Annotated in this window: 103 protein-coding genes and 1 pseudogene (2 of these 104 only partly in view); 33 read left to right on the forward strand and 71 right to left on the reverse strand. The window is 64.5% G+C overall.

Going from position 1 to position 113,935, the window contains the following annotated elements:
• The 3 genes from ACTUWL_RS01165 to ACTUWL_RS01175 form a co-directional block, all read right to left on the reverse strand.
• Positions 1–1,244 carry the 5' portion of a serine hydrolase domain-containing protein gene (locus tag ACTUWL_RS01165; RefSeq protein WP_021080107.1) on the reverse strand. Its footprint begins 16 nt before the window's first position, so only the first 1,244 of its 1,260 coding nucleotides appear in the window; it begins with the start codon at positions 1,242–1,244; its stop codon lies beyond the left edge, outside the window.
• Between the two features lie 127 nt (positions 1,245–1,371).
• Positions 1,372–1,845, reverse strand: a complete 474-nt coding sequence (locus ACTUWL_RS01170) for a VOC family protein (protein ID WP_021080108.1) — start codon at positions 1,843–1,845, stop codon at positions 1,372–1,374.
• 157 nt (positions 1,846–2,002) lie between these two features.
• On the reverse strand, positions 2,003–2,899 hold the full coding sequence (locus tag ACTUWL_RS01175; RefSeq protein WP_021080109.1) for a LysR family transcriptional regulator: 897 nt from the start codon (positions 2,897–2,899) through the stop codon (positions 2,003–2,005).
• A 269-nt stretch (positions 2,900–3,168) separates the two neighbouring features.
• On the opposite strand from ACTUWL_RS01175, the gene ACTUWL_RS01180 reads away from it, so the two are divergent.
• Positions 3,169–3,903 carry an SDR family NAD(P)-dependent oxidoreductase gene (locus ACTUWL_RS01180; RefSeq protein WP_021080110.1) on the forward strand — a complete coding sequence of 245 codons (735 nt, stop codon included), beginning with the start codon at positions 3,169–3,171 and terminating at the stop codon, positions 3,901–3,903.
• Positions 3,904–3,942: 39 nt separating this feature from the next.
• Complete coding sequence (locus ACTUWL_RS01185; protein ID WP_021080111.1) at positions 3,943–4,542, forward strand: NADPH-dependent F420 reductase; 600 nt, start codon at positions 3,943–3,945, stop codon at positions 4,540–4,542.
• Between the two features lie 106 nt (positions 4,543–4,648).
• Here the strand turns inward: ACTUWL_RS01185 and ACTUWL_RS01190 are convergent.
• From ACTUWL_RS01190 to ACTUWL_RS01235, 10 genes and pseudogenes are all read right to left on the reverse strand, one after another.
• Positions 4,649–4,798, reverse strand: a pseudogene (locus ACTUWL_RS01190) (helix-turn-helix domain-containing protein); the annotation flags it as partial.
• A gap of 510 nt (positions 4,799–5,308) precedes the next feature.
• Positions 5,309–6,004, reverse strand: coding sequence for a YoaK family protein (locus tag ACTUWL_RS01195; protein WP_021080113.1), 696 nt, complete (start codon positions 6,002–6,004; stop codon positions 5,309–5,311).
• A gap of 9 nt (positions 6,005–6,013) precedes the next feature.
• Positions 6,014–7,390: an alginate export family protein gene (locus ACTUWL_RS01200; RefSeq protein ID WP_106939952.1), complete on the reverse strand. Its 1,377-nt coding sequence runs from the start codon at positions 7,388–7,390 to the stop codon at positions 6,014–6,016.
• A gap of 108 nt (positions 7,391–7,498) precedes the next feature.
• Positions 7,499–8,368 (reverse strand): glyoxalase, encoded by an 870-nt coding sequence (locus ACTUWL_RS01205; RefSeq protein WP_106939953.1) that lies wholly within the window; start codon positions 8,366–8,368, stop codon positions 7,499–7,501.
• 68 nt (positions 8,369–8,436) lie between these two features.
• A complete protein-coding gene (locus ACTUWL_RS01210) occupies positions 8,437–8,862 on the reverse strand; it encodes a DoxX family protein (protein WP_021080116.1) in 426 nt (141 codons plus the stop codon).
• Between the two features lies 1 nt (position 8,863).
• On the reverse strand, positions 8,864–10,741 hold the full coding sequence (locus tag ACTUWL_RS01215; protein WP_021080117.1) for an amidohydrolase: 1,878 nt from the start codon (positions 10,739–10,741) through the stop codon (positions 8,864–8,866).
• The gene (locus ACTUWL_RS01220; RefSeq protein ID WP_021080118.1) at positions 10,738–11,022 is read right to left on the reverse strand and encodes a XapX domain-containing protein; all 285 of its coding nucleotides are present in this window, start codon (positions 11,020–11,022) and stop codon (positions 10,738–10,740) included. The genes ACTUWL_RS01215 and ACTUWL_RS01220 overlap by 4 nt, the downstream gene beginning before the upstream one ends.
• Before the next feature lie 27 nt (positions 11,023–11,049).
• Complete coding sequence (locus ACTUWL_RS01225) at positions 11,050–11,700, reverse strand: hydrolase (protein ID WP_035652091.1); 651 nt, start codon at positions 11,698–11,700, stop codon at positions 11,050–11,052.
• Positions 11,701–11,760: 60 nt separating this feature from the next.
• Positions 11,761–12,270, reverse strand: coding sequence for a hypothetical protein (locus tag ACTUWL_RS01230; protein WP_021080120.1), 510 nt, complete (start codon positions 12,268–12,270; stop codon positions 11,761–11,763).
• Between the two features lie 22 nt (positions 12,271–12,292).
• On the reverse strand, positions 12,293–13,117 hold the full coding sequence (locus tag ACTUWL_RS01235; protein WP_021080121.1) for an alpha/beta fold hydrolase: 825 nt from the start codon (positions 13,115–13,117) through the stop codon (positions 12,293–12,295).
• 200 nt (positions 13,118–13,317) lie between these two features.
• Here ACTUWL_RS01235 and ACTUWL_RS01240 point away from each other — a divergent pair, with 200 nt between their 5' ends.
• Both ACTUWL_RS01240 and ACTUWL_RS01245 read left to right on the forward strand, forming a co-directional pair.
• Positions 13,318–13,749 carry a hypothetical protein gene (locus tag ACTUWL_RS01240; protein WP_021080122.1) on the forward strand — a complete coding sequence of 144 codons (432 nt, stop codon included), beginning with the start codon at positions 13,318–13,320 and terminating at the stop codon, positions 13,747–13,749.
• A 77-nt stretch (positions 13,750–13,826) separates the two neighbouring features.
• Positions 13,827–16,691: an ATP-binding protein gene (locus tag ACTUWL_RS01245; protein WP_021080123.1), complete on the forward strand. Its 2,865-nt coding sequence runs from the start codon at positions 13,827–13,829 to the stop codon at positions 16,689–16,691.
• A 46-nt stretch (positions 16,692–16,737) separates the two neighbouring features.
• Here ACTUWL_RS01245 and ACTUWL_RS01250 read toward each other — a convergent pair whose 3' ends face one another.
• From ACTUWL_RS01250 to ACTUWL_RS01275, 6 genes are all read right to left on the reverse strand, one after another.
• Positions 16,738–17,235, reverse strand: coding sequence for an NADPH2:quinone reductase (locus ACTUWL_RS01250; RefSeq protein WP_021080124.1), 498 nt, complete (start codon positions 17,233–17,235; stop codon positions 16,738–16,740).
• 212 nt (positions 17,236–17,447) lie between these two features.
• Positions 17,448–18,743 (reverse strand): CaiB/BaiF CoA transferase family protein, encoded by a 1,296-nt coding sequence (locus tag ACTUWL_RS01255; RefSeq protein ID WP_021080125.1) that lies wholly within the window; start codon positions 18,741–18,743, stop codon positions 17,448–17,450.
• A 54-nt stretch (positions 18,744–18,797) separates the two neighbouring features.
• Entirely contained in the window at positions 18,798–20,021 is a 1,224-nt protein-coding gene (locus tag ACTUWL_RS01260; RefSeq protein ID WP_021080126.1) for an ABC transporter substrate-binding protein, read from the reverse strand.
• A gap of 29 nt (positions 20,022–20,050) precedes the next feature.
• Entirely contained in the window at positions 20,051–21,016 is a 966-nt protein-coding gene (locus ACTUWL_RS01265; RefSeq protein WP_021080127.1) for a PDR/VanB family oxidoreductase, read from the reverse strand.
• Positions 21,013–22,332: a Rieske 2Fe-2S domain-containing protein gene (locus ACTUWL_RS01270; RefSeq protein ID WP_021080128.1), complete on the reverse strand. Its 1,320-nt coding sequence runs from the start codon at positions 22,330–22,332 to the stop codon at positions 21,013–21,015. Before ACTUWL_RS01270 ends, ACTUWL_RS01265 begins: the two co-directional genes overlap by 4 nt.
• Before the next feature lie 12 nt (positions 22,333–22,344).
• Positions 22,345–22,668 (reverse strand): hypothetical protein, encoded by a 324-nt coding sequence (locus ACTUWL_RS01275; protein ID WP_021080129.1) that lies wholly within the window; start codon positions 22,666–22,668, stop codon positions 22,345–22,347.
• A 196-nt stretch (positions 22,669–22,864) separates the two neighbouring features.
• Here ACTUWL_RS01275 and ACTUWL_RS01280 point away from each other — a divergent pair, with 196 nt between their 5' ends.
• On the forward strand, positions 22,865–23,359 hold the full coding sequence (locus ACTUWL_RS01280; protein ID WP_021080130.1) for a MarR family winged helix-turn-helix transcriptional regulator: 495 nt from the start codon (positions 22,865–22,867) through the stop codon (positions 23,357–23,359).
• Positions 23,360–23,365: 6 nt separating this feature from the next.
• Here the strand turns inward: ACTUWL_RS01280 and ACTUWL_RS01285 are convergent, their stop codons facing one another.
• The 4 genes from ACTUWL_RS01285 to ACTUWL_RS01300 are packed head-to-tail and all read right to left on the reverse strand — an operon-like array spanning position 23,366 to position 28,548.
• Positions 23,366–24,559 (reverse strand): CaiB/BaiF CoA transferase family protein, encoded by a 1,194-nt coding sequence (locus ACTUWL_RS01285; protein ID WP_021080131.1) that lies wholly within the window; start codon positions 24,557–24,559, stop codon positions 23,366–23,368.
• Between the two features lie 10 nt (positions 24,560–24,569).
• The gene (locus ACTUWL_RS01290; protein WP_021080132.1) at positions 24,570–26,807 is read right to left on the reverse strand and encodes an acyl-CoA dehydrogenase; all 2,238 of its coding nucleotides are present in this window, start codon (positions 26,805–26,807) and stop codon (positions 24,570–24,572) included.
• 9 nt (positions 26,808–26,816) lie between these two features.
• Positions 26,817–27,626, reverse strand: a complete 810-nt coding sequence (locus ACTUWL_RS01295; protein ID WP_021080133.1) for an enoyl-CoA hydratase/isomerase family protein — start codon at positions 27,624–27,626, stop codon at positions 26,817–26,819.
• A gap of 55 nt (positions 27,627–27,681) precedes the next feature.
• Positions 27,682–28,548, reverse strand: coding sequence for a FadR/GntR family transcriptional regulator (locus ACTUWL_RS01300; RefSeq protein ID WP_021080134.1), 867 nt, complete (start codon positions 28,546–28,548; stop codon positions 27,682–27,684).
• Between the two features lie 81 nt (positions 28,549–28,629).
• Between ACTUWL_RS01300 and ACTUWL_RS01305 the strand changes: the two genes are divergently transcribed.
• From ACTUWL_RS01305 to ACTUWL_RS01315, 3 genes are read left to right on the forward strand one after another with little or no spacing between them, the layout of a single operon-like run.
• Positions 28,630–29,769 carry an acyl-CoA dehydrogenase family protein gene (locus ACTUWL_RS01305; RefSeq protein WP_021080135.1) on the forward strand — a complete coding sequence of 380 codons (1,140 nt, stop codon included), beginning with the start codon at positions 28,630–28,632 and terminating at the stop codon, positions 29,767–29,769.
• A gap of 52 nt (positions 29,770–29,821) precedes the next feature.
• Complete coding sequence (locus tag ACTUWL_RS01310; RefSeq protein ID WP_291734272.1) at positions 29,822–31,021, forward strand: ABC transporter substrate-binding protein; 1,200 nt, start codon at positions 29,822–29,824, stop codon at positions 31,019–31,021.
• A gap of 54 nt (positions 31,022–31,075) precedes the next feature.
• Entirely contained in the window at positions 31,076–31,729 is a 654-nt protein-coding gene (locus tag ACTUWL_RS01315) for a hypothetical protein (RefSeq protein ID WP_021080137.1), read from the forward strand.
• Positions 31,730–32,487: 758 nt separating this feature from the next.
• On the opposite strand, the gene ACTUWL_RS01320 is transcribed toward ACTUWL_RS01315, so the two are convergent.
• The gene (locus ACTUWL_RS01320) at positions 32,488–33,144 is read right to left on the reverse strand and encodes a glutathione S-transferase (RefSeq protein ID WP_021081391.1); all 657 of its coding nucleotides are present in this window, start codon (positions 33,142–33,144) and stop codon (positions 32,488–32,490) included.
• Between the two features lie 114 nt (positions 33,145–33,258).
• Between ACTUWL_RS01320 and ACTUWL_RS01325 the strand changes: the two genes are divergently transcribed.
• Positions 33,259–33,822, forward strand: a complete 564-nt coding sequence (locus ACTUWL_RS01325; RefSeq protein ID WP_035652937.1) for a TetR/AcrR family transcriptional regulator — start codon at positions 33,259–33,261, stop codon at positions 33,820–33,822.
• Between the two features lie 97 nt (positions 33,823–33,919).
• Here the strand turns inward: ACTUWL_RS01325 and ACTUWL_RS01330 are convergent, their stop codons facing one another.
• The 3 genes from ACTUWL_RS01330 to guaA all read right to left on the reverse strand — a co-directional run bounded on the left by ACTUWL_RS01330 (position 33,920) and on the right by guaA (position 37,986).
• Entirely contained in the window at positions 33,920–34,741 is an 822-nt protein-coding gene (locus ACTUWL_RS01330; protein WP_199196570.1) for a hypothetical protein, read from the reverse strand.
• Positions 34,674–36,326: an RNA-directed DNA polymerase gene (locus tag ACTUWL_RS01335; protein WP_021081388.1), complete on the reverse strand. Its 1,653-nt coding sequence runs from the start codon at positions 36,324–36,326 to the stop codon at positions 34,674–34,676. The genes ACTUWL_RS01330 and ACTUWL_RS01335 overlap by 68 nt, the downstream gene beginning before the upstream one ends.
• A gap of 61 nt (positions 36,327–36,387) precedes the next feature.
• Complete coding sequence (gene guaA, locus ACTUWL_RS01340) at positions 36,388–37,986, reverse strand: glutamine-hydrolyzing GMP synthase (protein WP_035652955.1); 1,599 nt, start codon at positions 37,984–37,986, stop codon at positions 36,388–36,390.
• Between the two features lie 138 nt (positions 37,987–38,124).
• On the opposite strand from guaA, the gene ACTUWL_RS01345 reads away from it, so the two are divergent.
• Entirely contained in the window at positions 38,125–38,496 is a 372-nt protein-coding gene (locus ACTUWL_RS01345; RefSeq protein ID WP_021081386.1) for a nuclear transport factor 2 family protein, read from the forward strand.
• Between the two features lie 136 nt (positions 38,497–38,632).
• Here the strand turns inward: ACTUWL_RS01345 and ACTUWL_RS01350 are convergent, their stop codons facing one another.
• Entirely contained in the window at positions 38,633–39,085 is a 453-nt protein-coding gene (locus ACTUWL_RS01350) for a winged helix-turn-helix transcriptional regulator (protein WP_021081385.1), read from the reverse strand.
• A gap of 161 nt (positions 39,086–39,246) precedes the next feature.
• Here ACTUWL_RS01350 and ACTUWL_RS01355 point away from each other — a divergent pair, with 161 nt between their 5' ends.
• On the forward strand, positions 39,247–40,449 hold the full coding sequence (locus ACTUWL_RS01355; RefSeq protein WP_035652952.1) for an MFS transporter: 1,203 nt from the start codon (positions 39,247–39,249) through the stop codon (positions 40,447–40,449).
• Between the two features lie 109 nt (positions 40,450–40,558).
• On the opposite strand, the gene ACTUWL_RS01360 is transcribed toward ACTUWL_RS01355, so the two are convergent.
• Together ACTUWL_RS01360 and ACTUWL_RS01365 are read right to left on the reverse strand one after the other, a co-directional pair.
• Entirely contained in the window at positions 40,559–41,857 is a 1,299-nt protein-coding gene (locus tag ACTUWL_RS01360; protein WP_021081383.1) for an RsmB/NOP family class I SAM-dependent RNA methyltransferase, read from the reverse strand.
• Positions 41,858–41,879: 22 nt separating this feature from the next.
• Positions 41,880–42,302, reverse strand: coding sequence for an MAPEG family protein (locus tag ACTUWL_RS01365; protein ID WP_021081382.1), 423 nt, complete (start codon positions 42,300–42,302; stop codon positions 41,880–41,882).
• 480 nt (positions 42,303–42,782) lie between these two features.
• Between ACTUWL_RS01365 and ACTUWL_RS01370 the strand changes: the two genes are divergently transcribed.
• On the forward strand, positions 42,783–43,622 hold the full coding sequence (locus ACTUWL_RS01370; protein WP_021081381.1) for a metallophosphoesterase family protein: 840 nt from the start codon (positions 42,783–42,785) through the stop codon (positions 43,620–43,622).
• Between the two features lie 9 nt (positions 43,623–43,631).
• Here ACTUWL_RS01370 and ACTUWL_RS01375 read toward each other — a convergent pair whose 3' ends face one another.
• From ACTUWL_RS01375 to ACTUWL_RS01390, 4 genes are all read right to left on the reverse strand, one after another.
• On the reverse strand, positions 43,632–43,886 hold the full coding sequence (locus ACTUWL_RS01375) for a hypothetical protein (protein WP_021081380.1): 255 nt from the start codon (positions 43,884–43,886) through the stop codon (positions 43,632–43,634).
• A gap of 142 nt (positions 43,887–44,028) precedes the next feature.
• Positions 44,029–45,051: an NADP-dependent oxidoreductase gene (locus tag ACTUWL_RS01380; protein ID WP_021081379.1), complete on the reverse strand. Its 1,023-nt coding sequence runs from the start codon at positions 45,049–45,051 to the stop codon at positions 44,029–44,031.
• Positions 45,052–45,344: 293 nt separating this feature from the next.
• Positions 45,345–46,835, reverse strand: coding sequence for an IMP dehydrogenase (guaB, locus tag ACTUWL_RS01385; protein WP_035652949.1), 1,491 nt, complete (start codon positions 46,833–46,835; stop codon positions 45,345–45,347).
• Positions 46,836–47,016: 181 nt separating this feature from the next.
• Positions 47,017–47,268, reverse strand: coding sequence for a hypothetical protein (locus ACTUWL_RS01390; protein WP_021081377.1), 252 nt, complete (start codon positions 47,266–47,268; stop codon positions 47,017–47,019).
• Between the two features lie 237 nt (positions 47,269–47,505).
• Between ACTUWL_RS01390 and ACTUWL_RS01395 the strand changes: the two genes are divergently transcribed.
• Entirely contained in the window at positions 47,506–48,993 is a 1,488-nt protein-coding gene (locus ACTUWL_RS01395; RefSeq protein ID WP_035652934.1) for a DHA2 family efflux MFS transporter permease subunit, read from the forward strand.
• Positions 48,994–49,068: 75 nt separating this feature from the next.
• Here ACTUWL_RS01395 and ACTUWL_RS01400 read toward each other — a convergent pair whose 3' ends face one another.
• Both ACTUWL_RS01400 and ACTUWL_RS01405 read right to left on the reverse strand, forming a co-directional pair.
• Positions 49,069–49,770, reverse strand: a complete 702-nt coding sequence (locus tag ACTUWL_RS01400; protein WP_021081375.1) for an RlmE family RNA methyltransferase — start codon at positions 49,768–49,770, stop codon at positions 49,069–49,071.
• Between the two features lie 33 nt (positions 49,771–49,803).
• Entirely contained in the window at positions 49,804–50,847 is a 1,044-nt protein-coding gene (locus ACTUWL_RS01405; RefSeq protein WP_021081374.1) for a Ppx/GppA phosphatase family protein, read from the reverse strand.
• 210 nt (positions 50,848–51,057) lie between these two features.
• Between ACTUWL_RS01405 and ACTUWL_RS01410 the strand changes: the two genes are divergently transcribed.
• Positions 51,058–53,430, forward strand: a complete 2,373-nt coding sequence (locus ACTUWL_RS01410) for a xanthine dehydrogenase family protein molybdopterin-binding subunit (protein ID WP_021081373.1) — start codon at positions 51,058–51,060, stop codon at positions 53,428–53,430.
• 191 nt (positions 53,431–53,621) lie between these two features.
• Here ACTUWL_RS01410 and ACTUWL_RS01415 read toward each other — a convergent pair whose 3' ends face one another.
• A complete protein-coding gene (locus ACTUWL_RS01415) occupies positions 53,622–54,230 on the reverse strand; it encodes a 2-hydroxychromene-2-carboxylate isomerase (protein ID WP_021081372.1) in 609 nt (202 codons plus the stop codon).
• Positions 54,231–55,034 carry a hypothetical protein gene (locus ACTUWL_RS01420; protein WP_021081371.1) on the reverse strand — a complete coding sequence of 268 codons (804 nt, stop codon included), beginning with the start codon at positions 55,032–55,034 and terminating at the stop codon, positions 54,231–54,233.
• A 134-nt stretch (positions 55,035–55,168) separates the two neighbouring features.
• Between ACTUWL_RS01420 and ACTUWL_RS01425 the strand changes: the two genes are divergently transcribed.
• From ACTUWL_RS01425 to ACTUWL_RS01435, 3 genes are all read left to right on the forward strand, one after another.
• Positions 55,169–55,669, forward strand: a complete 501-nt coding sequence (locus ACTUWL_RS01425) for a YaiI/YqxD family protein (protein ID WP_035652946.1) — start codon at positions 55,169–55,171, stop codon at positions 55,667–55,669.
• A 4-nt stretch (positions 55,670–55,673) separates the two neighbouring features.
• On the forward strand, positions 55,674–57,491 hold the full coding sequence (locus ACTUWL_RS01430; RefSeq protein WP_021081369.1) for an ABC-F family ATP-binding cassette domain-containing protein: 1,818 nt from the start codon (positions 55,674–55,676) through the stop codon (positions 57,489–57,491).
• A gap of 112 nt (positions 57,492–57,603) precedes the next feature.
• The gene (locus ACTUWL_RS01435) at positions 57,604–58,683 is read left to right on the forward strand and encodes an alanine racemase (protein ID WP_035652943.1); all 1,080 of its coding nucleotides are present in this window, start codon (positions 57,604–57,606) and stop codon (positions 58,681–58,683) included.
• Here the strand turns inward: ACTUWL_RS01435 and ACTUWL_RS01440 are convergent.
• Positions 58,680–59,582, reverse strand: coding sequence for a LysR family transcriptional regulator (locus tag ACTUWL_RS01440; RefSeq protein WP_021081367.1), 903 nt, complete (start codon positions 59,580–59,582; stop codon positions 58,680–58,682). The genes ACTUWL_RS01435 and ACTUWL_RS01440 overlap by 4 nt on opposite strands.
• Positions 59,583–59,675: 93 nt before the next feature.
• Here ACTUWL_RS01440 and ACTUWL_RS01445 point away from each other — a divergent pair, with 93 nt between their 5' ends.
• Positions 59,676–60,893 carry an MFS transporter gene (locus ACTUWL_RS01445; RefSeq protein ID WP_021081366.1) on the forward strand — a complete coding sequence of 406 codons (1,218 nt, stop codon included), beginning with the start codon at positions 59,676–59,678 and terminating at the stop codon, positions 60,891–60,893.
• Between the two features lie 87 nt (positions 60,894–60,980).
• Here ACTUWL_RS01445 and ACTUWL_RS01450 read toward each other — a convergent pair whose 3' ends face one another.
• The 9 genes from ACTUWL_RS01450 to ACTUWL_RS01490 all read right to left on the reverse strand — a co-directional run bounded on the left by ACTUWL_RS01450 (position 60,981) and on the right by ACTUWL_RS01490 (position 71,068).
• On the reverse strand, positions 60,981–62,165 hold the full coding sequence (locus ACTUWL_RS01450) for a TIGR03862 family flavoprotein (protein ID WP_035652940.1): 1,185 nt from the start codon (positions 62,163–62,165) through the stop codon (positions 60,981–60,983).
• Between the two features lie 195 nt (positions 62,166–62,360).
• Positions 62,361–63,278, reverse strand: a complete 918-nt coding sequence (locus ACTUWL_RS01455; RefSeq protein ID WP_021081364.1) for an SDR family NAD(P)-dependent oxidoreductase — start codon at positions 63,276–63,278, stop codon at positions 62,361–62,363.
• A gap of 266 nt (positions 63,279–63,544) precedes the next feature.
• Complete coding sequence (locus ACTUWL_RS01460; protein ID WP_021081363.1) at positions 63,545–63,691, reverse strand: hypothetical protein; 147 nt, start codon at positions 63,689–63,691, stop codon at positions 63,545–63,547.
• A gap of 244 nt (positions 63,692–63,935) precedes the next feature.
• Positions 63,936–64,415, reverse strand: a complete 480-nt coding sequence (locus tag ACTUWL_RS01465; RefSeq protein ID WP_021081362.1) for a MaoC family dehydratase — start codon at positions 64,413–64,415, stop codon at positions 63,936–63,938.
• Positions 64,416–64,426: 11 nt separating this feature from the next.
• A complete protein-coding gene (locus ACTUWL_RS01470; RefSeq protein WP_021081361.1) occupies positions 64,427–66,151 on the reverse strand; it encodes an AMP-binding protein in 1,725 nt (574 codons plus the stop codon).
• Positions 66,152–66,252: 101 nt separating this feature from the next.
• Positions 66,253–67,140, reverse strand: coding sequence for a 3-hydroxyisobutyrate dehydrogenase (gene mmsB / locus ACTUWL_RS01475; protein WP_021081360.1), 888 nt, complete (start codon positions 67,138–67,140; stop codon positions 66,253–66,255).
• Positions 67,141–67,165: 25 nt separating this feature from the next.
• Complete coding sequence (locus ACTUWL_RS01480; RefSeq protein WP_021081359.1) at positions 67,166–68,245, reverse strand: enoyl-CoA hydratase/isomerase family protein; 1,080 nt, start codon at positions 68,243–68,245, stop codon at positions 67,166–67,168.
• The gene (locus ACTUWL_RS01485) at positions 68,242–69,387 is read right to left on the reverse strand and encodes an isobutyryl-CoA dehydrogenase (protein ID WP_021081358.1); all 1,146 of its coding nucleotides are present in this window, start codon (positions 69,385–69,387) and stop codon (positions 68,242–68,244) included. Before ACTUWL_RS01485 ends, ACTUWL_RS01480 begins: the two co-directional genes overlap by 4 nt.
• 184 nt (positions 69,388–69,571) lie before the next feature.
• Positions 69,572–71,068 carry a CoA-acylating methylmalonate-semialdehyde dehydrogenase gene (locus ACTUWL_RS01490; protein WP_021081357.1) on the reverse strand — a complete coding sequence of 499 codons (1,497 nt, stop codon included), beginning with the start codon at positions 71,066–71,068 and terminating at the stop codon, positions 69,572–69,574.
• A gap of 119 nt (positions 71,069–71,187) precedes the next feature.
• Between ACTUWL_RS01490 and ACTUWL_RS01495 the strand changes: the two genes are divergently transcribed.
• Together ACTUWL_RS01495 and ACTUWL_RS01500 are read left to right on the forward strand one after the other, a co-directional pair.
• Positions 71,188–72,102, forward strand: a complete 915-nt coding sequence (locus tag ACTUWL_RS01495) for a LysR family transcriptional regulator (protein WP_021081356.1) — start codon at positions 71,188–71,190, stop codon at positions 72,100–72,102.
• 200 nt (positions 72,103–72,302) lie between these two features.
• The gene (locus ACTUWL_RS01500; protein ID WP_110201936.1) at positions 72,303–73,595 is read left to right on the forward strand and encodes an IS4 family transposase; all 1,293 of its coding nucleotides are present in this window, start codon (positions 72,303–72,305) and stop codon (positions 73,593–73,595) included.
• Between the two features lie 36 nt (positions 73,596–73,631).
• Here the strand turns inward: ACTUWL_RS01500 and ACTUWL_RS01505 are convergent, their stop codons facing one another.
• Together ACTUWL_RS01505 and ACTUWL_RS01510 are read right to left on the reverse strand one after the other, a co-directional pair.
• The gene (locus ACTUWL_RS01505) at positions 73,632–74,243 is read right to left on the reverse strand and encodes a TetR/AcrR family transcriptional regulator (RefSeq protein WP_021081054.1); all 612 of its coding nucleotides are present in this window, start codon (positions 74,241–74,243) and stop codon (positions 73,632–73,634) included.
• 60 nt (positions 74,244–74,303) lie between these two features.
• Positions 74,304–74,855, reverse strand: coding sequence for a PaaI family thioesterase (locus ACTUWL_RS01510; protein WP_021081055.1), 552 nt, complete (start codon positions 74,853–74,855; stop codon positions 74,304–74,306).
• A gap of 130 nt (positions 74,856–74,985) precedes the next feature.
• Between ACTUWL_RS01510 and ACTUWL_RS01515 the strand changes: the two genes are divergently transcribed.
• On the forward strand, positions 74,986–75,756 hold the full coding sequence (locus ACTUWL_RS01515; protein ID WP_021081056.1) for an enoyl-CoA hydratase: 771 nt from the start codon (positions 74,986–74,988) through the stop codon (positions 75,754–75,756).
• A gap of 72 nt (positions 75,757–75,828) precedes the next feature.
• On the opposite strand, the gene ACTUWL_RS01520 is transcribed toward ACTUWL_RS01515, so the two are convergent.
• Entirely contained in the window at positions 75,829–77,412 is a 1,584-nt protein-coding gene (locus ACTUWL_RS01520; protein WP_021081057.1) for a hypothetical protein, read from the reverse strand.
• 403 nt (positions 77,413–77,815) lie between these two features.
• On the opposite strand from ACTUWL_RS01520, the gene ACTUWL_RS01525 reads away from it, so the two are divergent.
• Complete coding sequence (locus ACTUWL_RS01525; protein ID WP_021081058.1) at positions 77,816–80,095, forward strand: FdhF/YdeP family oxidoreductase; 2,280 nt, start codon at positions 77,816–77,818, stop codon at positions 80,093–80,095.
• A gap of 254 nt (positions 80,096–80,349) precedes the next feature.
• On the opposite strand, the gene ACTUWL_RS01530 is transcribed toward ACTUWL_RS01525, so the two are convergent.
• The gene (locus tag ACTUWL_RS01530) at positions 80,350–81,609 is read right to left on the reverse strand and encodes an MFS transporter (protein WP_021081059.1); all 1,260 of its coding nucleotides are present in this window, start codon (positions 81,607–81,609) and stop codon (positions 80,350–80,352) included.
• A gap of 265 nt (positions 81,610–81,874) precedes the next feature.
• Here ACTUWL_RS01530 and ACTUWL_RS01535 point away from each other — a divergent pair, with 265 nt between their 5' ends.
• The 4 genes from ACTUWL_RS01535 (at position 81,875) to ACTUWL_RS01550 (ending at position 85,913) form a co-directional block, all read left to right on the forward strand.
• Complete coding sequence (locus ACTUWL_RS01535) at positions 81,875–82,042, forward strand: hypothetical protein (protein ID WP_021081060.1); 168 nt, start codon at positions 81,875–81,877, stop codon at positions 82,040–82,042.
• A gap of 112 nt (positions 82,043–82,154) precedes the next feature.
• Positions 82,155–82,664, forward strand: a complete 510-nt coding sequence (locus ACTUWL_RS01540; protein WP_021081061.1) for a ParB N-terminal domain-containing protein — start codon at positions 82,155–82,157, stop codon at positions 82,662–82,664.
• 529 nt (positions 82,665–83,193) lie between these two features.
• Positions 83,194–84,390, forward strand: a complete 1,197-nt coding sequence (locus tag ACTUWL_RS01545) for an acetyl-CoA C-acyltransferase (RefSeq protein ID WP_021081062.1) — start codon at positions 83,194–83,196, stop codon at positions 84,388–84,390.
• A gap of 218 nt (positions 84,391–84,608) precedes the next feature.
• Positions 84,609–85,913 carry an MFS transporter gene (locus tag ACTUWL_RS01550; RefSeq protein WP_021081063.1) on the forward strand — a complete coding sequence of 435 codons (1,305 nt, stop codon included), beginning with the start codon at positions 84,609–84,611 and terminating at the stop codon, positions 85,911–85,913.
• A 16-nt stretch (positions 85,914–85,929) separates the two neighbouring features.
• Here the strand turns inward: ACTUWL_RS01550 and ACTUWL_RS01555 are convergent, their stop codons facing one another.
• The gene (locus ACTUWL_RS01555; RefSeq protein ID WP_021081064.1) at positions 85,930–86,715 is read right to left on the reverse strand and encodes an acetoacetate decarboxylase; all 786 of its coding nucleotides are present in this window, start codon (positions 86,713–86,715) and stop codon (positions 85,930–85,932) included.
• A 260-nt stretch (positions 86,716–86,975) separates the two neighbouring features.
• Here ACTUWL_RS01555 and ACTUWL_RS01560 point away from each other — a divergent pair, with 260 nt between their 5' ends.
• Positions 86,976–88,139, forward strand: a complete 1,164-nt coding sequence (locus ACTUWL_RS01560; RefSeq protein WP_021081065.1) for a patatin-like phospholipase family protein — start codon at positions 86,976–86,978, stop codon at positions 88,137–88,139.
• Positions 88,140–88,148: 9 nt separating this feature from the next.
• Here the strand turns inward: ACTUWL_RS01560 and ACTUWL_RS01565 are convergent, their stop codons facing one another.
• Positions 88,149–89,708: an acyl-CoA carboxylase subunit beta gene (locus ACTUWL_RS01565; RefSeq protein WP_035652724.1), complete on the reverse strand. Its 1,560-nt coding sequence runs from the start codon at positions 89,706–89,708 to the stop codon at positions 88,149–88,151.
• A complete protein-coding gene (locus ACTUWL_RS01570) occupies positions 89,638–90,612 on the reverse strand; it encodes an IclR family transcriptional regulator (protein ID WP_021081067.1) in 975 nt (324 codons plus the stop codon). Before ACTUWL_RS01570 ends, ACTUWL_RS01565 begins: the two co-directional genes overlap by 71 nt.
• A 130-nt stretch (positions 90,613–90,742) precedes the next feature.
• Here ACTUWL_RS01570 and ACTUWL_RS01575 point away from each other — a divergent pair, with 130 nt between their 5' ends.
• Positions 90,743–90,964: an acetyl-CoA carboxylase biotin carboxyl carrier protein subunit gene (locus ACTUWL_RS01575; RefSeq protein WP_021081068.1), complete on the forward strand. Its 222-nt coding sequence runs from the start codon at positions 90,743–90,745 to the stop codon at positions 90,962–90,964.
• Positions 90,965–91,246: 282 nt separating this feature from the next.
• On the forward strand, positions 91,247–93,106 hold the full coding sequence (gene glsA, locus ACTUWL_RS01580) for a glutaminase A (protein ID WP_021081069.1): 1,860 nt from the start codon (positions 91,247–91,249) through the stop codon (positions 93,104–93,106).
• Positions 93,107–93,155: 49 nt separating this feature from the next.
• On the opposite strand, the gene ACTUWL_RS01585 is transcribed toward glsA, so the two are convergent.
• The 15 genes from ACTUWL_RS01585 to ACTUWL_RS01655 all read right to left on the reverse strand — a co-directional run bounded on the left by ACTUWL_RS01585 (position 93,156) and on the right by ACTUWL_RS01655 (position 108,432).
• Positions 93,156–93,683, reverse strand: a complete 528-nt coding sequence (locus ACTUWL_RS01585; protein ID WP_021081070.1) for a carboxymuconolactone decarboxylase family protein — start codon at positions 93,681–93,683, stop codon at positions 93,156–93,158.
• Positions 93,684–94,100: 417 nt separating this feature from the next.
• Positions 94,101–94,460, reverse strand: a complete 360-nt coding sequence (locus ACTUWL_RS01590; protein ID WP_021081072.1) for a Zn-ribbon domain-containing OB-fold protein — start codon at positions 94,458–94,460, stop codon at positions 94,101–94,103.
• On the reverse strand, positions 94,457–95,593 hold the full coding sequence (locus tag ACTUWL_RS01595) for a thiolase family protein (RefSeq protein WP_021081073.1): 1,137 nt from the start codon (positions 95,591–95,593) through the stop codon (positions 94,457–94,459). Before ACTUWL_RS01595 ends, ACTUWL_RS01590 begins: the two co-directional genes overlap by 4 nt.
• A 141-nt stretch (positions 95,594–95,734) precedes the next feature.
• Positions 95,735–96,901, reverse strand: a complete 1,167-nt coding sequence (locus ACTUWL_RS01600; RefSeq protein WP_021081074.1) for an acyl-CoA dehydrogenase family protein — start codon at positions 96,899–96,901, stop codon at positions 95,735–95,737.
• Positions 96,902–96,912: 11 nt separating this feature from the next.
• The gene (locus tag ACTUWL_RS01605; RefSeq protein WP_021081075.1) at positions 96,913–98,112 is read right to left on the reverse strand and encodes a CaiB/BaiF CoA transferase family protein; all 1,200 of its coding nucleotides are present in this window, start codon (positions 98,110–98,112) and stop codon (positions 96,913–96,915) included.
• Positions 98,113–98,243: 131 nt separating this feature from the next.
• Entirely contained in the window at positions 98,244–98,444 is a 201-nt protein-coding gene (locus tag ACTUWL_RS01610) for a hypothetical protein (protein WP_021081076.1), read from the reverse strand.
• 82 nt (positions 98,445–98,526) lie between these two features.
• Positions 98,527–100,062, reverse strand: coding sequence for a class I adenylate-forming enzyme family protein (locus tag ACTUWL_RS01615; RefSeq protein WP_021081077.1), 1,536 nt, complete (start codon positions 100,060–100,062; stop codon positions 98,527–98,529).
• An 18-nt stretch (positions 100,063–100,080) separates the two neighbouring features.
• Complete coding sequence (locus tag ACTUWL_RS01620) at positions 100,081–101,253, reverse strand: acetyl-CoA acetyltransferase (protein ID WP_021081078.1); 1,173 nt, start codon at positions 101,251–101,253, stop codon at positions 100,081–100,083.
• 44 nt (positions 101,254–101,297) lie between these two features.
• A complete protein-coding gene (gene eda, locus ACTUWL_RS01625) occupies positions 101,298–101,948 on the reverse strand; it encodes a bifunctional 4-hydroxy-2-oxoglutarate aldolase/2-dehydro-3-deoxy-phosphogluconate aldolase (protein ID WP_021081079.1) in 651 nt (216 codons plus the stop codon).
• A complete protein-coding gene (locus ACTUWL_RS01630) occupies positions 101,945–102,901 on the reverse strand; it encodes a sugar kinase (RefSeq protein WP_021081080.1) in 957 nt (318 codons plus the stop codon). Before ACTUWL_RS01630 ends, eda begins: the two co-directional genes overlap by 4 nt.
• 24 nt (positions 102,902–102,925) lie before the next feature.
• Complete coding sequence (denD, locus tag ACTUWL_RS01635; protein ID WP_021081081.1) at positions 102,926–103,912, reverse strand: D-erythronate dehydrogenase; 987 nt, start codon at positions 103,910–103,912, stop codon at positions 102,926–102,928.
• Between the two features lie 45 nt (positions 103,913–103,957).
• Positions 103,958–104,863: a carbohydrate ABC transporter permease gene (locus tag ACTUWL_RS01640; protein ID WP_021081082.1), complete on the reverse strand. Its 906-nt coding sequence runs from the start codon at positions 104,861–104,863 to the stop codon at positions 103,958–103,960.
• A complete protein-coding gene (locus ACTUWL_RS01645; RefSeq protein ID WP_021081083.1) occupies positions 104,856–105,815 on the reverse strand; it encodes a carbohydrate ABC transporter permease in 960 nt (319 codons plus the stop codon). Before ACTUWL_RS01645 ends, ACTUWL_RS01640 begins: the two co-directional genes overlap by 8 nt.
• A 107-nt stretch (positions 105,816–105,922) precedes the next feature.
• Complete coding sequence (locus ACTUWL_RS01650) at positions 105,923–107,245, reverse strand: ABC transporter substrate-binding protein (protein ID WP_021081084.1); 1,323 nt, start codon at positions 107,243–107,245, stop codon at positions 105,923–105,925.
• A gap of 119 nt (positions 107,246–107,364) precedes the next feature.
• Entirely contained in the window at positions 107,365–108,432 is a 1,068-nt protein-coding gene (locus ACTUWL_RS01655) for an ABC transporter ATP-binding protein (protein ID WP_021081085.1), read from the reverse strand.
• Positions 108,433–108,638: 206 nt separating this feature from the next.
• On the opposite strand from ACTUWL_RS01655, the gene ACTUWL_RS01660 reads away from it, so the two are divergent.
• The 4 genes from ACTUWL_RS01660 (at position 108,639) to ACTUWL_RS01675 (ending at position 113,346) form a co-directional block, all read left to right on the forward strand.
• Positions 108,639–109,667 carry an HTH-type transcriptional regulator GntR gene (locus ACTUWL_RS01660; protein ID WP_021081086.1) on the forward strand — a complete coding sequence of 343 codons (1,029 nt, stop codon included), beginning with the start codon at positions 108,639–108,641 and terminating at the stop codon, positions 109,665–109,667.
• Between the two features lie 211 nt (positions 109,668–109,878).
• Positions 109,879–111,717 carry an IlvD/Edd family dehydratase gene (locus tag ACTUWL_RS01665; protein ID WP_021081087.1) on the forward strand — a complete coding sequence of 613 codons (1,839 nt, stop codon included), beginning with the start codon at positions 109,879–109,881 and terminating at the stop codon, positions 111,715–111,717.
• 128 nt (positions 111,718–111,845) lie between these two features.
• Positions 111,846–112,577: an SDR family oxidoreductase gene (locus ACTUWL_RS01670; protein WP_021081088.1), complete on the forward strand. Its 732-nt coding sequence runs from the start codon at positions 111,846–111,848 to the stop codon at positions 112,575–112,577.
• A 22-nt stretch (positions 112,578–112,599) separates the two neighbouring features.
• On the forward strand, positions 112,600–113,346 hold the full coding sequence (locus tag ACTUWL_RS01675) for an SDR family NAD(P)-dependent oxidoreductase (protein ID WP_021081089.1): 747 nt from the start codon (positions 112,600–112,602) through the stop codon (positions 113,344–113,346).
• On the opposite strand, the gene ACTUWL_RS01680 is transcribed toward ACTUWL_RS01675, so the two are convergent.
• Positions 113,343–113,935: the 3' portion of a LysR substrate-binding domain-containing protein gene (locus ACTUWL_RS01680; protein WP_021081090.1), read on the reverse strand. 271 nt of this gene lie beyond the right edge of the window; the window shows 593 of its 864 coding nt (coding positions 272–864); its start codon lies beyond the right edge, outside the window — the gene reads right to left on this strand; the stop codon is at positions 113,343–113,345. The genes ACTUWL_RS01675 and ACTUWL_RS01680 overlap by 4 nt on opposite strands.

Below are 113,935 nucleotides of genomic sequence, written 5' to 3' on the forward strand. Positions count from 1 at the left end.
AGATCCTTCGCCAGCGCCATGTAGGCCGGCAGCGTCACCGGATCGTTGGCGGCATTGCCGGCCATCGGGTGCGAGGCGTAGCGCGCGATCACCATCTCGGCCCTGGGATCGATGTAGATTCCCTGGCCGTGCACGCCGCGCGCCATGAAGGCGCCATGCGCATTGTGCGTCACCCACCATTGGTTGCGGTAGGAGGCGCCGGGCAGCGTGGTGTAGCCGGCCGGCTTGAACTTCTCGGGATCGCCGCCGCGCGCGATGTCCTCGACCACTTGCGACGGCACGATCTGGCGGCCATTGAAGCGGCCGTGGTTGCGGATGGTCTCGCCGAAGCGGGCCAGATCGCGCAGCGTGGTCGACAGCCCGCCGCCGCCGCTTTCGGTGCCGATGCGGTCGACGTGATAGTGCGCGTCCTCCTCCGCGCCCATCGGCGCCCAGATCCGCTCGGACAGCAGATCCGACAATTTCATGCCGCTGGCGCGCCTGATGATCCAGGCCAGCACGTCGGTGTTGACGGTCTTGTAAGCGAAGGCCTTGCCGTGCTCGCCCTGCTTCTGCTGCGCGCGGAGGAAATCGAAGATGGTGGTCGCGCCCTCATAGCCCGGCGGTATCGGCGCCATGCCGTTGGCGCGGCGCAGCCCCCAGACGTCGGAATTCTTGTCAGTATAGACCTCGGTGTATTTCAAGCCCGTAGTCATATCCATGACATCATGCACGCGAGCATCGCCGAACGCGCTGGCCTTCAGCTCCGGCACATAGTCGGTGACCGGCGCCTGCGGATCGATCTTGCCCTCGGCGATCAGGATGCCGGCGAGCGTGCCGGTGAACGATTTGGTCACCGACATCGCGATATGCGGCTTGTGCGGCTTCAACGCGCCGAAATAGCGCTCGTAGATCAGTCTGCCCCGGTGCAGCACGGCGATGCCGTCGGCGTAGCTGTCCTCGAGCATGCGCGCAAAAGTCTGCGGCCGGCCGTCCATCGTCACCGACGCCGACGCGCCGATGTCGTGATCTTCGCGCGGCAGCACGGACGCCGGCCCTGCCCCGCGCCAGACGTTCACCGTCGGCACCAGCTGGCGGATGTTGCTCCAGGCCCAGCGCAGCTCGGGGAAGCTGCGGAACGAGCCGTTCTGGAAGGTGATGGTCTTGTCCTGCGGCGGCGGAAAGCCCTGCATCCAGCCGAGCTCGTTCGGATCGGTCTCGGCGGCGGTGAGAGTTTGCTGCTGATTGGCGGCTGCGACGGACATCAAGGTTGGCTCCAGGGCTGCAATACGAATTTCGTATCACGCGCGGGCTACGACCACATCCCGCGTTTGCGCCGGGGGTGATCGTCGCCGCGAGCGCATGCCGGCGCCAGGATTTCCGGCACATGGATTACCCTGCGGCCGCCCGCTCGATCGCGGCGATGTCGATGTTCTTCATCGTCATCATCGCCTCCATCGCGCGCCGCCCGGCGGCGCGATCGGCGCCGTTGATCAGTTCGAGCAGCCGCAGCGGCGTGATCTGCCAGGTGAAGCCCCAACGATCCCGGCACCAGCCGCACGGCAATTCCGCGCCGCCGTTGGTCGTCACCGCGTTCCAGTAGCGGTCGGTCTCCTCCTGGCTGTCGGTCAGCACCATGAAACTGACCGCCTCGTTCGGCACGTAGTTGGAACCGCCGTTCAGCCCGACGAAGCGGCGGCCGAGCACGGTGAACTCGACCGTCAATTCGTCGCCCTGCCCGATGCCCGGGATCGGCGAGACATGCCCCGCATCAACGTGGCTGTCGGGAAAGGTCGCGGCGTAAAACTCCGCCGCTTCGCGCGCCTTGCCCTGGTCGAACCACAGGCATGTGACGAGATCGGTCATGTGCGGTCTCCTTGTTTGCGCGGAGGACGATTGGCGACGACGGCAACCGACAGGCCGACGAAAATAATCGCGGGAAATCCGTTTGTCGCAACACCGCCTCTACGTGCACCACTGTCGTCCTGGCGAAGGCCAGGACGACGGCGGTGGATCAAGCTCCTCAGTCGCGCGATACGGACAATCCCGCGAGCAGCGGCGCGTACGCGGCGAGCCTGCGCGATACGAACTCCGTGAACAGCCGCACGCGCTTGGTCTTGCGTGTCTCTCCCTGGGTGAGGAGCCAGAGCGTGCCATGCATGTGCAGGTCGGTGCCCGGCACCCTCGCCAGCAGGGGGTCGGCGTCCCCGGCGAAGCACGGCAGTGTCGTCATCCCGAGCCCTTGCCGAACGGCAGCGATCTGCGCCTCACCGTCCGTGGTCCTGAATGGAACCCCCGCGGTACGAACCTCACCCTCGCGGGCCCAGTCCGGGATGCCATGCATGCTGATGACGATCCACCTGACGGGATCAGGCGCGCCCGCGCGCCACGCGGCCAGTCGATCGCGCGACATGTAGACGCCGCCGAACAGATCCGGCCCCTTCAGGCCGTGAAGATTGAGCGGCAGGGTCTTGCGGTCGTAGACGACACGGATCGCGACGTCGGCCTCTCGATTGGTCAGATTCGCCAGCTCGCCTGACGACAGGATTTCCATCTCGATGTCCGGGTGCAAACGCGCGAAATCGGCGAAATCCGGCATCAGCAGGTGTGTCGCGAGGGTCGGTGCCAGCGTCACCCGCAGAAGCCCGCGCACGCCCTGGTCGCGACCGAAGACGCGCGTCTGCAGCTGGTGCGACGACGCATCCATCTGGTCCGCGAACTCGAGGACCTCTTCGCCCGCAGCCGTCAGCCGGTAGCCCGAAGGCAGCTTTTCGAACATCTGCGCCCCGAGACGCTCCTCGAGCTGGGCGATGCGTCGCAGCACGGTCGAGTGATTCACCCCGAGGTGCTCGGCGGCAGCCCGCACCGAGCCGCCGCGCGCGACGGCAAGAAAATAGCGAACGTCATCCCAGTCGATCATGGTGCAATCCGGCACCGCATGGTGCGCCTTCCAAGCCCGCATCTAACACATCGAACGGCAATACGGGCGGCCATCATAGCCTATGCCGACGAGCGCGGCCCGGTTCCGAGCCGCAGATACCAATCGTCACGACTGGCGTCAGTCGTCCAGCCGGATCGATTTCGCACCACCGATGTGCGCGCTTCCGCACTCAACGCCTGACTGCGGCGGACCCATGTTGGCGTTCTCGGGGGCATCCCCGAACGAAGGCGAAGCTCGAAGGAGAAGTCATGGGAAAGCTTGAAGGTAAGGTTGCAGTCGTCACAGGTGGATCGAGCGGCATGGCGCTGGCGAGCGCCAAGCGGTTCGTCGAAGAAGGCGCCTATGTTTTCATCACGGGCCGGAGGCAGGAGACGCTCGACGCGGCCGTCAGGCTGATCGGCCGGAACGTGACGGGCGTGCGCGGCGACGCGGCCAATCTCGACGACCTCGACCGCCTGTTCGATACGGTGAAGCGGGAAAAGGGCAGGATCGACGTCCTGTACGCGAGCGCCGGCATCGGCGAAGCCGTCCCATTGGGCGAGATCAGCGAGCAGCATTTCGATGCGGCCTTCGGCCTGAATGCGCGCGGCACGCTGTTCACGGTTCAGAAGGCGTTGCCGCTGTTCAACGACGGCGGATCGATCTTCATGACCGGGTCAGTTGCCTCGGTGAAGGGTTTTCCTGGTTACGGCGTGTATGCGGCGAGCAAGGCGGCATTGCGCTCATTCGCGCGCACCTGGCTCAACGAACTGAAGGGCAGGAATATCCGGGTGAACGTGCTGAGCCCGGGGCCGATCGCCACACCGATGCAGGACCAGGTCCTCACCGAAGAGGCGAAGCGGATGTTCGAATCCCTGATCCCGCGGGGAACGATGGGGCGTCCCGAGGAAATTGCCGCGGCCGCGCTGTTCCTTGCTTCTGACGAGTCCAGCTTCGTGAATGGGGTGGAGCTGTCTGTCGACGGCGGCTTCTCAGCCATTTGAAGGCGGACAATCAATATCAACACGGATCGGAGAAGCATCATGAGCTACGCGATTATAGGATTCGGCAAGATCGGCCAGGCTCTTGCCAAGGCGTTCGCCCGCAAGAACATCGACGTGACCGTCGCAAGCCGCCGGCCGCCCGAGGCGTTGGCGCCGCAGGCCCAGGCGATCGGCCCCACGGTTGTCGCCAGATCGCTGCGGGACGCACTCGCGGCCGACACGATCATCCTGGCTGTCCCGTTCGAGGAGCATCGCGAGGTCGCGAAGGCGCTGCCGGACTGGCAAGGTAAGACGGTGATCGACGCGATGAACGCGTTGCTTCCGCCTGAGGAGCTTGACGGTCTTCCGTCCTCCGCCTTCGCCGCGAAGGCGTTCGCCGGCGCCAGTTACGTGAAGGGCTTCAATCACCTGATTGCGGCGAAGCTCGCTGCCGATCCGATCGTCGAGGGCGGCCACCGGGTGGTCTTTCTGTCTGGTGACGACGACGACACGATCGCCCCCGTGGCGGCCCTGGCGAAGCAACTCGGGTTCGCACCCGTCAAGCTCGGAAAGTTCAACGAGGGTGGCGCGCTCGTGCACGCACGCGGCCGCGTTTGGGGCCCGCTCATCTTCCAGGATTTGTTCAAGAAGGAGCCGTGATCGGCGTATGGGCGCCATTCGAAGTGTGGCGAGACGCCCTGCCCGCGCAGGATAAACAGCGCGCAGTTCGGTTCAACGGTTTCAAACAGCGTCAGATATGACACGGCGTGCTCTTGACCAGCCCTGTGCGCTCGGCCAACTCAGCCAAGGTCAAGGCGCTGTCGCCCCGACGAAAGGCCGTCAAGACTGCTAGCGCCCGTTCGGCCGCTGATACCCCCTTGAGTGCGGGCGGCTTCTTCTCGCTCTGTCTCGCCATCTCAAATCCTCATCTTTGCTTCTCCTACGTCATTCTCGTACCGGTTTGAAGGGCGATGTCCGCGCAGTTGAGAGCGTCGAGGCGAAACCTGCTGAGGAGACAGCCGGCAGAGGCCGCGGACTGCGCCCGAGAAGATTGCAATTTTCATTCAGCACGGCTGGAAGAGCGCCGTGTCGGGGCGGTACGCGCAACGACGGCAGCGTCCTATTGCTGAGACCAGCCCCGCCCTTTTGGCGATCAGGTACGCCGCAGTACTCCGCCAGCGAAAAGCGCGTGGAACCCCGACCTCGATCAGTCTAAGCCAGTGCGCGATCTTCAGCGTCTGCAACGAAGCCGAAGCAAGATCATCAAGAAGTTTGGATTACACCATGACCACGCCCATCGCTCACTTGCCTCCCCGCGTCAGATACTGAGGGCCGCTGAGCGCCGAGAGCTGTCGCTCGGGTGGGGCAGCTAACGACCAACGACCCAGCTCTATATCCGAAGAGAGCATAGCGACGAGCTTAGCTCCTAGGACTTACCAACGTCCGCCGCCCCGGCACGAAGAAACAGGCTAACGCTGGCAAGTAGAGGCGGTACTATGAAGCACCACACGCTGAACTTCGCGTACAGCAAGGCCGCACCCGCGCAACCAACCGCGAACGCTACGATATTGATTGACATGCGCGCCAATCGACTCTCGGGCGCGCCTGCATCCGGCTTGGGCCCCTGCAGCATGTCCGCAAGATCAATCATCACCTGCGTCGTCGTTCCGGTCATCAATGTTGACGGAGGTGCGCTGCCCAGATGAATACGGTGAGCCGCATTCTGAATAGCCATGGCGGCGACCAGCACCATACCCGTGAAGACTGCCGGCCCGGCGTCGCCGTTGGTGAAGGGCCCGAAATGAATCGCGAGCACCGCACCGATGAGCAGGAGCGCAAACTTAACCCCAAGAACCACCTTCAGCGCCGGCAACCGGCGCCGCAACAACGCGCTGCTGAGCAGTCGTGCAAGGATGACAACGAGGCAGAACACCGGCAGCGCAAGCAGCTTGGCTACAGCGCCTGACGTGCCGAGCACCAGCGATGCGCCGAGCGTCACGAAGTTTCCGGTGACATGCGCGGTGAACAAGCCTTGCAGGGCAAGAAAACCGGCCGTGTCGACGTATCCCGCGTTGAGGCTGAGCACCAGCGGTAGCAGCGGACGAAACAGGTCTCGGGTCATGAACGTTCCTTACAGCCCATATTTGAGCTCGATGCCGAGATAGTTGCTGTCATGGCCGCCAGCGCGCAAGATGGTATCGCCGACCTTGTAGTGCACGGCCTCGACCGCGCCGGTGAGATGCGCGTCGAACCGGTAGTCGGCCCGCAATTGCGCGTAGACGCCGGACCATGCCGAGCCCGTACCCGCAGTGTTGGCCACAGGGATATTCGGCTGCACGTAGATCGCATCAGCTGTGGTTTCGCGCCACTGCAGCCCCGCCGCAACCATGATGGACAATGCTGCCACAGGATTCACCGTGAGCGACGGCTTGAGATGGATCAGATTGGTGTAGCCGGTAAATCCGGCCAATGTGAAGTAGTAGCCGTTGGGAAACAATGGGTTGAACGTGCCGATAATGTTATCGCCGGGATGATGATCGCCGGACGCCGCGTCGAACTGCAGTCCTATCCGCGGATTCCATGCGGCCTGTTCGAACGTATAGCCGGCGCGCGCTCCGACGCCCCAGGCCCGGATGTCCTTGGCGCCGACCGTGCCGAGTTGGCCCATTCCCTCGAGATCCCAGTCGATTTGCTGCCACTTGCCGGCGAAGCGAGCGTCGAAGACGTGACGTTTCTCGTCGCCGCGGGCGTCAAGGAAACGGACATTGTCTCGTCCGTAGTAAGAATAGTACGCGGAGAGCTCGTCCTTGCCGAATACCAGCCGCTCCACACGCAGCGTGTGAAAGCGAAAATGACTGTTTGATGTGTCGTCGAATGGATGAACGTCATAGTACTGCACCGGCTGACTGACGAAGCCGATGAAGCGCCATTGTCCGGTCTCCCAATCCGCCCAGGCGGCATCGAATGACTGACGTACGTTCGGTCCGTCGCGAGATGACACGAAGCGTTGCAGATCGAAGGCGAAGTCCTGACGGCCGACCCGCGCTTTGAACGTACCATCGGCGGTCGCATTGACGTAGGCAAGATAGGCGAGCCGCAGGTCGACCCGGTCCTGATCGACTGGCGTGATCACATTCTTGTCGAAGGCGCGGTCATCCTCGAACTGCAGAAACATCTGCCAATGCTCGTCGAAGTGAAAATCGGCGTGCAGTTGCAGGCGCTGGATCAGATAGTTGTCGGCCTTGTTGCCACTCGTGCCGAACGCGTTCGCGTCAACGTGTTCGAAGCGTTCGCGCAGCGTCATACCCAGCGAGACGAAGCTCTTGGGATCGCCAGGCATGAGCGGAATGTACTTGATCGGATCGAAGAAATCGGTTCGGAGCGCGGGGTTGGCCAGCACAGACCAGTCCTCTTGCCAGCGGTTCATCCCGATTGTGGGCCGCACCGGCGTCGCATCGTCAGCCAACGCCGGCATGGCACAGAGACAGGCGGCGAGCCCCGCCGCCATGTCAACAAGTCTGTTCGCCTTTGCCCTCACAATCGACACATGCCTCACCGTTCGCGGCTCCGACGAAGCTAAAGGCCGCCGTCGTACTGCGCTGCAGAACGAACGCTCCTATTTAGCCGCGGCGTGGATTTCGGCGACATAGCCGCCCGGAAATTTAATCATCGCCGATTGGCGGTGGTCCGCAACGAAAGGCTCGACCAGCACCGTCGCACCCGCCGCCTTTGCCTTGCCGATGGTTTCACCCAGATCGGTCACTTCATACCCGGTCAGTTCGCGGCCGTAGGGGTACGGCAAGTGCCCGTCGGTGGCGACCACTGTCACCTTGCCAAATGCCGATTCAACGCGGATGCGCCGATAGGTATCGTTTGGACGGCCAATCTCGATCCCCGGAGCGCGGGTTTCGTCTGACAGTTTCTTGCCTTGGGAGAACCGCAGGAAGCTGCGCACGAAGGCGTCAGCGCGGTCTCGCGAGACGTAGACCCGGTTCTCCGGAACGGTCTGGAACGCGGCATAGTTTGGCTTCGTCGTGTGCCAATATAGCTGCATGTTGACGCCACCCGGCCACTGGATCACCACGTCGCGCCCGATCGGATCGGGAAAGGGTGCAACCAGCACATCCGCACCAGCCGCCTGCGCCGCCTTCACGGCGGCATCAATGTCAGTGACCAGGTATCCGGTGCGCTCGGCGCCGAACGGGTACGGAATCGGCGTCTTGAAGCCAAACAGCGAGACCGTACCAACCGGCGTCTGCAGGAGCTGTGACGTCGCGCTACTCGGCGTCGGCGTCACGGTCGCTACAACCTGCTTGGTGCTCTGACCGCCGAAGGTCGCCAGGAAGCTTTGCACGAACTTGTCGACGTCCTCGAACGCGACATAGACATGGGTCGTGTCATATTGCGGTGCGACACCGTAGACCGTACGGGGAGCCGCCTCGCGCGCGTGCGCGATCTGCGGTAGCGACAAGCATGCTGCAAACATCAGGCTAGCAAGGGTTTTGGACGAGATCACGAGGCACCTCCTCAAGGCAAAGTCGAAAGCGGATCGGATCACGCAGGCCGATTCTTGGACGCAATCATAGCGACCAAAATCAATCCCGCGATCAAGCCGAGATGTTCGAAAAACGCGTTAAGCGCCATGAAGCGCGGATGACCATCAAGGGCCCAGAAGTTGTTCGCCGTCAGCATTGCCACAGCCGTCAGCACGCCCAAGCCGCCTGCGCCGAACCAGACCCAGCGACCGGCCAGCACCAGAGCCGAGCCGCCCAGTTCGACGATGATGGCAAGGCTTGCCCACAGCCAACCCGGACGCAGCGCGAAATGCTCCTGCTCGGCGATCGCACCGCTGAAGTCGAGCAACTTCGTAACCCCTCCGATCAGGAAGGCCGACACCAGCGCGAGGCGCACCACAGGCCAGAGCCACGGCCAGCCTAGAATGCCGCGAATCAGCCGCGGCGTATCGACATGGGTGGGCATGTCAGACCGCCCAGCAGGCGCAGCCAAGCGCGCCCCAGAACGACTTGAGGTCGGACGCCGGAATCCGGCTCGTCCAGGCCCGGGCGTGATCATGGCCATGCACCGAACATTGGCTCGCACAGTTGCAGGCGCTGAACGCCATCCGTGACGCGGTCGTCGCTTGCTGATCCGAGGCTCCCCAGGCGGCGTAACCGCCAAAGCTGCGAACCGGCGACCAGTCCGGCATTGCCGGCGGCGGGACGGCTTCGTCGAGCGACTTGAAGTCGCCGGCGCCATAGACCACCTTGCCGCCAACGATGGTGAGATCGCTCGCCATATCGGCGATTTCGGCCTCGGCGCAGGAGAAGTAGTCGCGGTCGGGCACGATCAGATCGGCGAAATGCCCCACCTGGATGCGCCCTTTCCTGCCCTCCTCGTTGGAAAACCAGGTGACGTTCTCGGTCCACATCCTGAGTGCCGTTTCGCGGTCCAGGCAGTTGCGTTGCGGCGTGATGCGAAGCCCGCCGACCGTCTTGCCGGTGACAAGCCACGCAAGTGAGACCCAGGGATTATAGGAAGCAACACGGGTCGCGTCGGTGCCGGCCGACACCTTGACTCCCTTGTCGATGATCTTTTTGACCGGCGGCGTGGCCTCTGCCGCACCAAACCCGTAACGCTCGACAAAATACTCGCCCTGATAGGCCATGCGATGCTGCACGGCGATACCACCGCCGAGCGCCGCGATGCGGTCGATAGACTGGTCGGAGATGGTTTCGGCGTGATCGAAGAACCAGTGCAGGCCGTCAAGCGGCATGTCCTGATTGACCCTCTCGAACACATCGAGCGCACGCGAAATCGTCTCGTCATAGGTCGCATGCAGCCGCCACGGCCATCTGTTCTGGACGAGCACACGGACGACCTCTTCCAATTCGCCTTCCATCTCGGGTGGCATGTCCGGTCGTGCGACGCGAAAATCCTCGAAATCGGCCGCCGAGAACACCAGCATCTCGCCCGCGCCGTTGTGGCGGAAATAATCCGTACCCTGCTTGTACTTAGAGGTCCGGGTCCAGTTCAGGAAGTCGTCCTTCTCGCCCTTTGGCTTCTGGGTGAACAGGTTGTACGCAAGGCGGATCGTGAGCTGTCCCTGATCCGACAGTTGCTGGATGACTGCGTAATCCTCTGGATAGTTCTGGAATCCGCCGCCCGCATCGATCGCGCCGGTGACACCGAGCCGATTGAGCTCGCGCATGAAATGGCGGGTCGAATTGACCTGGTAGTCGAACGGCAGCTTGGGCCCCTTTGCCAGCGTCGCATACAGGATGTTGGCGTTCGGCTTCGCCAATAGCAGCCCGGTTGGGTTGCCCCTGGCGTCGCGCGTGATTTCGCCCCCCGGCGGCTCCGGCGTCTCCTTTGTGTAACCGACAGCGCGCAGCGCGGCCGCATTCAGCATCGCCCGGTCGTAAAGGTGCAGGATGAAGACCGGCGTGTCCGGTGCTACCGCATTGAGCTCGTCAATGGTCGGCAAGCGCTTCTCGGCGAACTGGTGCTCGGTGAACCCACCGACGACCCGCACCCATTGCGGCGGTGGCGTGATCGCGACCTGCCTCTTAAGCATGGACATCGCGTCGGCGAGCGACCGAACACCGTCCCAGCGCAGCTCCATGTTGAAGTTGAGGCCGCCCCGGATGATATGGAGATGATTGTCGATCAGCCCGGGCAGAACACGGCGCCCCTTGAGGTCGATAATCCTTGTTTCCGGACCGGCAAGCTTCATGACGTCATGATCGCGCCCCACGGCGGTGAACAGGCCGTCCTTAATCGCAACCGCGCTCGCAGTCGGATTCGATCGATCAAGCGTCGTGAAGAGACCGCTATGGAAAATCGTGTCAGGAGCGCTCATGAGGTCTTCTCCGCGGTGTCCGTGGTAGCCTTGCCCTCGCCGGCGTGCCGCCCGGGCAGCATTCCGAACATGTGAGGCGCGCACTTCGCTTGCCGCCATGCAGCCGCAAGGCCTTCGCCCGTCATCATCTGCCTGGCGACGGGCACGATCTGCTCACCGGCTAGAATGCCGAGCAATCCGACCAGCGCCACCAAGGGTGGCGCCGGGGAGCGCACGTTGAGAAGACTGTAGATGACGCCGACCAGGAGGCCTGCACCAAGCGACAACAGGTAGATTCTCATGTAGCTCGCTCCCCGGCGTGCGTCGCCTTAATGTCCTTCCGACGCACCGAACATGGACTTGGCGTAAATGATGCCGAGGCCGTAGGCGCCGCCGTGCCGCTTCGCGATCCCTGTGGTCATCTCGTAGGTTTCGGTTCGCGCCCAGTCTCGTTGCAGTTCGAGCAGATACTGCAACGACGTCATCGGCCGGACGCCCGCCTGAATCATGCGCTCCATGGCGCGTTCATGGGCTTCCGTTGAGACATCACCGCAGGCGTCCGCGATGGCATAGACCTCAAATCCCTGGTCGAGCGCGGACAGCGTCGGTCCAACGATGCAAACCGAAGTCCAGAGGCCGGCAAACACCAGGCGGTTCTTGCCGATCCGGTTGACCTCCTTGATGACATTTTCGTCTTCCCAGGTATTCATGGAGGTGCGGTCGATCATCTTCTGGCCGCCAAAGGCCGAAACGATCTCGCCGAACATCGGCCCGGAGAAGCTCTTTTCGGCAACCGTCGTGAGAATGGCGGGCACCTTGAAGCCGGCCGCGGCTTCCGAGATCAGCGCAGCATTGGTGCGAAGATTGACCGCGTCGATCGACTTGGTTGCGAACGACATCTGAGACTGAAAATCGATCAGGATCAGAGCGTGATTGCTGGGACTGAGCAGCCCTTTTCCGGGAGTCGCTTTGGCATTGATCGACATGATGGCTCCTTTTCGTTTGGAAGGTTTGGTTGGGGCTCGCCGCCTCGCTGACGCTCAGGTCAGCGAGGCGATGGTCGCGCCAGATGATGGGAAGCGTCGCCAGGCGAGGAAGCCGAGAACGCCGAAGAGGACGAGCCCGGCGACTTGCGCGACCGCGAAAGGCGGTTCGCTTTGCGTTGGTGCCAAAGCATGCAAGATCGTGATCTTTTGGAACGACTGCGCGATTGCCACGAAGACGTTGAGATAGAGCGCGGCAACGGCGCAAATCACATAAACCGAACACCACGCGCCGCGGAGCGCAAACAGATAGAGGCCAGCGCCCGCGGCAATGAGCAGGCAAAGCAAGATCGCCCCCACGATCCGTGGCGGATCCAGACCGAACGGCGCCAGCGGAAATCCGGTCACGCCCGTCAACAAGGTCGTCGCCAGGAAGATTGCGGTCCAGCCCCCGAGATAGCGGCCACCGATCATTCCAAGCACCGTCACAAGGCCGGTCAGAATGCCGATCAAGCTCAGCGCGACGTGGATTTGGAGGAAGATAGACGTCGGAATGCCCCAGGTCACTTCGAAACTCCCGGGTTTTCGATCAGGCTTTGAAGAATGCGAGCATGTCGGCGTTGATGGTCGCCGCCTCGGTCGTCGGCATGCCGTGCGGGAAGCCCGCGTATGTCTTCAACGTTCCGTTCTTGAGAAGCCTGGCCGAGAGCGGCCCCGAGCCCGCGTAAGGCACGATCTGGTCGTCGTCGCCGTGCATGACGAGCACAGGGACGTTGATCTTCTTGAGATCCTCGGTGAAGTCCGTTTGCGAGAACGCGACGATGCCATCGTAGTGAGCTTTCGCGCCTCCCATCATGCCTTGACGCCACCAGTTCTGGATAACGGCCTCTGAAGGCCTGGCGCCGGACCGGTTGTAGCCGTAGAACGGTCCCGCCGCGACGTCGCGGTAGAACTGCGAGCGATTGGCGGCGACCTGCGCCTGGAAGTTGTCGAAAACCTCTTTCGGGAGGCCGCCCGGATTTTCCTGCGTCTTCACCATCAGCGGCGGGACGGCCGCGATCATGACCGCCTTGGCAGCCCTGCTCTCGCCATGACGAGCCAGGTAACGCACGACCTCTCCACCGCCGGTGGAGTGCCCGACATGGATGGCGTTCTTCAGATCCAGATGCGACGTCAATGCAGCGAGATCATCCGCATAGTGATCCATGTCGTGACCGTCAGCGACCTGGGTCGACCGGCCGTGACCACGGCGATCATGGGCGATGACGCGATAGCCGTGGCTGAGGAAGAACAGCATCTGGGCGTCCCAGTCGTCCGACGACAGCGGCCAGCCGTGGCTGAATACGATTGGTTGCCCCGAACCCCAGTCCTTGTAAAAGATTTCGACCTGATCGTTGGTCTTGATGGTCGGCATCGTCGGTCCCCAATCCGCCCTTGACGGTCTCGACGATCGTTAGTCGTGGCGCGCCCACGTGGCGAATAAATCGTTCCAAAAACCCCCTCGCGACGTTTGGCCGAAGCCACATCATCCTTTCGTCTAGTTTTTGGAAATTTTTATTTGGCCGCGATGATCCGTCGCGGGAGACTTGGTCGTCTCAAACGTGTGCGGAAGCGATGAACGGCAATCTGGCTCAGTTCGGTGAGGATCTGCGCCTGCACTTGCTTCGCTTGCAGGCAAGCCTCAACAACATCAACCGGCTCTTCTCTGAAAGTAAGGCCGCCCACCACGTGGAATTTTCCGGCCGGCTAGACGAGCTACGCGCGACGGCGAAGGATTCGGCGGAGCGAACGAATATCCTTCGAGAAGCTCTCGCCGGCGGCCTCGATCGAGAGATGGCGCTCTCATCCGAGACGGTGTCGAGGTGGGTGAGCAAGCGACAGACCTCACAGCTTCACGCTCGGGCGGATCTAATCGAACAACTGGCGGCGACGGCCGTCGAATTGGCAACCCTCTCGACGCTCGAAGCCGAGCGTATCGCCATGACGGCGATCCTGGCGCGCCGGCAGGCCGTAACCGTCCAGATCCAGGGCGACGGGGGGCGATAACGAGCCGATCCCGGACCATTGGACAGACTCCCTTCTGCAGCGTATGGGGGTACTCCATGCTACCGACGGCCTAAAGAATGCCTGCTGCCAAAGACCGCCCAGAACGTACGTTCCTCTTCGGGCCCTTCCGCCTGTCGACCTCCACACGTGTACTCCACGAGGGCGAGCGCGTCGTCCGATTGGGCGGCAAGGCGATCGAAATCCTGATCGCGCTCGTCGAGCGTGCGGGCGAGCTGGTAAGCAAGAACGATCTCATTGCCATCGCCTGGCCCGATACTTTTGTAGTCGAGGCGAATCTGACGGTGCAGGTCGCCGCCCTGCGCCGCGCGCTGGGCGAAGACGACACGGCGAACCAGTACATCGTGAACAGCCCGGGAAAGGGCTATCGCTTCGTGGCGCCTATCAAGTTGGTCGAGACGGACACTCCCATCGCGAGCTCACCGATCAATCGCCCGACGCACAACCTCCCGGCGCAGCTGATCCGCCTCGTCGGACGAGCGGATGCACTGGAATCGATGCAGCGCAAGCTGGAAGGCAATCGCCTCCTGAGCATTGTTGGCCCGCCCGGAATCGGCAAGACTTCGGTTGCACTGCGGCTGGCCGAAACGCTCCTGACTGAGTTCAGCCACGGGGTCTGGCTTGTTGATCTGAGCTCCGTCGCCAGCCCTTCGTTGATTCCAAGCGCGCTTGCTTCCGCCCTTCCCGTGGATATCCGCTCCAGCGACACTCTGTCCGGTCTTGCCGCGGCCGTGCGCTACAAGAACCTGCTCCTGGTTTTCGACAATTGCGAGCATCTGATCGACGGCGTCGCGGCTGCGATCGGCGAACTGCTCCGCAGCGCGAGCGGGATCAAGATCCTCACGACGAGCCGCGAAACGCTGCGTATCGAGGGCGAGCAAGTCTACCGGCTCCCTTCCCTGGATGTGCCCCCTGCGACCAGATCACTCGGCCCGAACGAGGCGCTCAGCTATCCGGCGATCCAATTGTTCGTCGAGCGTGCAGCTGCCATCGTCAATGATTTCGAACTTACGGACACCAACGCAGTCTTCGCGGCACAGATCTGCCGCGAACTGGACGGAAACCCGCTGGCGATCGAGGTTGCCGCCGCGCGCGTAGATGCATTCGGCGTCCAGGGGCTGGCGGCGAGGATCGACGACCGCATGCATTTGCTCGGTGACACGCATCGGGGAACGTCCGAGCGGCACCGCACCATCGCGACGGCGCTCGAATGGAGTTATCAACTGCTCAGCGAAAGCGAGCGATACATCTTCCGATGCCTGGGAATTTTCGCCGGCAGCTTCACGCTTGAGGCCGCAGTAAGCATCATTCCCGCAACAAGCGATGCGGATACGGCATCCATTCTGGCCGATCTGGTCTGCAAATCGCTTGTCTCTGTCGACATCGGCTCTTCCATTGCCAGATTTCGATTGTTGGAAATTACGAAGGCGTTCGCGCTCGCCAAACTGATCGATCAATCGGAGCGAGGCACGCTCGCAACGCGGCTGGCGTCCTGCGTGACGGAAATGCTTCGAAAGTGCGCCTTGGGACCACACCAGGTGCAAACCGCTCGGGACGCGGTGCACGAACTCGACAACGTTCGTGGCATTCTGAGCTGGGCTTTCTCGCCCAATGGCGATAGACGATTGGGCGTCGCGCTTGCTGCCGCAGCCGTGCCGGTGTGGCTGGAAAACTCGCTTCTTACGGAGTGTGTCGCCTGGACGACCAACGCAATCGACACGCTCGAACCGGGCGTCGATGCCGAGCGGGACGAGATGTTGTTAAAGGCTGCCTTCGGTCTCGCCGTGATGTACACCGAAGGCATGACAGGCCAATCGCGTGATGCTCTGAACCGCGCGATCGACATCGCGAGAAGCCTGGGCGACGTGGCGTGGGAGCTCAGGGGCCGCCTTGGTCTCATCCTGTTCATGCATCGGCGTGGCGACCTCAAAGGCGCTCTGGAAGGAATGACGAGGATCGAGCGGCTCGTCGCCGACGTCAAAGAGCCGACGGCACTCGCGATGATGAAGAGCGTCAAGAGCGCATCGCTCTATTTTGGCGCTCAGTATCCGGACGCTATGAAGCTCGCACGCGAAGCCCATGTCTATTTCCAGACCCATACCGATGCTTCGCAGATCGCCCGTTGGGGCTTGAACCACTCGGTCTACGCGCAATGCGTGATAGCGGGCGTCCATTGGTGCGAGGGGCGGTTTGATCAGACTGTACGTGCCTGTGTGGCCGCGCATGAAGACGCGGAGGAAACCGGAAATCCGGCATCGATCTGCCAGGCTCTCAGCTGGTGTGGCTGCAACCTTTTCCTCAGACTGGAGGAGCTACAGCTTGCCGAGATCGCAATTCATAGAATGAAGCAGGTCGCGCAGGACAACGACATCCAAAGCTACCTGCTTTCGGCCATTGGGTTTGAGGGCAGGCTGCTGTTTCTTAAGGGAGAATTCCGCTTGGCGGAGCGACAATTGCGAGAGGCGGTGTCGAAGTTGGGCGACGTACGCTATGGAAATGTTGCAGTCCCGTTCCTCGGGCGCCTGGCGGAAGTTCTCGCGGCTGACGACCGTCCAGAAGAAGCGGTTCTGGTGTCGGCGGAATCGCTCGATAGAATAAGGGCGACCGAAGCGCTCTGGCAGCTACCTGATGCACTTCGCATCCACGGCACGACTTTGCTCTCGCTCGAGGGAATCAAATCAGAAGCGGCGGAACGCCACTTTCGCGAAGCGATCGCTATCTCGCAATATCAGGGAGCTCTCGGCCACGAGCTCAAAGCGACGGAGAGTTTGGCCGAAATGCTTCGCCATCAAGGCAGGATCGGCGAAGCCTCGGCAAGGCTCGATGATGCCCTCGGGAAATTCGCCGAGGGATTTGGTACCACGCCGTACCGACGGGCCAAAGCCTTGCTCGACGAAATGGGTGGCAGCGGCGCGCACGGTTAGGCCGACAACGGGCCGATGCCAGATTGATCGTCGGCCGCACGCTTTCTCATCGATCGATTGTCACTTCCTTCGGCGAATCGCGCGGTCGAATACAATCTTCACCGACCGCAGGCGCATCCACATACGGAAAGCGCAGCGCTCCTGAAGCACAGTCCGGAGTCGACACCACGACTTGCCGCAATCCGTTGCGGAACTGGCCGACCTCATGGTGATAGGAGGCGAGCGCGATCGCACGCAATGCCTCCTGCCGAACGCCATGCTCGTGCATGTAGCGCTGCACCCGCATCGCAAACCGCTGCGGCGGCGCCAGCACACCGTAAGGCATCAAATAGGATCGTTCGCCCGAAACGGTGTGGATGCCAGCCGCCTGCCCGAACCGCCCATACTGGCCCTGCGCCAGCGAGCGGAACACCACGACACAATCCGCCAGGCCCACGACGATCGAGGCCGCCGCGTGGGCAACCGCCGCGCAGCATCCACCGCCGCCGCCACCCCATTGCATCGTCGCCGTGCGCAATTGGCGCGTGCCCAGCGCCGCGGCCAACCGCGACGCCTCGCTGCGATCGTCGCTGTAGGAGGAGAACCCGTCGATCTCGCGGGGATCGAGCCCGGCATCCGCGCACGCCGCCAGAATGGTTTTCAGCGCCAGCTTGAACTCCGGATCGGGAGACGCGCCATGGCGATAATAGTCGGTCTCGCCGATCCCGATGACCGCGACCCGGCCCCGCAGCGTCCGCTCGCGTCACGCGCGCACCGTCACGGTTTGGTATCCTCCTTGACCGCCTCTCGCGATGGCTGGCTGCCGAAAGCACCGCCCGCCGCCAGCTGCGCAATGCGCGCGTCGTCATAGCCGAGCAGCTCACGCAGCACGTCTTCGGTATGCTGGCCGACGGCCGGCGCCGCGACGGGATCGACGATCGGCGTCCGCGAATAGCGGATCGGCAGGTTGACATTCGGCACCCAGCCCACCGTCTCGTGCGGGATCCTTGTGACGATCCCGCGCTCCCTTGCCTCCGGCGAGCGGATCGCCTCGGTGACGCTCCGCACCTGGCCGCAGGGCACGCCAGCCGCCCGCATCCGCGCCTGCCAGTGCGACCAGGGCTGCCGGGCGAAGGCATCGCCGAGAATTGCGAACAGTTCCTCGCGCCGGCGGATTCGATCGGGGCCGGTTGCGTAGATCTCAGCCGCCGCAAGATCTTCACGCTCGAGCACCTGCGCCATCAGGCGATGAAAGATCTTGTCATTGCCGCAGTTGATATAGAACGAACAATCGCTCGCCAGGAACACGCCAGACGGACAGGTGTCCGGGCTGGTGTTGCCGCTTCGCCTTGGATCCGCATTATTGAACAGCGACTGCATCGTCGCGTAGCCGGTCATCAGGACGGCATTCTCGAACAGCGACACCTCGATGGCTTGGCCCTGCCCGCTGCGCTCGCGCGCGAACAACGCGCCGAGGATCGCATTGCTGGCCATCATCGCGGTGCTGATGTCCATCACCGGCGATAGGGCCCGCACACCCTCCCGGTCGGCATAGCCGTTCATTGACACGAAGCCGCTCTCGACCTGCGCAATCGGATCGAAGCCGAGCCGGTCGGAGAACGCCCCGTCACGGCCATAGGCGGACACCGAGCAGTAGATGATCTCGGGTTTGATCTGGCGGCAACTCTCGTAGTCGAGCCCGAGCCGCGCCATCACGCTCGCCGAAAAATTCTCGACCAGGACATCCGCCGTCGCGATCAGCTCACGGGCAACCTCCAGACCTTCCGGGGACTTGAGATCGAGGGCAACACTGCGCTTGTTACGGTTGGTCCAGAGGAACGGCGCACCGTGCCTGAGATCGGGATGCAGCGGAGGATACCGGCGCAGATCGTCGCCCCGGCCAGGCGCCTCGACCTTGATCACCTCAGCGCCCATGTCGGCCAGGATCATGGTTGCGAACGGACCCGCGATGAAGTGCGAAAAATCGATCACCCGGATTCCCTCAAGCGCCCTCGGCGCGCCGGCCGGACGAGGCGTGTGCTCGGGAAATTCGGCTTCCAGCTGATCCAGCATGTGAGACATCCGTACGTCTTGAGAAAGGTTGATCGGCGTTCGCGGCCGTCGTCGTCAATTGCTCTTCGGTGGCTCGACGAGGGAGCAACCGCCCTGGTCGAGCGGCCGAAACGCCTCCGGGCCCGCGAGCACGCCGACCTGCTCGAGCAGATCCCATTTGCTCTTCGACGCATTCGGGCTCTTCGCCTTGAAGATGTACATGTTGTGGATGGCGCGGCCGTCCGCGCGCACCACGACCGGCCCGAACAAGGCGTCATCGATCGGGTTCTCCTTCAGCTTGCGGATCACCGCCTGCGCATCATTGGTTCCGACGGCCTGCGCCGCATTCAGATAGGCCAGCACCGAGGAATAGACGCCGGCATGAAATGCTGTCGGCGACTGCCCGTGCTGCCGCTCGCTAAACCTGGCCGACCAGGCGCGGCTGGCATCGTTGAGATCCCAATAGAACGGCTGGGTGATGATCAGCCCCTCCCCGACCGCGAGCCCGCTGGACTCGACATCGTTGGTGGTGGTCAGCAGCGCCGCGAAGATCCGCCCGCTCTGCTTCAGCCCGAACTCTGCGGATTGCTTGATCAGGCTGACGGTGTCGCCGCCCGCAGTGGCGAACGCGATCACGTCGGCGCCGGAACCGTCGGCCTGCAGGATGAACGACGCATAGTCCGCGTTGTTGATCGGCACATTGACCGATCCGAGAACGCTGCCGCCGCCGGCGCCGATCACCGCCGTCCCGTCGCGCACCATCGATTTGCCGAGCGCATTGTCGGTGGCGATGAAATACCATTTCGTGCCGCCGTGCCGTACCAGATAGGCGCCGATCGTGTGCGAGGCCGCCCAGGTATCGAAGGTCCACTGGATCGTGTTCGGCGAGCAGTATTTGCCGGTCAGGTCGGAGGAAGCCGCGCTCGATGCGATCAGCGCCGCCTTGGTGCCGCGCACGACCTCGTTGACGGCGAGCCCGACGGCCGAGTTCGGCACGTCGGCGACCGCATCGACCTTCTCCTGACCGATCCAGCGCCGCGCGATCGCGGCGCCGACGTCTGCCTTGTTCTGGTGGTCGGCCGATACGATCTCGACCCTGAAGTCCGGGTGCAGCCGCATGAAATCCTCGGCCGCCATCTTGGCCGCCGTCACAGACCCCTCACCGGCATTGTCCGAATAAGGGCCGGACGCGTCGTTGAGTACGCCGATCTTCAGAGAGCGCGCGGCGTCCGCCGATGCCGGAGAGGCCGCGCAGGCGGCCAGCAGCGACAACGCGAGAATGCGAGAGAGATAGTTCACTTGTTTCCACCCATCCTGTGTTGTTGTTTTCAGAGATCGAGCACCAGCGTGCGGGACTTCGCGCCCGAGCAGCAGATCATCACGCTCTTGTTTGCCGCCTGCTCCTCTTGGCTGAGAAACTGATCGCGATGGTCGGGTAAGCCGTCGAGCACGCGCGTCTCGCAGGTGCCGCAGACGCCTTCGGTGCAGGCGTAGTTCGCGGCAATGCCGGCATCCAGCAACGCGTCGAGTATGGTCTTTCCGGCCTCGACCGCAACGGTCCGATTGCTTCGCGCGAGCCTGACCTCGAAGCCGCCTTCAGTTGCCGGCGCTTCCCGCGCCTTGAAATATTCGACATGCACATGATCGGCCAGGCGACCGGCCGTCGCCGCCTCGAATGCCGCGAGCATCGGCACCGGTCCGCAGCAGTAGAGATGCGTGTGCGCCAGTGCGCTCCCGACGATTGCCGGGAGATCGAACACGCGTCCCGCTCGCTCGTCGTCGAAATCGAGATGTACCCTCGATCGATACGCGCCGAGCTCGTCGAGAAATGCGGCCGCGGCACGCGTCCTCGCGGCGTAGAACAGCTCCCAGCGGCGCCCAAGCGCTTCCAGGCGCCGGATCATTGACAGCAGCGGCGTGATGCCGATCCCGCCAGCGATCAGGACCGAGTGCTCGGCCTCTTCATGAAGCGCGAAGTTATTGCGCGGCATGGAGATCGTCATGACGTCCCCCACCCTGATAGCGTCGTGAACAAGGCTCGAGCCGCCACGGCTCTCGGCATCCCTGTGCACCGCGATGACATAGCGATGCCGCTCGCGCTGATCGTTGATCAGCGAGTAGCTGCGGATCATGCCGTTCGGCAGATGCAGGTCGATATGGCTGCCGGCCGTGAACGGGGCAAGCTCGCTGCCGGCCCGTCCGATCAGTTCATAGGAATTGATCCGCTCGGCCTCGTAGCCGATGCGCTTGACCAGCACCTGCTGCGTGTCGGCCGTATGGCCGGATGCGCTCACAGCTCGTACCCGAAATCGGCGCCGAGCTTCGCCCGCATGAACGGCGCTCCGACATCGACCCAGGAATCCTCCGGCGGCAGCCGCAGCGACACCGCCCGCACCATGAACACGTCGGGGTCCGAGACTCCCTTTGGCTTGATCGCGTGATCGCGATAGGCACCGAGCGCCTCCAGAATGAAGCGCCGCGTCATCGCGATGCCGGTATCGCTGGAGCAGAGCGTCTCCTTGGTGCGGTCGAAGATCGGCGAGACGCCGCTCTGACAGGCGCCGTCCTGCACCCAGAGCCCCGGCAGGCCCGAGAACCAGGTGGTCCGCTGCGCCTCGTAGTCGAACTGGAAACCGTTCTGCGGATTGTATTTGGTCCAGTAGCCGGCATACGGCACCGTCACCGGATGCTGCACCAGCGCATGCCGGCTGGCGTGGCCGCTTTCGCGGCCCTTGTGCCCCTCCGCGAACACTTGCCGGGTTTTCTCCAGCAGCGGTTCCGACGGATGATAGGAGAACATGATGCAGAGCGTGTTCTCATCGTCGATCGGCACCCAGGCATGCCCGCTCAGGTCGGGGAACGGTGATAGTGGAGGCACCAGCGTATAGAACGGCAGCATGAACTGGTTGACCCGCCAGTACAGCGTGTTGGCGTCGTAGTTGCGCCGCGCGGCGATGCTCATGCCGAAGTCCTGCTTGATGCATTCGAAGGTCGGCCGCAGGTCGCGCTTCTGGATCCAGGCGTTGGTGGTGCCCTGCGCGTCGAGCCGCCCGTGCAGCAATGGCGCGTGCGCGGAGTCGATCTCGCCCTCGACCGCCTGCAACCAGTTGCACTCCTGCACGCGCACCGAGATGTGCACCTGCTCGGCCGGCACCAGATTCCATTCGAGGTTCGGCAAGGGCGGAAGCTCGACCTGGTCGGGCCCCATATAGGTCCAGATCATTCCGTTGCGCTCCTTGCAGGGATAGGCCTTGATCCGCACCCGCTCCTTGAGGCGGCTGCGTACCGGCTCCGCCGGCATGTCCGTCACCGCGCCGGTGACGTCGAACTTCCAGCCGTGATAGACGCAGCGCAGCCCGCAATCCTCGTTTCGTGCGAAGATCAGCGGCGCGCCGCGATGCGGACAGGCCTGGTCGACCAGCCCGACGCGACCTTCGGTGTCACGGAAAGCGACCAGATCCTCGCCGAGCAAACGGATGCGCCTGGGCTGTCCGTCCTTGGCGAGATCCGCCGACGGCAGGAACGGAATCCAGTACAGCCGAAACAGATCGCCGAGCGGCGTGCCTTTGCCGACCCTTACCAGGCGTTCATTGTCTTCGCGCGAGAGCATGGTTTGTCTCCTTCAATTGCGTGCTGTCGGGGCCGTTGCGCCGAGAAGTGCGGCGACGCGGTCGGACAACCCGAGATCCTGTGCGGTCCAAAGCGGATCGGATGCGGCGAGCGGCTGGCGTGGAACGGGAGGTTGCTTGCCCTCCTCCACCAGGCCCACGATCAGCTCGATGCGCCGCCGCTCGAGCGCCCTGAGGGCATCCTCGACGACGGCCGCCTCGGCCGTGCATCCCGGAAGCTCCGGATAGGCGAGACGAATCCGCCAATGTCCCGGTTCGGTCTCGCCCGCCTCGGCCTCGAGCAGATAGGGAATCGACAGCAGCTCGCGCAGCTCCAACGGCAACCTCCCTGAACGACGTCTTCGCGTCTATTTGATACGTATACGTACTACATGGCCGGATGGCTGACAAGGGCCGAAAACCATTGCGCCGCTCCGGGAACAGGCCCGGGTGCGATTGATCGCAGGGTTGAGGACGTCAGGCCAAGCTGCTAACGGCTAACGCGAATTCGTGAAATCGGGGTCGAACAACGGCATGGCAGCCGACAGGGCAAAGAAGACCAGCTCGGCCGCAGACGTTGCGCGCGACTGGCAACTCGAAGGCGGCGTCGGATTTCTGCTGCGGCTGCTGGAGGCCCGCTACGACGGACTCTATCAAAGCATGACGCGGCAGAGCGACATCACGCCGCGGCAGTTCGGCGTGCTGATGGCGCTGTATCAGTTGGGTCCGCTCACCCCCTCCGTATTGGCGGACCGGATCAGTTGCGACCGCAATACGCTGAGCGAAATGCTGAAGCGGATGGTGGCGCGCCGGCTGGTCGCGAAGAAGGACAATCCCGACGACCGCCGCTCGCTCCAGGTGCAGATCACCGCCAAGGGTGAGGAAGCGCTGCTGGCCGTGATCCCGGCCGCCGCCCAGCTGCAAGAGATCATGCTGGCTCCCTTGCGCAAGGAGGACCGCGCGCATTTCATGAAATGCCTGCTCGCGATCGCGAAGGCTCCGCCGCCGGACGCTCCGTCCGATCGTTGAGCCCGCTTAGGCCGCAGGCTTCCCAAACGTCCCCGCAGCGGCAAGTGTCGCGATGGCATCGGGCGACAGTCCCAGAATCTGCGACAGCACGTCATCGCGCTGTGCGCCGATGCCAGGCACGTGACTGCCGATCGGCGTATCGGCGCCCGACATCTGCCATGGCGCGCTGACGCCGACGAAGTCGCCGGCACCATCCGTGACCGTCCCGAATACGCCCCGTTGACGCAGATGGGGATCGGTCAGCGCCGCACCCGGCGCCCGATATTCGGCGCAAGGCACACCGGCGCGATCGAGCGCCGCGATGCATTCGGCGGCGGTGTGACGCTCCGTCCACTTCTCGATCACCTGCATCATGGCGGACCAATTGGCTCCGCGCGCCGGAATGCTCGCAAAACGCGGATCGTTCGCCAGCTCTTCCTGCCCGGTGACCTCGCAGAGCGCGGCAAAATTGCGCGGCGTCACCGGGGCGATCAGGATATCGCCATCGCGGGTGCGGACCGGCCCATAGGTCGGACGCGGCGCTCGGATCGGGAATTGCGCTTCCTGAAGCTCGTAGACAAGCAGGTTCAGCATGCAGTCCATCAAGGCCACATCGACGCGCTGCCCTTCGCCGGTGCGCACACGCTGGACCATCGCAGTCTGGATCGCGGAATAGCCGAAAATGCCGCCGAGGATATCGGCGACGAAGATCGCTCCCGCCGCGGGCCGCTCGCGGTCGCCGGCATAGCGCATCAGCGAGGTATCGAATCCACTCTCGGCATGCACGATCATCGCATAAGCCGCCCGCTCGGCAGCGGGACCTGACTGGCCATAGCCCGAGATCGAGCAATAGATCAGCCGCGGGTTGATCTCGCGTAACGCCTCATAGCCAAGGCCGAGCCGCTCCATGACACCAGGACGAAAATTCTCGACGAGAATGTCCGCCTCCGCGACCATGCGATGCACCAGCTTGATGGCGTCGGCGTTCTTCAGGTCCAGCGCCAGGCTGCGCTTGCCGGCATTGAGCTGGCCAAAATAGGTGCTGTGGCCGTCACGCAGCGGCGTCCGCAGTCGCATGTCGTCGCCCTCCGGCGGCTCGATCTTGATGACCTCCGCGCCGACGTCCGCCAGCAGCCGCGCGCAATACGGCCCCGCCACCATGATGGAAAAATCCAGCACACGCACCCCGGCGAGCGGCGCCCGGTCGCCATCCTTCTGCATCCGATCTCTCCTATCTCGGCAGCCCGAGCGCGCGTTGCGCGATCAGGCTGCGCTGGATTTCGTTGGTCCCGATGCTGATGACCCACATCAGCGAATGCCGCAGGTTCTGCTCAAAGCGGCCGTTGTCGATCGCGCCCGGCATCTGCTCGGACAGCGCGGCGCGCATGCCGAGGATATCGAGCGCAGCCTCGCCGAAGCGTTCCATCAGTTCGCCTGAGAACACCTTGCTGATCGCGCCATATTCCGGCGGAGTCACGCCACCGGCGGCAAGCTCGGCGCAATGCATCATCAAGAGACGGCCGATCTCGATCTCCGAGGCCAGCGTCGCCATCCTGTCGCGGACGATCGGTTCGCCGGCCAGCGACTGATCGCCTTCCCCCGCCATTACATGCGCGCGCAATTGCTCGAAGGCGTGCGCAACCTTCAGGACGATGCCGCCACCGACCAAGCCGCGCTCGAACGCGAGCGCGCCGGTCAGCACCTTCCAGCCGTCATTGACCTCGCCGACCAGGTTCTCGGCGGGAATGCGGACATTGTCGTAGAAGATGTTGGCGAAGGTGCCGTCGTACATCGTGGCAGACGGCCGGATCGTGATGCCCGGCGCATCCATCGGCACGATGAACATGCTGATGCCGGCGTGCGGCGGCTTGGCGTCCTTGTCGGTCCGCGCCGCGAGGAACATGTATTTCCCCCACCAGGTGGTGGTCCAGATCTTCTGGCCGTTGATCAGCCAGTGATCGCCATCCCTCACAGCGCTGGTGCGCAACGCCGCAAGGTCGGACCCCGCCTGCGGCTCGCTGTAACCCATGCCGTGCATGGCCTCGCCGCGCAAAATCGCCGGAAGGTACTGCTGCTGTTGTTCCGGCGTGCCGAACATCATCAGCGCATTGGCCTGGATCGCGGCGCCGATCCGCGGCGCCTCGGCCTGCTCCATCGTCTCCATGAACGCGATCTGCTCGAGGGGGGAGCGTGCCTGGCCGCCGAACCGTTCCGGCCAGCCGAGGCCGATCCACCCGGTCTCGCCGATATCGCGGGCGAAGCCGGCATCGAATTCGCGCTTGGTGAACGGCTTCTGATCAAACGCATCCTTCCGTTGTCCCGACCAGTTCTCCGCGAGCCAGCGCCGGACCTGCTCACGATACGCGTTTCCGGCAGTCCCGAGGTCGTATTGCGGCAGCCCAGCGCCGCCCGCATCCAGGAGGCGAGCGGCCAACCTGCGCTTCGCATCGGACGCACCACCAAGTGCGATCGTATCGAGGTGCACGCGCTTGAAATGGATTGGCGCTTCGTGCTCCTCGGCATAGCCGATCGCCCCGAACGTGTGCTGCGTCTCGAGCGCGACCTGCCGCAGCGCACTGCCGGAGAACGCCGACGCGCAATCGGCAAAATATCGCCAGTCGGCATCGCCGCCATCATGCAATCTGGCGGTGTGATCGAGGATCAGCCTGACGCCTTCGAGCGCGATCAGGCAATTTGCCAGCTTGTGCTGGATCGCCTGGAACTTGCCGATCGGCTGCCCGAACTGGTGTCGCTCCCTGGCGTAGTCGACGGCCAGCTCGAACGCGCGCCGCGCAGCACCGTAAGCGCGCGCGGTCAACATCGCCTTGCCCTTGATGCGGAGCTCGTCGAGGTCGACGCCGCCTCCGGCAATCCGTGTGAGCGGCGCCGCGTTCAGCCGGATCTCGTAGAGCCCCCACGCCCCCATCGCACGGGTCGCAACGCATTCGACACCGGGACGGCCGAGCTCGATCAGCGCAAGATGAGCCCGATCCAGCGCGACCAGGAGGTGCGTGGCACTTCCCGCCGCCTCGACGCAGCGGAGCACGCCCGTTGCCGCGTTGATCGCGACCTCGATCGAGCCGGTGCCGCGATCGGGATCCAGCGCACCGAACGAGAAGGCAACAATCGCCTTCCCGGAATGCAGCCGCGCCAGCAGATCGGTCACGACGTCGCTCTGCGATCCGGAAATCGCAAGGTTGGCCAGCGCCGCCGACCACATCGGCGCCGGACATCCGGCCCGGCCAAGCTCGGCCATGACGACGAGGATTTCGGCAAGGCCGCCTTCATCCCCCTGCGCCCCGAGGGCGGCTACGCCCTGCCCGACCAGCTTGCGCCAGATCGCCGATATCTCGTCCGGCGAAGACGACGCCATCGCGCCACGCGGACGCCAATGCTCATCGAGGAATCCACGCAAGGAATCCCGCAGCATCGCCGTGACGTCATCGTCCGGCTGTTCGGTCGCCGTCATCACGCCGGCCTAGCCCTGGCCGAACCTGGGCTTGCGCTTTTCCTTGAACGACATCGTCGCTTCCTTGTGGTCGGCCGTCTCGAACGTCACCTGCTCCAGCGCCATCGAGGCTTCCAGCAGCATGTTGACGCGCTCCTTGACGATCTGGTTGATCGACAGCTTGGTCCAGCGAATGGCCCAGGTCGGACCGTTGGCGAGCTCGATCGCGATCGCACGGGCCTTGGCCAGCACCTCCGCGCGCGGCGCGACATGATTGACCAGCCCGATCCGCTCCGCCTCGTTGCCCTTCAGGAGCGTGCCGCGGATCAGGAATTCCTTGGCCTTGTTGATGCCGATCAGAAGCGGCCAGATCACGGTGCCGCCGTCGCCTGCGACCAGGCCGACGCGGGAGACGTGGGTGTCGCCGATCCGCGCGTCCTCGGCCATCACGGTGATGTCGCAGAGCAGCGCATGCGTGGCCGCCAGGCCGATGGCGTCGCCGTTGATCGCCGCGATGATCGGCTTGTCGAGCTCGAGCTGGCGCGTGACGCCGCGCCGGCTGATCATCGGATCATGGACCTCGCCCTCTTCGAGCACGTCGCCGCCGGGCCGCTCCGACATCGCCTTCACGTCGCCGCCGACGCTGAAGAAGTCACCGGCGCCGGTCAGCACCACGACATTGACGGCGTGATCGTCGGCGAGGTCGTCCCAGATCGTGCGCAGTTCGCGGATCAGTTTCTGGTTGATGGCATTGCGCGCCTGCGGCCGGTTCAAGGTCACGGTCGCCACCTTGTCGGCGACCTCGACCGTCAGGCATTCATACTTGGCGTAGTTGGACACGTTTACCTCCATTGTTATTGCTGCTTGGATTTTGTGATATCTTTGGGCGCCCGGGCTATCGAAGCATCCCCGGCTGCACGTCCGCCAATGCGACGTGGAGCGACATCGCTCCCGGGTCCTGCTCCAGCATCCGCTGCACGGATTCCAGGTGCGACCGCAGCAGCCGGCTCGCCAGCGCCACGTTTCGTTCGCTCAGCGCCGCCAGGAACTGACGCCGCTTCTCCGCCAGTCGCGCCATCGCGACACCGCTGGAGGCGACCTTGGCATAGACGAAGCGCATGTGGATCTCAGTGACCGAGTCGACGATCATCGCGATCACCTTGTTGCCGGTCGACGCCGCCAGCAGCTTGTAGAATTCCCGCGAGCACTCGACCCGATCGAGCAGCCTGCCTTCTTTGGTGGCGAGCTCGGTCCGCTCGATATTGGCTTCCAGCGCATCGAGGTCGGCCCGGCGCGCGTTCGCGCAGGCGAGCTGCACCACGAGGTCGAGCACATGGACCCGCGCCTCCGACAATTCCCGCACGGAAATCGTCCCGAGGCTCAGCATGTCCCGCATCACCTCGTTCATGCGGCGGGTGTCGCCCTGCTGGATGAAGGCGCCGCCCTTGACGCCCTTCTGCAGCTTCAGAACGCCGGCCATTTCGAGGCTGCGCAGCGCCTCGCGCAGGACGTTGCGGCTGACGCCGAGCTGCTGCGCCAGCTCGCGCTCGGCCGGCAGCTTGTCGCCGGGCTTCAGCACGCCGAGCGCCAGCTGCTCGCGGATGCGCTCGCAGATCTCCTCGAACGTCCGCCTGGTGTGGATCGGCTTGAAAGTCGGCGCGGCCGACGCTCCGGCGGCACGGAGATCGGAGGTTCGCTCCCGCCGGTTCGGCGAGGCGGCACGGGAGCGCTGCGGCGCGCGAGGGCTTGACTTGGTGCTCATGCGGTGAATTATTAAATGGATCACCCATTCAATGGAAGCCCCTTTCTTGGCTTCCGGCAAAGAAAACGACGGGGAGCCCGTATGAGTTTTTCCGAGGAGCAGGTCGCGTTCCGCGACAACGTGCGCAGGATGGTCGCCAGGCACGTAGCGCCGATCGCCGCCGAGATCGACGAGACCGACCGCTTTCCGCTGGAGCTGGTCAAGCTGTTCGGCGAGATGGGATTGATGCAGCTCTGGGTGCCGGAGCGTTACGACGGCCCGAACGGCAATCTGACCATGGCCTGCATTGCGCGCGAGGAGATCTCGAAGGTCTCGCCGGCCTGCGCCTCGATCGCGGCGCTCAACACCATGTTCATCATGCCGCTGCTGCATTTCGGCTCGGAGGAGCAGCGCCGGAGATACCTGCCGATCATCGCCAAGGGCGGCGTGGTCACGGCGATCGCGATCTCCGAGCCGCAGGCCGGCTCCGACGTCGCCGCGCTCAACACCCGCGCCCGCAGGGACGGCGACAGCTACATCCTCAACGGCCGCAAGCAATGGTGCAGCTACGGTGTCGTCGCCGACTACATCGTGGTGATGGCGCGGACCAGTGACGGCGCCGGCGCCGACGGCATCAGCGCCTTCATCGTCGAGCCGAAGACAATGCCTGGCATCACGTTCGGTCGCCACGAGCGCAAGATGGGCTTTCGCGGCGCCCCCAATACCCCGATCTTCTTCGACAATGTCAGGGTCCCGGCCGAAAATCTCGTCGGCGAGGAAGGCAAGGGTTTTCGCGCATCGATGCGCGCGCTCGACCTCAACCGGCCGACCATCGGCGCCCAGTCGGTCGGCCTCGCGCAGGGTGCGCTCGATGCCTGCATCGCCTACGCCAAGGAGCGCAAGCAGTTCAAGCAGCCGATCGCCGAATTCCAGGGCGTGCAGTTCATGCTCGCCGACATGGCAATGCAGATCGAGGCGGCGCGCGCGCTGGTCTACGAATGCGCCCGCGCCGGCGATGCCGGCGACTGGAAGCGGCTCAACGTGCTTGCCAGCATGGCGAAATGCGTCGGCAGCGACATGGCAATGAAGGTCACGACCGACGCGGTCCAGATCTTCGGCGGCTACGGCTACACCATGGACTATCCGGTCGAGCGCATGATGCGCGACGCCAAGCTGACCCAGATTTTCGAGGGCACCAACCAGATCCAGCGCGTGGTGATCGCCCGCGAGTTGCTGCGCTGACGCAGATTCCAATAAGAAACGAATTAAGGGGAGAACGACCTTGAACCACCTCATCGACCGGGCGTTTGCGGCTATTGCGCTGTCGGCCCTGCTGGCGGCGCCTGCCTACGCCCAGAAGGCCTATGGTCCCGGCGCCAGCGATACCGAGATCAAGCTCGGCCAGTCGACGCCGCTCAGCGGCCCGGCCTCCGCCTTCGGCGCCGGCGCCGGGCGCGCCGTGGTCGGCTATTTCGAGATGCTGAACGCGAAGGGCGGCATCAACGGCCGCAAGATCAACTTCACCCAGCTCGACAATGCCTACAGCGCGCCGAAGGCCGTCGAGCAGTCACGCAAGTTGATCGAGGACGTCGGCGTCCTGGCCGAGGTTGGCACGATCGGCACCGCGCCGAACGTCGCGATCCAGAAATACCTCAACGGCAAGCAGGTGCCGCAGCTGTTCATTACGGCCGGTGGACGGCGTTTCAACGATCCCAAAACCTTCCCGTGGACGATCCCGCTCTATCCGGACTTCGAGACCGAGGGCCGCGTCGTCGCCAAGTACATCCTGACCGCAAAGCCCGACGCCAGAATCGGCGTGCTGTATCAGAATGACGACTACGGCAAGGACTATCTCAGGGGCCTCCGCGCCGGCCTCGGTCCAAAGGCCGAGCTGATCGTCGCCCAGGCCTCCTACGAACTCGCCGACCCGACGATCGACTCGCAGATCGTTCAGCTCAAGGCCGCCGGCGTCGACACGCTGATCGAGCAGTCGTCGTCGAAGGCAGCCGCGCAATCGATCCGCAAGGTCTACGAGCTCGGCTGGAAGCCCTTGCACGTGATCGGCGGCTCGACGGCATCGGTCGAAACCATCCTGAAGCCCGCCGGCCTCGAAGCGTCGAAGGGCCTCGTCACCACGCAATTCCTCAAGCAGCCGGGCGACCCGGCCTGGGCCAATGACGACGAGGTCAAGGCCTACAAGGATTTCCTGAAGACCTACGCACCTTCGGCCAATCCGGACGATTACTCCGTGCTCGTTGCCTACATGAATGTTCACGCCGTCGAGATGGCGTTGCGCAAATGCGGCGACGACCTGACCCGCGAAAACCTCATCAAGCAGGCCACCTCGATGAAAGGCGAGCGTTTGCCGATGATGCTCCCGGGCGTCGCGATCAGCACCAGGTCGGAAGACTACACGCCATTCAGGACCCTGCGGATCGCGACGTTTGACGGAGCAAGCTGGAACCTGACTGGCGAGCCTCTCTCTGCTGATTAGACCAGATTACGAGAGCCATCGCGGAATTCGCGGCCGACCATTTCAGAGCACTCCGTGCCTCGCCCCAATGTCTACCTCACCCTCGAGGACGCGCGAAGCTTTGCCACCAGAAGCCTCGGCCTGCAGGTCGGCGAGCAGGCCAAGCAAGTGCTCTATCTGCGTTCCGACGATCGGGCGCACACGCTCTGCTATTTCGAGGGCGATCCGCAGGACCAAGCCGTCGCCTTCGAAGTCGAAGATGCGGACAAGCTCAACGTCGCCGGCGCAACGCTAGATGCGCTCGGCCATGCCGTCCATGCCGGCAGGCCCGACGAATGCGCGCTCCGCAAGGTCAAGGCTTTCATCGCGTTCAAGGATCCGACGGGCAATTCCGTCGGAGTGGACGAAATCGAGGACGAGGAAACCCATCGACCGCGGCAGTTCGGCTTTGAGCCATCCAGCCTTTGCATGTGGGGGCGCAAAATCAGCACGTCCGCGCTAGCTCGTCCGGCGGCGGGCGGAGCGCTTCGTAGCGCGGGTTGGCGCCAGCGTAGCCCGCCACTGCACCCTCCGCACCGGCCACAGCCATTCACATTTCAAACAGCGCAAGCATTCGCGATCTCGCGACATGATCGGTCCGAGCTTTGTGCATCGTTCCGCCCTCCTCTCACAGAGGGCGCAGGGAAAGCCGGGTGCCGATCGCACCCATGGGCCCCGTGCAAAAGGTAGAAAGCACGGGGGTAGGACCACAGGTGTAACCGGAAACAACCCGGCTTTCCCTGCGCGATGGGCTACGGCTTACTTCGTGCTCTCCCCGGCGAGACTTGGCTTGCTTGTCACCGTCTTCGCCACGCGCGACCTGCGCAATGTGAAGAGACACCTGCCATGAGGGCGTCAGGACCACACGACTTCGCCGTCCGCCTCACGCGCACTCGTCAGTCGCGCATTCAGCGTCCACCGCATCTCGACCCGCGTTCGTGACGATCGCGATCCGCCCCTCGTGTCGGGTGAGACGCGCATATTGAACAGCTGAGTTGGGTGCGGCGTCAAGTTAAATTCCGAAAATCGGAAGCAACGATTTTGTGACCGAAGGGGCTGGTCCCCCGCCGTCATTCCGGGGCTCGCGAAGCGAGAGCCCGGAATCCATTGATCCACGAGTTATGCGGCCCGATGGATTCCGGGCTCTCGCCTTCGGCGAGCCCGGAATGACGGGGGAAGAGAGAGGCGCGTCGAATAGGCACATGACACGCGAATGCTCGGACATCGCCGCGCCGTTCCGGAGCTGCGTCCGCTAGTCGAACCCCACGTGTGCTGTGAACGCGTGCGACGACGCCAATCGGTCGGGGTATAGCCGGTGAGCCGTTTGAATGTGATCGTTCGCGCGACCCGTTGGCTCATCCGGGCCAGGCTTGGGATGCTTGCCGATCCGCCCTCGCGCAGGCCTCGCAAGAGCGGACGTGTGCAGTCTCCGCTCAGCCAGATGCCATTCAACCAGATGCCATGTCCGGTTCGGACATCGTGATCCGGTTCTCGACGCTGGGACGCTCCTGCATCATCGCGTACCACGCCGAAAGAGCCTCGCACTCCTCAGGCACCGGCACCTTCAGGAGTCCGGCGAAGATCAGGCCGCCGATGACGGTGATATCGGCCATCGTGAACGCCTCGCCCGCGACGAACGGCTGGCTTTGCAGAATGCCGTCGAAGTAGCGCATCCCCCTGAGCGCCTTGTCGCGCTGACGGAAGCCCCATTCGGGGTTCTGATAGATCTCGACATGCGGCCCAAGGCCCGGCGTGGCGTGGTGGAAATAGACGCTGATGGGGTCGAGCAGCTCCAGTTCGGCGCGCTTGCTCATCATGTGGATCACGCCCTTTTCGCGCGGCGTCCTGCCGGTCAGCGTCGGCGCGCCATCGAGCGCATCAAGGTACTCGGTAATGGCAGAGCATTCGCCGATGAAGGTCCCGTCGTCGAGTTCGAGCACCGGCAGCGTGCCCGAGTAGTTCTTGGCGAGGAATTCCGGCTTCTTGTGCTCGCCCTTGTAGAGATCGACCAGGACGAACTGCACCTGCGACCGCAGGTTCTTCTCGGCCAGGGCGATGCGAACGCGGGCCGGATATGGGCCGGTCGGCCAATCGTAGATCTTCATCATAAACTCCAGTTTGTCTACCTGCCACTTGGTAGGTTCGATATGAGTACTTCACATCCGGCCGGTCAAGCCCTACCTGTCACTTGGTAGATAACGAAGCAGTGAGAGGACGACGTGGGTTCAAGCGCTCGGGAGGCCATCTTGGCGGCAGCAAAGCGAACTGCGCAGGCGCGCGGCTATGGCGGCTTGAATTTCCGCGATCTCGCCGCCGAGGTCGGGATCAAGGCCGCCAGCATCTATCACCATTTCCCGAGCAAGGCCGATCTCGGCGCAGCCGTCGCGCGGCGCTACTGGGAGGACACCGCCGCCCAACTCGAGGCGATGCTGGCGGAAACCGCGGATCCGGTCCGCTGCCTGCGCCGATATCCCGAGGTGTTTCGCAAGGCGCTCGAGAACGACAATCGCATGTGCTTGTGCAGCTTCATGTCCGCGGAGGTCGACGACCTGCCGGACGCGGTGAAGCAGGAGGTCCAGACCTTTGCCGACGTCAACGTGGCGTGGCTGAGCAAGCTGCTGGTGGCGGCGCGCCTCGTCAGTGCAAGAAAGAGCGAACAGCGCGCCCGCGCCATCTTCGCTGCCGTCGCCGGCGCGCAGCTGATGGCCAGAAGCCGCTCCGATATTTCGCTCTACGACTCCTTGATCGACAACTATCGCGCCGCCGGGCTGCTGCCGGCGTAGCTAGCCGTGTAGCTCGCATGAGCGCAGCGATATGCGGGAGACCACGACGCGAGTGAAAGAGCCCCGGATATCGCTACGCTCATCCGGGCTACGCTTGTTAGCCTGGCCCGTCAGCATGCCCGCGAGGCGTAAGGGGGACACGGGTTCCCAACATGGTCGAAAACAATTCTACTAGTTCGACTTTTGATTTTCCCGCTCCGACGATTGGAATAAGACCATTAAATGAGAACCGAACCACTCGATTCAGACGAGGATTCACCAAGACCCCGTCCGCCCATTCCGTGGCACCAGTCTCAAGCGCCGCACAATAGCTGAGAAGCCAGTACATTAGGATCTGGCGGTAGTCGGAAGATATGAAGTGCTTGTTCGTGCACTTCACCTCAATTAGCGCTCTTCCAATGGAAAAGTCACCCACACTAGAGGCCACCCATTGAAAACCCGGAATACGCGGGCCACGCACAAGAGCCTCGGTGCCACTTGAAGCTCGAAGTTGCCGAAAGGCCGCAATCAAATTCCTCGCCACATGGAGCGACACCTCCTTGTCGACACTGGTCAGCGATTGCGGAAGCTTGGCGTCAAAATGTGCTTTCTGGCGCGCCACCGCTGTACCTAGGCACAAATCCCAATCGACCGCCGACCCTCCTTCGATCAGTTGCTCGGCAGCTGCGACAGCTGTTTCAAATAGCATAGCCCGTTGGACACTTGTGGCTTCTACCAACTCTTGAGAAACGGGTTCGCATCCGTCGATAGGAATAGCCCCGCGATTGAAACTGGCGACTACCCCTTGCGCGAGCTGCGGGAACAGAGCGTCGAAAACACCCGAGATGTCGCGAGCAATTGTCCTGGGATCTCTAATTGGCAGGCGCATGGTGATCGCCTTCCGCCCAATTGCTATAAAGCACAGCAAACGTTTGCTCACGGTCACTACCGCGCTCGAATCCCAGCCTCCAACCGTTAAGGACACTTTTCTTCACTTGGCTACGGAATTTAGATCCCTCGTCGCCAAACTGGGCTGCAGCGAACCAAAGCATCCGCTGCTCCTCGGTACTTAACGAGTTCCACCGGTTTCGTTCCCTTGTGAAGATCGTTCTCTCCTTCCAAAGGCGCCAGCAATCGAGACACCCGCGCTTCACCGTCTCTGACTTCGTGGAGTCGTGCATCTTGAGGACGAACGCTGCACGCTCGTCCGTCCGTCGAAAGCGCAGTGCCCGCAAATAATGAAGGCAACTAACTTCCGCACTCAACAAGTGTGGCGAGTGTGTAGGAACTGAGTCCAGAAGGCGATCAACCGCGCCATGAATCTCGACAAAACGAGAATCGGCGCAGATCGATGCGACACCTCTCATTATGGTGGCCCACGAGGCCCGAAATGAGTGAAGATTACCCGGAGAGAGCAGTGTCCTGCAGAGATGGAACGCTGCACTCGGCTCGTGTAACGTTAGAGTTCTTCCGATTTGAGTGACCAGAAATGTGTCTGGCTGCGCTTTATGGAGCTCGTTGTCCAGCAGCGCCCGAACATCCAACCCCTCGACGATCTCCCTCAGTTCGTCGTAATCGGAATCTCGCGTATCGGAGTAAGGATCAAACTTTAGATCAATCTCAGCCAGCCTGTTCGCTTGATCGTCGGAGGTTCCGAGCTGCGTCTCAACGTAATCGACATAGTGCTTCGCCGTCAAAATAATGGTTTTGGTTCTATTGAGAGTGAGGCCATAGTCTGCAAGAGCGTGCGACAGGATAGAAAGTGCACGATAGGCCTCCGATTGATTGGCCGTAATCAGCACAAAATCGTCAACGTATCGCCGCCAAGCTATTCCTTCGACGGTAAGGGTACTGTCTATCGATGTCAGCAGAAGTTCAGCGAGTACTCGCGAGCATTGCCCGCCGACAGGTAAGCCAAAGGATCGGCCAGCTGCAAACTTGCTCAGAAACCTGTCAATCTGAACTGCCAGGTTGGATGACGGGCCGAACAGGTCATCGATCAAGTTCTCAAGCCTATGATGCGAAACATGCTCATAGAAGCTCGATATGTCGGTTTGGACGACTACGGCCCCACTCGATGCTTCTGGGCATTCGTCGATGGTTGCTTGTCGAAATGCACGCCACGATGAATCGCGATTGAACAAGGAGTCGCCGGAGGGAACGAACCTATAGGAATGCACGCGGCTGCTACGTTTGGGCTCCAAGGCCTCAGCAATGGCAATTCCCAGGCCATTAAAATAGACGTTCCAAAAGGGATGAATCTTAGTAGTAATCCGAAAGCCTGCCGAACCAGTCGGCACCAGCAACCGTTCTGAGAAGACCGGCAATTCTTCGATAAGGCGCTTGGCCGTTTTCTTGTCTACTTTGGCTACCCGGTTGCTCCACTCGAACGCCAGGTTGGCCAAATCTTCCGGACACTGGGCGATGAACCAATTGTCTACATCGAACGGAAGAGTATCGTTGTCGCCATGCGCAGATATATCAGCGACGGCCCGCCGAAAATGATCAAGCTTTACTTCACTCATGCGAGAGCAACCGGCCCACAGCTAATTCAAGGTATCTTTCGGCTTTTCGTTCTTCGTAACTTCACTCCCACTCAATCGTCCCCGGCGGCTTCGACGTCACGTCGTACACCACCCGGTTCACGCCCTTCACCTCGTTGATGATGCGCGTCGCGGTCTCGGCCAGAAACTTCATGTCGAACTGGTAGAAGTCGGCGGTCATGCCGTCGGTCGAGGTGACGGCGCGCAGGCCGACGACGTATTCGTAGGTGCGGCCGTCGCCCATGACGCCGACGGTCTTGACCGGCAGCAGCACGGCGAAGGCCTGCCAGATCGCGTCATAGAGGCCGTGCTTGCGGATCTGGTCGATATAGACGGCGTCGGCGTTGCGCAGGATGTCGAGCTTCTCTCTGGTGATGTCGCCGGGACAGCGGATGGCGAGGCCAGGACCGGGGAACGGGTGGCGGCCGACGAAGACTTCGGGCAGGCCGAGCTCGCGGCCGAGCACGCGCACCTCGTCCTTGAACAATTCGCGCAAGGGCTCGACCAGCTTCATGTTCATGCGATCAGGAAGGCCGCCGACATTGTGGTGCGACTTGATGGTCACCGAGGGGCCACCGGTGAAGGAGACGCTCTCGATCACATCAGGATAGAGCGTGCCCTGCGCCAGGAACGCGGCACCGCCAATCTTCTTGGCTTCCGCCTCGAACACGTCGATGAACAGGCGCCCGATGGTCTTGCGCTTCACCTCGGGGTCGGTGACCCCTGCGAGCTCGCCGAGAAACTCTTTCGACGCGTCCACATGGACCAGCGGGATGTTGTAGTGGTTGCGGAACAGGTCGACGACGGTCTTGGCCTCGTCGAGACGCAGCAGGCCGTGATCGACGAACACGCAGGTGAGCTGATCACCGATCGCCTCGTGGATCAGGACCGCCGCGACCGCGGAATCGACGCCGCCGGACAGGCCGCAGATCACCTTGCCGGTGCCCACCTGGGCGCGGATCTTCTCGATCGCTTCCTCGCGGAAGGCGCGCATGGTCCAGTCGCCGGAGAGCCCCGCGACCTTGCGGACGAAGTTGCGCAGGAGTTTTGCGCCGTCGGGCGTGTGCACCACCTCGGGGTGGAACATCAGGCCGTAATACTTCCGCTTCTCGTCCTGGATGATCGCGAACGGCGCGTTCGGCGAGGTGCCGGCGACGGAAAAGCCGGGCGGCATTTTGGTGATGCGGTCGCCATGGCTCATCCACACCTGGTGCTTCTCGCCGTGGTTCCAGATGCCGTCGAACAGCTGGCTGTCGGTCTTCACCTCGACATCGGCGCGGCCGAATTCGCGGTGATGCCCGCCCTCGACCTCGCCGCCGAGCTGGGCCGCCAAGGTCATCTGGCCGTAGCAGATGCCGAGCACGGGAACGCCGGATTCGAAGATCAACTGCGGGGCGCGCGGCGAGCCGGTCTCGTGAACGGACTCGGGGCCGCCGGAGAGGATCACCGCCTTCGGCTTCATCTCGTTGAAGGCGGCCTCCGCCTTCTGGAACGGCACGATCTCGGAATAGACGCCCATCTCGCGGACGCGGCGGGCGATCAGTTGCGTCACCTGACTGCCGAAATCGACAATCAGAATCTTGTCATGCGCCGAGGCCACGGAGGGCGCCGACGATTCACGGTCTGTGTGCTGGGCTGTCATGGCAAGCAGATACGCGACGGCGCCCGCCCCCGCAACCGCGGCCAGCGTTGCGCCCACATTCTTCTTTGGGCATGGACAAATCGATATAGGTCAGTATTATTGACCTAATTTGACCATAAGCAATCAAGGAGGAAACCGATGCCCGATTTTCACGACCCGTCCCGCCTCTTGGCCCTCGGCCACGACTGGATCGCCGCCTGGAACGCGCGGGACCTCGAGCGCGTGCTGGCGATGTATTCCGATGATACCGAGATGACTTCGGACCGGATTCCGGCGTTCGGCTTCGGCGCCTCAGGCACCGTGCGCGGCAAGGCGGAGCTGCGGGCCTATTGGAGCGCAGCGCTGGCGAAACTGCCCGAGCTGCATTTCGAGCTGATCGATCTCTATGTCTCGCCCGACAGCGTCGTGGTGTTCTACCAGAACGAACGCGGCAACAAGATCTGCGAGTATCTGCGGCTCGATGATCAGGGCAAGATCAGGCAGGGTTCGGCGAACCATCTGGTGCATTAGGCCGGTCTCACCACCGTCATTGCGAGCCACCCGGTCGGCGCGCAGCGCCGCCGGATGACAGGCTCCGCGTAGCGATCCATCTATCCGCATATGCGGAGCGATGGATTGCTTCGTCGCTGCGCTCCGGCGCCGGCACTCACCGCCTGCGCCCTGCAACCTTCCTCACCTTCGTATCCGCCCAGCCCAGCGGTTTGCCGCTCTTCGACGGCAGCACCAGTTGCCCGACCGCCTGCCCGGCCTGGTCCAGCAGCACCGAATGCGGCTCACCGCGCGCATAGAGATGCGCCTCGCCCCATTGCCGCAGACCCACCACGACCGGGAACAGGTCGTGGCCCCGCTTCGTCAGCGCGTATTCCTGATAGGCGCTGCCGTCGGACGCTGCGACCTGCTCGAGCACGCCCAGTTCGACCAGCGTGCGCAGCCGCGTCGTCAGCATGCCCTTGGCGATGCCGAGATTCTTCTGGAAGTCGCCGAACCGGCGCAGGCCGTCGAACGCGTCGCGCACGATCAACAGCGACCACCAGTCGCCGATCGCGTCCAGTGCGCGCGCCACCGGGCAGTCCGCCTTGGCGAATCCGGTCCGCTTCATCGCGTCCTTCCTCCTCGATCACGATTCCGAACTGGTCTCAAAATAGGACTAGACAGCGCGCGACGCAACTGGTCTCATTATGAGACCAGATTGGAATGTGGAGCGGATGTGCAATGATCACCCAGGATGCAACGACGGCCGGACCGGGAACGTCCGGCGATATGGCCAAAACCCGACTTTCCCCCGCGATCGTGCTGCTGTTCGCCATCGCCTGCGGTCTGAGCGTAGCCAACATCTATTCCGCGCAGCCGCTGCTCGACACCATGGCGCGGGATCTCGGCATCACGCCGGCCGCGATCGGCATCGTGGTGACGCTGACCCAGATCGGCCTCGCCTTCGGACTGATGCTGATCGTCCCGCTCGGCGACCTCTGGGACCGACGCAAGCTGATCGTCGGCCAGATCGCTCTGTCGGCGGTCGCGCTCGTCGTCGTCGGCACCGCGCCGAACGCCGTCGTGCTGTTCGGCGGGATGGCGCTGGTCGGGCTGCTCGCCGTCGTCATCCAGGTGATCGTGGCGTTCGCCGCGACGCTGGCCGCGCCGGCCGAGCGCGGACAGACCATCGGCACCATCCAGAGCGGCGTCGTCTCCGGGATCCTGCTCGCCCGCTTCGCCTCGGGCACGCTGGCCGATCTCGGCGGCTGGCGCATGGTCTACCTGATCTCGGCGGCGCTGATGCTGGTGATGGCGGCGCTGCTCGCGCGTGCCCTGCCCCGGCATGCGCCGCAGCCGCTGGCCGGCTCGTCTTACACCAAGCTGTTGCGCTCGACCGCCGCGCTGTTCGCCGAGGAACCGGTGCTGCGCGAACGCGCGGTGTTCGCGCTGCTGGCATTCGCGAGCTTCAGCGCGTTCTGGAGCTCGATCGTGCTGCCGCTGGCGGCACCGCCGCTGTCGCTCTCGCACACTACGATCGGGATGCTAGGGATCGCCGGCCTCGCCGGCGCGCTGGCGGCGCGCAATTCCGGCCGTCTCGCCGATCGCGGCTGGGGCCAGCGCACCACCGGACTATCGCTGCTGCTGATGCTCGCCGGCTGGGCGCCGATCGCCTGCCTCAACACGTCGCTATGGCTGGTGCTGGTCGGCGTGGTCATGATCGACTTCGCGGTGCAGGCGATCCATGTCACCAACCAGAGCCTGATCGTCGCTACCCGTCCTGAGGCGTCGAGCCGCCTGATCGGCGTCTACATGATGTTCTATTCGATCGGCAGCGGGCTCGGCGCGATCGCCTCCACCATCGTCTATGCGGCCGCGGGCTGGCTCGGCGTCTGCGTGCTGGGTGCTGCGATCAGCGCGGTTGCGCTGCTGTACTGGGTGATCGTGGTGAGCAGGACGCCGGCGCCTGTGGGTGCGTGCTCCGAAGCGTAGGGTGGGTTATCCGTCATTGCGAGCGGGGCGAAGCAATCCATCGCACCGCATGTGCGGAGGCATGGATTGCTTCCTCGCTACGCTCCTCGCAATGACGGCGGAGAGAGCCTTACGCCTTCTTCAGCACCGCGACGAAGAACCCGTCCGTGCCGGTGCGGCGCGGGGTCATCAGCAGGCCTTCGGCCGACAGCAACGCGGCCTCGGTGAATACCTCGGCCTTGTCCCACAGCACCGATGCGGTCTGCTCCGGCGGCTGGACCGAAAACTCCGGATGCCGCGCGATGAACGCCTTGACCTGTTCGCCGTTCTCCTCCGCCAGCACCGAGCAGGTGATGTAGGCGATGCGGCCGCCGGCCTTCACCAGCGGCACCGCGCGCTCGAGCACCTCGGCCTGGTCCTTCAGCCGCACCTCGAGAGCGCCGGGGCGCATCCGCCATTTGGCGTCGGGATTGCGACGCCAGGTGCCGGTGCCGGTGCACGGCGCGTCGATCAACACGAGGTCGGCGGACGCCTTGATGTCGGACAGCACCTCCTCCTCTCCGCGCGGCGTGCGGACGTCGCAATTGTGCACGCCGGCGCGCGACAGCCGCTCATGGATCGGCGCGAGCTGGCGCTTGTCGCTGTCGGTCGCGATCAGCCGGCCCTTGCCCTGCATCTGAGCTGCGATCGCCAGCGTCTTGCCGCCGGCGCCGGCGCAGAGATCGATCACCTGCTCGCCGGGCTTGGCCGCCGCGAACAGCGCGGCGAGCTGCGAGCCCTCGTCCTGCACCTCGATGGCGCCCTTGATGAAATCCTCCTCGGCATGGATGCCGGGATTGCGCGCATCGGCGCCGAGCTCGATGCGCAGGCCGAGCGGCGACCACGGCGTTTCCCTGGCGCCGAGATGCGACAGCCGCGGCAGCACCTTCTCGCGCTTGCCCTTAAGGGTGTTGACGCGCAGATCGAGTGGCGCGCGGCTGGCCATCGCGGTCGCCTCCGCTACGCGGTCGTCGCCGAACACCTTTGCCAGATGCGGATCAAGCCAGTCCGGATAATCGCCCGCGACATGGGCCGGCGCGTCGCTGAGGGTACGCGAGGCCAATGCGGCCTCTTCAGTCGGGGTCAGCGGATCCGGCGCAAAGCGGCCGCCGTCGCACAGCGCCGAGATCGTCGGGACATCCATGCCGCGTTCGAGCTTGAGCATGCCGAGCACGCGCGCGCGGGCGCTGTCGTCCTGCATCAGCCAGGCCGCGGAGGCTTGCCGGCGCAGCACGTCCCAGATCAGGCCGGAGATCGCGGCGCGATCGCCGGAGCCGGCATAACGGTGCGCGGTGCCCCATTCCTTCAGCGCTTTCGCCGCGGGAATGCGCTGTGCGTCGATGGTGGCGATCAATTCGATCGCGGCGGAAAGCCGGGCAGCGGGAGTCATCGTTCTCTTTCGGTTGGGCGCATCAGATCAGCAGCAGGAGCTTGAGCGCGAAATACAGCCACATCGCCGCCAGCACCAGCACGCCGGCGAACCAGGCGAGCGAGCGCGGCCGCACGTCGTTGGAGGTGACGAACACGCCGGCATGGGCAAACCGCGTCACCACGAACACCCAGGACATCAGCACGATGAACAGATCGGCACGGCGCAGCGGCAACGCAATGGCGATCAGGACATAGAACAGCACCGGCAGCTCGAACTGGTTGGCAAAGCAGTTGGCAAACTGGGTGGCGCGGGCCGGCCAGTTCGGCTCGCGCAGCGCGATGTCCCGCATCTTGGTCTCGCCGCTCGCCAGCGTCCGCGTGCGCAGCGTCGCCATCCCGAACAGCAGCGCGAAGGTCAGCCCAATCTGGATGAAGACCGGCAATAGAACCATTTGAACCGACACCAAAATCTCCCTCAGCCGCGGGCGCCCGGCCGCCCTCTTAGCCGCCGCGCGCGCCCCTGACAATGAAGCGTACGCGGTAACCCGTTGAACCATGATCCGAGCCCGGATGGCCAACTCCCGGGACCAATGGCGGTTTCAGTTCCTCTGCGATGACGCGATGCGCATCATCCCCCGATCCCGGACGGTAGGGCGCTGGCGGCGGCGACGCTCGGCGATCTCCTCACCTCGGCGCTGAAGGCGATCGACCCCGGCATCGGCTGGTTCGATGATTCGGCGGATGGCAGGCTCGGCATGGTTCCGCCTGCCCTGCCAACGCCCTCGATCATGCAGCTCGCGATCTAGCGGCAACGCCAACGCTTCAAACCAGACTCTTCAAACAAGACATCAAACAACACATCAAACAGAGCAGCGAATAACACGACGAAATCGTCATCGTTCCGACTTCGCGCCGACCTATGCTCCGGCCAAAAGGAGCGATGCATGTCCCAGTTTCGCCTGACCCAGATCTCCGACACCCACCTCGCGAGCCGCTTCAAGCCGCTCGTCGACAACTTTCATCGCGTCAGCGAGCATATCGATGCGACGCGGCCCGATCTCGTGCTCAACTCCGGCGACGTCTCGTTCGACGGGCCGACCAGCCGCGACGACATGACGTTCGCCAGGGAGCTGCACAACGCGCTGCCGGTCGATTGCCTCTATCTGCCCGGCAATCACGACATCGGCGACAATCCGACCGCGGTCGGCCCCACGCCTGCGCAGTTGCCGACCGAGGAGACGCGCCGCGCCTTCAACTCGGTGCTCGGCGAAGACCGCTGGCATTTCGACGCCGCCGGCTGGTGCTTCATCGGCCTCAATTCGCTGATCATGAACACCGGGCTCGACAGCGAGGCCGAGCAATTCGACTGGCTCGCGGGCGCGCTCGACAAGGCTGTCGGCCGGCCGGTCGCGCTGTTCGTGCACAAGCCGCTGTATCTCGACGTCCCCAACGATGCCGAGCGCGTCGAGACCGCGATCCGCTTCGTGCCGCAGCCGGCGCGCCGCCGCCTGATCGAGATGTTCGGCAAGGTCGACTGGCGCCTGGTCGGCAGCGGCCATGTGCACCAGCGCCGCGACTACACGTTCGAGCATGTCAGGCACGTCTGGGCGCCCTCGGCCGGCTTCATCATTTCAGATGCGCGGCAGGAAGTAATCGGCATCAAGGAAGTCGGTCTCGTCGAGTACCGCTTCCAGCCCGATGGCTTCGAGGTGCGCCACGTCAGGGCCAAGGGCCAGGTCGATGTCGACCTGGATACGCTGTTCGGCAAGCAGCCGGCTGCCTGAGCTGCGTGGCTATCGCGCGGCGTCGTGCAGGTCCCGCTTGATGACGGTGAGCAACGCCTGAAGCGATTCCTTGTTTGGCTGCGGCGCAGCCGGCGCGGTCCGCGCGCGACGCATGTATGGCGTGGGGCGCGCCGGCTCGGCGGCCGGCTCCTCCTCGACGAATTTTCCATGCAACACGTCGTCGCGGCGGCCCATGACGAACATCGTCGCCCAATAGCCGACGGCGAGGACGATGACCCCGAAAACAATCGCTTCAAAAACCATGGCTACACCTGAAATATAGCCATATTGAATCAACTGCTCCGGGTCTCCGTCAAGCAAATGGGGGCCGAAAGGCCCCCAAAAGCTCGCCAATGTGGCGTTTTTGATACTTTGTTGCGCGGAATGAGAGCTGAGGGGCCCTTGCTCAGGCCTTATCGGGCCCGACCCGCACAAGCTGCTTGCCGAAATTGGCGCCCTTGAGCAGGCCGATGAAGGCCTCCGGCGCGCTGTCCAGCCCCTCAGTCACGAACTCCTTGTACTTGACCTTGCCCTCGCGGACCCATTGCGACATGTCGCGTAGGAAGTCGCCATGCATGGCGGCGAAGTCGCTGACGATGAAGCCGCGGAAGGTCAGCCGCTTGGTCAGGATGTTGCGCATCATCGCGCCGGCCCATTTCGGCGCGTGCGCCTCGGTGTCGTTGTAATGCGCGATCAGGCCGCAGACCGGGATGCGCGCGAACGCATTCAGCAGCGGAAACACCGCGTCGAACACTGCACCGCCGACATTCTCGAAATAGACGTCGATGCCCTTCGGGCAGGCTTCCTTCAGCTTGGCGGCGAGATTGGGATCGCGATGGTCGAGGCACTCGTCGAAGCCGAGCTCGTTCTTGACGTAGGCGCACTTGTCCTTGCCGCCGGCGATGCCGATCGCGCGCGCGCCTTTGATCTTCGCGATCTGGCCGACCGCCGATCCGACCGCACCGGAGGCACCAGCAACCACCACCGTCTCGCCCGGCTGCGGCTTGCCGATCTCGAGCAGGCCCGTATAGGCGGTCATGCCGGGCATGCCGAGCACGCCGACCGCGGTCGAAATCGGCGCGATCTTCGAATCGATCTTGGCGAGCCCCTTGCCGTCGGACAGCACATGGGTCTGCCAGCCCGCGCGCGACAGCACGATATCGCCCTTGGCGAAGGCGGGATTGTTGGACGCGATCACCTCGCTCACAGTGCCGCCTTCCATCACCCCGCCGACCGGCACCGGCGCGGCATAGGACGGACCGTCGGCCATGCGGCCGCGCATATAGGGATCCAGCGACAGCCAGATGGTGCGCAGCAGAACCTCACCCGCGCCCGGCGTCGGCGGCGTGTAGTCCTCGAGCCTGAAATTGGCCGGCGTGGGCTCGCCATGCGGACGCGAGGCCAGAACGATGCGCTTTCCTTGGGACATGATTTTCCTCTTGAGGTGATTGGTTCGTGGCGCACACGTAGGCATGCAATCCGCCTCCCCGCAAGGGAGACGGATTTTGTTCTTTCGCGTCGAACTGTTTGAAATGTTGTTTGAAATGACGGGCGTCATGCCGAAAACGGTGGCGCCGACTCTCAAGTCGTCATTCCCCGATGCGCAATTGCGCATCTGAGGGCGTGCGAAGCACGAGCCCGGAATCCATTCATCCACCAACGGTGCCGCCCGATGGATTCCGGGCGCTCGCTTCGCGAGCCCCGGAATGACGACGGTGGTTTCTAAACCCCGCCCGGATAGTTCGGGGCTTCGCGGGTGATGGTGACATCGTGGACGTGGCTCTCGCGCAGGCCGGCGCCGGTGATGCGGACGAACTCGGCCTTGTCGTGGAAGTCCTTGATGTCCTTGGCGCCGACATAGCCCATCGCCGCGCGGAGGCCGCCGGCGAGCTGGTGCATCACGTTGCCGACCGGCCCCTTGTAGGGCACCTGGCCCTCGATGCCTTCGGGCACGAGCTTCAGCGTGTCCTTGATGTCCTGCTGGAAGTAGCGGTCGGCCGAGCCGCGCGCCATCGCGCCGACCGAGCCCATGCCGCGATAGGCCTTGTAGGAGCGGCCCTGCCAAAGGAAGACTTCGCCGGGCGTCTCGTCGGTGCCGGCGAGCAGCGAGCCGACCATCGCGATGTCGGCGCCGGCGGCGAGCGCCTTGGCGAGGTCGCCGGAATATTTGATGCCGCCGTCGGCGATCACGGGGACGTCAGCCTTCTTCGCCGCCGCCACCGCATCCATGATCGCGGTGAGCTGCGGCACGCCGACGCCGGCGACGATGCGCGTGGTGCAGATCGAGCCCGGCCCGATGCCGACCTTGATGCAGTCGGCGCCGGCATCGATCAGGGCCTGCGCACCGCCTTCGGTGGCCACATTGCCGGCGACGACCTGCACGGCGTTGGAGAGCCGCTTGATGCGGTTGACGGCGTTGAGCACATGGCGCGAGTGACCATGCGCGGTGTCGACCACGACAACATCGACCCCGGCATCGATCAGGCGCTCGGTGCGCTCATAGCCGGTCTCGCCGACCGTAGTGGCGGCGGCGACGCGCAGCCGGCCCTGTGCGTCCTTGCAGGCCAGCGGATGGGCGACCGCCTTCTCGATGTCTTTCACGGTGATCAGGCCGACGCAGCGATACTGGTCGTCGACGACCAGAAGCTTCTCGATGCGATGCTGGTGCAGCATCCGCTTGGCCTCGTCCTGGCCGACGCCCTCGCGCACGGTCACGAGGTTCTCGTGCGTCATCAGCTCCGAGACCTTCTGGCGGGGATCGCTGGCGAACCGCACGTCCCGGTTGGTCAGAATGCCCACCAGCTTGCCCGGCACGTTCTTGGCGCTACCTGTGACCACCGGAATGCCGGAGATGCCGTTCTCCTTCATCAGCGCCAGCGCATCGGCAAGCGTGGCGTCGGGGCCGATGGTCAGCGGATTGACCACCATGCCGGATTCGAACTTCTTGACCTGCCGCACCTGGGCGGCCTGCCCGTCCGGATCGAAGTTGCGGTGGATGACGCCGAGGCCGCCTGCCTGCGCCATGGCGATCGCCATGCGCGCTTCGGTGACGGTGTCCATTGCGGACGCCATGATCGGGATGTTGAGCGAGATCGCGCGGGTGACTCGCGAGCGGATATCGACTTCCGAGGGAAGGACGTCGGACAGACCGGGCTTCAGAAGCACATCGTCGAACGTGAAGGCTTCTCGGATAGCCGGAAATCCCGTGGCCATTGCCAACTCCTTATCTGCGGCCGCGGCCGCAATGGTCTTACGGATGAACGCCGCCTGCGGCGACGCTTGCTGCGTCACCGTCGAATCGGTGCCCATCGGTGGGGTTGACGCTGGTCGATAGCATGGCGGCATGACGAATCAAAGTGTTTGCCAGCCATGCACAGGCTTTTTAGGAACCTGGTCAGGGGACCCTGTAACCCGGCGGCGGCCCGTGGCGGCGGATCGCCTCGACCATCTCGCGGTGGCGCCGGTCTTCCCGCTTCATGTGGACCGCGATCACCGCATGGGCCGACGGGACCAGCAGCAAGACGTGGAAAAACAGTCCGAAAATCGCGCAAAACACGATCAGAACCAGGTTGAAGATGGCCGAAAACGGCTGTCCGTTCAGGAGCAGCCCGATCGGCGGCAGCAGAGCGGCGAGGACGTAGATCACGGCAAACCTTCCAGAGCGTTTTCGAGCGAAGTGGTTACCGGTTCGCGTGACGAAAACGCGTCAAAATATGAATCCAGAGCACCGTTCAGACCCTGTCGGAACGGTGCTCGAGCGCTGGCGGATGCATACCAGCGTCACGCAGGATTTAGGTGGTTTACCGGGTTCCGCAATAGCGTGGCCGGAGGCAGGATGATATGGCCCCCTCGCCCGCATTTTCAGCACAGCTGTCCTGTTTTGATGAACAAACAACGCCTGATCCCGCTCATCGTGGCCACTGCCCTGTTCATGGAAAACATGGACTCCACGGTGATTGCGACCTCGCTGCCGGCGATCGCCGCCGATATCGGCACCAGCCCCCTGACGCTCAAGCTCGCGATCACGTCCTATCTGCTGTCGCTCGCGGTGTTCATCCCGGCGAGCGGCTGGACCGCCGACCGCTTCGGCGCCCGAATCGTGTTCGCCGGCGCGGTCGCCGTGTTCATGCTGGGCTCGATCGGCTGCGCGCTGTCGTCCTCGGTGACCGATTTCGTGTTCGCCCGCATCCTGCAGGGCCTCGGCGGCGCGATGATGACGCCGGTTGGGCGATTGGTGCTGTTGCGCTCGGTCGACAAGAGCGCGCTGGTCAATGCGATGGCCTGGGTCACGGTCCCCGCGCTGATCGGGCCGGTGATCGGGCCGCCGCTCGGCGGCTTCATCACCACCTATTTCTCCTGGCACTGGATCTTCCTGATCAACATCCCGATCGGGCTGCTCGGCATCTTCCTGGCGCTGAAATATATCGACCCGATCAAGAGCGAAGACCCCGAGCGTTTCGACCTGATGGGACTGGTGCTGGCCGGCATCGGCCTTGCCGGCATCGCCTTCGGGCTGTCGGTCGCAGGCCTCAATCTCCTGCCCTGGCCGATCGTCGCCGCCTTGGTCGGGGTGGGCTCGATCTCGATGACGCTCTATGTCCTGCATGCGCGGCGCACCGGTTCGCCGGTGCTCGATTTCGGCCTGCTGCGGCTGCCGACGATGCGCGCCTCGATCGTCGGCGGCTTCATGTTCCGGCTCGGCATCGGCGCACTGCCGTTCCTGCTGCCGCTGTTGATGCAGGTCGGCTTCGGCCTGTCGCCGTTCCAGTCCGGCCTCGTGACGTTCGCCTCCGCGGTCGGCGCCATGGGCATGAAGACGCTGGCGGCCCGCATCATCAAGGCATTCGGCTTCCGCAACATGATGACGGTCAACGCCGTGGTCAGTTCGGCCTTCCTCGCCGCCTGCGCGCTGTTCACGATCTCGACGCCGCTGATGCTGATCTTCACCATCCTGGTGGTCGGCGGCTTCTTCCGCTCGCTGCAATTCACCGCGATCAACACGGTCGCTTATGCCGAGGTCGAGGCGCCGCAGATGAGCCGCGCCACCACCCTCGTCAGCGTCAACCAGCAGCTCGCAGTGTCAGCGGGCGTCGCGGTCGGCGCGTTCTCAGTTGAAACCACGCTGGCGCTGCATCACCAGACCGAACTCTCCGCCGACGTGTTCGCGCCGGCCTTCATCGTGGTGTCGTTGATCTCGGCGGCATCGGCCTGGTTCTTCTGGCAGATGCCGGCCGACGCCGGCAGCGAAATCTCCGGCCGCAAGCCGATCGACATCTCGAGCCGCAAGGGCGCCGAGAAGCGCGCCGCCGCCGACGCCGTCAAGACGGCGACCGAGAACACCCAGAACGCGAGGGATCAGCGGCTGGGGTAGTTTCAGTCCCGTCATTGCGAGCGGAGCGAAGCAAGCCATGCCCCCACGTCTGCGGAACGATGGATTGCCGCTCCGCTACGCTCCTCGCAATGACGGCTGCTGCTGTCCCCGAAACCCCGTCGCCAGCACGTAGCGCTCCGACGAATCCTGGCGGCTCGCCGCCGGCTTGACGTGACGCACGGCTGCAAAGTCGCGCTTCAGCTGCGCCACCAGCTCGGCATCGGCGCCGCTCTGGAACACTTTTGCCAGGAACGTGCCGCCGGGATTGAGCACCTCGCCGGCGAAATGCGCGGCGGTCTCGACCAGGCCGATGATGCGCAGCTGGTCGGTCTTGCGGTGGCCGGTGGTGTTGGCGGCCATATCGGACATCACGAAATCGGCGCGGCCGCCCATCATCGCGATCAGCTTTTCCGGCGCGTCGTGGTCGAGGAAGTCGAGCTGCGCGAACGTCACCCCGGGAATCTCGCCCATCTCCAGCAAGTCGATCGCGACCACCTTGCCCTTGCCGTCGGCGGCCCCGGTTCGCTTGGCCGCGATCTGGCTCCAGCCGCCGGGCGCGGCACCGAGGTCGACGACGGTCATGCCCGGCTTGAGCAGGCGGTATTTGTCGTCGATCTCGAGCAGCTTGAACGCCGCGCGCGAGCGGTAGCCCATCGCCTTGGCCTTGGCGACATAGGGATCGTTGAGCTGGCGCTCGAGCCAGAGTTTTGACGACAGCTTTCGCTTGCCGCCGCTCTTGACCGTGACGTGCAGCCGCCCGGTGGTGTCTTTCGCCATGATCTTTCTTGGATTGGTGTGATTGGGCGTGTTCTAGCACGCCCGCAGCGCGCCGTCCTCGCGCATCATCTCGACCAGCATGCCCTCGCGCAGGCCGCGATCGGCGACCCGGAGCCGCGGCATCGGGAACGCGTTGCGGATCGCGTCGAGGATGGCGCAGCCGGCGAGCACGAGGTCGGCCCGCTCGACACTGATGCAGCTGTTGTTGACGCGCGCCTCGTAGCTCATGCCGAGCAGCTTCTGGATCGTCGCAGTGACGTCGCAATCATTCATCCAGATGCCGTCGATGCGGCGGCGGTCGTAGCGCGACAGGTTGAGGAAAACGCCGGCGAGCGTCGTGACGGTGCCCGAGGTGCCGAGCATGTGCATGTCGCGCAGATCCCGGCCATGCTCGGCCGCGAACGGCGCGACATGCCGCGCGACCTCGTCGATCATCTGCGCATACAAATCCCTGGTGACATTCTTGCCGCCGAAATGCTCGGCCAGCGTCACGACGCCGAGCGGGATCGACATCCACGCCTTGATGCGCGGCGGCGCATCGGGCGCGGCGGGATCGCGCTCGATCCGCACCAGCTCGGTCGAGCCGCCGCCGATGTCGAACAGGATGGCGCCCCGGCCCTTCGGGTCGAGCAGCGGCGAGCAGCCGATCACGGCGAGCGTCGCCTCGGTTTCGCGATCGATCACCTCGAGCTCGATGCCGGTCTCGGCCGCGACGCGCGCGCGAAAGCTTTCGGCGTTGCCGGCGGCGCGGCAGGCCTCGGTGGCGATCAGCCGTAGCCGGCGCGCCTTGCGATAGCGGATCTTGTCGCTGCAAATGGCGAGCGCAGCAATGGCGCGCTCGATCGCAGCCTCGCTGATCGAGCCGGTCGCGGCGATGCCTTCGCCGAGCCGGATGATCCGCGAGAAGGAGTCGACCACGCGGAACCCGTCGCCAGTGGGACAGGCAATCAAGAGCCGGCAATTATTGGTGCCAAGGTCGAGCGCGGCGTAGACGCCACTTTCCGCGGCTGCCGCAACCAACCCTGACGGGGCTTCGCTGGCCGGAGGGCCGTCGCAAAGCCGCACATGGTCGTTCATCAAAACTGTCTTTCCGCAGCGCCCCAGGGGCGATCCCTGGGGCCCGCCGAATAATTGTCGTTCACGGAAACTTTAGCAGCGTCAGAGCCCTGCGCAAACTCCGTTCACATTGGGTCCATGCCCAATCGGGCGTTGTCGTTAAGGGGGGCGTGCGTTATCTCGTCTGCGCCCCCAAACTCCAGCAAATCCGGGCATTTCAGGTCATTTTCGATGCAAGATCATACGCCGCCCGCCTCTCTCGACAACGCTATCGCACTGCAAAAATATGGTGTCGGACAGCCCGTTCGACGAAAGGAGGACGACACCCTGGTGCGGGGCAAGGGCAGATACACCGACGATTTCTCCCTGCCCGGCCAGGCCATCTGCTGGATGGTCCGCTCCTCCCATGCCCACGGATTGATCAAGGGGATCGACACCGAAGCCGCCAAGGCGATGCCGGGCGTGCTCGGCGTCTGGACCGGCGCCGACCTTGCCGCCGCCGGCTACAAGCCCTTCACCTGCGGCCTGCCGCTGAAGAACCGCGACGGCTCCCCGCTGCTGCAGACCAACCGCCCGGCGCTCGCGACCGACAAGGTGCGCTTCGTCGGCGATCCCGTGGCCTTCGTGGTCGCGGAGACCGCGGCGCAGGCGCGCGATGCGGCCGAGGCGGTCGAGGTCGACATCGAGCCGCTGCCGGCGGTGACCGACGCCGCCGAGGCGTCGAAGCCCGGCGCGCCGCAACTCTACGACAACATCCCGAATAACGTCGCGCTCGACTATCACTATGGCGACACCGCCAAGATCGAGGCAGCGTTCGCTGCCGCCGCGCATGTGACAAAACTCGACATCGTCAACACCCGCGTCGCCGTGGTCTCGATGGAGCCGCGCGTCGCGCTGGCGCATTACGACAAAAAGACCGAGCGCTTCACGCTGCAAGTGCCGACCCAGGGCGTCTCCGGCAACAAGGCGATCATGGCGCGTCTGCTCAACGTGCCTGCCGATAAGGTCCGCATCCTCACCGGCAATGTCGGCGGCTCGTTCGGGATGAAGAACCTCAGCTATCCCGAATACACCTGCATCGCGCATGCGGCGCGCGAGCTCGGCCGTCCGGTGAAGTGGCTCGACGAACGCTCGACCAGCTTCCTCTCCGACAGCCAGGGCCGCGCACAGCTGATCCATGCCGAGCTCGCGCTCGATGCCGAGGGCAAGTTCCTTGCGGTGCGGCTGTCCGGCTACGGCAATCTCGGCGCCTACATCACAGGCGTCGCGCCCGGCCCGCTGTCGCTCAACACCGGCAAGAACCTCGCCAGCGTGTATCGCACGCCGCTGCTCGGCGTCGACATCAAGACGGTCTTGACCAACACCACGTTGATGGGCGCCTATCGCGGCGCCGGCCGGCCCGAGGCGAACTATTACATGGAGCGGCTGATCGATGCCGCTGCCGACGAGATGGGCATCAGCCGCGTCACCTTGCGCAAGCGCAACTTCATCAAGCCGTCGCAGCTGCCGTTCCCGGCGGCATCAGGCGTCACCTATGACAGCGGCGATTTCGCCGGCGTGTTCCAGAAGGCGCTGGAGATCTCCGACTACGAGAACTTCGCCAAGCGCAAGAAGGAAAGCAGGAAGAACGGCAAGCTGCGCGGCATCGCCGTCGGCTCCTATCTCGAAGTCACCGCGCCGCCGTCGGGCGAGCTCGGCAAGATCACCTTCGAGCCGGACGGCTCGGTGAAGCTCACCACCGGCACGCTTGATTACGGCCAAGGCCACGCCACGCCGTTCGCGCAGGTGCTGTCCGACCAGCTCGGCGTGCCCTTCGAGAACATCACGCTCGAACAGGGCGACAGCGATCTGGTTCGGTTCGGCAACGGCACCGGCGGTTCGCGCTCGATCACCGCAACCGGCCAGGCGATCGTCGAGGCCTCCGCGCTCGTCGTCGAGAAGGGCAAGAAGGCGGCCGCGCACATGCTGGAGGCCTCCGAGGCCGACATCGAGTTCGGCCAGGGCCGCTTCACCATCGCCGGCACCGATCGCTCGATCGGCATCATGGAGCTCGCCGAGCGGATGCGCGCCGGCAAGATGCCCGAGGGCGCGCCTGACACGCTCGACGTCGATCACGCCACCAAGGAGACCGCCTCGACCTTCCCGAACGGCTGCCACGTCGCCGAGGTCGAGATCGATCCCGACACCGGCGTGACGCGGATCGTGCGCTACTCCGCGGTCAATGATTTCGGCGTCGTGGTCAATCCGATGATCGTCGCCGGCCAGCTGCACGGCGGCGTCGCGCAGGGCATCGGCCAGGCGCTGATGGAGGAAGTCAGCTACGACGCCTCCGGCCAGCCGATCACCGGCTCGTTCATGGATTACGCGTTGCCGCGCGCCGGCGATGTGCCGCCCATGGAGGTCGGCGATCATCCCTCGCCGGCGAAATCCAACCCACTCGGCACCAAGGGCTGCGGCGAAGCCGGCTGTGCCGGCAGCCTCGTCTGCGTCGTCAACGCGGTGGTCGACGCGCTGTCGGAGTACGGCATCAAGCACATCAACATGCCGCTGACGCCGGAAAAAGTCTGGCGCGCGATCCAGGATGCCAAGGCGAACGCGGCGTAAGGCGGCGTTTCGCCTCACCCACCATTGTCATCACCCGCGAAAGCTAAAGCGGGTGATCCAGTATTCCAGAGACGTCAGCGATAGAACCGAGAAGCCGCGGCGTACTGGATACCCCGCATGCGCGGGGTATGACAATTGTACCTGTGGATGGGGTTCGCCCCTACCCTACCTCGTCGCCCGCTCGGGTCCGATCAAGCCAACGCCTTCAGTGCGCGTTCCAGGAACTCCAGCCGGTCCTGCCCCCAGAAAATCTCGCCGGACGGCAGCACGTAGCTCGGCGCGCCGAAGACGCCGGCTTTCAGCGCATCCTGCGTGTTCTGCTCGTAGAGCCGGTCAAGCTCGGCATCCGGCGGAGCGCCTGCGCGCAGGGCCGCGGCGTCCAGCCCGGCACGTTGCGCGGCGGCCGACATGACATCCGCGTCGGAGAGCGCCTCCTCGCGCTCCCAGATGGCGCGGCCGAATTCCAGCGAGAGGCGGTGGGCATCCTTGCCCTGCAGGGCGGCAGCAATCACAAGACGCGCCGCCGCAAGGTCGTCGCTCGGGAAATGCTTGGGCTCGATGTTGAGCGGAATGCCCCGCAACTCGCGCCAGCGCCTCAGCTCCACCAGGCGGTAGGCCTGCCGCTGCGGTGAGCGCTTTGGCAGCGGCAAGCCACCGGTCTGCTCGAAGATCGGACCGAACTTGCAGGGCTTGGCGTTGACGGTCGCGCTATGGCGCCGCGCGATCTCGGCAAACGGTGCGCTGCCCATGAATGTCCAGGGCGAGTTGAGCGACAGATAATAGTCGATGATGACCGACATCTACGCCGCCGCCTGTTCGCGCGGCTGGGTGATCGCGATGTGCCAGCAATGCGCGAGCGGGATGCCGCTGCCCAGCACCAGGGCATCGAGCTCGACGAAGCGGTGGCCCTTCTTGTCGTAATTGCCGATGACCTTGGCGCGCGCCGTCAGCTCGTCGCCGATCTTGCCCGCCGACAACAGCTGCATGCGGGTGCCGACATGGATCCAAGGTCCGAGGATCGCATTGTCGACCAAGACCTTGTTCATCACCCGTGGCAGCAGGCCGGGATGGCCGAGGCCTTCGCGCAGATAGATCGGGTCGGTCTCCCTGATGTCGGCGAGATACTCCTTCGCCGCATCGCCGGACCAGTCGCGCGGGATCACGCCGAGCCATTTGCCCTCTTCGTAGGACGACGCGCTGACCGGCCTGCGCTCGGCAACGGCTGCGACCTGCTTATAGTCGTCGAGCACAAATGACGGCGCCGATGCCGGCAGCGAAGCGGTGCCGGTCGCGCAAAGCTCGCCGCGGCTGAAGAGCTCGATCGTGAGCCCATTGCCGGTCTCCCGGCCGGTCAATTCGGCGATCTCGCCGTCATAGACCGGTTTGACGAAGCGCGCCTCGATCAGGCCGCGTTCGAGGAAATCGCGGCCCCATTTCTCGACCGGCAGATGCATCATGTAGGCCATCACATCGACGCCGGGCACCAGGCCACCGGAAAAGCCGAATTTCCGCGCCACCGCGTCGTCGTGGATCTTGTTCTCTGACAGTTTCGAGGTGTTGTAGGCCGAGACGCGGTAGGTCTGCACAGGCGTCGTCGAAGACATCGGGTTTCCCCTTATTTCGGTTGTTTTTCGGAGGCAATCGTAGTCGAACCGGGCAGCGTGACAAGCCTCTCGTTTTGCTCGCAATTTTCCGCATCATGGAGTACACGCAGGCCGTGCCTGCGAACCCGGAATCGATGACTGAAACCCCTGCCTTGACCCGCATCTATGTCGACGCCGACGCCTGTCCGGTGAAGGACGAAATCTATCGCGTCGCGATCCGGCTCGGCGTGCCGGTCAGCGTGGTCGCGGGCAATTTCATCCGCGTGCCGCAGGATCCCCTGATCGAGCGCATCGCCGCCGGTTCCGGCATGGACGCGGCCGACGACTGGATCGCCGAACGCGCGCATCAGGGCGACGTGGTCATCACCGCGGACATTCCGCTGGCGAGCCGCTGCGTGAAGGCCGGCGCCGATGTGATCGCGCCAAATGGAAAACCGTTTACGGAACAGTCGATCGGCATGACGCTCGCCGTGCGCAATCTGATGACCGATCTGCGCTCGTCCGGCGAGATCACCGGCGGGCCGAAATCCTACTCCCCGCGCGACCGCTCGACCTTCCTGTCGACGCTCGACCAGACCATCCGCCGCATCCAGCGCCGCCGCGCCGAGCAGGCGACGACGAACCAGCAGGGTTAGCGCGATGGCTCCGCCTCCTCTCATCCAGCTCAAGGACATCAGCCTGACCTTCGGCGGCACGCCGCTGCTGTCAGGCGTCGAGTTGTCGGTCTCCGCGGGCGAGCGCGTCTGCCTGATCGGCCGCAACGGCTCCGGCAAATCGACCTTGCTGCGAATCGCGGCCGGCCTCGTTGAGCCCGACGCCGGCAGCCGCTTCGTGCAGCCCGGCGCCACCATCCGCTATCTGCCGCAGGAGCCGGACTTCGGCGAGCACAAGACGACGCTGGCCTATGTCGAGGCCGGCCTTGGCCCCGGCGACGACCACTACCAGGCGCGCTACCTGCTCGAGCAACTCGGCCTGACCGGTGAGGAAGACCCGGCGCATGTCTCCGGCGGCGAGGCGCGCCGCGCGGCGCTGGCGCGGGTGCTGGCGCCCTCGCCCGACATCCTGCTGCTCGACGAGCCGACCAACCATCTCGACCTGCCGACCATCGAATGGCTCGAAGGCGAGCTGGAAAGCCGCCGCTGCGCGCTGGTGCTGATCAGCCATGACCGCCGCTTCCTGACCAACCTGTCGCGCACCACCGCCTGGCTCGACCGCGGTCGGATCAGGCAGATCGAGCGCGGCTTCGGCGCCTTCGAGGAATGGCGCGACGAGGTGCTGGCCGAGGAAGAGCGCGAGCAGCACAAGCTCGACCGCAAGATCGTCAACGAGGAGCACTGGCTGCGCTACGGCGTCTCCGGCCGCCGCAAGCGCAACGTCAAGCGTCTCGGCAATCTGCATGCGCTGCGCGACCAGCGCCGCAACTATCGCGGCGCCACCGGCAATGCCATCCTCGCCGCCGCCGAGGCCGATAAATCCGGCCGCCTGGTGATCGAGGCCAAGAGCATCGCGAAGGCCTTTGGCGAGCGCAAGATCGTCGATACCTTCTCGACCCGGATCCAGCGCGGCGACCGCGTCGGCATCGTAGGTCCCAACGGCGCCGGCAAGACCACGCTGGTGCATCTCTTGATCGGCAACGATCCGCCCGATTCCGGCTCGGTGCGGCTCGGGGCCAATATCGAGATGGCGACGCTCGACCAGCATCGCGAGAGCCTCGATCCGAAGCTGACACTGGCCGAAGCCCTGACCGGCGGCCGCGGCGATCACGTGATGGTCGGCGACAAGTCGAAGCACGTCATCGGCTACATGAAGGACTTCCTGTTCGCGCAGGAGCAGCGCGGCACGCCGCTCGAGGCGCTCTCCGGCGGCGAGCGCGGCCGCCTGATGCTGGCCCGCGCATTGGCAAAACCGTCGAACCTCCTGATCCTGGACGAGCCGACCAACGACCTCGATCTCGAAACCCTCGACGTGCTCGAGGACATGCTCGGCGATTACGAGGGCACGGTGATCCTGATCAGCCATGACCGCGACTTCCTCGACCGCGTCGTGACCTCGGTGATCGTGCCCGAAGGCCAGGGCCGCTGGATCGAATATGCCGGCGGCTACTCCGACATGCTGGCGCAGCGCGGCGCCGACGTGAAGCGCGAGGCGGTGAAGGCGGACGCCGCGACTGAAGAGAAGAAGGAAGCCAGGGCCGCAGCGCCCGAGGCGGCACCGAGACGCCGGCTGAGCTTCAACGAGAAGCACGCGCTGGAGACGCTGCCGAAGACGATCGACAAGTTGCACGCCGAGATCGCAAAGCAGCAGAAGCTGCTCGACGATCCCGATCTCTATGCGAAGGATCGCAAGAAATTCGACGCAGCTTCAGCGGCGATCGCCAAGGCGCAGGACGAGCTCGCCGCCGCCGAGGACCGCTGGCTCGAACTCGAAGTGCTGCGCGAAGAAATCGAACAGGCGTAAAGTGTAGGATGGGTAGAGCGCAGCGAAACCCATCCTGCTTCCGCGCGGATTAAAGACGATGGGTTTCGCTTCGCTCTACCCATCCTACGAGGCCGGAGAAAAAGGACAGACCATGACCACGCCCCTCGCCGCCAAGATCGCCAGGGAATACGGCACGCCCTGCGCCGTGATCGACATGGACCGGGTCGAGCGCAACATCGCGCGGATCCAGAAGGCCTGCGACGAGGCCGGCATCGCCAACCGGCCGCACATCAAGACGCACAAGAACCCGATGCTGGCGCAGTTGCAGATCAAGGCTGGCGCCAAGGGCATCACCTGCCAGAAGCTCGGCGAGGCCGAGATCATGGCCGATAGCGGCATCGACGACATCCTGATCAGCTACAATCTGCTCGGCGACGAGAAAATGGCGCGGCTCGGTGCGCTGCAAGGCAAGGCCAACGTCACCGTCGCCGCGGATAATTCCGTCGTGGTCGGCGATCTGCCGAAGGCAGCCGCCGCCTCCGGTCGCCCACTCTCGGTCGTGGTCGAATGCGACACCGGGCGCAAGCGCGCTGGCGTCGAGACCCCGGCCGAGGCGATCGCGCTGGCGCGCGAGATCGCGGCCTCCACGGGCCTGAGCTTCGCGGGCTTCATGCTGTACCCGACCGAGACCGGCTGGGCCGACGCGCAGAAATTCTACGACGAGGCGCTGGCCGGCGTGCGCGCCCACGGCCTCGATGCGGCCATCGTCTCGACCGGTGGCACGCCGAACCTCGTCAATCTCGGCAAACTGAAGGGTGGCACCGAGCACCGCTTCGGCACCTACATCTACAACGACCGCATGCAGGTCGCGGCCGGCGTCGCGACCTGGGACGATTGCGCGCTGCATATCTATTCCACCGTGGTCAGCCGCGCCGGCCCCGAGCGCGGTATCCTCGATGCCGGCTCCAAGACGCTGACCTCGGACACCGGTGGGCTCGAAGGCCACGGCCTGATCCTCGAACATCCCGAGGCCAAGATCGCGCGCTTCGCCGAGGAGCATGGCTTCCTCGACCTCTCCCGCAGCAACACCCGGCCGAATGTCGGCGACGTCGTGCGGGTCGTGCCCAATCATGTCTGCGTCGTCGTCAACATGATGGACGAGGTCGTGATGGTGCGCGGCGACGAAATCATCGGCGCGTTGCCGGTGACGGCAAGGGGCAAGCTGCGCTAGGCGCGGATCAGCGCCTGCAACTCCCGATCCAGCGCATCGCGAAACACCTCGATCGGCCGCGTCAGGCGGCCGGCGGGCGGGCGGTGCACGATCCAGGCGCGCACCGCGGCATCGAACCCTTCGATCCTGACCACCTTAAGCCGGCTACGGAGCGCGCTCCGCTTCAGCGCGACCGGCGTCACGACGCCGATGCCGAGCCCGCGCGCGACCAGCGACAGCCGCAGCTCACTATCGAGCGCCTCGACCGCGACGTTGAACGGCAGATGCGCGGCTTCGAACTGGCGCTTCAACGTTTGGCGGAAGCCGCAACCGTCCTGGTTCATCACCCATCCCATGCGCGACAGCCATTCGAGGTCGGCGGATTTCGGCAGCTTGATGTCGCGTGCGACGACGAAGATGACCGGCTGCGCGCCGAGATCGTCGGCGGCCAGGTCCGCCGGCGGCACGGCACCGTCCGGAATGCAGATCGCCGCCGCGTCCAGCTCGTTGCGTGAGACCGCGTCGACCTGGTGCGGCGAGAGGCCCGCAACGACGCGCACTGCGAGGGCGGGAAACTCCGCGCGCACCGCATCGAGCGGACCCGCCAACCCCGCCTCCGACAAATACGGCGTCAGGCCGAGCCTGAACTCGCCGCGCACCACGCCGTCACTGGCGACGCCCGATTTGAGGTCGTCGAGCATGCGCAGCAGACGGCGACCCTGTTCATAGGCCTCGATGCCCGCAGCCGTCGGCTTCAGCGGCTTCGACAGCCGGTCGAGCAGCTGCGCGCCCAGCATCTCCTCCAGATTCTGGATCCGCCGTGTCACGCCGGGTTGGGTCAGGTTCAGCCGCGCGGACGCCGCGACGATCGATCCGGTCTCCACCACGGCGACGAACGCCACGAGGTCATGGGTGTTCATAACAATCTCGCATATTCTTCATTATCTTATTTGAATTGTAGCATATTATCCCGATCCCCTAAAGGGGGCCTCGCCACTTCCCCGCGAGGTCCCATGACCATTTCCGAAGCCACCAAACTCTCCACGGCGCGCGCCACCTCGGTGCGTCCCCTGATCTGGATCGGCGCCATCACCACCGGCACCGTCGTCACCAATTTGTTTGCCCCGCAGATCCTGGTCGGCCTGATCGGCCGCTCGCTCGGCATGACCGAGCTGCAGGCGGGCCTGATCTCGACGTTGACCCTGCTCGGCTACGCGCTCGGGCTGTTGCTGCTGGTGCCGCTGGTCGACCTGGTCGAGAACAGACGGCTGATCCTGCGCACGCTGGCCTGCGCCATCGTCGCCGCGATCGGCACCGCGATGGCCCCGACGCCGGTGATCCTGCTCGCTGCCACCTTCATCCTCGGTGCGTCCTGCGCAGCGATCCAGATGGTGGTGCCGCTGGTGGCGTCGATGGTGCCGCCGGAGCGCCGCGGACAAGCGATCGGCGACGTGATGAGCGGCTTGATGATCGGCATCCTGCTGTCACGGCCGGCGGCGAGCCTGATCGCGGACAGTTGGAACTGGCGCGGCTATTATGTCACCTCGGCCGTGCTGATGACGGTGCTCGCCGGCGCGTTGGCGCGCTATCTGCCGACCTTGCAGCCGGCGGCAAAAGTCAGCTACGGAGCGCTCCTGCGCTCATTTCCCAAATTGCTGCGCGACGAGCCGGTGCTGCGCGTCCGATCATGGACCGCGGCGCTGGTGATGGCATCCTTCACCGCGTTCTGGGCCGCGGTGGCGCTGCGCCTGCCGGATGCGCCGTTCAAGCTCGATGCCAGGGGAATAGCGCTGTTCGCGCTGATCGGCGTCGCGGGGGCGGCAGCGACCCCGATCGCCGGGCGCTGGGGGGACAGGGGCTTCGCGCGGCCGCTGCTGATTGTCTCGCACCTTCTCATCGCCGGTGCACTCGCGCTCTGCGCCTGGGCCGGCATGATCGAGTCGCGGGTCGCTGCCCTCTCCCTGCTTGGTGTCGGCGCCGTGCTGCTCGATTTCGGCATCACCACCGATCAGACGCTCGGCCGCCGCGCCGTCAATCTGCTGCAGCCCGAGGCGCGCGGCCGGATCAACGGCCTGTTCGTGGCGCTGTTCTTCATCGGCGGTGCGGTCGGCGCGGCAACGGCATCTGCGGCATGGAGTTTTGGTGGATGGACGGCGGTCTGCGCGGTCGCGGCAACGTTCGGTATGCTCGGGTTCATCACCGACATCGCGACGAAGACAGGTTCGGAGTGAGCAGGCGCGGGATGGGTAGAGCGCAGCGAAACCCATCATCCCTCCATTCGGAGAGAAGTTGATGGGTTTCGCTTCGCTCTACCCATCCTACGATTTCGTCGTGTTCAACCAATTCAACGCGCCCTTCCCTGCCGCCATCCCCGTCGCGAACGACGCCTGCAACAGATAACCGCCGGTCGGTGCCTCCCAGTCGAGCATCTCGCCGGCGGCAAAAACGCCGGGCAGCTGGCGCAGCATGAAATGCGCGTCGAGCTCGTCGAACCTGATACCGCCGGCGCTCGAGATCGCGCGCGCGATCGGCGCGACGCCCGTGAGCTGAACCGGAACCGCGTTGATCAGCCGCGCGAGCTCTGCCGGCGAGAACGATGGCAATGGCCGGCCGGATGCAATCGCCGCCTCCTGCATCAGCCCGATGCCGACAGGAGAGAGTTGCGCCGCCTTGCGCAGGAAATTCGCGAGCGACTGCTTGCCGCGGGTCCCGGACAGGCGGGTGGTCAGCGCCGCGGCGTCGAGGTCCGGTCGCAGCGCGATCGTCAGCGTTGCCTGCCCGATACCCAGCACCGCCTCGCGCAAGTCCGCCGACAGCGCGTAGATAGCGCCGCCTTCGATGCCCGTGCGGGTGACGACTGCCTCGCCGCGCGCGGTGTGCGAACCGATCGTGAGGGCGACGCCCTTGAGCGGCTGCCCCTCAAACCGGTCGCGGAAGATATTCGACCACGCGACGGTGAAGCCGGAATTGGCCGGTCGCATCGGGGCAAGGGCAATCCCCTTCGCCGCAAGGATATCAGCCCAGGCGCCATCCGAACCGAGCCGCGGCCAGCTGGCGCCGCCGAGCGCCAGCACGGTCGCGTCAGCCCTAACCGCGCGCTCTCCGTCGGGGGTCTCGAACAGCAGCGCGCCCTGCGCATCCCATCCGATCCAGCGATGCCGGAATGCGAATCCGACGCCCGCGGCATCGAGCCGCCGCAGCCAGGCGCGCAGCAAGGGCGAAGCCTTGAATGCTTGCGGGAAGACGCGGCCGCTGGTGCCGACGAACGTCGGCTGCCCCAGAACATCGCTCCACGCGCGCAAGCTATCAGGTGGAAACGCCTCGACCGCGGCCTTCAGGTGCGGCATCGCCTCGCGATAGCGCGCAAGGAAATCCGGCAGCGGCTCGGAGTGGGTGAGATTGAGCCCGCCTCGCCCGGCCATCAGGAACTTGCGCCCCGCCGACGGCATCGCGTCGTAGACGGTGACCTCTGCACCGCCAGCCGCAAGCACCTCCGCCGCCATCAGGCCGGCGGGGCCGGCTCCGATGATGGCGACGTGTTGGGCGGAGGATGATGACATGGCGAGAGTTTAGACCCGGCTCGGCGCCACAACAAAAGAGGTCATTCCGGGATGGTGCGAAGCACCAGACCCGGAATCCATAACCACGATCGTGAGTACGGATTCCGGGCTCTCGCTTCGCGAGCCCCGGAATGACGGTTAGAGCTTGATCCCGGCCCGCGCGGCGGCCTGGGCGACGTATTTCTGCGTCTGCTCGAACGCGCCCTGCAGCGCCTTCGCGGTCGACATGTCGCTGATGTCCTTGAAGTGCGCGGCGACACCGTCCGGCGTCCATTCGGACTGCGGCAGGTTGACGCCTTCGGTCTCCAGCACGCGGATCACCGCGAACGAGCCGGCGCCGGCGCCTATAATGGTGCGGGTCGGCGCATCTTCGCTAAGCAGGAACTCCACCGCCGGCGTGATCGCCTCCGGCTTCATCAGCTGAAGCGCCTGCGGCGGCAGCAGTTCCTCGGTCATGCGGGTCGCCGCGGTCGGCGAGATGGTGTTGACCTTGATGTTGTTCTTGCGGCCCTCTTCGGCGAGCACGTTCATCAGGCCGACCATGCCGGCCTTCGCTGCGCCGTAATTGGCCTGGCCGAAATTGCCGAACAGGCCCGACGACGAGGTCGTCAGCACGATGCGGCCGTAATTGCGCTCGCGCATGCCGGCCCACACCGCCTTGCAGCAGTAGAAGGTGCCGGTGAGATGCACGCCGAGCACCTTGTCCCAGTCGGCGACCTCGAGCTTGGTGAACGACTTGTCGCGCAGGATGCCGGCATTGGCGCAGAGCAGATCGACGCTGCCCCACTCCTTGGTGGCGCGCTCGACCATCGCGGTGACCTGCTCGAAGTTCGAGACGTCGGCGCCGTCGGCCATCGCGGTGCCGCCCGCTTTCCGGATCTCCTCGACCACGGTCTCGGCCGGCGACAGTGAGCCGCCGGTGCCGTCGCGCGCGCCGCCGAAATCGTTGACCACGACCTTGGCGCCGCGGCTGGCGAGCCCCAGCGCATGCGCCCGCCCAAGACCATTGCCCGCGCCGGTGACGATAGCGACGCGTCCGTCAAACCTGATTGCCATGCTTGTCATTCCTGCTCTGACTTCCTTCTCCCCTTGTGGGAGAAGGTGGCGCGCGTAGCGCGCCGGATGAGGGGTTCTCTCCACGGATGAGCGCGCGGAGAGAGACCCTCACCCGGCTTCATCTCGCTCCGCTCGATTTCGCCACTCTCTCCCACAAGGGGAGAGGGTGTGCGCCCGAACGGCATGAAAAGGTTAGAGACTTTTGAGCAGCGATGGATGGCCGGGTCAAGCCCGGCCGGGGGTAGCAGAGCCGACCACTTGACGCGCTAGACGTCGGGGGTCATCGACCCGCAGGGCTTCAGGCTCTTGAGCAGATGCCCGCTCCAGCACTCGTGATGTTCCTGCGCGTAGCTGATCGAGCCGATCACAAGCAACGCGACGACGACAAGTCCGGCGACGATGTTCTGCACCATGGCTGCCACTCCCGGGACCGCACCGCCCAAACGGGAGCATGATGGACACCGGGAATCAAAGCCGTCAATGCGCTACTTCTAGCCAGGCGGGCTCGCTCCACCTCTCCCGCTTGCGGGAAAGGTGGAGCTACTCAACCTTTTGCTGGAGCCCTTTCCGTTCCGATTAAGTCGGAACGGGGCTCCCGCTTCTTGTTGGGACGCGTTTTCTTCGCGCGAACCGGTATCCACTTCGCTGGAAAACGCTCTAGCTGAAATAGATCAGGCCGAGCCAGTCCGCGACCAGCGCGGGCTTCTCCTCGCCCTCGATCTCGACCGTAACGTTAGTGCGCGACAGCAGTTCCTTCGGCTTGCGCAGCGTGGCTTCGGCGAGCAGGAAGCGGCCGCGAACACGCTTGCCCGAGCGGACCGGCGAGATGAAGCGCAGCTTGTCGAAACCGTAATTGACGCCCATCGCGGTGCCTTCGAGCACCGGCATCACCTCGTAGGACATGATTGACAGCAGCGACATCGTAAGGAAGCCGTGCGCAATCGTGGTGCCGAAGGCGGTCTCCGTCTTGGCGCGTTCGGGATCGACATGGATGAACTGGTGATCCTCGATCACGTCGGCGTAGGTATTGATGCGCCCCTGATCGAGCAGGTGCCACGAAGAGACACCGATCTCCTTGCCGACCATGCCCTGGTAGGTTTCCAGCGACACCGGCGGCTTCTTCCAGACTTCATTCATTGGCTGACCTCCTAACCGGAGGTCCGCACTTTCTGCAGCTCCGGAAATTCTTCCTCGCGGAACTCGGCTCCGCGCAACGCATCGTCTCTCGCATCGTCATGTTCGAGCCGGCGCAACTGCACCCGGCGGATTTTTCCCGAAATCGTCTTGGGCAGTTCGGTGACCAGCTCGATCTTGCGGATGCGTTTAAACGGTGCGAGCCGCGTGTGCAAATGTTTGAAGATCGACAGCGCCGTCTCCGGGCTGCGCTCGACACCGGAGACCAGCAGCACATAGGCCTTGGGGACCGCGAGCCGGATCGGGTCCGGGCTCGGCACCACGGCAGCTTCCGCCACCGCATCGTGCTCCAGCAGCACGCTCTCGAGCTCGAACGGCGAGATGCGGTAATCGGATGACTTGAACACGTCGTCGGTGCGGCCGACGAAGGTGAGATAGCCCTCGTCATCGGTGAACACGACGTCGCCGCTGCGATAGATCTCGCCGTCCGTACCAATCAGCTTGCCGTCGTCGCCCTGATAGCCCTGCATCAGACCGGCCGGCCGCTCAGTGCCGAGCAGCAAGGTCACCTCGCCTTCCTTGGCTGCGTGGCCGTCACTGTCGGTGACCTGCACGCGATAGCCGGGCAGCGGCCGGCCCATCGAGCCGATCTTGACCTTCTGCCCCGGCGAGTTGCCGGCCAGCGCCGTGGTCTCGGTCTGGCCGTAACCGTCGCGGATGGTCAGGCCCCAGGCCGATTTGACCTGGTCGATGATCTCGGGATTGAGCGGCTCGCCGGCGCCGCAGACCTCGCGCAGCGAAACCTTGAAGCTCGCAAGGTCTTCCTGGATGAACATCCGCCACACCGTCGGCGGCGCGCACAGCGTGGTGACCCCGCAGCGGCCGATGATCGAGAGCAACCCTTTCGCCTCGAAGCGCGGCTGATTGGCGATGAAGATCGTGGCGCCGGCATTCCACGGCGCGAAGAAGCAGCTCCAGGCGTGCTTGGCCCAGCCGGGCGACGAAATGTTGAGATGGACGTCGCCAGGCTGCAGCCCGATCCAATACATGGTCGAGAGATGGCCGACCGGATAGCTGCGCTGGCTGTGCCGCACCAGCTTTGGTTTTGCCGTGGTACCCGAGGTGAAATAGAGCAGCATCGGGTCGTCGGCCCTGGTCGGGCCGTCGGGTGTGAAGGCATCCGACTGCTTCGCCGCATCCTCGAACGGCAACCAACCCTCGTGGGTCTGCGTCGCGCCGACCACGATGCGCGAGAGATTGCCGGCGCCGAGCCCTGCGAACTTCGCGACCTGATCCTGGGTGGCAACCACCGCCTTGGCTTTGCCGCGATCCAGCCGGTCGCGCAACTCATCCGCAGTCAAAAGCGTGGTCGCGGGAATCACGACGACGCCGAGCTTCATTGCCGCCAGCATGGTCTCCCACAGCGGGACGACATTGCCGAGCAGCAGCAACAGATGATCGCCGCGCTTCAGCCCCTGCGCACGCAGGAAATTTGCAACCTGATTGGAACGGCGCGACAGCTCGGCGAAGGACCGTTTCGTCTCGTTGCCGCTGGCGGCATCGACGATCCACAGCGCCGGCCGGTCGCGGCTGTCGGCATTGTGCGCGAGCTCCGCGTCGAACCAGTCCAGCGCCCAGTTGAACGGCACTGGATCCGGCCAGCGGAATCCCTTCACCGCCGCGTCGTAGTCGGTGCGATGCTTGAGCAGAAAGGCACGTGCGTCCTGAAATGTGGTCATCCGGCTTCTCCACATCCGCTGTCGTCATCCCGCGCAACGCTTCGCGTTGTCGCTGGAGGAGCCGCGCTATGCGCGGCGTCTCGAAGGATGACGCAATATAATTACTTTCCAGCGAGGCTGCGAACGTGCTGGATAATTCCGGAAAAGTCGACCCCGCCGTGGCCCGAGGCGTCGAAGGTCTTGTAGAGCTCCTGCGCGTGCTTGCCGAGCGGCGTCACCGCGCCGGCGGCATTGGCGGCGTCCTGCGCCAGCGTCAGATCCTTCACCATCAAATTGGAGGCGAAGCCCGGCTTGTAGTCGTTGTTCGCCGGCGAGGTCGGCACCGGGCCGGGAACCGGGCAATAGGTGGTCAGCGACCAGCACTGCCCCGACGAGGTCGAGGCGACGTCGAACAGCGCCTGGTGCGAGAGGCCGAGCTTTTCGGCCAGCACAAAGGCCTCGCCGACCGCGATCATGGAAATGCCGAGGATCATGTTGTTGCAGATCTTGGCCGCCTGTCCTGCGCCGCCGGCGCCGCAATGCACGATCTTCTTGCCCATGTTGGCCAGCATCGGCTGGGCCGCCGCGAACGCCTTCGCCTCGCCGCCGCACATGAAGGTCAGCGTCGCGCCCTTGGCGCCGCCGGTGCCGCCGGAGACCGGCGCATCGACCGAAGCCATGCCGTGCTTGGCCGCGAGCGCGTGCGCCTGCTTGGCGCTTTCGACGTCGATGGTCGAGCAGTCGATGATCAGCGCGCCCTTGCTCATGGCGGGAAGCACTTCGTTCCAGACGCCGAGCACATGCTTGCCGGCAGGCAGCATGGTGATCACGACGTCGGCGCCCTTCACCGCGCCAACGCCGCTCTCGGCGATCGCGGCGCCATCGCTCTTGGCCTGATCGCGGGACGCTGCGACCAGATCGAACGCGGTCACCTTGTGGCCGGCCTTGACCAGATTGGCCGCCATCGGCCCGCCCATATTGCCGAGCCCGATGAATGCGACGTTTGCCATGGGAAGTCCTCCGCTTGCGACGTTTCTATTTGCTGTCAGGGAATTTCAGTTCATCGGCGCCGATCTCGGCGAAGTAAGGCGCTAGCATCTCCGCCGTCACGTCCTCGATCTCAGGCGGCGACCATTTCGGATTGCGGTCCTTGTCGATCACCGCGGCGCGCACGCCCTCGCGGAAATCGTCGCTGGCGAACACTTCGAGCGCCGCGCGATATTCGCGCACCAGGCACTCTTCCAGCGTCGCGGTCGCCCGCGCCAGCCGCAGTAGTTTTAGCGTCACCACCATGCCGCGCGGCGATTTTTCGCCGAGCGTCTTCAGCGTGGCCTGCGCCAGGTCCGATCCGTCGGCCGTCAGTGCGGCGACGATGTCCTCCATCCGGCCGCGCGCGAACCAGCCGTCGATTTTGGCCTGCATCGCAGCAACGGGGCCGGATTTTTCGCCGGTCGCAAAGCCCGCGATCAGCCGGTCGATCTCAGCCGAACTGCTGCGTGGTGCGACCTTGGTCAGCGCCTCGCGCAGCGCTGGGAGCTTTGCGCTCGGCACCACGGCATCGGCAAACTTCGCGTAGATCGCATCGGGCCCATTCATCGTGGTGCCGGTGAGACCAAAATAGGTGCCGATCTCGCCGGGCGAGCGCGACAGCAGATATGTGCCGCCGACATCGGGGAAGAAGCCGAGCCCAACCTCGGGCATCGCGAGTTTCGTCCGCTCGGTCACCACGCGGTGGCTGCCGTGCGCCGACAACCCGACGCCGCCGCCCATCACGATGCCGTCCATGAACGCAACATAGGGTTTTGGAAATTTCTTGATCCGTGCGTTGAGGATGTACTCGTCGCGCCACAGGATCTTGCCGAGATCACCCTTGACCTTCGAGCTTTCCCAGAGCGCCCGGATGTCGCCGCCGGCACACAGGCCGCGCTCGCCGGCGCCTTCCAGCAAGATGACCGCGACCTCGGGATCGGCTTCGAACGCGTCGAGCGCCCTGTCGATGTCGTGGAACATCTCCAGCGTCACGGCATTGATCGCCTTCGGCCGGTTGAGCCGGATGATGCCGGCCGCCCCTTCCTTGCGTGCGATCAGATCGCCTTCCGCGGCCACATCGTTCATCGCGCGCCCTCGATCAACTTGCGCGACACGATCAGCCGCATGATTTCATTGGTGCCTTCGAGGATCTGGTGCACGCGCAGATCGCGCACGATCTTCTCGACGCCGTATTCGCTGAGGTAACCGTAACCGCCATGCAGCTGCAGCGCCTGGTTGGCGACCTCGAAACCGACATCGGTGCCGAAGCGCTTCGCCATCGCGCACAACATCGAGGCGTCCGGATCCTTGCGATCGAGCGCCGCCGCCGCGCGCCACAGGAAGGTGCGTGCGGCTTCGAGCTCGGTCGCCATGTCGGCGATCTTGAACTGCAGCGCCTGGAATTCGTCGAGCCGTTTTCCAAAGGCCTTGCGGTCCTTCATGTAAGCCAGCGCCTTGTCGAGCGCCGCCTGCGCGCCGCCGAGCGAGCACGCCGCGATGTTGAGCCGGCCGCCATCGAGGCCGGCCATCGCGATCTTGAAGCCGATGCCCTCCTCGCCGAGCCGGTTTGCGACCGGCACGCGGGCATTCTCGAAAATGACAGCGCGGGTCGGCTGCGCGTTCCGGCCCATCTTGCGTTCGTTATTGCCGAACGAAACGCCCGGCGTCTTGCCGTCGATCACGACCGTCGAGACGCCGCCGGGGCCGTCGCCGCCGGTGCGCACCATCGCCACCAGAAGGTCGGTGCTGCCGGCGCCCGAAATGAACTGCTTCTGGCCGTTGAGCACGTAGTGATCGCCGTCGCGCACCGCGCGGGTGCGCAGCGCCGCAGCGTCCGAGCCGGCGCCCGGCTCGGTCAGGCAGTAGCTCGCGATCAGCTCCATAGTGCAGAGCTTGGGCAGCCATTTGTGGCGCTGGGTGTCGTTGCCATAGGCATCGATCATCCAGGACGCCATGTTGTGGATCGAGATGAAGGCCGACGTGGTCGGGCACCCGGTCGCCAGCGCCTCGAAGATCAGCGCGGCGTCGAACCGCGTCATCGCCGAGCCGCCGACATCGTCCTTGATATAGATGCCGCCGATGCCGAGGCCTGCGGCCTCGCGCATCACATCCACGGGAAAGTGCTTCGTCTCGTCCCATTCGAGCGCGTGGGGCGCGATCTTTTCCGCCGCAAACGCCCGCGCCATGTCGCGAACCGCGATCTGGTCCTCGTTGAGAGCGAACTGCATCTCAATGCCCCCGCACGCTGAGGTCACCGCTCCCCACCGGGGAGAGGTCGATTTGCGCAGCAAATCGGGTGAGGGTGTGCTGCTCTAACGAGAGACCGTGCCCCCTCACCCGGCGCTTCGCGCCGACCTCTCCCACAGGGAGAGGTGATTTGCCGATGCTGCCGAAGCTCACTCCAATCTCGCGTCACTTCATCGTCGGGATCGAGAACTCCGCACCGTCCTTGACGCCGGACGGCCAGCGCGAGGTCACCGTCTTGGTCTTGGTGTAGAAGCGGACCGAGTCTGGACCGTGCTGGTTGAGATCGCCGAAGCCCGACTTCTTCCAGCCGCCGAACGTATAGTAGGCGATCGGCACCGGGATCGGCACGTTGACGCCGACCATGCCGACATTGACCTTGGCCGCGAAGTCGCGCGCGGCGTCGCCGTCGCGGGTGAAGATCGCAACGCCGTTGCCGTAGTCGTGGTCGGACGGCAGCGCCAGCGCCTCGTGATAGTCCTTGGCGCGCACCACCGAGAGCACCGGGCCGAAGATCTCTTCCTTGTAGATCCGCATGTCCTTGGTGACGTTGTCGAACAGCGAACCACCGAGGTAGAAGCCGTTCTCGTAGCCCTGCATCTTGAAGCCGCGGCCGTCGACCGCGAGCGTGGCGCCTTCCTTGACGCCGATGTCGATGTAGCTCTTGACCTTCTCGACCGCCTCGCGGGTCACCAGCGGACCGTAGTCGGCCGACGGATCGACCGAGGTGCCGATCTTGAGCGACTCGACGCGCGGGATCAGCTTTTCCATCAGCCGGTCGGCGGTGGTCTTGCCGACGGGGACCGCAACCGACACCGCCATGCAGCGCTCGCCGGCCGAGCCGTAGCCGGCACCGATCAGCGCATCGACCGCCTGGTCCATGTCGGCGTCGGGCATGATGATGGCGTGGTTCTTGGCGCCGCCGAAGCACTGGCAACGCTTGCCGGTCTGCGCGGCGCGCTCATAGATGTACTGGGCAATGGGCGTCGAGCCGACGAAGCCGATCGCCTTGACGTCGGGATCGTCGAGGATGGCGTCGACCGCCTCCTTGTCGCCGTTGACGACGTTGAGGATGCCGGCCGGCAGCCCCGCTTCGATCATCAACTGGGCCAGCGCCATCGGCACGCCGGGATCGCGTTCGGACGGCTTCAGGATGAAGGCATTGCCGCAGGCGATCGCAGGCGCGAACTTCCACATCGGGATCATCGCCGGGAAGTTGAACGGCGTGATGCCGGCGACCACTCCCAGGGGTTGACGCATCGAGTAGATGTCGATGCCGGGACCAGCGCCCTCGGTGTACTCGCCCTTCATCAGATGCGGGATGCCGCAGGCGAACTCGGCGACCTCGAGGCCGCGCTGGATGTCGCCCTTGGCGTCGGGAACGGTCTTGCCATGCTCGCGCGCCAAAAGCTCGGCGAGCTTGTCGTAGTCGCGCTGCACCAGCTCGACGAACTTCATCATGACGCGGGCGCGGCGCTGCGGGTTGGTGGCGGCCCATTCGCCCTGCGCGGCGCGGGCGTTCTCGACCGCGGCACGGACCTCGGCCTTGGAGGCCAGCGCCACCTTGGCCTGGACGTCGCCGGTCATCGGCTCGAAGACGTCGGCCGTACGGCCCGAGGTGCCCTTGACCTCCTTGCCACCGATGAAATGTCCGATCGAGCGCATGAATATCCTCCCTTGGAGACGTGAATCGCCGCTCCGCGCGGCGAGATCGCTTTACAAACCCTATGACCCTGCATTTTATAGGATTCAAGTCCGATAAATTGCACCATAGATGTGCGGTAATGCAGGATCAAGGCAGCGACACAATCGACTGGGACGACTTCCGTTTCGTGCTTGCCATCGTGCGCGGCGGGTCGGTTTCGGCTGCCGCCAAGCAGCTCGGTGTCGATCATGCCACAGTGATCCGGCGTGTCGACCGGCTGGAGCGCCACCTCTCCGCAAAACTGTTTGATCGGCGCAAAACCGGCTACCTGCTGACCGAGGCGGGCCAGCGCGTCGCCGACAGCGCCGAGGCGATGGAATCCACCATCGTGGCCAACCAGGAGGCGGTCGGCGGCTCGCGCGCGCATCTCACCGGCACGGTGCGGATCGGCGCGCCCGACGGCTTCGGCAGTCACTTCCTGGCCTCGCGGCTGGTCAAGTTCACCGAGCGGTATCCCGATCTCGACCTGCAACTCGTCGCCACCGCGCGGCTGTTCTCGCTCTCCAAGCGCGAGGCCGATATCGCGATCAGCCTGACCATGCCGAAGGAAGGCCGCATCGTCGGCCGCAAGCTTCTGGACTACACGCTCGGGCTTTATGCCGCACCCGCCTATCTGGCGCAGGCGCCTGTGATCGCCGCGCGTGCCGACCTGCCGCGGCACCGCTTCGTCGGTTACATCGAGGAGCTGCTGTTCACGCCGGAACTGGACTATCTGCCGCAGGTCTCGCCGAAGATCTCCGCGAAATTCCGCAGTGCCAACCTGATCGCGCAGCTCAACGCCACCATCGCCGGCTTCGGCATCGCCGTGCTGCCGCACTTCATGGCATCAGCCCATCCCGAACTGCAGCCGGTGCTGCCCGACGAGGTGCGGATCTCCCGCACCTTCTGGCTCCTGATGCACGCCGACAGCAAGGACCTCGCCCGCATCCGCGCGGTGGCGGACTACATCTACGAGACGGTGGAAGCCGAACGCGCGCTGTTCAGCGGGGTGTAATCTCTCCGTCGTCCCGGCGAACGCCCTAGGGCATGCACACATCTAGTTGGGTGGGGATTCCCGAATCGGTATTTCGTGTGATTCATATTGCGGCACTTCGGCTTTGGCGGAGGTGTCGACATGCTGGCGCAAATTGACTGGTCATTAGGTCGGTTCGGGGATCTCCGCCTCGATAAAGGGGGGCGGCGCTCGTCGAATGCATGGTCGCGGGCAAGGATGTCTGCCTGCGACGGCTGGCAGGAGGCATGCGTGCCCGGGAGGTGCGCTTCAACCGCTTTCTCGGCAATGCCAAGGTGACGACGACGCGGATAATCGAAAGCTGGAGCGATGGTACGGTAATGGCGGCCGAAGGCCGCCATGTGCTGGCGATCCAGGATACCAGCGAGATCAATTTTGCCACCAAGGCACAAAACCGGCGTGGCTTGGGCGAGATCGGTCATGGCAACACCCGCGGGGTGTTGCTGCACCCGATGCTGGCCGCAGACGCGGAAAGCGGCTGCTGCCTTGGCCTGTTGCACGGCGAGATCTGGACCCGCCAGGGCCGCCGCACCGTCTCGCACGACAATCGCGATCTGAAGGACAAAGAATCGCAACGCTGGATCGCGACCGCTCTGGCAGCCAAGCCGCTGTTGGCGAAGGCTGCGATGGTGACCATGCTGGGCGACCGCGAGAGCGACATCTTCGCGCTCTACGCCTGCGCCGCAGAACACCAGTTCCACGTCATTGCCCGGAGCATGCATGATCGCAAGCTGGCGGATGGCTGTGGCCTGTATGCGGCCAGCGAGGCCATGACCAGCATCGAACAACGGACCATCGTATTGCCTGCGCGAGCACAACGGCCTGAGCGGGCTGCGCTTCTCGATCTGCGCTTCGGCGCCGTCGAACTGGCCCGACCGCAAACCAAGTTCCTGCGCCATCTGCCGAAAAGCCTACCCTTGATCCTGGTCGATGTGCGCGAGATCGAGCCGCAGGCCGGGATCGAGCCGCTGCACTGGCGGCTGCTCACCACGCATCCGGTGACGAATGCAGAAGAGGCCTGGCGCATTATCGAATGGTACAAGCGGCGGTGGCTGATCGAGCAGTTCTTCCGCATCTTGAAGACACAAGGCCTCAAGCTCGAAGACAGTCAGATCGGGACCGCCGAGCGGCTTCTCAAGCTGGTCGCGATCGCGGCCAAGGCGGCAGTCATCTCCCTTCAGCTTGTGCAGGCGCGCGATGGTCGCGACAACCAGTCTGTCCGAATTGCCTTCAATGCTGGGGAAGTCGCTACACTTGCCGCCCTCAATCGCAACCTCGAAGCCCAAAGCAAGCGGCTGAGAAACCCGCACCCGCCTGACAGCCTCGCTTGGGCCGCCTGGATTATCGGCCGGCTCGGCGGCTGGGACGGCTATCCATCGTCCAAACCGCCGGGCCCCATCACTATGAAACACGGCCTGCAATACTTCCACGCCGCAGCCGCTGGATGGTCCCTCAGAGATCTGTGCATGCCCTAGGGCCTTCGCCGGGACGACGTTGGGGAAGCGAATTGCCTAATTCACCTTCTTCTTCGCAGGTGCCTTCGCCGCAGCGGCGCGTCCCAGCGTCGCCTCGCGGCCCGCGCTCAGGATCTCGTCGGACATCTCGCCATTGCCCGCGATCCGCGACATCACGATGGTGCCCATCATAGTGGCCAGCGCCGCCATCGCCTGCTTGCGCGCGGTCTTGCGCGGCACGTCCTGGATCTGGTCGGCGATCATGTCGATCATCTGGTCGAGCTTGAGCGCGAAGGCCTTGCGGGTCTTCGGGCTTTCGCGGGCGATCTCGGCGCCGAGCGCCGGCACCGCGCAGCCCTGGCCGGGGTCGTCGCGATGGGTCGCCGACAGATAGCCGTCGACAATGGTCGAAAGCCGCTTCTCCGGCGCTACCTCAGCGGTGACCTTGCGCCAGCGCTCGGTGGCGCGGTCCATCGCATAGTTGAACGCCTCGATCACCAGCGCCTCGCGCGAGTCGAAATGCGCGTAGAAGCCGCCATGGGTCAGCCCGGCGTCCTTCATCAGGTCGGCGACGCCGATGCCGTGGGCGCCCTTCTCACGCAGCCGCGTCGCGGCCTTCTTCACGATTCGCGCGTGGGTCTCCTGCTTGTGTTCTTTCGAATAGCGCATGCCGATCTCTTGGAATGTTTCTAATCATATAATAGCAGTTTTGCGCCGGGAATGCTGCAGTTATTTCGCGTTATCAGCCGCTTTGGGTTCCCCGCCGAGCATCGAGAATGTCGCAGTCGCGTGCACCGCAAGACTGCCCCTGCCGTCGCGGACGAAGCCCTCGGTGTAGCTGGTCTGGCGGCCGAGCTTGATCACCTTGCCCTCGGCCGAGATGGTTCCCGAGCGGACCGAGAGCGGGCGCAGATAGGTCAGCTTGAGGTCGAGCGTGACCGAGGTCTGGCCCGCCGGCAGCACGGTGGAGATCGCACAGCCCATCGCGGTGTCGAGCAGCGCCGCGGCGGTCGCCCCGTGCAGCAGGCCGATGGTGTTTTCCAGGCTCTCATGCGGCTCGAGCTCCATCACGATCCACCCCTCCTCGACTACGGCCACGCGGAAGCCGATCAGCCTGGCCATCGGCGGCGGCGGTAACACGCCGTCGCGGATCGCACGCATCGCCTCGATGCCGGACATCGGCATCGCCGCCTTTGCCACCGGCCCAGGCGCCTGCCATTCCACCACGCGCGTGCGCGTCAACTCGGGGGAATGAAGGTCTGATGTCTCGCCGGCGGTCATGTTGGCTCCTTTTATATGACGTGTATAATTCTATATATCTGCGTTCGCCAGCGCAACAGCCACCGATGCTTGACAGGGACCTGCTTTGTCCGGGACATGGCGCGATCAATTCCTGCGCCGGAACCATTCCATGGACATGCTCAATCCCCACTGCGGCATCGACCGCGACAGCAGAGGCGTCGTCCGCCTCACCATCTGCAACGCCGGCAAGCTGAACATCGTGAGCTCAGCCGTGACCAACGGCGTGCGCGAAGGTTTCGAGCATCTGGCCGCCGACCACAGCATCCGCGCGGTGATCCTGGCCGGCGAAAGCGAGCGCAGCATGATCGGCGGCGCCGACATCAAGGAGATGGCGACGCTCGATCAGAAGTCCGCCGAAGGCTTCATCAGCCGCCTGCGCGACCTCTGCGAGGCCGTGCGGAAGTTTCCGGCGCCTGTCATCGCCCGCCTGCCCGGCTGGTGCCTCGGTGGCGGGCTCGAGGTCGCGGCCGCCTGCGACGTCCGCGTCGCGGCGCATGACGCGATGTTCGGCATGCCCGAGGTCAGGGTCGGCATCCCCTCGGTGATTCATGCGGCGCTGCTGCCGCGGCTGATCGGCTGGGGCCGCGCCCGCTGGCTGATGATGACCGCCGAGAACATCGACGCCCCGACCGCGCTGTCCTGGGGTCTCATCGACACAGTGGCAAAACCCGGCGGTCTCGATGAGGCCGTCGAGCACACCGTGAAAGCGCTGCTGGAATGCGGCCCCGAAGCGCTGCGCATCCAGAAGGACCTGCTGCGGCAGTGGGAAGAGCTGCCGCTGACCGAGTCCGTGAACCTCAGCGTCGGCGTGTTCGGAAAGTCTTTCCTGACCGGCGAGCCGCAGCGGCTGCTGCAGGGGTTTCTCGATCGCAAGAAATAGCAAATAGGAAGACGCGGATCGAGCCGTCCAAACTTCGATCCGCGTCCTTGTCAGTCTGGATTTCCGCGCGCCTCAGTCCTCGGACTCGACGAAGGGCGGCATGAAGTAGCCGGGTCGGACGCCAAGCTGGAACCGGCCGATCGACCGGTAGTCACCGAGATTGTTGCTCGGCTGCGGCGTGTTGTAGCCGGCGAACACGATCGTCACGGTCCGCTCGTCGGTCAGCACCGCCTGCGGATCGTAGACCCGGCCGCTGAAGAAGTTCGAGGTGTAGCCCTCGCCCGGCGGTACGAAGGGCGCGACTTGCGCGGCCGTCAGCGCATCTGCGCCATGAACGTTCACGAGCGGCGCATTCAGCGGATACGGCCGCGGGCCGGCGGGATCGACGACCTTGTCGGTGGACAGGATCGGATTGTCGAAGCCGTTGACCACGTGCCACTTCAGGAGATCGCCGGCGCCGCGAACCGGATTGTCGGTTTCGGCGTAGCCGATGAAGTGGAAGCCATCGGAGTCGTTGTCCAGGCAGTTTCCGGCGCCGAAGAACATGCCGAAGCGCCCGTCGTGAATGCGCAGGATGCTGCCGCTGCCGAGCCAGCGAATGCCGTTCAGCGCAACCGTGGTCTGGTCGTTGAGGCCGGTCGCCGGGCCGGCGTCGGTGAAGTTCACGCCATCAGTCGTCGTTGCAACACGAATCGTGATCACGTCATGGTTGGCCTTCCGCGGCTTCTTGTTGACGAGGTTGGTCAGCGCGAAGGCCGGCGTTGACGGGCACACCTGGTTGGCCGGGAAGCCCTTGTCGCCGGGGGTGAGGTTCTTGGAGACGTAGACGACGGCGGTCTTCTCGCCCATGTGCACGGCGCCGAGAATCGCGTCGGGATCGATCAGGCCGGTGGTCGCACCCGCCGTAGCCTCGAGCTTGGGATAGCCGCCGGACCCAAGCGGGCTGACAAATCCGAGTTCCGGAAGTCCGAACAGCGAGAAGTCCTCGCCGCGATGCAGCGGATGGACCACGAGCTGATCGCTGTCGATGTGACCATCGGCGCGGTTGAGATGATAGACGCGTTGCTTGCCCTTCACGGACAGCACGAAGGCGTGGCCAAGCCCGTTGTCGCCGGCATTTGCGCTCGACGAGCCGTACGCCGTCTTCACGCCGTTGACGTTGACGTTCTGGTTGTCCGGATCGGTCGCATCCCACGGGCAGTAGGGGTTGAGCGCCAGCGCCTTGCCCCTGAACTGCCAGGTCGCGCCCCAATCCGTCGAGATCGCAGCGACCGTCGCCTCCTGTTCATTGCGCGGGCGATAGTCGAACAGGCCTTCAAGGACCGCGCCGCGACGGCGAACGAACGGAAAATAGTACGGCTGCATCACGCTCTTGCCGTGATTGATCGTGGTCTCGCCGTTCGCCGAGCAATAGCCGGCATAAGGCGTCCCATAGAGGGCCGGATTGTAGGGCGGCGTGAGCGTGCCCGGCGGCACGATGCCGGAAGCGTCGTGATGAAAATGATGTCCGGACTGATGCAGCGTCCACGGTCCGTGTTCGATCACGGATTGTGTCAGGCTGTCCGGAACGTATGAGAGCGTGGAGCCGGCATGGGCGGACGATGCGGCCGCAAGCAGGACACCGGCAGCGGCAGTGCCAAAGAGCAAGCGCGTCATGGAGCTGAGCCTTTTTTGTCGGGGGAGGAGCAATTCGATAGATCAGGCAATGCGGAGAGCACCCCGCGGAAAATGCCGGGCGGTGCAAGCCGGTCCTAACACCGGGCGTCAACAGATATGTGACGCCGGGATCTCCTCCACAGCTAACGCTGGTGGACTCTGGTCTTCGAAAAGCAGTCTAGTAGAGTTGATCGGGCGCGCCTTCGCGCGACCTGTTGGCTCCAACCCGGGCTACGCGTCTGACAGACTGTTGACCGCAAGCTCTGGCTGACTAGTCTAACCTCCTCCACGAGACGGCTGTTTCAGATCGAGAACGTCGATCGAAGCGCGCAGGTGTCGCAAAACAAGCAATCGCTTCGGGGACAAACGCACGGGTCAGAACTCAAGAGCAGCAGGAGGACATATGGTCCAAAAGCGCGACGTTCCCGGTATCCGCCCCTATGATGCTCCCGCCGGCGGATGGGGCGCCCTCAAGGCAACCGCCGAGGCGGTTCGCACCCAGATGGATCTGGTCGAGGCGCCGATCACGCTGCTGCGGACCAACAAGCCCGATGGCTTCGACTGCCCGGGCTGCGCCTGGCCCGACAAGGAGCACACCTCCACCTTCCAGTTCTGCGAGAACGGCGCCAAGGCCGTGACCTGGGAGGCGACCAGCAAGCGCGTCACGCCGGAGTTCTTTGCCGCGCACACCGTGACCGAACTGCTCGGCTGGACCGATTTCCATCTGGAGAACGAGGGCCGCCTGACCCAGCCCCTCGCCTATGACGCCGCAAGCGACACCTACCAGCCGATCAGCTGGGAGAACGCCTTCGCGCGGATCGGCGAGAGCCTGCGCGCGCTGCCGGATCCCAACATGGCCGAGTTCTACACCTCCGGCCGCGCCTCCAACGAGGCTGCCTTCCTGTTCCAGATCTTCGCGCGCGAATACGGCAGCAACAATTTTCCGGACTGCTCCAACATGTGCCACGAGGCGACCAGCGTCGGGCTGCCGCAATCGATCGGCATCGGCAAGGGCACGGTGTCGCTGGACGATTTCGACCATTGCGAGCTGATCATCGCGATGGGCCACAACCCCGGCACCAACCATCCGCGCATGATGGGCACCTTGTGGGAGGTGTCGCGCCGCGGCGTGCCGATCATCGTGTTCAATCCCTTGCGCGAACGCGCGCTGGAGCGCTTCGCCGATCCGCAGGACCCGATCGAGATGGCGACGCTCGGCTCGACGCGGATCGCCTCGACCTACTACCAGCCGAAGGTCGGGGCCGACGCCGCGGTGCTGAAGGGCGTCATGAAGGCACTGATCGAGAAGGATGACGCGACGAAAGACGTGCTCGACCACGCCTTCATCGCCGAGCACACCAACGGCTTCGAGGCGTTCGCGGCCGACCTGCGTGCGACGCCCTGGGAGGCGATCGAGACCGTCTCCGGCTTCAGCCGCGCGCAGCTCGGTGAGGTCGCGGTCGCGTATGCAAAATCCAACGCCACCATCGTCACCTACGGCATGGGCATCACCCAGCACATGCGCGGCACCGACAATGTGCAGCAGATCGCAAACCTGCTGCTCTTGAAGGGCAATTACGGCAAGCCGGGCGCCGGCATCTGCCCGCTGCGCGGCCACTCCAACGTGCAGGGCAACCGCACCGTCGGCATCACCGAGAAGCCCAACATCCCGATGTTCGAGGGCATCGAGCGCACCTTCGGCTTCAAGCCGCCGCGCCATCACGGCCATGACGCGGTCGCCGCGATGGAGGCGATCGACGACGGTCGATCGAAGGTGTTGGTCTGCCTCGGCGGCAATTTTGCCATCGCTTTGCCCGACCCGGAACGCTGCACGGCCGCGATGCGCAAGCTTGAGCTTGCCGTGCATCTTGGCACCAAGCTGAATCGCTCGCATCTTCTGGTCGGCAAGCAGTCGATCATCCTGCCGGTGCTGGGCCGCACCGAGCGCGACATCCAGGCCTCGGGCCCGCAGGTCGTCACGGTCGAGGATTCGATGTCGATGGTACACGCCTCGCGCGGCAAGCTCACCCCGGCCTCCGAAGATCTGCTGTCGGAATCGGCGATCATTGCCGGCATCGCGATGGCGACCCTGCCGGCGACCAAGGTGCCGTGGGCCGAGCTGATCGCCGACTACGACCGCATCCGCGACGCCATCGAGGGCGTCTTCCCTGACTTCAAGGATTACAACGCGCGCATCCGCACTCCCGGCGGCTTCCGCCTGCCGCTGCCGCCGACCGAGCGCAAATGGACCACGCCGTCAGGCAAGGCCGAATTCCTGATCTTCGACGACCTCGAAGAGGATCCGGTGCTGGCGGACAAGTCAGTCCTCAAGCTCGCCACCATCCGCAGCCACGACCAGTACAACACCACGATCTACGGCCTGAACGACCGCTATCGCGGCGTGTTCGGCCGGCGCGACGTGCTGTTCGCGAACGAGGCCGACCTCTCCGCGCGCGGCCTCGCCCATGGCGATCTCGTCGAGATCGAGACCGCGCTGCCCTCGGGCGCGCCACGGCGCTTGACCTTGACCGCGATCGTCTACGACATCGCCCGCGGCTCGGTCGCCGCCTATTATCCAGAAGCCAACGGCCTGGTGCCGCTCGACTACCAGGACAAGGAGAGCGGCACGCCGTCGTACAAGTCGGTGCCGGTTCACATTCGCCGGGCCGCGCAGGCAGCGTGAGCGGCTCCGCGCCGGATCGCCGTTCGCTCCATCCGGGCTACAAATGCCAAGCGCTCTTTGGTGTTTGGGGGTGGCCTGCGCGCGGCAAGAACGTCACGCAAAGGGCGAGAATCGTTAGAACAAAGCTCACCCAGATGATGTACTTGACGATGTCTTTACCAGTGATCATCGCTTCACTTCGTGAGCTATCTTGTAGCCCGCATGAGCGCAGCGACATGCGGAACTAATTCCCCGGAATCGCTTCGCTTCATCCCTCACCTCGCATTCGCCGGCGCATGCACCGGCCAGAGATCGGCCCGCCAGTGCACGGCGATCGCCAGCATCGCGATGAAGCCGGCGGCGGCGAGCAGCGTGCCGGTCGCGGTGTAGCCGATCAGATCGATCAGGCTGCCGGCCGCGAGCAGGCCGAGCGGCAGGCCGTAAATCACCATCATGCGCACGCCCATGACGCGGCCGCGCAGATGTGCGCTGGCATTGCGCATCAGCATCACCGCGGCCGAGATCATCGACATGCTCTGCGCGATGCCGGCGAGCACCAGGCACGCCATCGCCACCGGCATGGTGCGGAGCTCGACGAACACCAGCAGCATCGCGTACCAGGCGAGCGTCGCGCCGATCAGCAGCCGCGCGATGCGCACGCCGCCGGCCATGCTGAGCGTGATCGAGCCGATCAGCGAGCCGACCGCAAAGCTCGCGGAGAGATAGCCGAGGCCGGTCTGGTCGGTGTGGAAGATGTCGCGCGCGACATAGGGCAACAGACCGTTGGTCAGCGGAAACGCGGTGAGGTTGGCGAGGAAGGCGACGCAGAGCGCGGCGCGCATGCCCGGGCCGCTCCAGGCATATACGATGCCCTCCTTGAGGTCGCGCAGCAGTTTCGAGCCCGGCAGGTCGATATCGGACTGATCGACAGCGCCGTGCGACTTCGGCCGGCTCATGCACAGCATCAGGATGGCGGCAATGAAATAGAAACCGGCGATCCCGACATAGACATAGCCGATGCCTAGTGCGGCGAACAATCCCGCCCCGGTCAAGGCGCCGGCGATGCGTGCCGAGTCCTGCGTGGTGCGCGCCAGGCTGATGGCGCCGACCAGTTGCTCGGGCGGCATGATGTCGGCAAGCAGCGCGCCGCGCACGCCGAGGTCCGACGGGCGGATCAGCCCCATGATCGCGACGATGATCATGACGTTCACCGGCGCCAGGTGCCCGGTCAGCGCCAGCGTCATGATGGTTCCGGCCAGCGCCGTATAGGCAAAGCGCATCACGGCAAGGAGATCGCGATGCCCCATCCGATCGCCGATCATGCCGACGACGGGCGCCACCAGCGTGCCGACATATTGCAGCGAGGCCAGCACGGTCAGCAGCAGCACCGAGCCGGTCTCGACCATGATGTACCAGCCGAGCACCAGCGTCTCGACCTCGAACGCCCAGGAAGTGAGCAGATCGGACGGCCATTGGAAGCGATAGCTGCGGATGCGAAACGGTGCGAGCGCGGAGGTCCGCGTGGTCCCGCTCACGACGCGATGACGCGTGTCACGGCGTGTCCTGCCCTTTTCTTGGTTCTTCTGGGTCTTGATTGCGGATGTTGATTCTCTTGGGAAAATTCCCTGTTCCGGAACGTAACGCCGACGGTGTCCGTGTCAATCGAAGCCGCCGCATGCGGCCATGCGCGGTGGTAGCGGCGTGTTGCACTGCCCACCGGCACGCGCTGCCGGAGCATCCGTCTGCTCCGCCCCGTGCGATGATGTGCTACAATGCCTGTCCGAGACCGCGGAGGACACCATGACGGCCTTCGAAGTTTTCGCGATCTACGTGACGCCCTTTGTGATCATCGGGATCGCAATCCGGCTAGCGATGAAGCGTTATGCCGTCGATCTGCCCGACATGCAGAAGCAGGCAGGCTCCGCGCCGAAGCGGCGATTCTTGCTCGGCGCCTGGCGGTCGGATTAGGGCATGAAGTCGAGCGCTTGAGGCCCCCGCTCCGATTTACAAGGTTCCAGCCACGGCGTAGCGCTGCATCCTTGAACCTGTTTTGGATCGCCCCTGAGGAGGAAGTGACAGCGTGCCTGGCCCGGAAAGCCTTCCAATCGATCAGATCTACGTTCCCTTGAAGAAAAGGAAGACCCTCAGGCTTGAGGTCGTTCAAGAGATAGCGGCCAGCATTCTGGAAATTGGGCAACAAGTTCCGATCCTCGTTCGGCCGGATGAGAGCCGGCTCGTCTTGCTCGAGGGATTGCATCGGCTCGAGGCCTGCAAGGCGCTGGGCGAGACCACGATTATCGGCGTGCTGGGTTCGGCAGAGGCTGCTCACCACAAGGCGCTGCTATCCGACACGGCTGAAACCGAGGCAGAGCGGGACAAGATGGCGCGGTTGAAGAAGCTGCGCCTCGAAAAGGAAGCTGCGGATAGATCGACCGCATCCGCGGCTGCAACCATGAAAACTGAATCGATCGAGCTTCGGTCGACGCGTTCCGGCAACATTGGACGAAGCCCGTCCCGCGATCCAGCACCGAAAACGAAAACCCTGTCGGAATGGCTCACGCAGCAAAAGCGCGACGGTGGCCGCTATTGATGGCCGGCCCGTATGTGCCGGCCACGCTCCGGCGCCTAGGCGCCCCTGCGCTCATTTAGGCAGCCCAGCCCACCGCAGCGCGCCCTTCGCAGTGACGACGCGTGGAGGCAATCTTATTACCTCCTACACCCGTCACCGGGCGATCCAGTACGCCGCGGCCTCTCGGCTCAAGCACAACCGTCTCTGGAATACTGGATCACCCGCCTTCGCTTTCGCGGGTGATGACACCACCTGTTCGACATCTTGAATCGAGAACCATCCACATCGTCGTCCCGGCGAAGGCCGGGACCCATCACCACCAATGCGAATTGCCGTGCGACCCTGGGGCCGCAGCCCACTCCACAACACAGCCCTGTGATTATGGGTCCTGGCTTTCGCCAGGACGACAGCGGAGATCGGGGTGAAAAATCCCCGCATCAATTCATGCGAACACGACATTTTGTCATGGGAGCCGCAGTTGCATTTTTTGCATCGCATTATATGATAAACATAATCTGATCAGATTCCGCGCATTGAACGGAGTTCCGCCATGGCATCCAGCGCCGATCCCGTCGTCATCCTTTCCGCCGCCCGTACCCCGCTCGGCCGCTTCATGGGCGAGCTCACGCCGCTCGCCGCCCACAAGCTCGGCTCGCATGTGATCGGAGCGGCGCTGGAGCGCGCAAAGCTCGCGCCCGAGCGGATCGACGAGGTTTTCATGGGCAATGTGCTGCCCGCCGGCCAGGGTCAGGCGCCTGCCCGCCAAGCCGCGCGCGGCGCCAGGCTTCCCGATGCCGCCGGCGCCACCACCGTCAACAAGGTCTGCGGCTCGGGCATGAAGGCGACCATGCTGGCCCATGACATCATCAAGGCGGGCTCTGCCGAGATCGTGCTGTCCGGCGGCATGGAGAGCATGAGCAACGCGCCGTATCTGTTGCAGAAGGCCCGCGGCGGCTATCGCGCCGGCCACGATCGCATCATCGACCACATGATGATGGACGGGCTCGAGGACGCCTATGAGACCGGCCGCTCGATGGGCGATTTCGGCGAGGCCACTGCGGAAGCCTACCAGTTCACCCGCGCCGACCAGGACACCTACGCGATGGAGACGCTGAGCCGCGCCCGCAAGGCGGTCGAGAGCGGCGCCTTCAAGGCCGAGATCGCGCCGATCACGCTCAGCGAGAAGGCCGGTCCGCGCATCATCGCCAATGACGAGCACCCGCTGAAGGTCGATCCGGCCAAAATCCCTGGCCTTAAGCCGGCGTTCCGCGCTAACGGCACCATCACGCCGGCGGCCTCCTCGGCCAATGCCGACGGCGCTGCGGCGCTGATCCTGGCGAAACGCTCGCTTGCCGACCGCGACGGCCTGCCCGTGCTGGCCGAGATCAAGGGCCACGCCACCCACAGCGATGAACCGCAGTGGTTCACGACCGCGCCGATCCCGGCGATCAGAAAACTGCTCGACAAGATCGGCTGGAGCGTCGGCGATGTCGACCTGTTCGAGATCAACGAGGCGTTCGCGGTGGTCGCGATGGCGGCGCAGCGCGACCTCAGAATTCCGCGCGACCGGTTGAACATCAATGGCGGCGCCTGCGCGCTCGGCCATCCGATCGGCGCCACCGGCGCGCGGCTGATCGTGACGCTGCTGCACGCGCTGGAGGCGCAGAACCTGAAGCGCGGCGTCGCTGCGCTGTGCATCGGCGGCGGCGAAGCCACCGCGATCGCGGTCGAGCGGGTGACGCACTGAAGCGACAGCATCCGTCATTGCGAGGAGCGATAGCGACGAAGCAATCCGTGCGTCCGCGCATGCGGATCGATGGATTGCTTCGCTTTGCTCGCAATGACGCGGCGAGGCCGTTCGTGCCTATGTCCGAAAACGAGGGAACTTCGCCATTTTAGACATAGCCGCGCTGTGCCATATTGCGCATCACGAATAGACCCTCATTGCATTTGATCCGGACCACAATGATCTCGAACTGGCTCGCTTCCGCTCTCGCCCGCCGCAACATCCATTATGGCTGGGTGATGGTCGCCGTGACCTTCCTCGCCGCGCTGATCTCGGCCGGCACCGTCGGCGCGCCCGGCGTCTTCATCGTGCCCCTGCAGAAGGAGTTCGGCTGGTCCACCGCGGAAATCTCCTCGGCGCTGTCGATCCGCTTCATCCTGTTCGGGCTGATGGCGCCGTTCGCCGCCGCGCTGATGAACCGCTACGGCCTGCGCAACGTGACGTTGGCAGCGCAGCTGATCGTGGTCTCCGGCCTCGTCACCTCGCTGGCGATGACGCAGGTCTGGCAGCTCATCCTGCTGTGGGGCGTGGTGATCGGGATCGGCACCGGCATGACGGCGCTGGTGCTCGGCGCAACCATTGCCACGCGCTGGTTCGTGGCGCGGCGGGGCCTCGTGATCGGCATGCTCACCGCGAGCGTCGCGACCGGGCAGCTCGCCTTCCTGCCGCTGCTCGCCACCATCACGGAGCGCTATGGCTGGCGCGTCGCGCTTGGATTCGTCTGCGTCATGCTCGGCGTCGCCGCCTTCGCGGTGCTGATGCTGATGCGCGACCGGCCGAGCGACGTCGGCCTGCGCCCGTTCGGCGACAACGGCACCGCGCCCCTCCCCGCGCCGCCGCCGGCCAATGCGCCGATCATGGCGGCCGCGCTCGGCACGCTGCGCGAGTCCTCGAAATCGTCGGTGTTCTGGATCCTGTTCGCGACGTTCTTCGTCTGCGGCGCCTCGACCAACGGCCTGGTCCAGGTTCACCTGATCCCGATGTGTCTCGATTTCGGCATCCCGCAGGTGCAGGCCGCGAGCCTGCTCGCCGCGATGGGCATCTTCGATTTCTTCGGCACCATCATCTCGGGCTGGCTGTCGGACCGCTACGACAACCGCTATCTGCTGTTCTGGTATTACGGCCTGCGCGGCCTGTCGCTGCTGTACCTGCCGTACTCCGATTTCACCTTCTACGGCCTGTCGCTGTTCGCGATGTTCTACGGGCTCGACTGGATCGCAACCGTGCCGCCGACGGTGCGCCTCACCGCGCAGCGGTTCGGCGCCGAGCGCGCCAACCTGGTGTTCGGCTGGATCTTCGCCGGCCACCAGCTCGGCGCCGGCGCGGCCGCATTCGGCGCCGGCGTATCGCGCACGGTCTATTCCAGCTATCTGCCGGCGTTCTTCATCGCCGGCGCGCTATGCGTCTGCGCTGCGCTGATCACGCTGGCGATCGCGCGGCCGCAACCGAAGCCGGCGGCCGAGCCGAAGCCGGCCGCTGCCTGATGCGGGCGCGGCGCGCTTACTCCGCAGCGAGGCCGGTCGGCGCGGCCGCCTCGGCGGCTTCCTTGTTGTAGTCGTGCACGACGCGGCCGAACGGCAGCGTCAGGTCGGCGATATAGTGATGCGCGCCGATGACGCGCTTGACCGGGAAATCCGCGACCGGCGCGTTGACATGCGGCACGAGATGCAGCCGGCCCGGCCCGATCCAGGAGCCCTTGACGACGATGTCGGTCAGGTTGATCGCGACCAGCTGACAGATTTCGAGATGACCATCGACGCCCGGGATCATCTTCAGATTAACTTGCGTCTTCGACAGCGTGGCGCGGGTGACGTCGCCGTTGCCCGCCATGCTCTCGTGCTTGTAGCCCATCGTGCCCATCGCGACGAGCTGGCCGGCATATTCCAGCGTGCCGGTCAGCGTGTCCTTGACGATCTCGAGCTTTGGATGGGCGTATTTCTTCGGAAAACCCCAGATCTCGCGACCGGCCGCGATCGGCGGATCATCGTCGAGATACATCTGGCAGACGAAGTTGACCTCTTCGCCATGCAGTCGCGCGGGGATCACGAGACCGGACTCGGTGTAGCTGCCGAAGCCGGAGCTGTCGGGCATCTTGATCCATTCGTAGTGCACGATCGACTGTTCGATCGGCTCCAGCGGCTCAGGCAGGCCGGCACGGATCAATTCCGGATCGGTCTCATAGGTGATGACGAGGAATTCGCGATCGATGAAGCGGTAAGGGCCAGCGGGATAGCTCGGACCGGCAGCCGGCATCGACGGAAGCTTGAGCAGATCTTCCCTGCGCATCGCATGACCCCCTGTTTGCAAACATTGCGTGAAAGCTAATGGCCGAGATTGACAGCGATATGAGGGATTTCCGTCAGGTGCGTGACCTCTGTTACGCCAGCGTGACCTCGGTTGCGCATACCTGAGCACGTCTCGCTGCGGAGCCCGTTGCTAACCATGCAGGCAGGCATGGCGGATGCGCCGCGCGCGGGCGCCTCATCTGTCATCAGGGCGTCATCGCCGCCCTGAATTCTCGCCGCGAATTCTTTGGAGTTTCTGATATGGACGCGCGTACCCCTCATTACGACGATATCGATCACGCGACGCCGGGCTGGCGTCCCGAAGGATGCGATCGCGTGGCGCTGGTTCTGCAGGGCGGCGGCGCGCTGGGTGCCTATCAGGCCGGCGTCTACCAGGCGCTGCACGAATGCAACATCGAGCCCGACTGGGTCTGCGGCGTGTCGATCGGCGCGATCAACTCGGCGATCATCGCCGGCAACCCTCCTGCGAAGCGGCTGGAGCGGCTGCACACGTTCTGGGACCGCATCACCAGCCGCAAGATCTGGCACTATACGCCGGACGGCGACATCTTCCGCAAGGCGCGCAATCTTACCAGCTCATGGATGACGACGACGCTCGGACAGCCCGGCTTCTTCACCCCGCATCAGACCAATCCGTGGCTCAGCCCGGCCGGTGCGCGCACCGCGACCAGCTATTACGACACCACGCCGTTGCGGGAATCGCTGCTCGAGCTGGTCGACTTCGACCGCATCAATTCCAAGAAGATGCGCTTTGCGGTCGGCGCGGTGAACGTGCTGTCCGGCAATTTCATCTATTTCGACAATGCCCATGACGAGATCATCCCCGAGCACATCATGGCGAGCGGCGCGTTGCCGCCGGCACTGCCGATGGTGAAGGTCGGCACCGATCATTTCTGGGATGGTGGCATCGTCTCCAACACGCCGCTGCAGCATCTGCTCGACCAGGAGGACAATGCCAATTCGCTGGTGTTCCAGGTCGACCTGTTCTCGGCGCGCGGCGCGCTGCCGCGCGACATCCAGGACGTGATGGCCCGCCACAAGGACATCATGTATTCGTCGCGCACCCGCTACAACACCGACGTCTACCGCAAGACCTACAATCTGCGCACCGCCCTGCACAATGCGTTATCGAAGATCCCCGACGACCATTTGTCGGAAGAAGAGCGCCAGCTCAAGAAGGCGAATAGCCGGTTGCCGGGAATCACGCTGCTGCAACTGATCTATCAGCAGAAGGCCTATGAGGGCGACGCCAAGGACCACGAGTTTTCGGGCACCTCGATGCGCGAGCACTGGGCCAGCGGACACGAGGACACCAAGCGCTCGCTGAAGCGGCGCGACTGGATCAAGATGCCCGAGAACGGCATGGGCATCGTGATCCACGACGTGCATCGCGAGAGCGAGTAGGAAGCGGCCCTATGGTCGCGTCGACATGTTGCTCGGCGGGCCGGCCTTGCGGATCGGCTCGGCGAGGCGCGCGAACTCACAGAGCAGCGAACGCGTCTTGCGCGGGTCGATCACCTCCTCGACCCAGAACTTCTCGGCCGAGCGGAACGGCGAGCGCAGCTTGTTGAGGCGGTCCTCGATCTCGCGCAGCTTGGCGGCGGGATCGGCGGCCGCGTCGATCTCGGCACGATAGGCCGCCTCGATGCCGCCCTCGAGCGGCAGCGAGCCCCAGTAGGCCGATGGCCAGGCATAGCGCATCGAGAACCGGTTGGCCGGCTGATGCACCACGCCGGCAACACCAAAGGCGTTGCGGATGATGATGGTGCACCACGGCACGGTGCTCTGGTTGACCGCGGCCATCGCCCGCACGCCGTGGCGGATGGTGGCGGATTTCTCCGCCTCCAGCCCGATCATGAAGCCGGGGCAGTCCATCAGATAGACCACAGGCAGATGGAAGGTCTCGGCGAAGTCGACCCAGCGAACCACCTTCTGACACGCGTCCGAAGTCCACGAGCCGCCGTAGTGGAACGGATCGCTGGCGAGCAGCAGCACCGCCCTGCCCTCGATCCGCGCCAGGCCGGTGATGACAGGCCGGCCGAAATTGGCGGCGACCTCGAAGAACGAGCCCTTGTCGACCACGGCCTCGATGATCGGCCGCATCTTGTAGACCTGCCGGCGGTTGCGCGGCACGGCTGTCAGCAGCGACTCCTCGGCGCGCTCCGGATCGTCGGTACAGGGAATGGTCGGCGGCAGATCGTAGACCGACGCCGGCAGATAGGACAGGAAGCGCCGCGCATAGTCGAACGCCTCCTCCTCGGTCTCGACGGCCTGGTCGATCGCGCCGGCCCGGGTCTGGATGTCGGCGCCGCCGAGCTCCTGCTTGGTCAGGTCCTGACCGAGCCGCTTCACCACCGGCGGGCCGGCAACGAACATCGCGGAGTTCTTGGTCATGACAGAGTAGTGCGTGGCCGCAAGGCGCGCGGCACCCAGGCCCGCGACCGAGCCGAGGCCGAGACCGACCACCGGCACCCGAGCCAGATTGGCGGTCGTGTACCAGTACCAGCGCGTACCGCCGACACCGCCGGGCAGATTGGCGGCGCCCCTGGTTTCGATCGTCTTCACCGAACCGCCGCCGCCCGAGCCTTCGATCACGCGGACGATCGGCAGGCGGAAGTCATGCGCCATCTCCTCCGCCATCAGCGGCTTGGCGGAGATCGATGCATCGGCCGAGCCGCCGCGCACGGTGAAATCGTCGCCGACCACCACCACGGTGCGGCCGTCGACCCTGGCGCGGCCGAACACGCAGTTCGCCGGCGTCAGGTGCTTGAGCTCGTTGCTCTCGTCGTATTCGGCGATGCCGGAGATGGCACCGACTTCGTGGAAGCTGTTCTGGTCGACGAGCTTGTCGATGCGCTCACGAACCGTGAGCCGGCCCTGGTCGCGCTGCCGCTTGACCTTGTCAACGCCTCCCATCTCCCGCGCGAACGCTTCGCGCCGGGCGAGGTCGTCGAGTTCCGGCTTCCAGTTCATTCATTGCCTCCGTCTTGATGATTTTGTTGTTGTTATGGGTGGTCACCGGAAGCGCCTTGCGCTCGATCCGATTGCTGAAGATGTCGCCGTCGGCGCCTTCGAGCAGGCTGCCGAGCGCGGCGGCGAGGTCGACCATCTGCGGCGCGACCTCGCGATGCAGCCGCGCCTCGTCATACATCGCCGACAACAGGCCGATCGTGGCGACCACATAGGTCTGGTATTGCGGCGACCACAGCGGCACCGCGACGCCGTTGATGTGCGGGCTCCACAGGCCGCAGGCGACGACGTAGCCGTGCTCCTGCAGATGCCGGCGATTGGCCGCGATGCGCGGCGTCAGCATCTTGGCGCTCTCGGGCAGTTCGCCTTCCATCTCTGCGATCAGCGCATCACCGACCGCGGGATCGAGCGCCGCGGTATAGGCATGGCCGGCGGCGGTGGTTGCCATCGAGATGCGGCTGCCGGTGGCTTCGTGCAGCCCGAGCGCATTCGCGGCGCGGGCGAACTCCAGATAGACCAGCTGAAAGCGGTCGGGGATCACGAAGCCCACCGTGCCGGGCAACTGATCGGCGACATCCTGCAAACGCAGCCGGATCAGATTGCGAAGCTGCAGCCCCTTCATCATCGAGGTGCTCATCGCAACCGCGCTCGGTCCGATGCGATATTTCTGATCACGCGGCAGATAGACGAGTTGTCCCATCCGCGTCAGGGTGTGCGTCAAGCGCGACACCGTCGAACGCGGCAGGCCGCAACGGTTCGAGATTTCGAGATTGCCGAGCCGGGCTTCATGCCCCTCGAAACACCGCAGTACATCAAACGCGCGCGACACCACCTGGATGACATCGCTATCGCCAGTCTCGCTGGCGAGCATTCCCTGCCGGCTAAGCCGTTCCGAGCGCCGTCCCATCTTGTTTGGCTCCATTCCGTCTTGCGGAATAAAATTCCACTTGCAGATGAAGCTACCTCAGGCAATCTGCCGCCACAACAAAAAGCCGTTCGCCGGATGAAATTTCCGCAAGACGGTATCGGAGAGTGGAATGCCAGAGATCAAGGTTGTGACCGAAGTTGCCGGGCGCGTTTGCGCGCTTCCTGTTGAAGCCGGCAACAGCATCGGCAATGGCGACGAGATTGCGTTCGTCGAGGCGATGAAGATGGAGATTCCGGTCACATCGACGACAGCAGGCAAAATCAAGACGATTCTGGTCAAGATCGACGATGTCATCGCCGAAGGCCAGGCAATCGCGATCGTGGAGACTTGACGGCGGCGGTCCCGCCATCCCGCGCGGACCAAATTCCCAAATGGCATATCCTCGACGGCGGTTCCTCCGGGAGTCGCAGCGGCGTCGCATGCCGTTTCGCTTTCGAAACATTCCTCGTCAAAAAGTTTCGTATGATGAGACAAAATCCGAGCAACCGCTCGTTTTGTGAACGTCTGTTCGAAAATCGACAACCGTCGGTTCGCGGCGGCCCGGGCTATTCACAGCTGACACCGACGCGCGCTCGGTTGCGCGCGCCTTGATTGCGTTGCACAACAGCAGGCGATGAAACGATCGCCTCCTCCCGTCACCGCCAGCACCGTCAACTGGGCCCACTCGCAGCCGCCGCTGCTCCGGTTTCTGCACACTTGTTACGCAGAGTTCCTCACCGAGACCGGCGGTGCGGTTGCCGACTACATCCCGGAGCTCGGCAAGGCCGATCCTGCCCATTTTGGCATCAGCCTGGCGACGCTCGACGGCCATGTATACGAGGTCGGCGACACCCGCGTGCCCTTCACCATCCAGTCGATGTCGAAGCCCTTCGTGTTCGCGCTGGCGCTCGACACCCTGGGCGCCGAGCGGGTGGAGAGCGTGATCGGCGTCGAACCGTCCGGCGACCCCTTCAATTCGATCCGGCTCAATGCCGACAACCATCCGTTCAATGCGATGGTCAATGCCGGCGCGATCGCCTGCTCCGGCCTGCTCCATGCCGACAAGGGCGACGGCGCGTTCGACTATATCCGCCACGCGCTCGGCCGCTTTGCCGGCCGCGAGCTCGACGTCGACGAGGCGGTCTACGCCTCCGAGAGCGCCACCGGCGACCGCAACCGGGCGATCGGCTATCTCCTGCGCACCAACAGCGTGATCGCCGAGAACGTGCCTGCGGTGCTCGACGTCTATTTCCGGCAATGCGCCATCCTCGTCACCGCGCGCGACACCGCCGTGATGGCCGCGACGCTCGCCAACCGCGGCATCAACCCGCTGACCGGCGAACAGGTGGTGACGCCCTACGCGATCGCGCGCACGCTGTCGGTGATGACCTCGTCGGGCATGTACGACTTCGCCGGCGAATGGATCTACCGCGTCGGCATCCCCGCCAAGAGCGGCGTCGGCGGCGGCATCCTGGCGGCGCTGCCGGCGCGGCTCGGACTCGGCAGCTACTCGCCGAAGCTCGACAAGCACGGCAACAGCGTACGCGGCATCAAGGTCTGCAAGACGCTGTCGGCGCATTACGACCTGCACATGCTGAACCGCAGCGACGACGCCCGCCACAGCATCATCGCCGACTACAATATCGGCAAGAACCCGTCTCGCCGGGTGCGGCGGCCGCAGGAACAGGAGATCCTGGCCAGGCACTTCCAAGAGGTGCGCGTGATCGAACTGGTCGGCACGCTGTCGCTCTCCAACGTCGACTATGTCTCGCGCCGCCTCGCCGGCAGCCCGCGGCCGGAGTTCGTGATCTTCGACCTGCGCCGCGTCACCGCGACGACGCGCGCCGGCGCCAGGCTGGTTTCAGAGGCCTTCCAGGAGCTGGCCGAGCTCGGCGTCACCGTGATCCTGTCCGGCATCAAGCGAACCTCACGCGAATGGACCACGATCAGCGAATGGACCAACCGGCTCGGCAATATCAGGGATTTCTACCTGCTCGACACCGCGATTGAGTGGGCGGAAGACCAGATCGTCTACCGCTATGGCGGCTCGATCGATTTCCTCGAGACCACGGAGCTTGCCGAGCAGCCGCTGCTTGCCGGATTGAGCGAAGCTGAGATCGCCGATCTCGCCTTGCTCTGCGCGGTCAGGACCTACCGGCCGAATGAAAAGATCGTCACCGCGGGCACCGAGGCAGCCTCACTGTTCTTTCTGCGCAGCGGCGTGGTCCACGTCACCCTGCCCGACGGCATTCGGCTCGCAACGCTGACCGCCGGCATGGCGTTCGGCGAGATGGCGCTGCTGGAGCCGAAGCGCTCGGCCGACGTGGTGGCCGACATGTCGGCGACCGCCTATGAAGTGTCGATTGCGGATTTCGAGCGCTTCCGGGAGCAGCATCCGCGTGCCGGCGAGCGGATCATGCGCAACCTCGCGCAGATCCTCGCCGAGCGGCTGATCGTGGCGAACGCGAAGGTCGATCTGCTGACGTCGGGGTAGGTCTTTCTGCTTCCTCGCACCGCCCTTGCGGGGAGAGGCGAAGCAAGGATCAGCTCACCACTTCCGTTACCGGCTGCATGTCGATCTCGAACGTCTCCAGGAATTTCGACGTCATGATGTAGAAACCGACCGAGAGCTGCAGCTCGATCAAGGCGGCCGGCGTCAGCTTCGCCGCGATCGCCTTGAAGGTCACGTCGGTCGGCTTCTTCAGCTTGACGATCTCGTCGGTGAAGGCGAGCGCGGCGCGCTGCACCTCGTCGAAGCAGGTCGCGGACTGCCAGTCGTCGAGCGCTGCGTTCTGCTCGTCGGTCACGCCGACATTCTTGCCGATGCGCTTGTGCGCGACGATCTCGTAAGGCGCCTCGCAGAGAATGCCGGTGCGCGTGATGGCAAGCTCGCGCACGATCGGATCGAGCTCACCCTTGTGCCGGATCGCGCCGCCGAGCCGGCAGTACTGCTCAAAGTAGCTCGGCGAGTGCGCCATCATGCGGAAGATATTGGCGTTGCGGTTCTTGTCGAGGATCTCGCGGGTGCGCGGGCTTGCCTTCGCGGGATCGGAATAGTCGATACGGGCCATTTCCTAACCTTGATCTTGTCGTTTCTGTCGGGTTCCGAAACAGTAACGGGCCTCCGTCGCAGGAGCAACACGCGCGAGTCAAATTGCCGCCGCATTCAAAGACAACCCTGCCACAGTCGATATTCGCTGAGTGGGGACTCATCAGAGCGAATGCTCGACGCGGGGTGTTCCGAGTAGAAAAATCTGGCCGTCCTGCGCGCTCGCGGCGCAACGATGAGTCACGCCCAAGTCTAGGGGAAAACGCATGAAGGAAGCCACCAAGAGGGCGGCCTCGGAAGCGCTTGCGCAAATGCTGGCGGTGACGGCGATGCTCGTCATCGCCAGCTTGTTGCTTTACTGGCGATAGTATCCGCAACTGGGGGGCGGGAGCGAACCAATTCAGCCTGGTTTCGCGTTCTGACTGGATCGTTCAGCCCCTCATTTCGTCTTTGCGAAATATGGAACCAGCCGTCCCGCGAACGGCGTGAAGCGCGCCAAAACCTTGTCGCCGATGGCGAGGTCATTGTCGCCATGGGCCATCATGCGAAAGCCCTCGTCGGTATCGACCAGCACGATGTTGTAGGGCACATGCGCCCGGGTCTCCGGCGTCGCGGCCCGGCAGACCAGCGAGGTCGCATACACCGTCCCTGCCCCGCTCGCGCGATGCTCCCTGAGATCGGACGAGCCGCAAGCCGCGCAGAAGCTGCGGCGGAAATATTGTCGCGCACCGCAGGCGTTGCAGGTCTGATAGACGATGGTTTCCGCACCCTTGGTCCAGTCAGCAATCGGTTCACTCATCGCACGCGCTCCAGGAACATGCTGACATGCGACGACAGCACGCCGCCGTCCCCGTGCAGCAGCGCGACCGAGGCGTCCCGCACCTGACGATTGTCGGCGCGCCCGGTCATCTGCAGATGGGTTTCGACGAGATGCGCCATCGCGCCGCCGACGCCGCAATGGCCGTAGCTGAGCAGGCCGCCATGGGTGTTGAGCGGCATCTCGCCGTCCCCGTTGAAATAGCCGGCACGCACCCGCGCCGCCGCCTCGCCGCGTCCGGCGAGGCCGAGGTCCTCCAGCAGCATCGCGAGCGTGATCGTGAAGCTGTCGTAGACCGCGGCGTAGCGCACGTCCGAAATCGCAACGCCAGACGCGGCCTTCGCCTTCGCGATCGAAATCTCGGCGCCGAGCTCGCTCAGCGCGGGCGCGGCCGTGACGTGCTGATGGGTGTGCGCCTGGGCGCAGCCGCGGACGCGGACCCGCCGGTCGCCGGTCGGCTCGCGGCTGATCACGCAGGCGGCGCCGCCGTCCGAGACCGGACAGCAGTCGAGCAGCTTGAGCGGCATCGCCACCGGCTTGGAGGCCATCACGTCGGCGACCGTGATCGGCTCGTGGAACTGGGCGCCGGGATGGGTCAGCGCATGCTTGCGCATCAAGACGGCGAACTCGGCAAGGTCTTCCTGCGTGAGGCCATATTCATGCATGTAGCGCGTCGCGACCAGGCCGTAATAGGCCGGGATCGTCGGCCCCAGCGTGACCTCGTAGTCGGGATGCCCGACCTGGGCCAGCGCCTGGATCGAGGCGTCGCGGCTCTGCCCGGTCAGCCGGTTCTCGCCGCCGACCACCAGCACGTGCTTCGCCACGCCGGCATCGACGAGTTGATGCGCCAGCATGGTCATGGCAAGCCCGGTGGCGCCGCCGACCTGGACGGCATGGGCATAGGACGGGCGGATGCCGAAATGCTCGGCGAATACGGTCGCCAGCATGATGTGCGGCGACACCGTGGAGTAGCCGCACAGGATGCCGTCGATCTCGGCGCGCTTCAGCCCGGCATCCGCGATCGCAAGCTCGGCCGCCTTGCTCATCAGGTCGAGCGAGGACAGGCCCTCATGCTTGCCGTAGGAGGTGAGGCCGACGCCGGTGACGAAGCTCATTTTGTCTCCACCCTCTCCATCGTCATTCCGGGGCGACGCGAAGCGGCGAGCCCGGAATCCATAACCACCATCGTGAGTATGGATTCCGGGCCCGCGCTACGCGCGTCCCGGAATGACGAGTGGAGAAATTGGTTCATCATCTCAATACGACTTCGGAAGGCCGAGCACCTTCTCACCGATGAAGCTGAGGATGAGTTGCGGGCTGATCGGCGCGATGCGCGGGATCAGCGATTCCCGCAAGTAGCGCTCGACGTGGTACTCCTTGGCATAGCCGAAGCCGCCATGGGTCATCACCGCCTGCTCGCAGGCGTGGAAGCCGGCTTCCGCCGCGAGATATTTCGCCGAGTTCGCCGCGGGGCCGCACGGCAGGTTCTGGTCATACTGCCAGCCGGCGCGCAGCACCATCAACCAGGCCGCCTCGAGCTCCATCCAGCACTTCGCCAGTGGATGCTGGATCGCCTGGTTCATGCCGATCGGGCGGTTGAACACGATGCGGCCCTTGGCGTAGTCCGACGCCCGCTTCAGCGCGATCTGGCCGAGCCCGACCGCTTCGGCCGCGATCAGGATGCGCTCGGGGTTCATGCCGTGCAGGATGTATTCGAAGCCACGCCCCTCTTCGCCGATGCGGTCCTCGACCGGGATCTCGAAATTCTCGAAGAACAGCTCGTTGGAATCGACCGGCTTGCGGCCCATCTTCTCGATCTCGTGCACGGTGACCCGCTTGCGGTCGAAATCGGTGTAGAACAGGCTGAGGCCGTGGGTCGGGCTGCGCACCTCCTCCAGCGGCGTGGTGCGGGCGAGCAGCAGAATCTTGTTGGCGACCTGCGCGGTCGAGATCCACACCTTCTGACCGTTGACGATGTATTTGTCGCCCTGCCGCACGGCGCGGGTCTTGAGCTGCGTGGTGTTGAGGCCGGTGTTGGGCTCGGTGACGGCAAAGCAGGACTTGTCGCGGCCGTCGATGATCGGCGGCAGCATGCGCTGGCACTGTTCCTTGGTGCCGAACACCACGACAGGATTGAGCCCGAACACGTTCATGTGCACGGCTGACGCGCCGGACATGCCCGCGCCAGATTCGGAGATCGTGCGCATCATGATCGCGGCGTCGGTAATGCCGAGCCCGGAGCCGCCATACTCCTCGGGTATGCAGATGCCGAGCCAACCGGCATCGGCCAGCGCACGGTGGAAGTCGGCCGGATAGCCGCCCTCCTTGTCCTTCTTCAGCCAATAGGCTTCGTCAAAGCGCGAGCAGATTTTTGCCACCGCGTCGCGGATCGATTCCTGGTTGGCGGAGAGTGCGAAGTCCATCTGTCGTGCTCCTATGCCTGCGCCGCTCTGGCGGCGCCTTCGCGCAGCATCGCCGCGATCTCCTCGGTCGAGAAACCTGCCTCCTGCAGGATCTCCACGCTATGCTCGCCGAGCCGCGGCGCCAACCGGCTCGGCTCCACCTTGGTCTCCGACCAGCGTGCCGACGGCGTCATGCTGCGGATGCGGCCCTCGGTCGGATGATCGATCACGGGGAAGACACCGGTTGCGACCATATGCGGGTCCTCGAGCAGGCTCTCGAGATCGTGCATCGGCATCACAGGCACGTCGGCCTGCTCGAGGATTGCGTTCCATTCGGCGGTGGTCTTGGTCTCAAGGATGCGCGCGAGCTCGGCGTAGACCACGTCGATGTTGGTGGCGCGGCCGGCGAAGGTCGCGAATTTCGGGTCGCTGCGCAGATCGTCGCGGCCGGTCGCCTTAAAGAAGTTCTCCCACTGCTTGTCGTTGTAGACGATGACGCAGATGTAGCCGTCCAGCGTCTTGTAGGGCCGCCGGTCCGGCGAGAGGTGGCGGGCATAGCCGCCCTTGTCGAGCGGCGGATCGTAAGTAAGCCCCCCCATGTGGTCGCCCATGACGAAGCCGGCCATGGTCTCGAACATCGGAATGTCGACGCGCTGGCCTTGCCCGGTGCGGTCGCGATGCACGAGGCTCGCGCAGATCGCGCCGACCGCGGTGAGACCGACGATGCGGTCGACCAGCGCGTTCGGCACGTAGCGCGGCACGCCGTCCGAGGTCTGCGCCATCAGCGCCGGCAGCGCTGTGGCGCCCTGGATCAGATCGTCATAGGCGGGCTTTGCGGCATACGGCCCGTCCTGGCCGAAGCCGAACACGCCGGCATAGATCAGCCGCGGATTGACCTTGGCGACGACGTCGTAGTCGAGCTGCAGCCGCGCCATCGCCTGCGGGCGCACGTTGTAGACCAGCACGTCGGCCTTCGCGATCAGCCGCAGCACGGCCTCGCGGCCCGCGGGCTTCTTCAGGTCGAGGCAGACCGAACGCTTGCTGCGGTTGGTATTGAGGAACACCGGGCCCATGCCGGGATGCCGGGTCGGACCGATCTGCCGCGTCACGTCGCCGTCGGGCGATTCCACCTTGATGACATCGGCGCCGTAATCGCCGAGCATCTGCGTGGCGTAGGGTCCCATCAGCACGGTCGTCATGTCGACGACCTTGATACCCTGCAATGGTCCCATCGTGCTGCTCGCTCCCCGGCTGTTCTGGATTGAAGCCTAGTAACGGGAGGTCTTTGCCGAGATCAAGCTGCGCCGGGCGTATGGGCGTATGCGCGGCGGCGGCGCGATGTCTCGTTAATCCGTCCTGCGGACTATTGCCCCGGCAGCGCGTCGCGCGCCTTCAGGAGCCTTTCCAGCTCCTCATTCTGCTGTTCAAGCCGTTCGGCGATGCGCTCCTCGACTTCGGCGCCGGCAGCGCCGGCGGCCTGTTCGATCAACTGCCGGATATTGTCGCGCAGGATCGCGATCCGGTCATTCAGTTCCGACAGCGACAGAAAGCTCTCGTTTCCCATGGGTGCAGTCTCCGAAGCCTGTTCCAAGCTTAGCGCGACTGGACGCATCGGCCTATCCCCCCGCGACGCCGCGCCGGGCGATTTACGCCTGCTTGGCCATCATCTCCCGCAGCGCGGTCTTCAGCACCTTGCCGTAATTGTTCTTCGGCAGGGCATCGAGATAGACGTAGCGTTTCGGCCGCTTGAAGCGGGCGATCGAGGCAAGGCAGTGCGCGTCGAGCCTGCCGTCGTCGGCGGTGACACCATCCTCCAGCACGACGCAGGCGACGACGATCTCGCCCCATTCCGGATCCGGCACGCTGATCGCCGAGACTTCGCGGACGTCGGGATGCGTCAGCAGCGCTTCCTCGACCTCGCGCGGATAGATGTTGGTGCCGCCGGAGATGATGACGTCCTTGGAGCGGTCCGACAGCGTCAGGAAGCCGTCGGCGTCGAGCCGGCCGACGTCGCCGGTGCGCAGCCAGCCGTCCCTCAGCGTCTCGGCATTGGCCTTCGGGTTGTTCCAGTAGCCGAGCATCACGGTCAAACCCTTGACCTCGATCTCGCCGGTCTCGCCGGCGGGCAGCGGCGTGCCGTCCTTGTCGGTGATGCGGACGGTGACGACGCTCTGCGCGGTCCCCACCGACGCCAGCCGTTCGAGATAGCGCGGATGATCGCTGGCGCGATGCCAGTCACGCGACAGCGCCGTGATGGTCATCGGCGACTCGCCCTGGCCGTAGATCTGCACGAAGCGCGGGCCCATCGTCGCCATCGCATCCCTGATGTCGACGGTGTACATCGGGCCGCCGCCATAGATGATGGTGCGCAGCCCTTCGCCGTTCTCGCCGCGCTTCCTGGCGGCATCGACCAGCCGGCGCACCATGGTGGGCGCTGCAAACATCACGACATTGTCGAGCTGGCGGCCGAGGTTGAGCACCTCGTCCGGATCGAAGCCGCCGGTTTCAGGAACGACGTGGCGGCCGCCCATGCGGACATGCGGGAAATTATAGAGGCCTGCGCCATGCGAAATCGGCGCGGCATAGAGCGAGGCGTCGTTCGGCGTCGCTTGGTCAACGTCGGCGAGATAGCACAGCGACATCGCAAGCAGATTGCCGTGGCTGAGCATCACGCCCTTGGGGCGGCCTGTCGTGCCCGACGTATAGAACAGCCAGGCGAGATCGTTGCTTTCGCGCGGCAGCGGCGCGGGCGCGCCCTCGCCCCTTCGCATCGCCCTGTACGCGTCGCTGTCGACCGACAGCAGGGTCATGGCGGCGGGGCAATCGTCCCGGGCTTCGGTCAGTGCGTCGATCGTGTCATCGGACACGAAAGCAAGCCTCGCGCCACCATTGCCGCAGATCCACGCCGCCTCGCGGCCGTGCAGCTTGGCGTTGATCGGGATCGCGACGGCGCCGATCCACCAGATGCCGTAGAGGCATTCGAGATATTGCGTGCAGTTCGACGCAAACAACGCGACGCGGTCGCCGGCGGCAATACCATGATCGTGCGCCAGCGCCGCCCCGATCGAGGCGGCGCGGCGGGCGAAGGTCGCGTAATCGGCGTCGAGATCGAAGCCGGTCAGCAGCGCCGGCGCATCGGGGCGTGCCCGCGCCGTCGCCGCCAGCCATTCGGCAATGTTCAAGCTACTTGGCCGGTCAAGCTACTTGGCCGGCTCGAGGATCGAGACGTAATTGGCGACCGCAGCACCGCCCATGTTGAAGATGCCGCCGATTTGCGGGTTCTTGAGCTGCATGCCCTCCGGCGCCTGGCCGGCGAGCTGCATCGCGCTCATCACATGCATCGAAACGCCGGTGGCGCCGATCGGATGGCCCTTGGCCTTGAGGCCGCCGGATGGATTGACCGGCAGCTTGCCGTCCTTCTGGGTCCAACCTTCCTTGATGGCGCGCGCACCCTGCCCCTTCGGCGTCAGGCCCATCGCTTCATATTCGATCAGTTCGGCGACCGTGAAGCAATCGTGGGTCTCGACGAAGGACAGATCGGAGAGTTGCAGGCCGGCCTTGTCCAGCGCGCGCTGCCACGCAACGGTGCAGCCTTCGAACTGCAGGATGTCGCGCTTGGACATCGGCAGGAAATCCTGCGCATGCGCAGTGGCGCGGATGTTCACCGCCTTGCCCATGCTCCTGGCGGTCTCGGCGTCGGTCAGCACCAGCGCGGCGGCGCCGTCCGACACCAGCGAGCAGTCGGTGCGCTTCAAGGGTCCGGCGACATAGGGGTTCTTCTCGCTCTCGGCGCGGCAGAACTCGAAGCCGAAATCCTTGCGCATCTGCGCATAGGGATTGGCGACGCCGTTCTTGTGGTTCTTCGCCGCGATCATCGCCAGCGCGTCCGACTGGTCGCCGTATTTCTGGAAATAGGACTGCGCGATCTTGCCGAACACCCCGGCGAAACCGCCGACCGTATCGCCGTCCTCGGGCAGATACGACGCCTTCAACAGGTTCTTGCCAATCTCAGGGCCCGGCGTCTTGGTCATCTGCTCGACGCCGACGACCAGCACGATCTTGGCGGCACCCGCCTCGATGGCGCGAATGCCCTGGTGCACGGCGGCCGAACCGGTGGCGCAGGCGTTCTCGACCCGCGTCGTCGGCTTGAAGCGCAGCGCCGGATTGGCCTGCAGCACCAGCGAGGCCGTGAAATCCTGCGGCGAGAAGCCGGCGTTGAAATGGCCGAGCATGATCTCGTCGACATCGGATGCGGCAATGCCGGCATCGGCCAGCGCCTCATTGGCGACCTTGACGACGAGGCTTTCGACGGTCTCCACGTCGAACTTGCCGAATGGCGTGTGCGCCCAACCCACAATGCTGGCTGCTGTCATGGCCGTATCTCCCTGTTCCTGTTCGGGAGTTATGTAGCGTATCTTCAGCCGGCTTTCAGCGTTTTCATCGCCTTGGCGCACATGGCGGTTATGCCCGCCCAGTTGCCGGCGCGGATATCGGCCGCCGGGCACAGCCAGGAGCCGCCGACCGCGAGCACGTTGGCCTCGGCAAGCCAGGTCGCCGCATTGGCCTCGCCAATGCCGCCGGTCGGGCAGACCCTGACATTCGGGAATGGACCGGCCAAGGCCCGCAGTGCCTTGATACCGCCGGCCTGCTCGGCCGGGAAGAATTTGACGACGTCGAAGCCGTGCGCCAGCGCCTGCATGAGCTCGGACGCGGTCGCGATCCCCGGCGCGAACGGCAGCCGGCTGGCAGCCACCGCCTTCAGCAGCTCGGGCGTCGCGCCCGGGCTGATGCCGAATTTGGCGCCGAGCGCCTCGGCGCGCGCCAGATCACCGGCATTGAGGATGGTGCCGATCCCGACCACCGCGTCGGGCACCTCGGCGATGATGGCTTTGGCCGCATCGGCCGCGACCGGCGTACGCAGCGTCACCTCGAGCGTGCGCACGCCGCCGGCGACCAGCGCCCTGGCGAGCGGGACGGCGTCCTCGACCCGCTCGATGGTCAGCACCGGGATCACGGTGGCCCGGCGGATCAGCTCGGCGATCTGGTCCTGCTTCGATGTCGTTGTCATTGCGAGGCCTTGCGGGATGGTGGGGGACGAGGCGCCTTCTTCGGCGGCATGGCGTAGCGTGGAATGATCGCGCCGGGATAGCACACCACGACACCGGCCAGACGATGACCGGCGCGCGCCGCCTCTGCGGGCTCGGCGCCACCGAGCCGCGCAGCAAGGTAGGCTGCGGCAAAACTGTCGCCGGCCGCCGTGGTGTCAACCACCGGCTTGATGAGCGGCTCCGCCCTCACCTCGGTCGTCCCGGTAGCGGAGCGCACGATGCAGGCGGGCTCGGCAAGCTTGAGCACCACCTCGGGGCTCGAAATGCCGGCGAGCAGCGCCGTGTTGCTCTCGCCGGGATAGAGCGGTGCGAGGTCTTCGGTCGACGCCAGCACGATATCGGCGGTGTCGAATGCGCTGCTGAAGACGCTTCGCGCGACGCCCAGGTCCGGCCAGCCGCGGGCGCGGAAATTGGTGTCGAATGCGAAACGCGTGCCCAGGAGCCGCGCCCGCTTCAGCGCAGCCATCAGCCGCTCGCGCCCGTCCTCGCGCAGGATCGAGAGCGTGATCGCGGAGAGATAGACGATATCGTAGGTCGCGAGCGAGTTCAGGATGTCGTCCGTCTCCGGAAGGTCCATCAGCTCACGGGCGGCGGCGCTATCGCGCCAGTGGAAGAAGCGCCGCTCGCCCTTGTCGTCGGTCTGGATCAGATAGAGCCCGGGCAGCTTGCCTGCCAATCGCGCGACATGCTTGGTGCCGATGCCTTCCGCCGCCCAGCCGGCGATCATCTCATCACTGAGCCCGTCGTCGCCGAGCGCCGTGATATAGTCGATGTGGACGCCGAGCCGCGACAGATAGACCGCGGTGTTCAGCGTGTCGCCGCCATAGGAGCGCGAATACAGCCCGCCGGGCTGGCCGCCCGTCGCCTGACGCAGCTCGATCATGCATTCGCCGATGCTGGCAACCCTGGTCATAGCAAGACCCGTGCGCCTGCGGAGCTAAGCAGCAAACTTGCCGCCGAGCTCGTCCTCGATGTGGATGCGGATGATGTCGTCGAAGGTCTTCTCGGCGGTGGTGAAGCCGAGCTTCAGCGCGCGCTCGGTGGCGAAATCGCGCGGCCAGCCAGAGACGATGCTGATGATGGTCGGATCGGGCACCCGCTTGATCCGCGCGGTGACGTTCTTGCCGGCCACCCGCTCCAGCGCTGCGATCTGCTCGCCGACGGAGACGGACATCCCGGGCATGCTGAGATTGCGCCGCGGTCCCATCGCGTTGAGGTCCATGGTGCCGGCATGGACCAGGAATCCGACCGCCGATTTCGGCGAGGCGTGCCAGTGCCGAACGTCCTCGGACACCGGCAGGACCGCCTCCTCGCCCGCCAGCGGTTCGCGGATGATGTTGGAGAAGAAGCCGGACGCCGCCTTGTTCGGCTTGCCCGGGCGCACGCAGATCGTCGGCAGGCGGATGGATATCCCGTCGAGCAGACCCTTGCGGGTATAGTCGTTGATCAGGAGCTCGCAGATCGACTTCTGCGTGCCATAGCTGGTCAGCGGCGTGTGAAAGAACTCGTCGCCGATCTTCTCAGGGAACGGGGCGCCGAACACCGCGATCGAGGAGGTGAACACCAGCCGCGGCTTATAGCCGCCGCCGACGGCGCGGATCGCGTCGATCAGGTAGCGGGTGCCGTCGAGATTGATCCGGTAGCCCTTGTCGAACTCCGCCTCCGCCTCGCCCGAGACGATCGCGGCGAGATGGAAGATCACGTCGGGGCGCTCGGCGATCAGCGGCGCAGCAGCGCCGGCATTAGCGAAGTCGGATGCGACGACATTGACCGGGATCGCGGCATTCGCGGGCTTGGCCGGCGCGACCACGTCCTGCAAGGTCATCTTGCTGATGTCCTGCTTGCCGAGACGGCCCTCACGCAGCAGGCGTTCGGTGAGCTTGCGACCGACCATGCCGGCGGCACCCAGGATCAGAATGTGCACGACGCGTCTCCTTTTCTTGTTCTTCCACGGTCCAGAGTGGGCGCGTTATTCCTTCACGGCGCCCGTCATGGCCGACACATAATGCTCAACGAAGAACGCGTAAAGAATAACCAGCGGCAACGAGCCGACCAGCGCTCCGGCCATCAACGAGCCCCATTTGTAGATGTCGCCATCGACGAACTCGTTGACGATCGCGACCGGAACCGTCTTGTTCGGTGTCGATTGCAGGAATGTCAGCGCATAGATGAACTCGTTCCAGCATAGCGTGAACGAGAATATGAAAGCGGAGATCAGGCCCGGGATCGCCAACGGCACGATGATCTTGACCAGGATCTGCCAGCGCGACGCGCCGTCGATCAATGCGCACTCTTCCAGCTCATAGGGGATGGTCTTGAAGTAACCCATCAGGAGCCAGGTCGAGAACGGGATCAGCAGCGTCGGATAGACCAGGATCAACGACAGCGGCGAATCGAACAGCCCGTAGGCCTGGATCACCGACGCCAGCGGGATGAACAGGATCGATGGCGGCACCAGATAAGCGAAGAAGATCAGGACACCAACGGCCTCCGCACCCTTGAAGCGCAGCCGCGTGATCGCGTAGGCCGACAGCACGCTGGCGACGATGGAAAGGAAGGTCGCGCCGACAGCGACATACATCGTGTTCCAAAGCCAGCGCGGATACTGGGTTTCGAACAGCAGCTTGCTGATGTGCTTGAAGGTCGGATGGATCACCCAGAACGGGTTGAACTTGTCCATGTCGATGAGCTGCTCGTCCGGCTTGATCGACGTCAGCACCATCCAATAGAACGGGAACAGCAGCACCACGAGGATGATGAACAGCGGCAAATAGAGCGTAACGAGGCGTCGCGGCAGCGACTCCAGATAGTTCATGCCTTCGGTGGCATCGCCGGTGTTGGTCACGGCCTTCGATTGCAAGGTTGAATCAGTCATTGCTCGATCCTTGCTGCCATTTGCGGCGCTGCATTCCGAACCAGGAGATGGCGATGGCCGCCACCAGGAAGGGAATCATCGCGGTGGCGATCGCGGCGCCCTCGCCGAGCCGCCCGCTGATGATGCCGCGTTGATAGCTCAGCGTCGCCATCAGATGCGTGGCGTTGACCGGGCCGCCGCGGGTCAATGCCCAGATCAACTGGAAATCGGTGAAGGTGAATAGCACCGAGAAGGTCATCACCACGGCGATGATCGGGGTCAGCAGCGGATAAGTGATGAAGCGAAAGCGCTGCCAGCCGGTGGCACCGTCGAGCGTGGCGGCCTCATAAAGCGATGGCGAGACCGTCTGCAGGCCGGCCAGCAGCGTGATCGCGACAAACGGAACGCCACGCCAGACGTTGGCGAAGATCACGCTCGCCCGCGCCCACTCCGTGTCGCCGAGGAAGTTGATGTTGCTGTGGATCAGTCCGAGCTTGATCAGCGACCAAGAGATGATCGAGAACTGCGAATCGTAGATCCACCAGAACGCGATCGCCGACAGCACGGTCGGCACGATGAACGGGATCAGCACGATCGAGCGGATCACCGCCTTGAACGGCATGTGCCGGTTCAACAGCAGCGCGAGATAGAGTCCGATCGCGAATTTGATGGCGCTTGCGATCAGCGTGTAAAGCAGGGTGTTGAACACCGACAGCCAGAAGATCGAGTCGTCCCACAGCCACTGGTAATTCTCGACACCGATAAAGGCTCCGGCGCGCCCGATGCGCTCGTCGGTGAAGCTCATCCAGACGCCAAGGCCGAGAGGATAAGCCAGGAACAGGATCAGGAATGCCGCCGTCGGCAGCATGAACCAGAACGCCGCCCAATTGCGGTTTCCCTTGAGCCGCGACCATGCCGACGGCTCACCCGTTGCGGCAGCGCGCGCCGGCATTGATGTCTGGACAGTGCTCATTCGCTCTCAACTCCAAACCGGACAGCGACACCCGGCCAATCCAGACCGGGTGTCGCTTCCGTTTGCTGCAATTCCGATCACCGGCGCTTTGCAGCGCCGGCCGTCGCTCAGCGGAAGATACGCTTGGCCGCGCGCTCGGCCGAAGCCATCGCGGTCTTCACATCCTCGCGACCGGTGCAATAGTTCGCAAACATGTCGACCACGACGAAATCGGCGATCGCAGCCGCGGCGTTCTCGCTCATCTGCGCCTCGCCTGCCGGGGTCGACGCGGTCTGCGCCACGCTTTGATACGGCGTCGTCTTCGGATCCGCGGTCCAGACCGGGTTCTTGTCGTAGCCGAGCAGGAAGTGCGACAGGTAACCCTGCGCCGCCTCGATCCACGGATTGAACTGATCCGGCTCCAGCATAAAGGCCGTGAACGCCTTGCAGGTCTGCGGATATTTCGAGAAACTGAAGATCAGGATCGGGAAGCCGAGATGCAACTCGCGCGTCTTACCGTCGAGCCCGGCCGGCAGATGGGCGTGGTTCATGTCCTCGGCGATCTGCGGATTTTCCTTCTTCGCCGTGACATAGATTGAAATGCCGTTGACGGTCAGATGCAGCTGCCCGGCCAGGAACGCTTTGTTGTTGGAGCTGTCGTTCCATGACGCGGTGCCCGGCACGAAATTGTCGTAAAGGCCCTTGACGTATTCGAGCGACTTCGCTGTCTCCGGCGAGTTGACGACGACCTTGTTGTCCTTGTCGATCAGCTTGCCGCCATGCGCCCAGAGCGCCCAGTGCAGCCAGCCATTGGCGTCGCCCGAGGCGTGGCCGAGCGCCATGCCGGCCGGGGTACCGTTCTTGTTCATGCCCTTCACCAGATCGGCAAAGCCGGCGAGGTCCTTCGGGAATTCCTTGTGGCCGGCCTTCTCCATGGCCGCGACCCGATAGTTGACGAGGCCGCCGGTGGCCGCGACCGGAATGCCGATCCACTTGCCGTTCAGCATGCCGTACGCCTTGCCGGAATCGGCCCAGCCGCCGCACTTCTTGCCGAGATAGTCGGCGACGTCGGTGACGTCGACGCACTTGCTCGGGAACAGGAAGGGCAGCGAATAGAGGCCCCAGACCATGTCGAGGCCCTGCCCCGTATTGGCCGCCACCGAGGCCTTCGGCTGGATGTCGTCGTAGGATTCGTTGGAGACGTTGATCGTGACGTTGTTGGCCTTCTGGAACGCGTCGACGATCTTCATGAAGGCCACGTCCTCGGCTTCCACGAAGCGCTTCCAGCGCAGCAGGTTGATCTTGGCGCCCGGCTCCGGCTTCCACTGCGAAGTCTGCGCCCAGGCCTTGGCATAGCCGAGCAGCTGATCGCTCGACATCGTCGCCGCGGCAGCCAGCATGGTCGCACCGCCCTTGAGCAGCGAACGGCGGTCCGTACTAAAAATCGACATTGGCAATTTTCTCCCGTTTTTTGGTTGTCGTTTCAGACGTCGCATGCCCCGCCGAAAAACGGCAGGCCGATAGTCTCGTCACCAGGATGCGCTGACGCTGCGTGCTGGCGCGGCATCGCTCAGCTGTTCAGCCGCTTGCCGGTACCATCGTCGAACAGATGGACCAGCGCCGGATCCGGCTTGAGCCGGACCTTGTCGCCGGGATTGAACAGATGGCGCTCGCGGAACACCGCGACGACCTGCTCGCCGCCGAGCTTGGCGAACACCTGCGTCTCCGATCCGGTCGGCTCGACCACCACGATCTCTGCCTCGGCGCCGTCATCGGCGATGGTGAAATGCTCGGGCCGAACGCCGTACACCGCCGGCTTGCCGTCGGAATTGGCCGGCGCGGATTTCAGCGGCAGCTTGACGCCGTTCGGTCCCTCGAAATAGGCGGCGCCGTTGACCTTGACATTGCCCTTGAGGAAGTTCATTGCCGGCGAGCCGATGAAACCGGCCACGAACTGGTTCGCGGGCCTGTCGTAGAGCTCGAGCGGCGAGCCCATCTGCTCGACGATGCCGTCATGCATCACCACGATTTTGTCGGCCATGGTCATGGCCTCGATCTGGTCGTGGGTGACGTAGACCGTCGTGGTCTTCAGCCGCTGGTGCAGTTCCTTGATCTCGGTGCGCATCGCGACGCGCAGCTTGGCGTCGAGGTTCGACAGCGGCTCGTCGAACAGGAACACCTGCGGATCGCGCACGATGGCGCGGCCCATTGCAACACGCTGGCGCTGGCCGCCGGAGAGTTGCCGCGGATAGCGCTCAAGCAGCGGGGTCAAAGCGAGGATTTCCGCCGCGCGCTTGACGCCGGTCGAGATTTCCTCGGGCTTGGCGCCGCGCAGCTTCAACGAGAAGCCCATATTGTCGGCGACCGTCATGTGCGGATAAAGCGCGTAGTTCTGGAACACCATCGCAATGTCGCGCTCTTTGGGCTGGACATTGTTGACGACGCGATCGCCGATCGAGATCGTTCCTGAGGTGATGTTCTCGAGTCCCGCCAGCATGCGCAGCAGGGTCGACTTGCCGCAACCTGAAGGGCCGACCAGCACGACGAACTCGCCGTCCTCGATCGGGATCGACACGCCGTGCAGGACTTCAAAATTGCCGAACGACTTGCGCACGTCGCGAATCTGGACCGACGACATCCACTTCCCTCCCTCAAGTTACCGACGACGTACGACGAGTGCCGCCACCGCTCTGTTTTGTTCCGGCCACGCTGGGCGCGCGGCTCTGTTGGACTGACGATATTGTCCGCAGTTTATCCGGTTTTGGCAATCGTTGGATTAGCAATCGCTTGGTAGCGCTGTCAATATCGGTTTGTCTGCGACGAACGTCGTGATATGAGCGGCAAATGGCCCGAAAGCGCATCACGCCTGGCAAGATCCGGCTCGCCGAAGTCGCGAAGCTCGCCGGCGTCAGTCCGATTACGGCCTCGCGCTTCTTCAGGAATCCGGACGCGCTTTCGGCCGGCAAGCGCGCCCGGGTCGAGAGTGCGGCAAAAGAACTCGGTTACGTGCCCAATCTCGCGGCACGCGCGCTTGCGTCGCAGCGTACCGAGGTGATCGGTGTCCTGATCCCGTCGCTCACCAACAACGTGTTCGCCGACGTACTGCGCGGCATCTATGACGCGCTCGACGGCAGCCGCTACAGCATTCAGCTCGCCAACACCCGCTACAGCATCCTGCAGGAAGAGCGCCTGCTGCGTCTATTTCTGGCACAGAAGCCGGCTGGGCTGATCATTACCGGCATCAACCAGACCGCCGATTCCCACCGCGTCATGGAGGCCGTGGACTGCCCGATCGTGCAGATCATGGAGGTCGGCCCCTCGCCGATCGACATGATGATCGGATTCTCGCACTTTGACGCAGCAAAAGCTGCGATCGCCCACCTCCTTGCGCAGGGCTACCGGCGCATCGGCTTCCTCGGCGCGCGAATGGATCCGCGGGTGCAGCGGCGGCTCGACGGCTATCGCGCCGCGATGACGGACGCCGCGCTGTTCGATCCGCAGCTCATCGTCACCACGGCGATACCGACCTCGGTGACGCTGGGCGGGACGCTGTTTGCCGACCTGCTCGCCCAGGCACCCGACATCGACGCGGTGTTCTGCGTCAATGACGACTTGGCGCTCGGCGCGCTGTTCGAATGCAAGCGCCGCCACATGACGGTGCCGGAGCAGATGGCGATCGTCGGCTTCAACGACCTCGAATTCATGGCCTCGAGCGAGCCGACGCTGAGCAGCGTGCGCACCAATCGCTACGAAATGGGCAGAAACGCTGCCATGATGGTGCTGGAGACGCTGGAAGGCCGCCGCCCCACTGAGTCCGTCGTCGATCTCGGCTTCAGTGTCATGGAACGGCAAAGCTCGGCGCGACGCAGCTGACATCCACCCGATACCAGCCCGTCACAAGGACGCGAAAAATGACAAAATGATAGCGCAACCAAGCGCCTTCAACTAAGGTCCAATCCATCCATCGAAACACCTGTGCGTGATCGCCTGGGTTTGTAATGCCCGACGATTTGCGCAAGGTAGAACAACGTTGAACCAGAGCCCTTGAATGGGCCCAGCAAGATTTGCATTGCGGGAGAGACCAATGACAAAACCCCACACCAACGGGCACAGCGCCGCAGGCGAGACCACAAAGGGCAAGGGCCGCCGGCTCCGCTCGCAGGAATGGTTCGACAACCCGCACAATCCGGGCATGACCGCGCTCTATCTCGAGCGCTACCTCAATTACGGCCTGACCCGCGAGGAATTGCAGTCGGGCAAGCCTATCATCGGCATCGCACAGACCGGCAATGACCTGTCGCCCTGCAACCGGCATCACCTCGAGCTCGCCCACCGCGTTCGCGAGGGCATCCGCGCCACCGGCGGCATCGCGATGGAGTTTCCGACCCATCCGATCCAGGAGACCGGCAAGCGCCCGACCGCGGCGCTCGACCGCAACCTCGCCTATCTCGGCCTCGTCGAGATCCTGTTCGGCTATCCGCTCGATGGCGTGGTGCTGACCACCGGCTGCGACAAGACCACGCCGGCCTGCATGATGGCGGCTGCGACCGTGAACCTGCCGGCGATCGTGCTGTCGGGCGGCCCGATGCTGAATGGCTGGCACGAAGGCCAGCGCACCGGCTCCGGCACCGTGGTGTGGAAGGCGCGCGAGCGGCTCGCCGCGGGCGAGATCGACTATGAGCAGTTCCTCGAGATCGTGGCCTCCTCGGCGCCCTCGGTCGGCCACTGCAACACGATGGGCACCGCCTCCACGATGAACTCGCTGGCCGAGGCACTCGGCTTCTCGCTGCCGGGCTGCGCGGCGATCCCGGCGCCCTATCGCGAGCGTGGCCAGATCGCCTACGAGACCGGCAAGCGCATCGTCGACATGGTCTGGGAAGACCTCAAGCCGTCGGACTTCCTGACCCGCGAAGCGTTCGAGAACTGCATCGTGGTCAACTCCGCGATCGGCGGTTCGACCAACGCGCCGATCCACATCAATGCGCTGGCGCGCCATGTCGGCGTCGAGCTGTCGATCGACGACTGGCAGAAATACGGACATGACATTCCGCTGCTGGTGAACATGCAGCCGGCCGGCTTCTATCTCGGCGAGGAGTACCACCGCGCCGGCGGCGTACCGTCTGTCGTGCGCGAGCTGATCAAGCACAAGCGCATCCATGAAGGCGCCCTCACCGTCAACGGCCGCACCATGGGTGAGAATTGCAAGGAAGCGCCGCAGCCCGATGGCGACGTGATCTGGGGCTACGACAAGCCGCTGGTGAAGGACGCCGGCTTCATCGTGCTGCGCGGCAATCTGTTTGATTCCGCGATCATGAAGACCAGCGTGATCTCGAAGGAATTCCGCGACCGTTATCTGTCCAACCCGAAGGACCTCAACGCCTTCGAGGGCCGCGCCGTCGTGTTCGAGGGCCCGGAGGATTATCACGCGCGGATCGAGGATCCCGCGCTCGACATCGACGAGCACTGCATCCTGTTCATTCGCGGCACCGGCCCGATCGGCTATCCCGGCGGCGCCGAAGTGGTGAACATGCAGCCGCCGGCCGCGCTGATCAAACGCGGCATCCTGTCCCTGCCCTGCATCGGCGACGGCCGGCAGTCCGGCACCTCGGGCTCGCCCTCGATCCTCAACGCCTCGCCGGAGGCCGCCGCCGATGGCGGGCTCGCGATCCTGAGGAGCGGCGACAAGGTGCGCATCGACCTCAACAAGGGCAGCGCCAACATCATGACCTCGGAAGATGAGCTGCGCACCCGCCGCGCCGAGCTGAAGGCCAAGGGCGGCTTCCCGCACCCGGCCAACCAGACGCCGTGGCAGGAGCTCTACCGCCAGACCGTCGGCCAGCACGCCACCGGCGCCTGCCTCGAGCTCGCGACACGTTACCACGACATTGCCGGCAAGGTCGGCGTGGCGCGGGACAATCACTAGAGCATCACCGTCATTCCGGGGCAGCCCGCAGGGCTGACCCCGGAATCCATAACCACGATCGGGAGTATGGATTCCGGGCCCGCGCTGCGCGCGTCCCGGAATGACCCGAGAAACCGGGAGAGAGACAAATGTCAGACAGACTGAAGGGCAAACGCGCCGTGGTCACCGCCGCGGCGGCCGGCATCGGGCGCGCATGCGCGATCGCATTCGCGCGCGAAGGCGCGACCGTGATCGCCACCGACATCAATGAGAGCGGCATCGCCACGCTGGGCAAGGACGGCATCGCCGAGACCGCGCGGCTCGACGTTCGCAGCACGGCCGACGTCAACAGCTTCGCCAAGCGCGTTGGCAAGATCGACATCCTGCTCAATGCTGCTGGCTTCGTGCATCACGGCACCATTCTGGAGTGCTCCGACGAAGACTTCGACTTCTCGTTCGATCTCAACGTCAAATCCATGCACCGAACCATCAAGGCGTTTCTGCCTGCGATGCTGGCAGGCGGCGGCGGCAACATCGTCAACATTTCGTCCTGCGCGGCGTTGCGGCCGCCGGCCAATCGCTACGTCTACAGCGCGTCGAAGGCGGCGGTTTCGCTGCTCACGCGCGCGGTCGCGCTCGACTTCATCACCCAGGGCATCCGCTGCAACGCGATCTGTCCCGGCACCGTCGAGACGCCCTCGATGCTGGAGCGCGCGGCTGCCGCCGGCCCGGACGGACGCGAGAAGTTCGTCGCCCGCCAGAAGATGGGCCGGCTCGGCACCGCCGAGGAGATCGCAGCCATGGCGGTGTATCTTGCGAGTGACGAAGCCGCCTTCACCACCGGTGTCGACATGGTCGTCGACGGCGGCTTCATGCTCTGACAGGCACGCAAAGGCATTCAGCATGAACAAGATCGATCTCGACGGCCGCTGCGCCGTGGTCACCGGCGGTGCGCAGGGGTTCGGCCGCGCCATTACCGAGCGCTTCGTCGCATCCGGCGCCAAGGTCGCAATCTGGGATTTCGACCAGCCGCTGGCGGAGAAGACCGCGCGGGCGATCGGCGAGAACGTGATCGCGATCAAGACCGACGTCGCCGATCCCGCCGCGGTCGACGCCGCGCGCGATCAGACGCTCAGGGCATTCGGCAAGATCGACATCCTCGTCAACAACGCCGGCATCACCGGCGCCAACAAGCCGGTCTGGGAAACCGATCTCGACGACTGGCGCCGGGTGATGCGCATCAATCTCGAGGGTCCCTTCATCTGTTGCAAGGCGGTCGTGCCGACCATGATCGGCCAGAAGTACGGCCGCATCGTCAACATCGCCTCGATCGCCGGCAAGGAAGGCAATCCGAACGCCGCGCATTATTCGTCGTCGAAGGCCGGCCTGATCGCGCTGACCAAATCGCTCGGCAAGGAGCTCGCCCAGCACGACATCCTGGTCAACGCGGTGACGCCGGCTGCGGCGAAGACCGCGATCTTCGACCAGATGACGCAAGCGCATATCGACTTCATGCTGTCGAAGATTCCGAAAGCCCGCTTCGTCCAGGTCGAGGAGCTGGCCGCGATGGTGGCCTGGCTGGCATCGGAAGACTGCGCGTTCTCGACCGGCGCGGTGTTCGACATCTCCGGCGGCCGCGCGACGTACTAACTCGCGCGCTTCGCTTGCTGGCGGAGCGCGGCGACCAGGTGATCTGCCAATAGTGATGCCGCGCGCGACAGGTCTCGCGCGCGGTGCAGCCGGATCTCCGCACGCGGCAGTCGCGGCAAGCCGTCGCGCGACGTCAGGCGCCGCAGCGCAGGCGGAAACGTGCCCGACTTGACCACGGTCACCGCAAGGCCCTGTGCCGCAATCGCCTCGACCGCGGCCAGGCTGTGGCTGACAAAGGCGAGCCGCCACGGCCGGTCGGCCTCGTCGAGTGCCTGCATCGCCCAGGCCCTGAACAGGCAGCCCTGCGGATACAGCGCGACCGGCAGCGGATCGAGCTGCTCGACACGATGCGCCGCGCTGGCGGCCCACACCGCCTGCTCGGTGCGCAGCAACTCGCCCTCGCCGCGCCCCTCGGGGTGCATCGCGATCACGAGGTCGTAGGCTTCGCCGAGCCGGTCCGTCATCGACGACGTCAGCCCGGTCTCCATCTCGACATGGATCAGCGGATAGTTGGCGGTGAAATCCTTGAGCAGCGGCGGCACGATCAAGGTCCCGTAGTCGTCCATCACGCCAAGACGGACCCGCCCGT

The organism is Bradyrhizobium sp. WCU1 (assembly GCF_053474805.1).

Coding starts and splice junctions, on each gene's coding strand:
- ACTUWL_RS01170 (WP_021080108.1), bottom strand. CDS start 1,845: ATGACCGATCTCGTCACATGCCTGTGGTTCGACCAGGGCAAGGCGCGC.
- ACTUWL_RS01175 (WP_021080109.1), bottom strand. CDS start 2,899: ATGATCGACTGGGATGACGTTCGCTATTTTCTTGCCGTCGCGCGCGGC.
- ACTUWL_RS01180 (WP_021080110.1), top strand. CDS start 3,169: ATGGGAAAGCTTGAAGGTAAGGTTGCAGTCGTCACAGGTGGATCGAGC.
- ACTUWL_RS01185 (WP_021080111.1), top strand. CDS start 3,943: ATGAGCTACGCGATTATAGGATTCGGCAAGATCGGCCAGGCTCTTGCC.
- ACTUWL_RS01195 (WP_021080113.1), bottom strand. CDS start 6,004: ATGACCCGAGACCTGTTTCGTCCGCTGCTACCGCTGGTGCTCAGCCTC.
- ACTUWL_RS01200 (WP_106939952.1), bottom strand. CDS start 7,390: ATGGCGGCGGGGCTCGCCGCCTGTCTCTGTGCCATGCCGGCGTTGGCT.
- ACTUWL_RS01205 (WP_106939953.1), bottom strand. CDS start 8,368: ATGTTTGCAGCATGCTTGTCGCTACCGCAGATCGCGCACGCGCGCGAG.
- ACTUWL_RS01210 (WP_021080116.1), bottom strand. CDS start 8,862: ATGCCCACCCATGTCGATACGCCGCGGCTGATTCGCGGCATTCTAGGC.
- ACTUWL_RS01215 (WP_021080117.1), bottom strand. CDS start 10,741: ATGAGCGCTCCTGACACGATTTTCCATAGCGGTCTCTTCACGACGCTT.
- ACTUWL_RS01220 (WP_021080118.1), bottom strand. CDS start 11,022: ATGAGAATCTACCTGTTGTCGCTTGGTGCAGGCCTCCTGGTCGGCGTC.
- ACTUWL_RS01235 (WP_021080121.1), bottom strand. CDS start 13,117: ATGCCGACCATCAAGACCAACGATCAGGTCGAAATCTTTTACAAGGAC.
- ACTUWL_RS01240 (WP_021080122.1), top strand. CDS start 13,318: ATGAACGGCAATCTGGCTCAGTTCGGTGAGGATCTGCGCCTGCACTTG.
- ACTUWL_RS01245 (WP_021080123.1), top strand. CDS start 13,827: ATGCCTGCTGCCAAAGACCGCCCAGAACGTACGTTCCTCTTCGGGCCC.
- ACTUWL_RS01255 (WP_021080125.1), bottom strand. CDS start 18,743: ATGCTGGATCAGCTGGAAGCCGAATTTCCCGAGCACACGCCTCGTCCG.
- ACTUWL_RS01270 (WP_021080128.1), bottom strand. CDS start 22,332: ATGCTCTCGCGCGAAGACAATGAACGCCTGGTAAGGGTCGGCAAAGGC.
- ACTUWL_RS01280 (WP_021080130.1), top strand. CDS start 22,865: ATGGCAGCCGACAGGGCAAAGAAGACCAGCTCGGCCGCAGACGTTGCG.
- ACTUWL_RS01285 (WP_021080131.1), bottom strand. CDS start 24,559: ATGCAGAAGGATGGCGACCGGGCGCCGCTCGCCGGGGTGCGTGTGCTG.
- ACTUWL_RS01290 (WP_021080132.1), bottom strand. CDS start 26,807: ATGACGGCGACCGAACAGCCGGACGATGACGTCACGGCGATGCTGCGG.
- ACTUWL_RS01300 (WP_021080134.1), bottom strand. CDS start 28,548: ATGAGCACCAAGTCAAGCCCTCGCGCGCCGCAGCGCTCCCGTGCCGCC.
- ACTUWL_RS01305 (WP_021080135.1), top strand. CDS start 28,630: ATGAGTTTTTCCGAGGAGCAGGTCGCGTTCCGCGACAACGTGCGCAGG.
- ACTUWL_RS01320 (WP_021081391.1), bottom strand. CDS start 33,144: ATGAAGATCTACGATTGGCCGACCGGCCCATATCCGGCCCGCGTTCGC.
- ACTUWL_RS01335 (WP_021081388.1), bottom strand. CDS start 36,326: ATGAGTGAAGTAAAGCTTGATCATTTTCGGCGGGCCGTCGCTGATATA.
- guaA (WP_035652955.1), bottom strand. CDS start 37,986: ATGACAGCCCAGCACACAGACCGTGAATCGTCGGCGCCCTCCGTGGCC.
- ACTUWL_RS01345 (WP_021081386.1), top strand. CDS start 38,125: ATGCCCGATTTTCACGACCCGTCCCGCCTCTTGGCCCTCGGCCACGAC.
- ACTUWL_RS01350 (WP_021081385.1), bottom strand. CDS start 39,085: ATGAAGCGGACCGGATTCGCCAAGGCGGACTGCCCGGTGGCGCGCGCA.
- ACTUWL_RS01355 (WP_035652952.1), top strand. CDS start 39,247: ATGGCCAAAACCCGACTTTCCCCCGCGATCGTGCTGCTGTTCGCCATC.
- ACTUWL_RS01360 (WP_021081383.1), bottom strand. CDS start 41,857: ATGACTCCCGCTGCCCGGCTTTCCGCCGCGATCGAATTGATCGCCACC.
- ACTUWL_RS01370 (WP_021081381.1), top strand. CDS start 42,783: ATGTCCCAGTTTCGCCTGACCCAGATCTCCGACACCCACCTCGCGAGC.
- ACTUWL_RS01375 (WP_021081380.1), bottom strand. CDS start 43,886: ATGGTTTTTGAAGCGATTGTTTTCGGGGTCATCGTCCTCGCCGTCGGC.
- ACTUWL_RS01380 (WP_021081379.1), bottom strand. CDS start 45,051: ATGTCCCAAGGAAAGCGCATCGTTCTGGCCTCGCGTCCGCATGGCGAG.
- guaB (WP_035652949.1), bottom strand. CDS start 46,835: ATGGCCACGGGATTTCCGGCTATCCGAGAAGCCTTCACGTTCGACGAT.
- ACTUWL_RS01395 (WP_035652934.1), top strand. CDS start 47,506: ATGAACAAACAACGCCTGATCCCGCTCATCGTGGCCACTGCCCTGTTC.
- ACTUWL_RS01400 (WP_021081375.1), bottom strand. CDS start 49,770: ATGGCGAAAGACACCACCGGGCGGCTGCACGTCACGGTCAAGAGCGGC.
- ACTUWL_RS01405 (WP_021081374.1), bottom strand. CDS start 50,847: ATGAACGACCATGTGCGGCTTTGCGACGGCCCTCCGGCCAGCGAAGCC.
- ACTUWL_RS01410 (WP_021081373.1), top strand. CDS start 51,058: ATGCAAGATCATACGCCGCCCGCCTCTCTCGACAACGCTATCGCACTG.
- ACTUWL_RS01415 (WP_021081372.1), bottom strand. CDS start 54,230: ATGTCGGTCATCATCGACTATTATCTGTCGCTCAACTCGCCCTGGACA.
- ACTUWL_RS01420 (WP_021081371.1), bottom strand. CDS start 55,034: ATGTCTTCGACGACGCCTGTGCAGACCTACCGCGTCTCGGCCTACAAC.
- ACTUWL_RS01425 (WP_035652946.1), top strand. CDS start 55,169: ATGACTGAAACCCCTGCCTTGACCCGCATCTATGTCGACGCCGACGCC.
- ACTUWL_RS01430 (WP_021081369.1), top strand. CDS start 55,674: ATGGCTCCGCCTCCTCTCATCCAGCTCAAGGACATCAGCCTGACCTTC.
- ACTUWL_RS01435 (WP_035652943.1), top strand. CDS start 57,604: ATGACCACGCCCCTCGCCGCCAAGATCGCCAGGGAATACGGCACGCCC.
- ACTUWL_RS01440 (WP_021081367.1), bottom strand. CDS start 59,582: ATGAACACCCATGACCTCGTGGCGTTCGTCGCCGTGGTGGAGACCGGA.
- ACTUWL_RS01445 (WP_021081366.1), top strand. CDS start 59,676: ATGACCATTTCCGAAGCCACCAAACTCTCCACGGCGCGCGCCACCTCG.
- ACTUWL_RS01450 (WP_035652940.1), bottom strand. CDS start 62,165: ATGGCGGCGGAGGTGCTTGCGGCTGGCGGTGCAGAGGTCACCGTCTAC.
- ACTUWL_RS01455 (WP_021081364.1), bottom strand. CDS start 63,278: ATGGCAATCAGGTTTGACGGACGCGTCGCTATCGTCACCGGCGCGGGC.
- ACTUWL_RS01460 (WP_021081363.1), bottom strand. CDS start 63,691: ATGGTGCAGAACATCGTCGCCGGACTTGTCGTCGTCGCGTTGCTTGTG.
- ACTUWL_RS01465 (WP_021081362.1), bottom strand. CDS start 64,415: ATGAATGAAGTCTGGAAGAAGCCGCCGGTGTCGCTGGAAACCTACCAG.
- ACTUWL_RS01470 (WP_021081361.1), bottom strand. CDS start 66,151: ATGACCACATTTCAGGACGCACGTGCCTTTCTGCTCAAGCATCGCACC.
- mmsB (WP_021081360.1), bottom strand. CDS start 67,140: ATGGCAAACGTCGCATTCATCGGGCTCGGCAATATGGGCGGGCCGATG.
- ACTUWL_RS01480 (WP_021081359.1), bottom strand. CDS start 68,245: ATGAACGATGTGGCCGCGGAAGGCGATCTGATCGCACGCAAGGAAGGG.
- ACTUWL_RS01485 (WP_021081358.1), bottom strand. CDS start 69,387: ATGCAGTTCGCTCTCAACGAGGACCAGATCGCGGTTCGCGACATGGCG.
- ACTUWL_RS01490 (WP_021081357.1), bottom strand. CDS start 71,068: ATGCGCTCGATCGGACATTTCATCGGTGGCAAGGAGGTCAAGGGCACC.
- ACTUWL_RS01495 (WP_021081356.1), top strand. CDS start 71,188: ATGCAGGATCAAGGCAGCGACACAATCGACTGGGACGACTTCCGTTTC.
- ACTUWL_RS01500 (WP_110201936.1), top strand. CDS start 72,303: ATGGTCGCGGGCAAGGATGTCTGCCTGCGACGGCTGGCAGGAGGCATG.
- ACTUWL_RS01505 (WP_021081054.1), bottom strand. CDS start 74,243: ATGCGCTATTCGAAAGAACACAAGCAGGAGACCCACGCGCGAATCGTG.
- ACTUWL_RS01510 (WP_021081055.1), bottom strand. CDS start 74,855: ATGACCGCCGGCGAGACATCAGACCTTCATTCCCCCGAGTTGACGCGC.
- ACTUWL_RS01515 (WP_021081056.1), top strand. CDS start 74,986: ATGGACATGCTCAATCCCCACTGCGGCATCGACCGCGACAGCAGAGGC.
- ACTUWL_RS01520 (WP_021081057.1), bottom strand. CDS start 77,412: ATGACGCGCTTGCTCTTTGGCACTGCCGCTGCCGGTGTCCTGCTTGCG.
- ACTUWL_RS01525 (WP_021081058.1), top strand. CDS start 77,816: ATGGTCCAAAAGCGCGACGTTCCCGGTATCCGCCCCTATGATGCTCCC.
- ACTUWL_RS01535 (WP_021081060.1), top strand. CDS start 81,875: ATGACGGCCTTCGAAGTTTTCGCGATCTACGTGACGCCCTTTGTGATC.
- ACTUWL_RS01545 (WP_021081062.1), top strand. CDS start 83,194: ATGGCATCCAGCGCCGATCCCGTCGTCATCCTTTCCGCCGCCCGTACC.
- ACTUWL_RS01550 (WP_021081063.1), top strand. CDS start 84,609: ATGATCTCGAACTGGCTCGCTTCCGCTCTCGCCCGCCGCAACATCCAT.
- ACTUWL_RS01555 (WP_021081064.1), bottom strand. CDS start 86,715: ATGCGCAGGGAAGATCTGCTCAAGCTTCCGTCGATGCCGGCTGCCGGT.
- ACTUWL_RS01560 (WP_021081065.1), top strand. CDS start 86,976: ATGGACGCGCGTACCCCTCATTACGACGATATCGATCACGCGACGCCG.
- ACTUWL_RS01565 (WP_035652724.1), bottom strand. CDS start 89,708: ATGAACTGGAAGCCGGAACTCGACGACCTCGCCCGGCGCGAAGCGTTC.
- ACTUWL_RS01570 (WP_021081067.1), bottom strand. CDS start 90,612: ATGGGACGGCGCTCGGAACGGCTTAGCCGGCAGGGAATGCTCGCCAGC.
- ACTUWL_RS01575 (WP_021081068.1), top strand. CDS start 90,743: ATGCCAGAGATCAAGGTTGTGACCGAAGTTGCCGGGCGCGTTTGCGCG.
- glsA (WP_021081069.1), top strand. CDS start 91,247: ATGAAACGATCGCCTCCTCCCGTCACCGCCAGCACCGTCAACTGGGCC.
- ACTUWL_RS01585 (WP_021081070.1), bottom strand. CDS start 93,683: ATGGCCCGTATCGACTATTCCGATCCCGCGAAGGCAAGCCCGCGCACC.
- ACTUWL_RS01590 (WP_021081072.1), bottom strand. CDS start 94,460: ATGAGTGAACCGATTGCTGACTGGACCAAGGGTGCGGAAACCATCGTC.
- ACTUWL_RS01595 (WP_021081073.1), bottom strand. CDS start 95,593: ATGAGCTTCGTCACCGGCGTCGGCCTCACCTCCTACGGCAAGCATGAG.
- ACTUWL_RS01600 (WP_021081074.1), bottom strand. CDS start 96,901: ATGGACTTCGCACTCTCCGCCAACCAGGAATCGATCCGCGACGCGGTG.
- ACTUWL_RS01605 (WP_021081075.1), bottom strand. CDS start 98,112: ATGGGACCATTGCAGGGTATCAAGGTCGTCGACATGACGACCGTGCTG.
- ACTUWL_RS01610 (WP_021081076.1), bottom strand. CDS start 98,444: ATGGGAAACGAGAGCTTTCTGTCGCTGTCGGAACTGAATGACCGGATC.
- ACTUWL_RS01620 (WP_021081078.1), bottom strand. CDS start 101,253: ATGACAGCAGCCAGCATTGTGGGTTGGGCGCACACGCCATTCGGCAAG.
- eda (WP_021081079.1), bottom strand. CDS start 101,948: ATGACAACGACATCGAAGCAGGACCAGATCGCCGAGCTGATCCGCCGG.
- ACTUWL_RS01630 (WP_021081080.1), bottom strand. CDS start 102,901: ATGACCAGGGTTGCCAGCATCGGCGAATGCATGATCGAGCTGCGTCAG.
- ACTUWL_RS01640 (WP_021081082.1), bottom strand. CDS start 104,863: ATGACTGATTCAACCTTGCAATCGAAGGCCGTGACCAACACCGGCGAT.
- ACTUWL_RS01645 (WP_021081083.1), bottom strand. CDS start 105,815: ATGAGCACTGTCCAGACATCAATGCCGGCGCGCGCTGCCGCAACGGGT.
- ACTUWL_RS01650 (WP_021081084.1), bottom strand. CDS start 107,245: ATGTCGATTTTTAGTACGGACCGCCGTTCGCTGCTCAAGGGCGGTGCG.
- ACTUWL_RS01655 (WP_021081085.1), bottom strand. CDS start 108,432: ATGTCGTCGGTCCAGATTCGCGACGTGCGCAAGTCGTTCGGCAATTTT.
- ACTUWL_RS01660 (WP_021081086.1), top strand. CDS start 108,639: ATGGCCCGAAAGCGCATCACGCCTGGCAAGATCCGGCTCGCCGAAGTC.
- ACTUWL_RS01665 (WP_021081087.1), top strand. CDS start 109,879: ATGACAAAACCCCACACCAACGGGCACAGCGCCGCAGGCGAGACCACA.
- ACTUWL_RS01670 (WP_021081088.1), top strand. CDS start 111,846: ATGTCAGACAGACTGAAGGGCAAACGCGCCGTGGTCACCGCCGCGGCG.
- ACTUWL_RS01675 (WP_021081089.1), top strand. CDS start 112,600: ATGAACAAGATCGATCTCGACGGCCGCTGCGCCGTGGTCACCGGCGGT.